We start from the raw sequence: 115,343 nt of genomic DNA, 5'->3' as shown, positions 1-115,343 counted from the left end.
CTGCAACGACGTTTGCTGGCCCAGTTCGCTCAGGGCCTGACCCAGCGGCTGGGCGCGGATGTGGATGGCTTCGGCGGCGAAAGCCATCGGCATGGCGGCGTTGACCGCCAGCGCAAGCGCCAGCGGCAACCAAGGTGATTTTTTGTTTTTGGCGGTGGAGTTTTTCACGTCGAACGGAGTCCTGTGGATCGCAAGAGTGTGCGGCTGTTAATGCAAACCAGTTGCAGTTGAACAGGAAGACGACGAACTCGAAAAAAACCTGAATTTTATTTTGAAATTATTTCCTGGCTGCCGTCGGCAAGGGTGCGCACGGCCACCGGAAGGATGTTCGGCAAGGCCTTGAGCAAGGCATCGGTGTTGTCGGATTTGAACACGCTGGTCAGGCGCAAATTGGCCACGGCGGAGTTGGCGACTTTCAGCGGCTTGTCGCGATAACGCGACACTTCCTCGGCGACTTCGCTGAGGCTGGCGTTGTTGAACACCAGTTTGCCGCTGCGCCAGGCCGTCAGCTCCGCCGGGTTGACCGCATAAGCTGGCGCCACTTTGCCCTGGGCATCGATCCGCGTGCCGAGGCCGGCGGTGAGGCTGATGAAATCGGCATCGGCCGCATCACGGCCCTGTACCTTGACCGTGCCCTGCTCCACCGCGACCCGGGTCTGCGTCACGTCGCGGCGCACATCGAAGCGGGTGCCAGTGACCGTGACCTTGCCGCTGCCCGCCTCGACCACGAACGGACGGGACGTGTCGTGCTCGACGCTGAACATCGCTTCGCCTTCGGTCAGCTCGATGAGCCGCCGATCCTTTTCGAAACGCACCTGCAAGCGGCTGCGGCTGTTGAGGTCGATCACCGAGCCGTCCGGCAACGCCACATGCTTGCGCTCGCCGAGCGCGGTGGCGAATTCGGCGCTGTAACCTTGCGGATGATTCAGGCCGCTGAACAGCCCGAGCCCAAGCGCCACCGCGACCACGCTGGCCGCCACGGCGTAACGCAACAACGGACGGCGTTCGCGCCGCGCCGGCGGGGTTTCGCACAGGGCCTTGAGCCGTGGCGCTGGCAGCAGATCCGCCGCCGTCCACAAGCCTTGCAGCAACTGGAATTCGTCACGGTGCTGGGGATGTTCGTTCAGCCACGCGTCGAAGCGCTGCTGTTCGTCGACGCTGACGGCCGGCTCCTGCAAACGCACAAACCAGCGTGCCGCGTCATCGCGCACCGTTGTTTGCCCGCACGCGCAATCACGAGTATCCATCATGGAATGTCCTGTTTGGCTGGGGATGAAAAGACGCCACGGCTCATGATTGCGCCCCGTCCAGGCGATCACGCAGATGCCGCAGGGTGCGGATCATATACTTTTCCACCATGTTCTTGGACAGGCCCAGGCGCTCGGCGATTTCCGCCTGGGTCAGGCCCTCGATCTTCTGCCAGACGAAAATCCGTCGGCAGTTGACCGGCAGCTCCGTGAGCGCGCGTTCGATGGAATCGGCCAGCTGGATCGCATGCATGTAATGCTCCGGGTCGCCGGTCGGCGCCTCACTGAGATCGATCGCCTCCGACTCCATGGCGCCCCGCCGGTCCTCACGCCGATAGCCGTCGACCGCGATGTTGCGCGCGGTCTGGTGCAAATACGCCCGGGGTTGCTGCACCGCCGACGAATCGGATTCGAGCACCCGCACAAAGGTGTCGTGCGCCAGATCCTCGGCCTGCGAGCGATTGCGCAGGCGACGGGTCCAGGTGCCGATCAACTCTTCGTAATGCTCGAGAAAGCCGGGTCTGCGGGGCAGCATGGGGGTCATTGCGGCGTGCTGAAGAAAGGGGCGTGAATAGTAATGCTTCCTATTAAGCCGAAGCAATGAATTCCTCGGGACTGCCGACGAAGCTGTTTTCCCTATCCCTTCGGCGCTCTAATTCGCGGCAGTCCCTGCCTTGCGTGGACAGAACCACCCGCGTACCAAGCCCCCTGGTATTCACCGTCCATGGCTCTAATGAAAAGCACCGCGATAGTCGCGGTGCAGTTTCCATCCCGCCAGGCTGCCAAGCCACTCTGGCTGAACAGCCCTTGATGCATGGCGGCTCAGCCTTTTTCGTCAATACCCGCTTGAAGTGACTGACTGTCGAAATGACCGCTGACGGTCACCGGACCAACTTTCAGATTGCCGTTTTCAAGGGACACCTTCGGTGCGTTTTCTTCGGTTTTGTGTGGCAGGTCCAGGCCGGCTTTTACGCCGTAGTCGTGGTTGCTCAGGTCGCTGCTGCTGACCTTTGAACCGCCCAGATCGACTTTGCCTTCGTTGGCGGAAATCCGCGCGCCGGTTAGCTGGGTAGTGCCGCCGACAGTGAGATTCACACCCTGACCAGCGCTAATGCCGGAAGCCTGTTTCACGCTGTCCTTGTGCGCGTATTCGCCTCCGGCTTTCAGCGTTGGCTTGTAGTCGGTGCCAGCCAGTTTGCCCTTGTCGTCGGCCGGGGTCTTCTTGGCGGTCAGGCCCAGATCCACGTCAACCTTGGCGTGAGTGCTGGAGTCCTGACGGCTTTCGACCGACAGATCACCGGCCACGTTGCCGCTGACATTGCGCGCATCAATCCGCGCACCGCTCAGGCTCGCATCACCGGCGCTGTTCAACACCACCGTGTCAGCCTTGATCTGACTGTTCTGCTGGGTGGTGCCTTGCAGGTAGTCCACGCCGACCTTGGCCCCGGCATTGAAGCCGTGATCGCTGCTGACTTTTTCATCGGCGGCGGTCGGTGTGCTTTTGCTCAGATTGCCACCGGCATTCAACGCCACATTCCAGTTGTTGCGGTTGTCGGTGGACTGCGCGGACTCCTGAACGAAACCGCCCTTCTGCGCGTCGATGCTGACGTTTGGCGCGCTGACCTGAGTGCCTTGCAGGTGCACCGAATCGCCGCTCAACGCGATGCCGTTCTGGCTGTTGAGCTGGCCACCGCTGAGGGTCCGGGTGTTCTCGTCGACCCGGCCGAGGTTGAAATTGCCGCTGAGGTTGCCGCCCTGATCGCGGCTCTTCTCGCTGCTGGTCTTGCTGCCGCCGGCCTTCAGGCCGCCGCCGAGATTGCTGCCGGTGGCGACGTGCGAATCCGTGGCCGCTTGCAGGTCGAGCTTGCCGTCAGCTTTGAGGTCGATAGCACCAGCGCTGTCGATCTTCGAGCCCTGCTGAACCTGATTGCCGCCGCTGCTCAATTGCACCGGGCCGTTGCCGCTGATACTGGCGACGTGCGCCTGGCTGTCGGTGGTCTGGTTGCCTTTGTGATCGAGCTGGAACCCGGCGCCGAGATCGACATTGGTGCCGTCAGTGCCCGGCAAGGTGCCGACGGTCAGCGAACCGTTGCCGCGCAGGCTGGAGCTGTCGCTGCTCTGGCGGTCGTTGGCCTGATTGAGTGCCAGGTCCCCGCCGGTCTTGACGCTGACACCGCCCTGGCCGCCATCGAAACGGCTGCCTTCGAACTGTGCGTCGCGGGCGACATGGATGTTCACGCCCTGATTGCCAGCGTAACCGCCAACCACCGAAGTGGAGCTGTCCTTGCTCGACTGGCTGCTGCCACCCGCGCCGCTGCCGGCAACGTTCACGTCTTCACCGGTCTTGGTGTAGACGCGCACATCGACCTTGGCATCCACCGATTTTTCGGTGCTGCTGTGGGTGTTGTTCGCGGCATCGGCCACCAGTTTGTCGGCGCTGATGTTCACTTGGCCGGCGCTGGCGTTGTACTGGGTGCCCTGGTCGTGCAGCGTGCCGCCGACCTTCACGTCCACGGTCTGGCCGTCGACCCGGCTGACCACGGCGTTGCTGCCCTGCTCGGTTTTATCGGCGCCGGCATGACCGATTGCCACGTCGATCCCGACGTTCGGCTGACCGAGATTGGCCAGTGCGTCCTTGTCCGGCACCTTGCCGTCGAGCACGTCTTTCACTGCGCCGGCAATCGGCCGGGCGATGTCTTTGTACTCGACGTTGGCGCCGATGTCCGCCGACCAGTTGCTCTCGCTGTGGGTGCTGCTCTCGGTGTTGCTGGCGGCACGGTTGTCGACTTCGTTGGCGGTGACGTTCAGACCTTTGCCGGACTTCAGTTGCGCGCCCTCGGTGGCGAGTTTGTCAGCGTTGATGTTCAGGCTGCCGCTGCTCTGCACGCCGGTGGTTTGCGCGGTGGTTTTGCCGGTGGTGTCTTGCGAGGTGCTGTGCGAGAAATCCACGCCGCTGCCGGCGCGGTCGAGGCCGCCGGTGTAGTAGAAACCGCCGCCGGTGCTGCGGGTTTCGGTCGAGGTGCTGTGGCTGTCCTGCTCGGCCAGCAGCGAGACGTTCTTGCCGCTCAGGGTGGTGTCGCCGGCGGTGGATTTCACCTCAGCGCCCTTCAGCGTCAGATCGCCGCCCGCCTTCACCTGCACGCTGCCGCCGCTGAGGCTGGAACCCTGCTGGGTGACGTCGTTGGTGGTGACGGTTTGCGCCTTGTCTGAGTAATGCACGCCGGCGCGATATTGCTCCGCCGTCTGCTCCTTGGCATAAGCGTCGAAGCCACGGGTTTGTGTGCTGTTGCTGCTGTCGTGGGTGTTCTGCGCCGAATGCACATTCACGTCACCGGCCGCCTCCGCCGTCAGCGAACCACCGGCCTTGACCGTGGAACCGGCGACTTCGATGTCCTTGGCGCTCTTGAGCTTGAGGTTGCTGTCGGAAGCCAGCTCGCTGCGCACCGTGGTGCTGTCCTTGCTGTTCTGCCGGGACTCGTCCTTGGTGATGCCGAAGAACTTGCTGTCCTTGTCGTGATTGTTGCTGTGCGAGGTGTCCTGCACGCCGTCGATGGTCAGCGAACCGTTGTCGCTGATCACGCTGGCGTCCTTGGCGCCACGCACCTGGCTGCCGCTGATGCGCACGTCGTCGGCCTTGACCACCAGTTTGCCGGCCGCGTTGACCTTGCTGCCCTGATGCTGGGTCTGGCCCTTGTCGGCGTCGCCGGTCTTGCCGAAGAAACCGCCGCCGACCAGGTCACCGGAATAGCGGTTGTCGCTGCTGCGATGGGTGCGGGTCGCGGTGGTGATTTCCACTTGTTTACCGGCCAGTTGCAGATCGCCGGCGCTGTTCAGCTCGGCGCCTTCGGAGCGCAACAGTGCAGCGGTTTGCAGCGCGATGTTGCCGGCCTTCAACTGGCTGGTGACGCTGCGCTGCTCTTCGCTGCTGCTGTCCCAATCGGCTTTCCACAGGTGCTTGCGGTGCTTGCCCTGATCAGTCCGGGTGTGGCTTTCAGAGGCGGCGGTCAGGCGCAGGTCACCGCCGCTTTGCACGCTGAGGTTGTTCTTCGCTTCGACCTTGGCGGCTTTCAGTTCGGTGTCTTTGCCGGAGGACAGTTGCGCGTCGCGGCTGGCGACGATCTGGCTGCCGTGCTGGCGCGAATCGCTGTCGGTCCTGGTGCGTTCGTAGGTTTCCCAGGTGATGCCGATGGTGCTGTTGTTCCAGTTCTCGCGCTGCTCCTGGAGCTTGCGGCTTTCGACGGTGGTCAGGGTCAGGTTGCGTTTGGCCTCGACCTTCACGTCGCGACCACTGACATCGGTGGCGGCCAGCGTCAGGTCCTTGCCGCTGTGCAGGCCGACGTCGCCCTGGCTACTGCGAATGCCGGCACGGGGCACGTCGAGGCTGTCCGGGATCGCCTGGCCGCTGACGCTCAAGTCGCCCGCCGAACGAATCTGCACGCCGTCACGTCCGGCGACTTGCACCGCGCCCACTTTCACGCCCGCGCCTTCTGCGGTGCTGACGATGTTGATGCGCCCGGCCTGCATCGCGCCGAACAGGCTGGCGTCGATCCGCTGATCGGTGGTGTTGCCCGCCGGGTCCACGGCTTTCACCTGGCCGCTGGCGTAGTCGATCTGATTGCGCCCGACGGTGAGGTTCAGTTGATCACGGGCAGTGATCGCGCCCTGGCTGTCGATGCGCGGCGCGATCAGGTTGATCGAACCTTCGCCGTTGCGCAGGCCGCCGCCCTGAATCTGCAACTGACCGGTGGCGTCGCGGGTGCTCAGGGCTTGCAGCTTGCCGTCGTTCAGCTCGGGACGGCCGACCAGCAGATTGGCGTTCGGCGTGTTGATGAAACTGCCGCCGTTCACCGAAATGCCGTTCGGGTTGGCGAGCACGTAGTCGGCGGCGCGACCGAAGATTTCCTGGGCGCCGTTGATGGCCGACGGGTTGCGGCTGATCACTTCGTTGAGGATCACGCTCGCGGCCTGGCCCTGCAATTGCGGGTTGGCCGCCAGTTGCCCGGCAAGCTGCGATTGCCCGGCCTGAAGGGCGTTGTTCAGGACCAGGCCCTGACGGTCGACGTTGTAGTCGAGGAACTGGTTGTGCGACAGACCGGAGCCGTTCGGCGCGACGATGTTGACGATCGGGACGCCGCCCTGGGTCTGCAATTGCGCGGTGCCGCCGGGGCCGGGCGCAACCACCACACCGCCGGCCATGGCGCCCGGCAGGTGAGCGACCAGAAACAGGCTGGCAATCGCCCAGCGCAGTTTGCCCCGCGGGGAAAGATGAAACGCAAAGGTATTCATTGGCATAAAAAACTCTCCATGTAGTGCGGCATCACGTTGCGCGTTGAGTTGAAGGCCACGGCTGTCGCGCTCAGGTCCGATGGCTGTTGTTCACTGACGTTCATAACTGCAATCCGACCCGCATCAGCCAGGTTTCAGGCTCGCGTTGCAGGCCGGTCGGGGTGTTCAGGCTGCGTTGGTAATCGACATCCACTTGCAGGTTTTTCCAGCCCAGGTTGAGGCCGATGCTGGCGCCGCTCAGGCGTTGAACCGGGGCGCCGTGATCGGCCTTGATCCAGCCGTGGTCGAGACCGACGCGCGGGGTGAGCTGCATCGGCAGATCGCTGCGCAACGGCAGGCGCAAGGTGTTGCGCCAGATCGCGCCGCTGGCGCCGGACGCGCTGCTGACCCGATAACCGCGCACGGCGGAATCATCGGTGCCGAGCAGTTGTTCGATGGCTGGCAGCGGATCCGGGCTGTACTGCAAATTGAGTTGGCTCTGCCATTGCCAGGCTTGCGCGCCGAGCTGGCCGTTGCGCCATTGGCTGAGGCCGGCGCGGTACTTGCGAAATTGCGCCTTGGGTAGGTTGTTGACCTGGCGATCGGCATCGTCGTCGGCGCCGAACCCGCTTAAACCCTGGGCGTAATTGACGTCGAGATTCCACACCGCGCGGTCGAGCCAGAACAGATTGAGCCCCGCTTCGGCCACAGTCAGAGTCGGGCTTTGAATACCGAGGCGGACATTTTCCAGATAGCTGTCGACGTCCTTGTGCGCCAGTTGCAGGTTGGCACTGAGCTGATGGCTCTGGTCACGCCACAACACCCGGTCGGCGCGCAGGCTGAGTTGATCGGTGATGCCGGTGCTGTGCAGGGTCGCCGCGCTGAGTTTGAACGGCGCGCGATACTCGGCGTGGCTGGCGAAGGTGCTGAACGTCCAGTAACCGTAGGGAATCGCGTAATAGAGGCTGGCGTTGCGGCTGTAGCGGTCGCCCTGATTAAGGGTGTCGCTGGCGCTGAGGCTCAACAGGTCGTTGAGTTCGAGCGGGCTGTCGAGGGTCAGGCTCAGCGTGTCGCGATCACGACCGGTGCTGGCACTGCCGAGGTTGTCGAAACCGGCACCGAGGGCCCAGCGTGACTGCCCGGAAGTACGTGAACGCAAGATGATTTTTGACGCACCGGGCTGGCTGCCGGGGGCGATGTCGGCGGTCAGATCGAGCGAGCGCAGACGGTTCAACTGATCCAGACCCTGCTCCAGATCCCGCAGGTTCAGCGGTTTGCCGAGCATGCCTGGGAACGCGCCACCGAGGGAAACCGGCAGGCTTTGATCCGCCAGTTCGATGGACTCGATGTAGCCTTCGTCGATCAGGATATCCAGCGACTGCCCCGCCGCCGGCGCACTGCTCAGGTACGGCCGGCTGGCGACGTAGCCCTTCTCCACGTACAGCGCGGTGATGGTCGCCAGCAGATGGTTGATCTGGCCGACACCCATGCACGGCGCCAGCAGCGGTTTGATCCGGGCGTTGAGTTGGTCTTTATCGATCAGCGTGACACCGCCGATGCGCGTGCCGCTCAAGGGCCAGCAGCGCGCGTCGGGTTTGATCGATTCAGGAATGGCCGGTGTGGCCGGGGTCGGGCCGAACGCGCCGCGCTCCAGTTGGCGCTTGCGCTGTTCGAGTTGCAGTTGTTGCAGATCGCGCTGTTGCAGTTGTTGCTGGCGCAGCACTTCCTGGCCAGGGGCTGGCGCTTCGACGGCGAGAACGCTGGGCGCACACACACTCAACAACAAGGCCGACAACAGCGGGCGCGGCAGGGAACGACTACTGGAAACAGCGCAAAGCGAATACGGCACTCAACATCCTTGCAATCAACTGGCGTAATGCCACCCCATCAATTGCGGTGATAGTCAGAGCCTTCCTACACAAATGCAAGACGCTTCCTACAGCGCTTACATTTCTTAAACAAATGGTCAGCTTCTTCTTTCAACAACCTTCATCTGACGACCGGCGATAAAAATCAATTGCCACAAAATATTACTCGCGTCATATTACGGTCGTAATAGCCATTCCGCTTTCTCAGGTATTACGCCATGACCAGCATGCCCACCGTAGAACCCGATCTCGCCGCTCCGGTCAGTGCTCCCAAACCTCCCCTGCTCAAACGCCTGCTGTTGCCCACTGCGGGTTTGGCCGCGCTGGTGTTCGCCGGCCTGTATGCCGTGCATTGGTGGGGCACGGGGCGATTTCTCGAGGAAACCGACGATGCCTACATCGGCGGCGACGTCACGGTGATCGGACCGAAAGTCGCCGGTTACATCGAGGAAGTGCTGGTCAGCGACAACCAGAAGGTGAAGGCCGGCGACGTGCTGATCCGCCTCGATGCCCGCGACTACCGCGCCAATCTGGCCAAGGCTGAAGGCGCGGTCGCCGCTGAGGAAGCGCTGCTGGCTAACCTCGATGCCACCGAACAACTGCAGCAAGCGGTGATCGGTCAGGCCCGCGCCGGCATCGATGCCGCCAGCGCCGAAACCGCCCGTTCGCGGGACGACAACGCGCGCTACAAACGCCTGGTGACCACCAACGCAGTCTCGGTGGAAAGCGCGCAACGGGCCGACGCCACCTTCAAGACCGCGCAAGCCTTGAGCGCCAAAGCCCAGGCCGAATTGCTGGCCGCGCAACGCCAGCTCACCGTGATCGAAACCCAGAAACAACAGGCCCGCGCCGCCCTTCAGCAAGCCCGGGCCGAGCGTGATCTGGCGCAACTCAACCTCGGCTACACCGAACTGCGCGCTCCGGTTGACGGCGTGATCGGCAATCGCCGCGCGCGGGTCGGCGCTTATGCCCAGGCCGGTTCGCAGCAGTTGTCGGTGGTGCCGGCCAGCGGCCTGTGGGTCGATGCCAATTTCAAGGAAGACCAACTGGCGCGGATGAAACCCGGCCAGCGCGTGAGCATCCGCGCCGACGTGTTGTCCGGCCAGGAATTCCACGGTCGCCTCGACAGCCTCGCCCCGGCCACCGGTTCGCAGTTCAGTGTGCTGCCGCCGGAAAACGCCACCGGCAACTTCACCAAAATCGTCCAGCGTGTACCCGTGCGGATCCTGCTCGACCCGGCGGACGGCGTGCTCGGCCACCTGCGTCCGGGCCTGTCGGTGACCGCTGAAGTCGACACCCGCGCCCAACCTGAAACCACGGCTGTGGCCAGCGCGCCATGAGCACAGCCCTCACCGCCGCCGCGCAGCCATTCAACGCCGCCGAGATGGCGACGGCGACCAAAGTGTTCGCCTTCGCCACGATGTGCATCGGCATGTTCATCGCGCTGCTGGACATCCAGATCGTCTCGGCCTCGCTGCGCGATATCGGCGGCGGGTTGTCCGCCGGCACCGATGAAACGGCGTGGGTGCAGACCAGTTACTTGATCGCCGAGATCATCGTGATTCCGCTGTCGGGCTGGCTGTCGCGAGTGTTCTCCACGCGCTGGCTGTTCTGCGCTTCGGCGGTCGGCTTCACCCTCGCCAGCCTGCTCTGCGGCATCGCCTGGAACATCCAGAGCATGATCGCCTTTCGCGCGCTGCAAGGGTTTCTCGGTGGGTCGATGATTCCGCTGGTGTTCACCACCGCGTTCTTTTTCTTCACCGGCAAACAGCGGGTCATCGCCGCTGCCACCATCGGCGCCGTGGCTTCGCTGGCGCCAACATTAGGCCCGGTGATCGGCGGTTGGATCACCGACATTTCCTCCTGGCACTGGCTGTTCTACATCAATCTGGTGCCGGGGATTTTCGTCGCCGTGGCGGTGCCGATGCTGGTGAAGATCGACCAGCCGGAACTGTCGCTGCTCAAGGGCGCGGACTATTTGAGCATGGTGTTTCTGGCGCTGTTTCTCGGTTGCCTGGAATACACCCTCGAGGAAGGCCCGCGCTGGAACTGGTTCAGCGACCAGACCATCCTGACCACCGCATGGATCAGTGGCCTCGCAGGCCTGGCCTTCATCGGCCGCACGCTGCACGTGGCCAATCCGATCGTCGACCTGCGCGCCCTCAAGGATCGCAACTTCGCCCTCGGCTGCTTCTTTTCCTTCGTCACCGGGATCGGCCTGTTCGCGACGATTTACCTGACGCCGCTGTTTCTCGGCCGGGTGCGCGGGTACGGCGCGCTGGACATTGGTCTGGCGGTTTTCTCCACCGGGGTGTTCCAGATCATGGCGATTCCGCTGTACGCCTTTCTGGCCAATCGCATCGATCTGCGCTGGATCATGATGGCGGGCCTGGCGTTGTTCGCCTTGTCGATGTGGGAATTCAGTCCGATCACCCATGACTGGGGCGCCGGAGAATTGCTGCTGCCACAAGCCCTGCGCGGAATCGCCCAGCAACTGGCGGTGCCGCCGGCAGTAACGTTGACGTTGGGTGGCCTGGCACCTGCGCGGCTCAAGCATGCGTCGGGCCTGTTCAACCTGATGCGCAATCTGGGCGGTGCAATCGGAATTGCGGCGTGCGCGACCATTCTCAACGACCGCACCAACCTGCACTTCACCCGGTTGGCGGAGCATCTGAACAGCAGCAACGAAGCGGTGAATCAGTGGCTGGCCCAGGTCGGCGGCAACTTTGCCGCGCTGGGTCAGAGCGGCGATGTCGGCCTCACTGCCAGCCTGCGTCAGCTGTGGCTGCTGACCTACCGTGAAGCGCAGACGCAAACCTACGGCGACACGTTCCTGATGATCATGGTGTGCTTCGGCATCGCCACGGCGATGGTGCCCTTGATGCGCAAGGTGCAACCGCCGGCCGCGCCGAGTGCCGATGCACATTGATCGATCAGGCCTGTGGGGTTTTACGGAAGCCCACGGCCAGACGGTTCCAGCTGTTGATGGTGCTGATCGCGACCGTCAGGTCGACCATTTCCTGAGGCGAGAACTGCGCAGCGACCACTTCGTAGTCTTCGTCCGGGGCGTGGGTCAGGCTCAGCTGGGTCAGGGTTTCGGTCCACAGCAGCGCGGCGCGTTCACGTTCGGTGAAGAACGGCGCTTCACGCCACGCGGTCACGGCGAACAACCGGCGCGGGGTTTCGCCGCCCTTGATCGCGTCGGCGGTGTGCATGTCGATGCAGAACGCACAGCCATTGATCTGCGAAGCGCGCAGCTTGACCAGTTCGATCAGGTTTTTTTCCAGCGGCAATTTCGAGACGGCGGTTTCCAGGGCGATCATCGCTTTCAGGGCATCTGGGGACGCGGTGTAGAAATCGATACGAGGTTTCATGGCGACTCTCCGGGGCAAGTGAATGTGGGGCTACGTTAGTCCCGGCGTCCGGACCGGCAAATAGCCAATCTCCCGGAAGATGGGTAGGCCACTGCGCGGGTGTCAGAAAAGAAAGTGTGAATGGGCAATTGCCAGCACTCGTTGCGCGCCACTAGAATGCGATCAATTCTTAATTGCACCCTAATCGCACTCTCGATTGCATCTCTGGCAACGGACGCCCGAAACGAGTACCTGCCCTCCATGTCGTCCCTCGATCAGCCGTTGAATCAGCAAGTCCAGACGCTCTACAGCGAACACCACGGGTGGCTGCAGGGCTGGCTGCAGCGCAAGTTGGGCAACCGCTGCGAGGCGGCCGACCTGGCGCACGATACGTTCCTGCGCTTGCTCACCCGCCAGGTGATCAAGCCGCTGGGCAGCGAACCCCGGGCGCTGCTGACGCACATCGCCAAAGGCCTGATGATCGATCGCTGGCGGCGTCAGGACCTGGAGCGCGCGTACCTGGAAACCATCGCGCACCTGCCCGCCGCCGAAGTGCCGTCGCCGGAAACCCGCTACCTGATTCTCGAAACCCTGTGGCGCATCGAAGCGCTGCTGCGCGAACTGCCCGAGCAAACCCGCGAGACCTTCCTGCTGTCGCAGATCGAAGGCCTGACCTACGGGCAGATCGCCACGCGCCTGAATGTTTCGCTGATCACCGTCAAACGGCACATGCGTGCCGCGTTCATTGCCTGCCTGAGTGTCGCCTGATGAATTCGTCGATGATCAATCCGCAGATTCTCGGCGAAGCCGCCGACTGGCTGGTGCAACTGCATTCCGGCACCGCGACCCCGTCCGACCACCAGGCCATCGCCCAATGGCGCACCCGCAGCGCCGAGCACGCCATCGCCTGGCAACGGGCCGAAGCGCTGTTGGGGGACTTGCGCAGCGTGCCGGCCAACGTCGCGCTCCAGACCTTGAAACGCGCGTCCCGCAAGGAAGGCCTGAGCCGTCGCCAGACCCTCACCCGCCTCGGCTTGCTGTTGATGGCCGGGCCGCTGGGCATCGCTTCGCAGCATGTACCGTGGCAGCAATGGACCGCCGACCAGCGCACCGCCGTCGGCGAGCAGAAGAACCTGCAATTGCCGGACGGCACTCAACTGGTGCTCAACACCGACAGCGCCGTGGACATCGCTTTCAGCCCGGTGGAGCGTCGCGTTCTGCTGCTCAACGGCGAAGTGCTGATCAACACCGCCGCAGACACCAGCGCCCGTCCGTTCATTGTCGAAACCCCGCAAGGCGTGGCCCGCGCACTGGGCACGCGATTCTGCGTGCGCACCGAGGGTTCGCGCAGCCAGGTGTCGGTGCTCGAAGGCCAGGTTCAGATCACCCCGCAACTGCTCAAGCAGAGCGCGATTCTCCAGGCGGGCGAACGCCAGCGCTTCAAGCTCAACAGTTTCGACAGCGCCGAAACCTTCGACACCGCGTCCCTGGCCTGGGACAAAGGCATGCTGCTGGCCAGCAACATGCGTCTGGACGAATTGCTCGGCGAGCTGAGCCGCTATCGCCGGGGCGTGCTGCGCTGTCATCCGGACGTCGCGGCGATGCGCGTGTCCGGGGCGTTTTCCCTGCGCGACACCGACGCCAGCCTGCGTCTGCTCAGCGACACGTTGCCGCTGAACATCAACAGCCTGACCCGTTATTGGCTGTCGGTGGAACCGCGTGTCTGAGCCCTCGGAAAATATTTTCCGTATTCACTGATACCTTTTCGCGACTCGTCCGGTGAGTGGATAGACCTTTCAATTCCACGCCCCCGACAGGAACACCGAATGACCGCAATGCCATCGCCCCGCCCCGCCACGTTTGCGCTCAAGGCCCTGAACCTGAGCCTGGCCCTGGCCTTCAGCGCACTGCTGCCGAGCGCCGCCCACGCCACCGACAGCGTCAGTGAAAGCGCCAGCCGCGCCGTCAACATCGGCCCCGGCCTGCTCAGCCATGTGCTGGCGCAATTTGCGGTCAGCGTTGGCGTGCCACTGTCGTTCGATCCGGCGCAACTGGGTAATCGCCAGAGCCCGGGCCTGCAAGGCAGTTACACCGCGCAGAGCGGTTTTGCCCGGTTGCTGGAAGGCAGCGGTTTCGAGCTGATCAGCACCGGCCACAACGGTTACACCGTGGCTCCGAAAGTCGCGGCGGAAGGCGCGCTGGAACTGGGCGCCACCAACGTCAGCGCCCTGCGCGACGACAGCGGCGATACCTACGGCGGCGAACAGGTCGCGCGCCGCGCGCAGATCGGCATGCTCGGCAACCAGGAGGTCAACGACCTGCCCTTCAGCGTCACCAGCTATACCGCCAAGACCATGGCCGACCAACAGGCCCAGACCGTTGGCGATGTGTTGCTCAACGATGCCTCGGTGCGCCAGTCCAACGGCTTCGGCAACTTCTCGCAAATGTTCATGATCCGCGGCCTGCCGCTGGCCTCCGATGACATTTCCTATAACGGCCTCTATGGCGTGCTGCCCCGGCAGATCATTGCCGTCGAAGCGCTGGACCGGGTCGAACTGTTCAAGGGCCCGAATGCATTCGTCAACGGTGTGACCCCGAGCGGCAGCGGCATCGGGGGCGGGATCAACCTGCAACCCAAACGCGCGATGGATACGCCGACCCGCAGCGTCACCCTCGATTACAGCGCCGACGGTCGGGTCGGCGGGCATCTGGATCTGGGCCAGCGTTTTGGCGAGGACAACCGCTTCGGAGCGCGGGTCAACCTGATGCAGCGCGAAGGCGATACTGCCGTCGATGACGAAGACCAGCGCTCGTCGCTGTTCAGCGTCGGCCTGGACTATCGCGGCGATCGCCTGCGGGTCTCGACCGATTTCGGCTATCAGAAGCAGGTGATCAACCAAGGGCGCTCAGTGATCTACGTCGATTCGAGCCTGACCAAAGCCCCCAAGGTGCCGCACGCCAACGCCAGCTATGCCCAGAGCTGGAGCTATTCGCAACTCGAAGACACCTTCGGCATGGCCCGCGCCGAATACGACCTGAACGACAACTGGACGGCCTACGTGTCCGGCGGCGCCAAGCACACCCGCGAGAACGGGGTTTACTCGTCGCTGACCGTTACCGACCTCAACGGCAACGCCCGTGGCGGCATGCTCTATTCACCCCACGACGAGGACAACCAGAGCGCCATGGCCGGGCTCAACGGCCGTTTCGACACCGGCCCCGTTACGCACCAGTTGAACCTCGGCTGGGCTGGCATCTGGGGCGAGCAGCGCTCGGCGTTCGAAACCATCGGCACCGCCGGGCGCTACAGCACCAACCTGTACAACGTCACCGACAAGCCGCGCCCGGCGCCCACCTCGTTCGCCAGCGACATCAATGACCCGCGCATCACCGGCAAGAACACCCTGCGCAGCGAGGCGATTTCCGACACCCTCGGCTTCATCGATGACCGCATCCTGCTGACCCTCGGCGTGCGCCGCCAAGAGCTGAAAGTCGACGGCTGGAGCACCGCCACCGGCGCCCGCACCTCCAGTTATGAAGAGTCGATCACCACCCCGGTCTACGGCCTGGTGATCAAGCCGTGGGAGCATGTGTCGTTCTATGCCAACCGCATCGAAGGCCTGGCCAAGGGCCCGACGCCGCCGACCACCGCGATCAACCGCGACGAAACCTTCGCCCCGGTGCGCAGCAAACAGATCGAGGCCGGCGTGCGCCTGGACATGGGCAGCTACGGCGCCAACCTCGGCGTCTATCGCATCGAGCAACCGTCGAGCTACACCCAGGACGGGATCTTCCGGGTCGACGGCCAGCAGACCAACAAAGGCGTGGAACTCAACGTCTACGGCGAACCGCTCGACGGCCTGCGCCTGCTCAGCGGCGCAACCGTGATGAAGACTGAACTGGAAGGCAGCAGCAACGGCGTGAATGACGGCAACCGTGCTGTCGGGGTGCCGCGCTTCCAATTCAACCTCGGCGCTGACTGGGACATTCCGGGCCTCGAAGGCGCGGCCCTCAGCGCGCGGATGTTGCGCACCGGCGGCCAGTACCTGAACGCGGCGAATACTCAAAGCATTCCGGCGTGGAACCGTTTCGACCTGGGCACGCGCTATGCCTTCAAACTGGATGAAAAGCAGATCACCCTGCGGGCCAATCTGGAGAACGTCGCCAACGAAGCTTACTGGGCCTCGGCCAACGGCGGTTACCTGACCCAGGGCACGCCGCGTACGCTGAAGGTGTCGGCCACCGTGGACTTCTGACCGCTCGTCATCCGGCCGGCACCAAGGGTTCGGCGCGTCTGACCAATATCAGGTAATCCCCTTTCCGGAGACAGACCATGATGACGCGCAAACTCACCTCGCTGTTGTTGATCGGCCTGCTGGCCACAGGCTCAGCCGCGACATTCGCCGCCAACGACGGCGCCGATGCCACGGGCACCAAATCCGGCTCGACCAATGGCTCGCCCATGCCACCGGACAATACGCCGGGCTCGCCGTCCGGCGGCAGCACTTCCGGCGGCGGCACCGGCACCAACGGCGGTGCCAGCGGTTCAGGCTCGGGAGCAGGAGGTGGCACTGGTTCGGCCGGTGGCGGCACGGGCGGCGCCGGCGGTGGCACTGGCGGATGAACGAACAAGAGCAGGCCGTGGTAAACGCCATGGCCTGTGTCTGAACCCTATCGTTTTTTGTCAGCGATCCGAACGTAGCAATTCGCCGAAACCGACGTCCATCGACAACACGGCCGCGCGATTGCGGCCGGCGTTTTTGGCCTGATACAGCGCCGCATCGGCACGCTGGATGAACAGCTCAGGGCTGTCGTTGCCCAGTGGAATAAACGAGTAGCAGCCCAGGCTCACCGTCAGATAACCGGTGGGCGAGCCGCTGTGGGTGATGTGCTTGTCCATGACGCTGCGGCGGATCTGCCCGGCAATCGCCAGCGCGCCGTTGATGTCGGTGTCCGGCAGCAACACCGCGAACTCTTCCCCGCCATAGCGCACCGCCAGATCGGACTTGCGCTGGCAGCAGTTCTTCACCACCTGCGCGACCTGCGTCAGGCAATGGTCGCCGGCCACGTGGCCGTAGGCATCGTTGTAGCTTTTGAAGAAATCGATATCGAGCATGATCAGGCTCACCGGGCTCGACTGCCGCGCCCCCCGGGCAAACTCCACCTCCAGCGAGCGCTCGAACAGACGCCGGTTGGCCAGCCCGGTCAGGCTGTCGTGGGTGGCGATCTGCTCCAGCGTCCGCTGGGCCTTGCGCAGGTTTTTCTCGATCCGCTCGCCATCGCGCACCTGATGAATGAACACCCAGCCGAACAGCCCCACGCCGAGCATCACCAGCGCCACGATGACGCTGGACTGGAACGCCCGGTCATACCAACCCTGGAGGATCGTGTCCCGGGATGAAGACGCCGCGACCACCAACGGGTAGCTTTCCAGCTGCCGGTAACCATAAAGACGGGTGACACCGTCGACCACCGAATCGATCATCGCGGTGCCGGCGGCTGCATTGGGCAGCAACTTCTGGTAGATCTCGCCCTTGGCCAGCGAGGTGCCGATCAGGGCCTCGTCGAACGGCCGCCGGGCGAGCAAGGTGCCGTCGGTCAGGCCGAGGAACATGGTGCCGTTGTCGTCCAGGCTGAAGCTTTTGAAGAACCGGTCGAAGTAGGACATCTTGATCCCGGCCAGCAGCACACCCTGAAAATTGCCGGCGTGGTCGTTGACCCGTTTCGAGATCGGGATGATCCACTCGCCGTTCTCACGGCTGCGGATCGCCGGGCCGATGTGCGCCACGGCCGAGACGTTCTGCTGGTGAAACTTGAAGTACTCGCGATCCGCGACGCCATGGCCGCGCGGCAGATCCGCGAACGAGGTAATCACCCACTGCCCTTCGCGGTCGAACAGGAACATGCCGTGCAACTGCTCCAGTTGCTGCACCCGCCGCGCGAGGGTTTTCTGCAAACGCGGCTTCTGCTCCGCGCCATAACCATCGTCCTGAACCCAGTCGACCAGGCTGGTCAGCACCAGATCCGCTGCCAGAAAAGTGTCTTCAGCCTGCTGAGCCATGGCCCGGGTCAGGTTGGCCGACGACACCTGTGCGTTGGCCAGATCCTGGCGCCGCGACTGTTCGATCTGCAAATACAACAGGCCGGACAGGCTCAGACACACAGCCACGATGAACAACACCGCCGCCTTGCGCAGGGGCAAACGCTTGAGGGTGCCGCCGGGGGCCTGGTGCGGATCGTGAATGGGGATAGGCAAAAGCGTGTCCTGGGCAGGTACGACAGGGGCAAAAGCCCGAAACCCTTGTTTTTGTGAGCGTAGCCCACCGGGTTGTGTGGGGCAACCAAGCGCCACCGAGACAATCCCGACCCTGTTGCTATCGGCGCGCAGGGCAATTGGATGACCTGCGACGCGAATTATTTTTGCCTGCCCGTTTTCCTCGCTTTTACCCCCGGCTCGCCAACCGCCGCATTGCACTGTGCAGATGCGCCCGCGCACTTTCCGGATCGCCCTCGCGCATCTGCTCGTAGGCCCGTTGCGCAACCGCGTGCGGCACCGGTTTCAACACCCGTTGCGTGGCCATCGCCAGCAGTTGCACCTGCGCGGCACGCTCCAGGTAATACAGATCGTCCCAGGCTTCGGCGATGGTCGGCGCCCCAACGATCACCCCGTGATTCTTCAGAAACAGAATGTCGGCCTCGCCCATGACCCCGGCAATCCGGTCGCCTTCACGCTCATCCAGCGCCAGCCCGTTGTAATGCTCGTCCACCGCCGTGCGCCCGTAGAACTTCAGCGCGGTCTGACTCAGCCACAACAGCGGCGGCCCCTCCAGCAGGCACAACGCTGTCGCGTTCGGCATGTGCGTATGGAACGCGACCTTCACCCGAGGCAGCCGCTGGTGCAGGCGCGCGTGAATATAGAAAGCAGTCGCTTCCGGCTGACCCTCGCCGTCCACCACGTTGCCGGCGAAGTCGCAGACCAGCAGGTTATGCGCCGTCACTTCGGAAAACGCATAGCCGTACGGATTGACCAGAAACAGGTCATCGTGCCCCGGCAACATCGCCGAAAAGTGATTGCAGATCCCCTCCTCCAGCCCGTGGAGCGCCGCCAGTTGAAAGCACGCCGCCAGCTCTTGGCGAGCAGTGATGATGGCTTCGCTGTCGAGGTTCAACGAGCTGGAATGCGCGGGTCGGGCGCTGCCGGTCAGGGTATGGGCCATGGCGAAACTCCTTGATGACGGGCGAGGTTTCTTACCAGCCAAGGGACGAGAACAGCGGGAGCACTTCGTCCAGCGTGTTGAGGATCGCGTCGGGCCGATAGTCCGGCAGCAATTGACGACCGGTGCCGCGATCGATCCAGACGCAACGAAAATGCATATCGCGGGCCGCCGTGTGGTCGAGCATCGGGCTGGCGCAGATGTGCACTACCTGATCGCGGCTGACGCCCAATTGCTCATGAGCGTAGTCGAACAGCCGCGGCGCCGGTTTGTAGGCGCCGGCCTGCTGCGCGGTGATCACCCGGTCGATATGGCCGCCGAGTTGAGCGACGTTGCCGGCGATGATGTCGTCATCGGTGTTGGAGACGATGCACAGTTTGAAACCCTGGGCCTTGAGCTGCGCGAGGGTCTCGACGACTTCGGGAAACGGCGGCATCTGCGGGATCGCAGCGGCCAGGCGCTGGCTGTCTTCGCTGGCACTCGCCAGGCCCAGTTCTTCCAGAGCCAGTTGCAGGCCGAGAGTGCTCAGCTCGCGGAACGAGCGATGCGGTGGCGTTTGTTCCAAGCGATGTTCGTGGCGGTCATAAACCTCGATCAGGCGCCCGGCGTCGACCCGATGTTCGCCCTTCTCGCTGAGGATTCGCTCGGCCACGGCGCGCAGGCCTTCGTCCCATTGAATCAAAGTGCCGTAGCAATCGAAGGTCAGCCATTGCGGGCGCGGTGTGTTGATCAACGTCATGGGGGCATTCCTCTGCAAGTGAGGGCTTCAGCTTATGAACTCGGGGTGATAGTGTGAAATTAAATAAATAGCCAACCGTCAGTTGCCAAACAAATATCGAGACCGCCGCCATGCTGGATCTGGAACTGCTGAAAACCTTCGTCTGCGTGGTTGATGAAGGCAGCTTCACCCGCGCCGCCGAACGTGTCCACCGCACTCAATCCACGGTCAGCCAACAGGTGCGCAAACTCGAAGACCTGGTCGGCCACGCCCTGTTGTTGCGCGACCGCACCGGGTTGAACGTCAGCGTCACCGAGCACGGCGAACTGCTGATCCACTACGCTCGCCGCCTGCTGGCCTTGTCGGCCGAGGCCAGCGAAGCACTGGCCAGCGACGTGGATCTGGAAATCCTGCGCATCGGCATGCCGGAAGACTTCGACGCCCGACGCATGGCGCTGATCCTCGCCGGCTTCACCCGCAGCCACCCGCAAGCACGGCTGGAAACCGTCAGCGGCATGAGCCTCGACCTGCGCCAACGCCTCGACAGCGGCGAAATCGACATCGCCCTGATCAAACGCGAACCCGACAGCGGCCCCGCCTGGGCGACCTGGCCGGAGCGACTGGTGTGGGTCAAAGGCGTGGAATTCGATGCCTCCACTGGCGTGCTGCCGCTGGCGCTGTTTCCCCAGGGCTGCCTGTACCGACAACGGGCGATCCGCCTGCTCGACGTGGCGCAACGCCCCTGGCGAGTGGCCTTCGGCAGCCACAGCCTGACCGGCATTCAGGCGGCGGTCGCCTCCGGGCTCGGGGTTTCGGTGCTGCCGGCGTCGGCGGTGTTGCCGGAACATCGGGTGTGTACGGACTTGCCGCTGTTGCCACCGACGGAACTGGCGCTGGTCAGTCGCGAGGGGGTGTTGAGTGGATTGCAGCGGGGGTTGGTGGAGTTTTTGCGGGGAGAACTGGGGGTGGATGCGGGGGGATTTGCTTGAGGTTGATTGCAAAAAAACAGGCGCCCTTTTCAGGCGCCAGTTTTTATGGTCGGTCAACGCGATGGCGGTACTCGAATATCCCCCGCCCGGCACTGGGTTTTCACGCCCTTGCCGCAGGCGCCGAATTGCAGGTCCTTGCCCATGCACACGCGCACTTCCGAGAGTTCCGGGCCGTTGCAGATGACGGCGATGCCGTCTGACGGGATGCCCGGATTGCTCTTGCGGAACAGATCGGCAATTTCCTGCGCTTCGAAGTAATAGGAGCTACTGAACGGTTGCAGTTCTTCCGGGATTTTCACCGCCGCTACGGCCTTGTCCGCTTCGTCCAGATAACCCATGGCGCCGAGGCCGCTGCAGGTGCCGTGCTTGCTCCATTCGTGATCGAGGAGTTTTTTGGTCGGGAACAGCGTCAGGCCTTTGGCCGTTTCAGCAGCCGACAGGATGGTCAGCGGTGGGCAGGATTGCGGCCAGCCGCCCTTGGCGTATTGCGGCCACAGGCCATGCAGGACAAAACCGTAACCCTTGCCGGTGCATTGCGGGTCATCCTTGTGGGTCAGGCAAAAGGTCGGCGACCAGGACAACGTCAGGAGGTAGTAATCGAATACCCCCGCCACCGATTCCGCCTTGCTGGCGGACGACTGGCGTGCCGAACTCAGGCCGATGCTACCGACCGTCAGCGCAATCAGCGCCATAATTGTAAAAAGCTTTTTCATGTTCCCGTTCCTTGGGACGCGTGCGTCCGTGGTTTCTGTGGTCTGACCATCACTTGGCCAGACGCTGATTGAGTCATGCCCGTGTTGCAAGCGCATGACGCAGGGCAAAACCTGCATTACTTTGAAAGGACTACGATGATGTTGAAATCACCACAGGGAACCGACATGAGTAAAGCAGACGAACTCGCCGCGAAACTCAAACAAACCCGGCACACCCATGCTGACGAAATCACCTGCGCCGAACTGGAAATCGATTGCTGGCCGGCTCAGGTCTACGCCTTGTATCACCGTATCGAGGGCTGGTTGCAACCGGTCACCGAAGTAGGACTGAAGATTCGGCGCAATCCTACGCATGTTTGCGAATCTTCTTCGGATGGCGAGACCCACGACTACGCCATCGACCAGTTGATCATCGAAGCCAACCACCACAGCCTGACGTTCGATCCCATCGCCCGCTTCACCGAAGACGGCGCAGGGCGCGTGCAAATCGTCCTGCCGGGGCGCGAAGCATCGCTGCTGCGCACGGTCGATGAGCACGGTGAAAGCCATTGGTGGTTGCAGACGCTCGAAACCGGGCAACAGCTGGATGCGATTGCGTTGACGGAAAACAACCTGCTGCTGGTGGTCCAGGAAGGTCTCGGTCTGTAGGTTGAACCTGACGCAACTGTAATCCGCGCCTCAGCCTGCTGAAAGCTGCCGCTGGTTAGCCTCCCCGTCATTGGTCAAACGGGGACTTCCAGCGCATGCCTTCCACCACCTCAAGACGCACCTTCGTCAAAGGCCTCGCCGCCGGCGGTCTGCTCGGCGGCCTCGGTCTGTGGCGCACGCCGGTCTGGGCCTTGAACAGCCCCGGCCAGGTCAACGAGTTGAGCGGCACCGACTTCGAGCTGTTCATCGGCGAAACCCCGGTCAACTTCACCGGCCAGCCTCGCACCGCCCTGACCATCAACGGCAGCCTGCCCGGCCCGCTGCTGCGCTGGCGCGAAGGCGACACTGTGACGCTGCGGGTGCGCAACCGGCTCAAGGACAGCACGTCGATCCACTGGCACGGCATTCTGCTGCCGGCCAACATGGACGGCGTGCCGGGCCTGAGTTTCAAGGGCATCGAGCCGGGTGGCGTGTACGTCTATCAGTTCAAGGTTCGCCAGCACGGCACCTACTGGTATCACAGCCATTCCGGCTTGCAGGAGCAGGCCGGCGTCTACGGGCCGTTGGTGATCGACGCCCGGGAACCGGAGCCGTTCCAGTACGACCGCGACTACGTGGTGATGCTCAGCGACTGGACCGACGAAGACCCGGCCAGCCTGATGAAGACCCTGAAAAAACAGTCCGACTACTACAACTTCCACAAACGCACCGTCGGCGATTTCATCCATGACGTCGGCGAAAAAGGCTGGGGCGCCACCGTCGCCGATCGCACGATGTGGGCGCAGATGAAGATGAATCCCACCGACATCGCCGACGTCAGCGGTGCCACGTACACCTTCCTGATGAACGGCCACGCCCCGGATAACAACTGGACCGGCCTGTTCCGCCCCGGTGAAAAGCTGCGTCTGCGGCTGATCAACGGCTCCGCCATGACCTACTTCGACGTGCGTATTCCCGGCTTGAAAATGACCGTGGTCGCCGCCGACGGCCTGCACGTCAAACCGGTCAGCGTCGACGAGTTGCGCATCGCCGTGGCGGAAACCTATGACGTGATCGTCGAGCCCGCCGCCGACGCCTACACCCTGTTCGCCCAGGCCATGGACCGCACCGGTTACGCCCGAGGCACCCTCGCCACCCGGGCCGGTTTGTCGGCCCCGGTGCCGGCGCTGGACCCGCGACCGCTGGTGACCATGGACGACATGGGTATGGGCGGCATGAATCATGGTTCGATGGACATGAGCGGCATGGATCACTCGAGCATGAACATGGGCCCGATGCAGTCGCACCCCGACAGCGAAAAGGACAACCCGCTGGTGGACATGCAAGCCATGACCACTGCCGCGAAACTCGACGACCCTGGCCTTGGCCTGCGCGACAACGGGCGCCGTGTACTGAGCTACGCCGACCTGCGCAGCACCTTCGAAGACCCGGACGGCCGCGACCCGAGCCGCACCATCGAGTTGCACCTCACCGGCCACATGGAGAAATTCGCCTGGTCGTTCAACGGCATCAAGTTCTCCGACGCCGAGCCGCTGCTGTTGAAGTACGGCGAGCGCATCCGCCTGGTGCTGGTCAACGACACGATGATGACTCACCCCATTCACCTGCACGGCATGTGGAGCGATCTGGAAGACGAAAACGGCAATTTCCAGGTGCGCAAACACACCATCGACATGCCGCCCGGCACCCGTCGCACTTACCGCGTCACCGCCGATGCGCTCGGCCGTTGGGCCTATCACTGCCATCTCCTGTACCACATGGAAATGGGCATGTTCCGCGAAGTGCGGGTGGAAGAATGAGGATGCCGACCATGACTCGATTTGCCGCGCTTTCGTTGTCGCTTCTGTCGATGGCCCAGGCCTTCGCCGCCAGCGACATGCAGGGCATGGATCACAGCCAGATGGGCGATATGCAGAGCATGGACGACGGCATGATGCAGCCCGCCGCGCCGACCGAAAGCCGCACGCCGATTCCGGCGCTGACCGACGCCGACCGCGCCGCCGTGTTCACCAGCCACGCCGGACATCAGGTACACGACAGCGCCATCAACACGTACTTCCTCGCCGACAAACTCGAATGGCAGGACGCCGACGACGCCAGCACTCTGGCCTGGGACTTGTCCGGCTGGATCGGCGGCGACATCGATCGACTGTGGCTGCGCTCCGAAGGCGAACGCAGCAACGGCAAGACCGAAGACGCGGAAATCCAGGCGCTGTGGGGCCACGCGATTTCGCCGTGGTGGGACGTGGTCAGCGGCGTGCGCCAGGACTTCAAACCCGGCGCTCCACAAACCTGGGCCGCGTTCGGTTTGCAGGGCATGGCGCTGTACAACTTCGAAGCCGAAGCCACGGCGTTCCTCGGTGAAAACGGTCAGAGCGCGGTGCGGCTGGAGGGCGACTACGACATCCTGCTGACCAATCGCCTGATCCTGCAGCCCACCGCCGAACTCAACGTCTACGGCAAAAACGACCCGCAACGCGGGATCGGCTCGGGCCTTTCGAACACCGAAGCCGGGCTGCGTCTGCGCTATGAGATCCGCCGCGAATTTGCGCCCTACATCGGCGTGACCTGGAACCGCACCTACGGCCAAACCGCCGATTACGCACGGGAAGAAAGCGAGGATCGCAGCGAAGCGCGACTCGTCCTCGGCGTGCGGCTGTGGTTCTGAATCCCTTCAAAAAACAACACCGAGGTCTTGCATGCGCACATTGAAAATCTCCCTAGTCCTCGCCAGCGGTTTGCTCCTGAGCACCCTGGCCCAGGCCCATCCGAAACTGCTGTCGTCGACCCCGGCCGAAGGTGCCGACGGCGCGGCGCCCGGCAAGATCGAACTGCGTTTCTCGGAGGATCTGCTGACCCAGTTCTCCGGCGCCAAACTGGTGATGACCGAAATGCCAGGCATGGCCCACTCGCCGATGCCGATGAAGGCCAAAGTCAGCGCCGGCAGCGACCCGAAAACCATGCTCGTCACCCCGCTCACGCCCTTGCCGGCCGGCACGTACAAGGTCGAATGGCGCGCGGTGTCATCGGACACCCACCCGATCACCGGCAACGTCACGTTCAAAGTGAAGTGAGCGATGGCTGAACTGATCAATATCCTCCTGCGTCTGGCGTTGTATGTGGATTTGCTGCTGTTGTTCGGGCTCGCGTTGTTCGGGCTGTACAGCATTGACGCGGTGCTGCGGTTTCGGCCGATGCTGCGCGGGATGGCGTTGATCGGGGCGCTGCTGTCAGTGGCGGGACTGGTGCTGATGACCCGCGCCATGAGTGGCGAAACGGAGTTCGCGGCGCTGTGGCCGCACCTGCAAATGATGGTGCTGGAAACCGACGTCGGGCTGGCGTGGGCGCTGCGGATGATTGCGCTGATCGTCGTGATGATCTGGCCGGGATTGTGGCTGGCGTCGATGGCCGGCGCCGTCGCCCTCGCCTCCCTGGCCTGGAGCGGACACGGGGCGATGGATAACGCGTGGCACCTGCTCAGCGACATCCTGCACCTACTCGCGGCGGGTGCGTGGTTAGGCGCCATGCTCGCGTTGATCTTGATGGCGCGGCTCGACGCACTGTGCAGCGAAGCGCGCATTCGTTCGCTGGCGGATTCCGTCAAACGCTTCGAAGGCGTCGGTGCGGCGATTGTGCTGTTCCTCTCGGTCACCGGCGTGGCGAATTACCTGTTCATCGTCGGCCCGACACTGGGCGAAGTCCTGCTCGGCACCTACGGCATTCTGCTGGCGATCAAAGTTGCGTTGTTCGGGGGCATGCTGGTGCTGGCCGCGTTGAACCGCTTCCACCTCGGGCCGTTGCTCGAGCAATCTTTGCGCGCGGGGTAGCATCAAGTGGCGGCCAACGCCTTGCGTCGCAGCGTGGCATTGGAGCTGGTGATTGCGCTGTTGATCTTGGGACTGGTGGCGTGGCTGGGTACGTTGAGCCCGGAACCGGGGTGACACCCGGCAAACCCATTCACTACACTGGCCCGCACCTCCACTGCACAAGCCCGATCACAATGACAATTCCAAAAAGCACGATGATCTTCTGCGGCCTGCTGGCCATGGCCGGCGCCGCCCAGGCACAGGAACCGGCCTCGCACCTCGACACCATTCAGCAACAGGGCCAGTTGCGCGTCTGCACCACCGGCGACTACAAGCCCTACACCTTCAAACGCCCGGACGGCGGATTCGAAGGCATCGACATCGCCATGGCGCAAACCCTGGCCGACAGCCTCGGCGTCAAGGTCGAATGGGTACAGACCACCTGGAAAACCCTGATGCCGGACATGCAGGCCGGCAAATGCGACATCGGCGTCGGCGGCATCTCGGTGACCCTGGAACGCCAGAAAAAAGCCTTCTTCAGCAACACCCTCGACGTCGACGGCAAGATCCCGTTGGTGCGTTGCGCCGACCAGTCCAAATACCAGACCATCGACCAGATCAACCAGCCGAACGTGCGCTTGGTCGAACCCGCCGGCGGCACCAACGAAGCCTTCGTCCACGCCTTCCTCCCCAAGGCGCAGCTTGCGTTGCATGACAACGTGACCATCTTCGAACAACTGCTCGACAACAAGGCCGACGTGATGATCACCGACGCCTCCGAAGCCCTCTACCAACAAAAACTCAAACCCGGCCTGTGCGCCGTCAACCCGAGCCAGTTCATGCAATACGGCGAAAAAGCCTACCTGCTGCCGCGCGACGACATCAGCTGGAAACTCTACGTCGACCAGTGGCTGCACCTGAGCAAAGTCACCGGCAAATACCAGAAAGTCCTGAGCGAATGGATCGCCGTACCCGCGGCCCAGTAACCCTCAATCGTCATGCATCAGGCCGGAGCTGTACTGGTTGAAACTGTTACCGATATTGCTCCCGCCGAACTTCAACGTATTCACGTTCCGCGCCTCCGGCGACTGACAGTCGCTGGAGAAACAACTGGTGGTGGTCAAGCCACCGGAACCGGAGCAGGCGCTTAAAACCGAGACGGTTGCGACGATCAACAGCGCTTTGAGTGGATTGTTCATGCTGTGTGGCGCTCGGGTGGGATCGGGATCTTGTGGAGGGATCGTAGGCCTGTGTGGGTGGCGGGAAGATGAAACTTGCGGGGTTTTCAGCGGGGGTTCAGGTTCGGCCTTTCACAAAGGTTTACATCGGCTTTTCAGTTCGCTCGGTATAGTTTTTTGCAACTTGAGCAACCCAGAGAACCCGCAATGCCGTCGACCAGCCAGTTGGTAAATCCTGACCTGATAAAGATTCGACGGCTGTTCACAACGCCCCTCGCCAGCATCCAGTACCCCGATGCCGCAAAACTTAATTCCCAACTGAAAACCATCATCACAACCCGCATGGCGCAAGATCGCAGCGGCGCCCAGCGCAGCAACGACGGCGGCTGGCAGTCCGCGAACGACTTCCATGAATGGGGCGAAGAAGCCAGCGACGCTCTCGTGAAGTTCGCCAAAGCGTTCGCCGTGCAAATGACGGCAGTGCACAGCGAACAATTCGGACTGACCGAACCGAGTTTCGAATGGAAACTCAACGCCTGGGCCAACGTAAATACCGCCGGCCACAGCAACGCCCTCCACGGACATCCGGGCGCCTTCTGGTCAGGCGTCTACTGGGTGGACGCCGGCGGCCGGGAAGACGACCCGACCGTCGGCGGCGACCTGGAATTCGCCGACCCACGCGGCATGGTCGCCTCCACCTACAACCCCGCACTGCGAATGCGCGTCGAAGACTGCATAACCGCCGGTTTCAGCAGCACCTGCGCCGCCAGCAGCGGCACCTTCATCATGTTTCCGTCGTGGCTGATGCATTCGGTTCGACGGTTTGAAGGGACGAGACCAAGGATTTCGATTGCGTTTAATTTTGGTGCCTGAGGCACAGAAAATCAGCCCTCCGTGACAGAGGGCCGCAACGACCTACTTCGGCTCGACGTTATCCAGCGCCTGATTCACCGCCAAAGACCCCAACATCACCAACTGCGCAATGCCGATGGCGGTTTTGCGGTGGGCGGGTTCCAGGGAGGCGGCGAAGTTGTTGAGCATTTCGGAGGCCGATCCCAAGGATTCGCTGGCGTTGGCGAGCAGGGATTCGGTGTCGTAGGCCGGGTTGGCGAAGTACATCGGGTCATGTTGGGTGTGGCTGCCCATGATCCGTTGCTGTGGGGTGAGGTAGTGATCGAGGGCGCGTTCGGCGGCTTCGTTGAGGGTTCGTGAATCGGGGAATTTGTAGGGGGAGACTGGATCGGTTTCTGGTGGGTTGGGTGTTGGTTTGAACATGGAGTAACTCCCGACGGATAAGAGGTTAGGAGCCGCCACCTTCGCTACCAAACTAGGGTGGAGGCCATACGCAGGTTGGTAGACCGGCCGTCAGGAACCCCGGCGCATCCGAAGATGCCCTGCGCATGACCACCATAAAACGAAGGCACTGAAAGCCTCCGCAAGACAGTAGTCTTGTGCTTCTGACGGAATCCGGGCTACCAAACCCGATCACTGGTTTTCAGTGACCCAGGAACAATAAAACCCGCGTGCTAGAGGCACAAGCCGGCGGATTCTGTCTTAGGTGTAGGGGGTGGCGCAAGGATGTGTAGGGCCGAAGTAGTGTCAGAGAGCTTCGTTTAAACACACTCAAATTTTGCTGTTTAGATGGATAACCAACACCGCGCACGTCGCCGTCAGGCAACCACCAAAGCAACTCTGATACAGTCGGTGCCAGCTAATCCGTTGACAGGGAGTCAAAAATGGCAAAGCCCGCTGCACGCATCACCAATCCCACCGGCTCAAAGAAAAACCAATGCTTTTCTGGTTAGGTGACTGAAGAGTAGGTACACATACATCCGGACAGAAATAGAAAGCCAGTATAAAAACACTAGTTAATAATAAAACAACGAACAATAGATGACTTATTCATTCACAACCTATAAATCTAAAACAAACAAATTCGTCCTCTTCAGCATTTCTTTTCCTTCCTTTCACCATGGGTGTCAGGCACGACTCTTTCGTAGCCAGCGATGAGAAAAAAGGGTCGACGGGGCCATAATTGAAGAGCAAACCCTGAAGTTTAAAACTGCAGGGCGCGAGGCTTTCAACCTTGACTTGAGAGCGGATAATGATCGTACCCTTTTTCTCTTTTACACATCCCTTTTCTGCATTAAAGAATAGCCTATGAAAAATTTCTGCACGAGTTACCAATCTACATTACAGAAAAACAAAAACCTCGTTTAAATCGAGATACTTTTCCATTATCACTTAAAAACACCAACCGTCCCCTCCCAATTCAACGAATTGTATTCTTGCACTACACTACCCAACCCAAAACCAGCAAAATAATATGCACCGACATACACATACCTTCTTATATTCAAAAAACTGCACTGCTTTTCCGGCCAGACCAAACCAATAAAAGTATCAACAAGAACTACGTACTTCCTCAGCCATTGTTTTAAATCTTTCTCAGACGTTACGCACAACTGAACACTTCCTTTTGACTTCTTTATCGAAAAATAGGGCACAGGGCATAAGTCCACATGCAAAAAATCCAGAGTACGACAGAACGAACGCATAATTACGAAGAGTATCACAGCATCTTCATCCACGCTTGGACTTTCACCGCGTTCAAGCTTTTCCATATGAAGCTTTAAATTTTCACTTATAGTTTCAACCTCAGTAATAATCATCCAATATAACGCATCAGAGGCTTCATAGGCAGAAACTGAATCTGGCTTCGAATCTTTATAAATGACATTAAATAGTTTGTGCGGCAATGACAATGAAACTTTATGATCTACGTATTCCTCGCCTCGTGAAACAGGCAAGCTGCCTACTTTCTTTTCGACAAACGAGCATTTATCCACAAAATTTTTTTCGCGAGCATAGTACTCATCCAAAGAATTTTTCTTTTTTGCAAGGTCAATCTGGTTCAGCGCGGTAGATATCTGCTCTTGTGTTTGTATCGATCTATGGACACTTGTCACAATCGCAACCAAGGGAATCGACAATGAAAGGAGCCCAAGTGGTAGCTTGCTTATGGAAATGAACTCATTTAGTCCAGCCGCGTTCAATGACAATGAATATCCTTCCCAAGCATAACATCCAAAATATACAAACGAGATCAATGGAATTATTAGCCCACCCCAGAACATTCCTTGAGACAAAAGTGAAGAGTGATCAATTTTGTACCAGTCGCGCAACCAAAAAATAAAAACTACCGAAACTAAAAATACAACATAACACCAAATCCCAAACACAGAAATCTCCTTAATTTCGTATCAGCAGAACAATGGGGAAAAATTTACTTATCGCCCAAGGATCAAAAAATACATTCAACCCTTAATTCTTTATGAAGCAAACTCTTGACCAAACTTTTTTACAACAGCAACAGGGACTGATTTATTTAATTTTACAAAGACAAAAAAACCCGCCCCCCTTCTTCGCTTAGTCAAATTCGGCCTCTCATACGCGCGACTTTTCAAGCCATTGCGCTCAAGTTCCCCGGCCTGAATTACTACGTACCAGTTCAAGGTAGCGCCCTCTACCAATATTGGTGAGCAGATACCAGTCTGGTCCATAGAAGTTCGCATTGCAGGTAATCAGACCATTCTCTGAAAGCGACTCTAAAGCATGCTCCGTAGCATTTCTAGATAGGCCTACGCTTCGAATTATCAGATCAATATAAACTTCAACATCATTATCGATAGATCGTCCAACGAATAAAAAAACTGCGAGCTGCTCTGGGGTCAGCTCCAGAGAAGTATGCGCTGCCAGCCGGGCACTTGCACTATCTTTTAGTAGTAACCAAAGGAGTGTTACCACAAACCCTATCAGCGCAATAGTCTGCATAATTACAAGCCAAGTTGGCATATTCGTCTGCCCATTTAGCCAGTCCCAAAACAGCAAAAACCAGATACCCAGTTTAGACAGTACGGCCCCAAGCCCATCAGGAAACTTACCTTCCTTCACCAGCGAATCAGCCACAGGCGCTGCGATAACGCCGACTATAGCAGTCCCAGTACCCACCACCCATTTCCACAGTGCCATGTACCCCCCTCCCAAATGCTGAAAATGCGGACTGATTTATTTACCACTTTGTCCCCTATATGAAAAATCCGAAAAACAAGTCTGTCCTCATTACGTTTCATTACGTTTTGCGCACGCAGCAGCGCTATCAAACAACACCAGGGCAGATCTATTTAATCGTCTAAAAGACAACAAACAAATCCACCCTTTTCTGTGTATTAAAAAAAGTTTCAGAACCTTTTCGCTACACTAGCAACCTGCCGAGCATCCTCAGCTTTTTTTGTTTCATCGCCATCCCGCCAATAAACATCCCCATCGAAATAGGAAATATCTTGCTGAGGCTTGATCGTAATTACGATAACACCAAGCCCAAAATACGAATTATAGTCAATACTTGATAGAACAGACATTTTTAAAGGCTCTGAAAGCTTCGATTCAGAAATCGAACGTTTCCACTGCGTATAATAATCTTCGACACTGATCCCAAGCTTTTTGGCCTCTCTGGCAATCCCCACCACGAATCGGTGACCTACTTTGTTCGGCACAATATTGTCTAGACGGGCAATTTTTTGCGCATCAACTTTTTTATCAGTGACACCGAGAATCAACTTACCCATTTGCTTTGGGCCATTGTTAGCGATGGCGCAAATAGTTTTCAGTACTTTAGTAATCAGGTTTTTATCTAGTTTTCGATCAGCACCAAGCGAGAGCATCCCCTGCTTCAATTCATAGCTTGGCAATTCAATCTCAGAGCGTTTTATAAGCGCATCAATGTCGGCAGTAGCGTGATCGCCATAAATTGGCTCAAAGTCGCCAGCATCAACAAAAAACGACTCAATCAACATCTTGATGGTATTGACGTTGATTCGTCGTTCCTGTGGCGATGTAGATTTTTTACTAGTTTCAACTCGCTCATTTAAATTTGTTATGATCTTTCTAATTCCCGCATAGTCGGAAATTCGCTTCTTCTCCTTAAAAACCAACTCATGCACGGCGATCATAATCACAGCAAAAAAAGAAGGAAACGCATTTGTTGTCTTTGTTTTAAATACGATATTTCTGAGCTTGTTAGGAGGCGAAACTTGACACACTTGCAGTATTTCATCTACACAATGTTTAAATTCTTTAGCGAAACGCTCCGCGCCGTAAACCTCCATAGCATTCATTATCTGATTGCTCTCGGGAGTATCAAAATTATAGATCTTATCCAGAGCATCCTTAGATCTTTCAATCAAATCAGGACCGACTATACAAGCAGCGATGTCAGCGATGCATTGCTCATCCATACTGTCCCTTAGGTCTGTTGACTTCAGTATCCCTTGATTGACCCAAAAAACTTCATCGGCCTGAATTTCATATCCATGCTTGGTTTTCGGCAAGTCAATACTTATCGCTGGCATAGATCGCAAAACTAAAGTATCAGAGGACTCATCGCCCCTTAAAGTACATGCGATCAAACGCACCATATTCGAAAAATCGTTCTGCACTCCTGCTTGCCGCCGCTCCTGATCGCTTAACCGGTGGCCATATGTGTTAATTCGATCAAAAACATCATTTATCTCAGCATCGGTTGCTTGGCGCATCACTGACAAAGCCAGTGGATAGTCAAGAAGAGTGCTAACCTGTTTCTGCGTTATATAATTCTCTGAGACTTCAGCAACGAACTCGCCTTCTACTGAGTATGCTAGGGCAGTTGGAAAAAAATTCAGATCAAACAACTCATCTTCTAAAGTAGGGAACGCAGTCTCAATAAACGATACAATTGCGTGCAAGCGTTGAAGCCCATCAATAATTTCATAAGTACCGGCTTCCTCCTCTCTTTCCGCGATCAAAATTGCAGGAATTGGATATTTCTTCAGAATAGACTCAACAAGCTTCTGCTTCTCCTCCAACGTCCAAACCAACTTTCTTTGATAACGCCGATTAACATACAACTTATCCTCTCGATACCATGTATAGACTGATTGAATCGGAGTCTGCTGCGAAGCTAATTCTGCCATTTCCACTCATACCTTTATTTATTAAAATACATAACATTTAGACTCTGCCGAGCATAATAAAAAACATGGGAAAGGGGACGGATTCATTTACCGCCCACAAATCAAAAACTGCCCAGTTTAAATTTCACCTATCAAAAACTTTCAACAGGCTTCTTAGCCTCAGCAAAAACCTTATTCGCCTCTAAACGCGGAAACGTAAACCGAATAAGCAACCCCGCATCCGCCCCCTGCCCCGCAAGCAACAACTCCGCGGACCGAGTATTTTCAGGCGCTGCAGCCAACGCGCTAACAGCATTAGGCTGCCCTTTGGCATTGACTCCTTCAAGAAAGGTATAGGTCAAATTCCCACCCGCCAGACCGACTTGCTCAAAGTTAGTAATCTTCGCCGAGAACTCTTCTCTGCTTTTTGCCTTTCGAGTGGTGTCAACCAAATCTAAAACCGATTTATCGTCACTCATGGAAACCAGCGTGAATGATTTGGAAAGCCCCGCGATGGCTTTGACGTACAGGTTCTGATCAAACGGGCTGATGAGTGAAACCATCATCAGCTTGTCACCGGAAAAGATCAGCGCGACGGTGAATTTCTCTTCCAGGAAATCCACATCGTCGATGCACCTCGCGGTTCCGCCGACGTCTTCGGAGCAGTCGTAGTAACCGGCAGCTTCGGTGAATTTTGCGAGTGGGGTTTGGTAGACGTAGTTCTTGAACAGCTTTTCTTCGGCGAAAGCCCCTTGAGCGGAGGCAAGCAGGGCGCCGGCGACGAGAACAGATGATGCGAGTTTTTTCAGCATGGGATCCCTTCCTCACTCTTGTTGATAGCCCGATGCTATCAGTCCATTTCATGGATGTCTTGCTTAATCCCACACTTGATGAGGTTGTATTTCCGCCGGATATCACTGAGCCCAACCGGTCATTCCTGATAAACTCCCCCACCTCCCAGCCACACCGATTCCGTACCCCCAATGCCCCCAATCACCGCCACACCCGCCCCACTCTCCCGCCGTTTCTCCGTCGCGCCGATGATGGATTGGACTGACCGTCATTGCCGGTACTTCCTACGCATCCTGTCGAAAAACGCCCTGCTCTACACCGAAATGGTCACCACCGGCGCTCTGCTCAACGGCGATCACGAGCGTTTCCTCCGTCACAACGAAGCCGAGCATCCGCTGGCGTTGCAGTTGGGCGGTAGTGTTCCCCTGGACCTGGCCGCTTGCGCACGCATGGCGCAGGAGCACGGTTACGACGAGGTGAATCTGAACGTTGGCTGCCCGAGTGATCGGGTGCAGAACAATATGATTGGTGCGTGCCTGATGGGGCATCCGCAGTTGGTGGCGGATTGCGTGAGGGCGATGCGTGATGCGGTGTCGATTCCGGTGACCGTGAAGCATCGGATCGGGATCAATGGGCGGGACAGTTATGAGGAGCTGTGTGATTTCGTCGGCACGGTGCGGGATGGCGGGTGCACCAGTTTTACGGTGCATGCGCGGATTGCGATTCTGGAGGGGTTGTCGCCGAAGGAGAACCGTGACATTCCGCCGTTGCGTTATGACGTGGCGGCGCGGTTGAAGGCGGATTTTCCGGAGCTGGAGTTCATTCTGAACGGCGGGATCAAGACGATGGAGGCCTGCCATGAGCATTTGCAGACCTTTGACGGGGTGATGCTGGGGCGCGAGGCGTATCACAATCCTTATCTGCTGGCCGAGGTGGATCAGCAGTTGTTTGGCAGCAGCGCGCCGGTGATCAGCCGGGCCGAGGCGCTGGCGCAGTTGCGGCCTTATATAGCCGAGCATTTGCTGGCCGGCGGCGCGATGCATCACATCACCCGGCATGTGCTGGGCCTGGGCACCGGGTTTCCGGGGGCGCGCAAGTTTCGTCAGTTGTTGTCGGTGGATATCCACAAGGCCAAGGATCCGCTGGCGTTGCTGGATCAGGCGGCGGAGTTGCTGGCGGGTCGTTGATCGATGCTTTGAATATGCGGGCAACGAATGACTGTTGCCCGCTGATGTAATTCTTTTGATGTACTGACAGGATGTCTTTTGTTTATGCCCGCGTTGAATTTCTCTGGTTTCAAGCGTTGCACCCTCCTTGCCTTGTTTTGCGCCACGCCTAATGCCCAGGCCCACTGCGACGGGCTGTGTCTGGGTAACACCGATACGCCATGGGAGGTGACCAAGTTGTCTGGTTTCTCGCTTGCTTCCCTGCTGCTCACACCTTTTACAGCCTCGCAAGAAACCACCGACAGCCATAAACGCGTTTACTCCCCCGAGGAGCTGCAAGACGCGCGGCTTTATCTAGCCAGCGACGGCATGCTGAAGGCTGCGTATTTCACGTCAGCCTTGCAGCGGTTTCGTCATGAATCGCCCGATACCGAGTTAAGCGACCTCGCCGTCGCTGCACTGATCAGCAGTCAATGATCAGGCGGCTGCGGCCGCCGTCCAGTTGACCCAACCAAATTGCCAAGTGGCGAGGATCAGCAAGCCGAAGGCAATGCGGTACCAGGCGAAGGTGGCGTAGCTGTGGTTCGCAATGAACTTCAGCAGGCCGCGCACGGCGATCATCGCGAAGATGAACGCTACGACGAAGCCCAGGGCGAAGACCGGCAGGTCGCTGCTCTGGAACAGTTCGCGGTACTTGTAGCCGGAATACACTGCGGCACCGACCATGGTCGGCATCGCCAGGAAGAACGAGAACTCCGTGGCGGCTTTGCGTGACAGGCCGAACAGCAGACCGCCGATGATGGTGGAACCGGAGCGCGACGTGCCTGGAATCATCGCCAGGCACTGTACGCAACCGATCTTCAGGGCGTCGGCCCACTTCATGTCGTCCACATGGTCGACGCTCACTACATGATCGCGCTGCTCGGCCCACAACATCACGATGCCGCCCACGACCAATGCGACGGCAACGGTGATCGGGTTGAACAGGTATTCATGAATCGTGTCGGCGAATAAAACGCCGAGAATGACTGCCGGGAAAAAGGCGATCAGCAAATTGCGGGTAAAACGCTGTGCATTGCTTTGGGTCGGCAGGCCTTTGACGATCTCGAAGATCTTCGGGCGAAACTCCCAGACCACGGCCAGAATGGCGCCCAGTTGAATAATGATGTTGAACGCCATGGCGCGTTCACCGCCGAATTCCAGCAAGTCGGCAACGATAATCTGGTGGCCCGTACTGGAAATGGGCAGGAACTCGGTCAAGCCTTCTACCGCCCCAAGAATCAGCACCTTGAACAAGGTCAGTAAATCCATTAATCCTCCGTCAGAGCGCTCTTTGCGGGCGCCCTGTTAAATGCATTCAGGCATTGAGTATCTGAAGTAAAACAATTGGCAGATGAACACCCATTGCCCGACTCGGGGACGGAGAATATGTCTTATCAAAAGCCACACTCAAGGCATGTTAATAAACGTCCGTGTGTGAACTTGTCGACGTTATAGCCAAAAGACAGGCCTCCCCATAAAATGTGACCCACCTCACACTGCTCTGATACGTATGCAGTTGAGTGATGGCCAAGGGACATAAAAACAGCTCGCGATAATTACAAAATAGTGGCACCATTCCATATTGCCACCATCTAACGGCCTCAATTCCGTTAGTTCACAGCCCCGAAAAAATCAACTAAAAGCTTGAATCGCTTAATTATTGTTAGAAAACTCGGGAGCCACGTCTAAAATTCGTCCAAATGTTACCAATTGTCAGTCACAGATGAGAACCGGTGCTTTAACATCCCGATGTCAGCACCTTTTCGAGTCAATGCATGATGCTCACAGGTAACTTAGCGACTAGAAGCCCGCGCCGCACAAGCGACGAACCAGGTGTTCTCACCCTGGGTCGTACCCGTGGCGTGGCTGAACACTTTAGCGCGCTAATCGCAAAGCATGTGCAGAGCGGTGTGGCTGTTGAAGCCGACGCCTACATTAGTTTATATCAGCACAACGAATATCACGGCCTGTATCGGGCGATCTTCATTATCATCGACAGCCCTCAGGCACTCGAAGATAACCTTGCGCTGGTGGAAAACCTGCGCAACGACAACTTGAAGCCGATTATTTGTGCAGTGATCACAGGTCGCGGCGCCCACAACAAGATCAAGTACTTTCTGGCCGGTGCCGACTTCTGTATCAAACTCAATACCTTGTCCGATGAAAGCGCGGAATTGCTGGGTGAGTTCTTCGACAGCGAAGAATGGCAGCGGGATATCAGCCTGGTGCTGGACCCCACCCGCATCTGCCTCTCGGACACCAGCAAGAAACTGGATATCTCCTTTGCCGAAATGAAGATCCTGCAAGCCTTTGCGCAGACCGGCAATCACATTCTCAGCCACGATGAAATCGCCAGCATCATGGGGCTGAACACCCAATTCTACGACCCTCGAGCGCTGGAAAAATCCATCAGCCGCTTGCGTGGGAAAATCAAGGACGTGTACGGTACGAACGCCATACAGAGCATTCGCGGGTATGGCTATCGTCTGATGAGGGGGTTGATCTCAACTCCTTGATTCAGGGAAAACACTCTTTTGCAGCATACGAGGGAACGTCTGATGCAACGCTTCAAACATCCGCTTTCTCATAGTTTTAACCGCGTCACATATCTAATAAAAAGCTGTCAATTGCATGAGCGCTGCAACACTTAAACATAACAATAAACCATTACTCTAACGCAGACCGAGTGGAACTTATCGAGGCCATCTTTGGGCCCAGACCCTGCCTGATCGATTAATTCCGAGGAAAACATTGCTCGCCTGCCATTATTTTTTCGCCAAATTTGGTGTGTACTTTAGGAGAGAGACATGGAAACCAGCACGACCCTCCCAAGAAAATACTTTGTTGTCGTGACTAACAGCTCAGCGTCGCAGCGCGAACTCGAGAGCATTCTCTCCAGTGAGCGTTTCAATTCGTTTGGCACGTCTCAGGCACAAATGTTTATTGAAGGTGTTGCTTCGCCCTCTTCCACTCCGATGCTGATGGAGTTCACTTACCCACGCGGCACAAGGAAGCATGTCGCACGTAGCATCGAACATGATACCCAGCGCATATTGGCCACCCTCGAATCGGAATGGCTGGCAGCACAATCGGCGCATTCATTCCACAATTCCACGGCCATGTCCGAAAACCCCGCTGATACTTCCCGAACGATCGAATCCGACGCGCCCTGCACCCAAGCCTGGCATCTGGACAATGATCAGGGTGCATTGACGAAAGAAGGCGTCGAGATCAGTCTCACCGGGCTTGAAACCGCACTGGTCCGCAAGATGCTGCACCATGAAGATCGCGTTGTCAGTCGCGACGATCTGATTCTCAGCATCGGCCGCGAGCCGGAGCAATACCGGGGACTGGAAATGTGCCTGAGCCGTCTTCAAGACAAATTCAAGAACGCCAGCAACGGTGAACGATTGTTTCGTGCCGTGCGCAATCGCGGTTATTGCCTGATCCAGGAAGTTGTTGCCTAAACAACATCCCCCACTACAAGACAAACAGATACAAGTGCGATTACAAAAATAAAAAAGCACTCTGTTTGGTTTCACCCCTCCCTGGTTATACCCGCCTCCTGACCCCACCTACGATAGCAAACACAATATTGATTATTCACCCCCTGCCTTTCGACCTTTTCTAACGTTTGCATATTGGAAATTTAAATAAGTTGGCACTGTGCCATCTTGTTAGAACTCGTCAGACAGCATCCCCGGCAATAACTTAGTCTATTGACTGACGACAGTTCCGCATTCCGGCGTTGTTACCTCAGGACACTGGCTCAAACAACAATAACAAGTCTCTTAACAACTCGGTTTTCTACTGTCGAAACCTGAATGGACGTCTTTTGGGGATATCGTATGGATCTTTCTCTTCGTATTAATCGAAACACCGGCCTCAAGGGACTGACCTTTTGGGGCCAATGGGCGCTGGCACAGAGTTTCATTGTTTCCCTGTTGTTCATACTGGCCGAACAGCACACGGGCACCGTCGAGTTCTACTATCGGATGTGCACGATCCTGGCCGTACTGGCCTCGGTGCCGGCTTATACCTTCAGCGGCGCGTATCGAAAGCGAGACAATTACCTGACCGGGCTGGGTCGACTGTTCATGGGCTGGTTCATGACCATGGCCGGGCTGGCGTTCATCGCCTTCATCTGCAAGGCCGATGCGCTGTTCTCCCGCCAGGTCATCCTTGAGTGGGCGGTGTACGGTTTCCTCGGTCAGGCGCTGTTGTACGCACCGCTGCATGCGTTCTCGAAGTTCTACCAGCGGTCGCGCAAAAGCGAACACAAGACCCTGATCGTCGGCACCGGCGAACTGGCGTTGGGTCTGGCGAAGAAGTTGAGCCAGCATGAAAACCTGCCGCTGGTCGGCCTCGTCAGCAACGGCGATACCCCGTCGCTGGAAGCGGACGCCCCGCGCGTTGTCGGCGCTCAGGACGAACTGCTTGAGCTGATCCAGAACCACGACATCCGCCGCTTGTACATCACGCTGCCGCTGTCGGAAGCCGCCAAGATCGAAGCCATGTATGTGGACTTGCTGGATGCCAACGTTGACGTGGTCTGGGTGCCGGACCTGAACAGCCTGACGCTGCTCAACCACTCGGTGAAAGTCGTGGACGGTCTGCCGGCGATCTACCTCAACGAAAGCCCGCTGACCAGCCGCCCGACCGCTGCGCTGAGCAAGAGCCTGGTGGAGAAAGCCGTCGCCCTGCTGGCGATCATCCTGTTGAGCCCGGTGCTGCTGGCCGTGGCCCTGGCGGTGAAGCTCAACTCGCCGGGCCCGGTGTTCTTCAAGCAAGATCGCCACGGCTGGAACGGCAAGGTGATCAAGGTCTGGAAATTCCGCTCGATGCGCGTTCACGATGACCGTGACGTCAAGCAGGCCAGCCGCAACGATTCGCGCATTACCGCGGTCGGTCGCTTCATCCGTCGCACTTCGCTGGATGAGCTGCCGCAACTGTTCAACGTGCTGCAAGGGCACATGGCACTGGTCGGCCCACGTCCGCACGCCGTGGCGCACAACAACTACTACTCGGGCAAGATCCTCGCCTACATGGCCCGCCACCGAATCAAACCGGGTATCACTGGCCTGGCGCAGATCAGCGGTTGCCGGGGTGAGACAGACACCCTCGACAAGATGGAAAAGCGTGTTGAGATCGACCTGAAGTACATCAATAACTGGTCGCTGTGGCTGGATCTGAAAATTCTGGTGAAGACGCCGTTTACGCTGTTGTCGAAGGATATTTACTGAGACGCAGCGCTTGAGAAGGCAACACCGCAAGGGGACGAAAGTCCCCTTTTTTGTGGGCGGGATTTGGGGGTTGGTCGGGGCTATGAAACCCAAGAGTGACAGATCCTCTGATGTCGCCTGAACAGACGCCTTCGCGGGCAAGCCCGCTCCCACAGGGATTAGGGGAATGCTGAAGATTGCGACCTCACCCGATAACCTGTGGGAGCGGGCTTGGTCCGGGCGGCGATCCGACGAAAGCGCCGGATCATTCAACATCAGGTTTGAACCTGGAACACACCGACTCCCACAGCAATCACGGCTGCATCAAGATCCCCCTTCACCACAAACCAAAACGGGAGCCCACAGGCTCCCGCTTTAACTCCCCGCTCCCCCAAACCTACTCGGTAATCTTCCCGAAGTTGCGGTAGAACATGTCCCCTTCCCGACTATCCGTCATGGAGTGCAGCTGGAAGCTGCGATTAAGCCGCGCGCCACCGTCACGGGTCAGCGGCGCCCACACCAGGTTGGCGCGACGCATGGTCGACATGCTCATCATTTCGTCGAACGGAATCGACAAATACAGCCCCTTGTCGAAACTACCCTCGCCATACTCGGCGCTGCCGGCGGTGGTGATGGTCGCCCAGGCGCCAAAGCGCACGCCGTTGAAGAACTCGCGGGAGATATCCACCGTGCCGCCAAAGTCGCCCGCCAGGTAACGCCCGACGCTGACCGCGGCCAGCGTGTCGAACGGCAGGTCAGTGTAGCCGGTAATGTGGCCGGTCCAGACCGAGTAATCCTGCAGGCCGAAACCCTGGTCGAACTCACGCTGACGCACGTAGTTCAGGTCCGCACCGATCGACCAGCGCTTGCCGGTCGGACGAAACAGCACCTCGCCCCCGACCCCGGCGAACATCGACTCCAGATAACCGCCGTAGACCATGCCGTACAAATCCTTGTCCAGTTGCTCGGCGTGGCTGACCTGGAACAGCGGCATGGTGGTGTCCGATGTAGTCAGGTACTGACGCAAGTCGGTACGCACACGCGGCAGGCCACTGGGCGCGTCGTAGGTGAATTTGTCGAAGTTGTTGATCAGGTTCTGACTGAGCAGACCGTTCCACCAGGTGTTGCGGTTGAAGCGGTACTCGGCGTCCAGATCCGCCGTGAACTGATAGAGCAAGCCATCGGGGCCGCCGACGTTCTGTTTGAAGCCCAGACCGACGCCGTAATTGAAGTGCTGCGGCGCTTCGGTGTAGAGGGTTTTCTCGTTGCGCGGCATTGCCGGGTTGATCTCGGTGGTGCGGTGCAGCGATTCCAGCGGTTCTTCGTTGTTGATCACTTCGCGGAAGGTCTGCCGGGGCACGCTGGTTTCTTCCAGCGGCAGGTCGTAGCGCTTGTTGACCACGGTAAACCAGTCGATGTCGTCGTTGACGCTGTTGTCGAGAATCCGGCTCGCACGGCCGACAGCCTTGGGCGAATGGAAATAGCGCTGCTGCTCGCCGTACACGATCAGTTCGGAATCGCGCTGGGTGATGCGCTCGACCTTGTAGCCGGCGTTCCGCTGCAAACGGCGCGACACGTCGGCCCAGTTGACCTCCTCCATCGTCGTGGCTGGCGCCTTCGCCGGCAGCGGTTCGGCCGGTGGGTCGAAGGTCTTGGCCGGGGCCTTGCGACTGACGAAATTGGTGTGGAACGTGATGCCGAACATCGCCGTGTTGCCGCGCTCCCAGGCCGCGCTCAGATCGACGGAATCGGTCACCTTGAACACCGCACCGAGGTTGATCGGCGAGTCCTGCTTGATGATGTTGTCCTTGGGCTCGTGCTTGTAGTCGTTGCCTTCGTATTCGAGTTTCAGGCTGAGGCGGTCCCAGGGCGTCTGGTAACTCACGCCGCCGAAAAACGACGGCTTGCCGCGAAAGTACGAGCCGGCGTTGACGTCACCGGTGCCTTCCAGATCCGGGCGGGTGTTGAAGCGGTCACTGATCGAACCCAACGGGTTGTCGACATCGCCGCGATTACCGATGTAACCCCAGGCGATGCCGGCGCTGAAATCGAAATTGTCATAGCGCTTGTTGGCGACGAAGAATTCACTGGCAAACAAACCGGTACCGCCGATGTCTCGAAAGCCCAGCGCCACTTCCGGCGCCCAGTGGCTTTCCTGCCACAGCCGGACCTTGGCGTCGACCGCCTTGTCCTTATAGCTCTGGCTGCCGCTCAGCGCTTCGGAACCGTACGGACGGTTGGTGATGGCGGTGTAGCGAAACGAACCTTCCAGCCAGTCGAGCGGCTGCAACGAAACGCTGTATCGGCTGTACGGTTCGGTGCGGTTGGCGTTGACGCTCAACTCACCGGCGGGCGACATGCGCGCGGTCGGGGTCTGCAACAGACCGACGCCGCCGAAGTCATTCTGGGTAATCCGTGGCTCGGCATGCACCAGGCCACATGGCAATAACAACACAGCTGCAAAACGCAAATTCAACGAACCACCTCAGCCAACTGCGTGGCAATCAATTCGGCCAACTGCTGATTCAGTTCAGGGACAGGCGGATCCAGATCATCGTTTTTTACCGGCACCAGAATCTTGCTGCCGGCCACGGGCATCTGCCCGCTCTCGCGGTTCCAGTGGGCGATGCCGACCCGCCGCGATTCGCCGTTGGGCTGGATCAGCCACAGATAATCGGCATCGGCGTCCGCCGTCAGCAACGTGCAGCCCTGCAGGTATTCGCGGGCCTCCTGCAACGGCTGATAAGGCAGGCGGCACGGCTCGGCGACCGCGCCCAACACTTCGACTTCGTCGACCCGTTTCGGGTAGATCAACTGATCGCCATCGTCGAGGCGGATGTTGCGGGCGAAACCGACTTCCACCGCCACCGGATCGAGATCGGCGATCTGCCGCCCGGTCACCGGCATCTGCCGGACCTGCTCGGCCAGGCGCTGTGCCAGCGCCGCACGACTCGGCTTGTCAAACAGCATGGCCATGCGCTGCAGCACGTCCAGATCGAACAGCACGCCGACCTTGAGTCGCGTCTGTTCTTCCAGCAATGACTGACGCAACAGGACGCCCGCCAGCCAGTAGCCTTCGGCATTCGGCACGGCCTCGCCGATCACATCGCGCAAACGTCCGCCCGCCGGCAATTCGATCGGGCCCGGGTTGGCGACATCACCGCTGACGATGACCGCGGCCTCACTGGCACCGGCAAGCAACATCAGGCACGCCGAGAGCGCTCTTAGCCGCTTCACGGGACATGCCTGCGGTCAGGGGTCAGCTGCACGATCCTGACCCGCAACTGCGAGGTCAGTTGCTGTTCACTTTGCACAATGAAACCGTCCACCGGATCGACCCAGTAACGGTTGGTCGCGCGCAGGCCGATGGCCGGCGCGTCAATCTGCTCATCGACGCGCAGCACGGAGTATTCCTTGTCGAGAATGTCGAGGGTTTCCAGGGATTTTCGGGAGAAGCGGCTGTTGACGATGATCCCGACTTCCTGGCCCTTGTAGAGGTCGATCCAGCGACGGCTGGTGTAGCCGTCAGTGATGCGATGCAGGCCCTGTTTGAACGGCGAGTCATCGGACAGGCGCGTGCCGTCCAGATCACCCTCCACACCCAGGCCGACAGTGCGCATGGCCAGGCCGTCGCACATCAGCAGCACCTGCTTGCCGGAGGCGACCCAGAACTGCAGGTCCTCGCGCTCGCGCACCAGCGCCAGCACCCCGGAACCGGACGGCGTGGTCAGTTTGAGTTGGGGATACTTGACCCCCGCGACCTGCTCCGCCGACACGTCCAGTTCATCCGGCCCGATGACGGCGGACTTGAGGTTGTTCAACGAAGCGCTCATCAACGGATTGCAGCCACTCAACAACACGGCCGCCATCAGGCACACGCCCACTTTCAACGTTTTCACAGTCGGCGGCCTTATTTGCTGTTGTTACTGTATTCGCTCCAGTTCTTCGCAGCGGAAGCCCCCGTCCCGACAATCGATGCCGACGGCACCAACTGGCTGATCAGGCGATTCCAGCGAGTCACGTTGGCAGGCCCGACGTAGACCACGTCCTGGGGCCGCACTTCGAAGTGCGAGGCGAGCGCCATGGCGGTCGGCGATTCGGCTTCCAGCTGATAGATTTTCGCCGGCTCCACGTCGAGGTTTTCCACCCCGCGAATCACGTACACAGCGTTGCCGTTGGAGGTGGTCTGGCTCAAGCCGCCGACCGAGCCGAGCACGTCGGACAGGTTCATGGTGGCGGTCTTGAAGCTCAGCGCACGGGGCTGGTTGACCTCGCCCATCACGTAGATGCGCTTGTTGTCGTTGTACGGCAGATACAGCTGATCGCCTCCCTTGAGGTAGACGTTCTGCAATTCGGAATCCTGCTGATTGAGGGCGTCGAGATTGAGCGGATAGACCCGCCCGTTGCGCGTCAGCATCAGCCCCGACAAGTCGGCATTGTTGGTATCGACACCGGCCGAACCGAGGGCCTCGACCACGCTCAGCGGGTTGGTCGAAATCGCCTGGGGGCCGGCCTTGGTGACGGCGCCCGAGACCACGACTTTCTGGCTGGCGAAACGCAGCACCGCGACATCCACTTGCGGCTCGGCAATGAACGCCGAGAGACGTTGCTCGATGTCCGAACGCAGTTGCTGGATGGTTTTGCCGGCGGCCTGGACTTCCTTGATGTACGGGTAATACAACGTGCCGTCGGAACGCACCAGACGGCCGTTGGCGTCGATCTGCTGTTGCGCACCCGAAGGGGCGGTCAGCTCGGGGTGATCCCAGACCGTGATGTACAGCACATCGTTGCTGCCGATGCGGTATTCGGCCGGGGTCGCCAACAACTCCGCCGGCACCGACTCACGCTTGTACGTGGCGCGGTTCATGGCGATGAGCTTGGGGGTGATCGGAATGAGCTCGACCCGGCTGCTTTCGCTGGCGCCCTGGCGCGTGATGCTACTGGTGCTCAGGTACTGGCCGGGGGAGAACATGCAACCTTGCAAAGCGATACTTGCCAACAATAAAAGAGAAAAACGACGGGTCATAATGGCACTACGCTATTCAAGGGCGAATCCAAAAACAAAGTCACCCGACTTTCGTCGGGCGACCCTGTACTGCACCAACAGATACTTCAGTTAGTTGTGCGTGCCGGTTGTACCCGTGGTACCGGTGGTACCCGTTGTACCGCCGTTGGCACTTCCACCACTGTTGGACGCCGCTACAGCACTGGCGACCATGGCAGTACTGGCAGCAGGCGCTGTAGAAGCCGCGACACTGCCAGATACATTGGTCACTGCTGTAAGCGGCGCTTCAGCTGCGGAGGCCCAGTTGCTCAACATCGTCAACAGGGCGATCGCCATCACTTTCTTCATATCAACTCCTTTCTAACATCGCACCTGAACATCGGGTGTTGGTTAGAGGTGGTAGAGTTCAAGTCGCAAAAAGCGCGAACAAGATCCGTTGTTCTTTCACAGTCTTACCCAACTGATAAAAGTCGAACGGCAGGTTTATATCTACGGACTTGCAAAAGGCATTGCCAGTCTAATTTCCCGACGATATCTAACAACCTGACTGAAACTAACATTGCACTAAAACGCCATCATCCCTGATAACCCCGTGGATGATTCGATTGCCAGCGCCAGGTGTCGGTGACCATGTCCTGCAAGTTGCGTGTGGCTTTCCAGCCGAGTTCCTTGGCGGCCTTGGAGGCGTCGGCCCAGCTCTCGGCAATGTCCCCGGAACGCCGTGGCATTACCCGGTAGGGCACCGGCTGCCCGCAGGCCTGCTCGAAGGCCCGCAGCACCTGCAACACGCTGTAGCCGTCGCCGGTGCCGAGGTTCCAGGTATGAATGCCGGTACGGTCGGCGATGGTTTGCAGGGCTTTCAAGTGCCCGTCCGCCAGATCGACGACGTGGATGTAATCACGCACGCCGGTGCCGTCGACCGTCGGGTAATCGTCGCCGAAGATCGACAATTCCTTGAGGCTGCCGACCGCCACCTGGCTGATGTAAGGCACCAGATTGTTGGGAATGCCGTTGGGGTCTTCGCCCATCTGGCCGCTGTGATGCGCGCCGATCGGGTTGAAGTAGCGCAGCAGCGCGATGCTCCAGCGCGGTTCGGACTGGCACAGGTCGCGCAGCACGTTCTCGACGATCAGCTTGGACTGGCCGTAGGGATTGGTCGGAGTGCCGGTCGGGAAATCCTCGCGGATCGGCATCTGCGCCGGCTCGCCGTAGACCGTGGCGGACGAGCTGAACACCAGCCGGAACACCCCCGCCGCTGCCATTGCCTGGCACAGCGTGATGCTGCCGCTGACGTTGGTTTCGTAGTATTCGAGCGGCTTGCGCACGCTCTCGCCGACAGCCTTGAGCCCGGCGAAGTGCAGCACGGCATCAATGGCGTGCTGCTGGAAAATCCGGTCCAGCAGGGCCCGGTCACAGACGTCCCCGCGAATCATCAGCGCACTTTTGCCGCAAATGGCTTCCACCGCGTGCAAGGCGGCGTCGCTGCTGTTGCAAAGATTATCCAGAACTACAACTTCATAACCTGCTTCAAGTAGTGCAAGTGTGGTGTGCGAGCCGATATAGCCGGCGCCACCCGTTACCAGAATCTTCATAGCGCGGTCCATAAGTGGGAAAAGTGCCAACTCGCGTGTCAAGCGCTGTTTGTTTAATGTGTGTCTTGATTCACACAAACAGCGCGACAACAACCAGAAACAAAAACAGTTCAATCACTGGCTATAAATATTTTTACAAGCCAAACTGTATTGCCTGGTACTTATTAGCACTCCCGCGCATTCATCACTATCAACGGATGCCGACTAAAAATAACCAATAACTGTCAAACCGACATCTCATAACATTGTCGTGTTTTACACTCATTGCTATTTGCCACTCATCTCCCGAGTCAGGTATTAAAGTACAGCTTCAATAACTTGCAACCTTCGTTATTGCAATAAACGATGGCAGTGCGCCATGAATGACCAGGAAACTTTTATGATCCGTAAATGTTTGTTCCCCGCTGCCGGTTATGGCACGCGTTTCTTGCCGGCCACCAAAGCCATGCCCAAGGAAATGCTGCCGATCGTCAACAAGCCGTTGATCGAATACGCCGTTGAAGAAGCACGGGACGCCGGCCTGCAACACATGGCCATCGTCACCGGACGGGGCAAGCGCGCACTGGAAGACCACTTCGACATCAGCTACGAACTCGAACACCAGATTCGTGGCACCGAGAAAGAGAAATTCCTGGCCGGTACTCGCGAGCTGATCGACACCTGCACCTTCTCCTACACCCGTCAGGTGGAAATGAAAGGCCTGGGCCACGCGATCCTCAGCGGCCGCCCGCTGATCGGCGACGAGCCCTTTGCCGTGGTGCTGGCGGACGACCTGTGCCTGAACCTCGAAGGGGACGGCGTGCTCACGCAGATGATCGAGCTCTACAAGAAATTCCGCTGCTCGATCGTCGCCATCCAGGAAGTGCCGCACGACCAGACCCACAAGTACGGCGTGATCGCCGGCGAAGCGATTTCCGAGGGCATCTACCGGGTCAACCACATGGTGGAAAAACCGGCCCCGCAAGACGCGCCGTCGAACCTGGCGATCATCGGCCGCTACATCCTCACGCCCGACATCTTCGACCTGATCGCCGACACCGAGCCGGGCAAGGGCGGCGAAATCCAGATCACCGACGCCCTGATGAAACAGGCGCAGAACGGTTGCGTGCTGGCCTACAAATTCAAGGGGCTGCGCTTCGACTGCGGCGACGCCGAGGGTTACCTGCAGGCGACCAACTTCTGCTACGACAACGTTTACCTGAAGGGTCGCTGAGCGGCCCCCACTGATTCATTGCAGCACGCACATCCAACGAGGCAACCATGAACATTGCACAACATTCCGCAGAGATTGAACGTGAGGTGGACAACCTCGGGGTGATGAGCTGGTTATCCCGCCATCAGCCATTGCCCAGCGCCAATGGCCCGTGGCTGGGCACCCTGCTGCTGGTCGACCGCCTCGGCGTGTTTCCCTCCTCCGGGGACATACGCCGACCGATCCGGGATCCCTATCCCCTGCTCGCCCATCTGAAACGGATCTACGGCGAACAGGCGCTGGAGGTCGATGACCGCGACGGCCTGAAGATGATCTTCAGCGACTGGCGTTTTCGGGTGCGGATCTGCTGCAACGACCCGGCGATCATCGTCAATGTGGAAACCCGCTGCGTGACGCAGTTGATGCCGCAGAAAACCGCAGAGCTGCTGAGCCATCTGGATCTGTTCGACAACTGACGGCTACTTCAAAGTCTCGCCACAGTTGTCCTGTGGCGAGACTTTTTGCTGTCCGCCCACGACCCAACGATAGAAGTAATCGGCAATCAACCGCCCGCCCGTGGCCGGTAGCGGATGAATCTTGTCCGGTCCGATCATGGCCGCCGCGTAGCGTTTGACGTCAGCGCCAAACGCACATTGCAGGTTGGCATAACCCAGACGCTGCTCACGGGCCCAGGGCTCGATGACCTGCGCATAAGCCGACATCGGATACGCACTGGAGCGGGTGGTGTCCTGACGCAGGATCAGGTTGATGCTCGCCGCCGGTTGAATCTTGCGGAGCATGCCGACCAGCCCCTGAACGTTATGCAGATACTGCTCGGGCTTCACGCCAAAACCCTGATCGTTGCCACCGAGCATGATCAGGTAAATGTCTGCGGGGATCTTCGAAACCACGGCTTTCCACTGCGCCTGCCAGCGGGCATCGTCGTGGTAGAAATCAGCGGATGCCGCGCCGGACGCCGCCAGTTTCGACACCCGAACCCCGTTCTGATCGTTGCTCAGCCACAGGCCGAACAGGGTCGGTGCGCCTTTAACTACTTCCAGTCTGAAAGCCCAGTCGGTCGCGGCCGACGTACCGGACAGCGGGACTTCCTGTACGCCCTCGCCCGCGAGTTTCAACGGCTGCCAGTCGGCGGAGGGTGACCAGCGATAACGCAACTCACTGGACTCGCCGTTGCCGAGGTAGAGCAGTTTCGCCTGAGTGACCGCGGTGTTGATGGCAGGCGTCGGGCTGGCCTCGACTTGCAGCCAGGCGCCGGGGTGGCCGGTCACCGTGCGGCTGTCGGGGCTGGCCTGGCCGAGGCCGGAGACCTGCCAGTCGCCGCCGAAGTATTTCTCGCTGCTGCGGGTGTACTTGAAATGCGTGCCGCCGAGCGCTGCACCGTGGTTGAACCCGACATACCCCGGCCCGGCAAACCCGACCTCCCCGGCCACGCGCTGCACCAGTTTGTTCAGGTAGAAATCCTGCCCGGCGCTGTAGCTGTCGCCGATCACCGAGATCGACAACACCTTGCCGGCCTTGCCTTCGCGCCACTGGCCAAACCGCTCGCGAGCGTCGCCGACCTGCACCACCGACGCCGCCACCGGCGGCACATCATCAACAGCCAGCATGGATCGCTTCCTTCATCGGGTCTGCGCCACCGGAGCGATGGTCGCCGCCGGTTTCTTTTTCGTCGCCGCACGTTCGCCGAGAAACAGCACGGAAGTGAAGTTGAATCGACTGAAAATCATCGACAACACCACCGGCCCGAGCAAGCCACACATCACGCCGCAGAACACCAGCACGCTTTCGTCCTTCACACCCAGGCGGCCGAGGATCGAACGCGACGTAGCGGCGAACAATACGTGAAAGAGGAAAATTGCGTAGGAGTAACCGCCAAGCCAGGTCAGCGTCTTCGAGCGCATGTCACTCGACAGTAACGCGATGCAGGATACGCAGCCCACCGTCAGGCCGATCAGGCTGCGGCGGTCGACAATCAGCTCGCGATCCACCGCCGCCACGTACAGCAGCGTCAGCGAGATCAGCACAAATACCAGCGGGCCGATCACCTTGAACGTCTGCTTCAGCTCGCTGACTTTCTCCTGGCCGATCATGCCCGCCACGAAGAACGGCAGCAGATAAATCGCCCCGTTGATGCCGAACGCGTCCACGGGAAACGGCGGCAACAGGAACACCGCCGCCGCGAAGGCGAACAACAGGTACAGGCGCGTCGGTGTACGCAACAAACCGCGCCACTCCAGCAGGCCGACGAACATGAAGATGATGAACACCGCCTGCAGAAACCAGAAGTGGTTGATCGGCACGTAGAACGACAACAGCGCATCCATCACGCTGACGTCCTTGTTCACGCCCGGCCCCACCGCCTGCAATACCGAGAACGGCACCCCCACGCAAAACAGCGGCACGATCAGGCGCCGCACCTTGCCGCTGAAGAACGCGGAAAAGTCATTGCCGCGAATCTTGTAGAGGGAATAGATGTAGCCGGAGATGAAGGTGAACAGCGGCATGCGCACGTACACCATCGAATCGGCGATCACCCGGAACGGCGAGCCGATGTCGATTTTCAAACCACCGCCCAACGGCCCGATCACGTGATAGAGCACCAGCAACAGGCACGCCAGGCCACGCAGGGTTTCGATCTCCAGGGACTTTTTCTTGCTCGACATAAAGCACCCGCCTCAATTCAGAATTCTTGATTCAACCTTCGCCGGTTTGTTCGCCCGCAACATCAACCCCAGGCCCACGAACAGCACCGGTACCACCATCGAAAAGTGCCGGGCGAACGAGCCGAAGTCCGGTTCGAACAAGCCCTGAACCAGCAGAAACGCCAGCGGAATCGCGATCAGTTCCTTGGGTTTGGTCTGGATCGGCACGCCCTTGTAATCAGTCGAGGTGATGACTTTGAACAGCAGCAGCGCGGTCATGATCATCAACGCCACGAAGATCACCTGACCCGGCCCGGACAGCAGAATCAGCTCTACGGGGAACGACAAGCGGAAGAAAATGATCATCGAGTCCAGGGCCTGCGAGACGAAGTCGCTGCCGCTGAGCCACGAGACGATCAGCGATTTGGAACCCTCCTCGCCCGCCGTGCGCAGTTCGTTGTTGCTGGCACGAATCGACGACACCGGAAAGCCCAGCGCCAGCTGGATCGCCATTGCAACTGCGAGATAGAACAGGAACAGCATCAGGAAGAAGGTGGTGCGCGAGACGTATTTCTTCATCACGCAGACGCCGACCCAGGACAGCGAAAACAGAATCCAGTAGGGCCGGATCAGCACGCCGTAGATCACCGCCGAAAGGAAAAATCCGCCGCGATATTTGCGCGTCAGCGAGCTGAACAGAATGCTCAGCACCGCCACCGACACGATGATTTCCTTGGTCAGGTTTTCCAGGAAAAACGAACGCACGATGCCCCACAGGCACAGGGTTCCGAAGATGGTCAGCGGCATGCGCCGGAACACCACCACGGGAATGGCCGTGAGGAAAAAGTTGCAGAACATCCCGTAGGCCCAGGCGTTGGTCAGGTTGATCCCGGTGGGCCGCAGCAGGAACGCCGAACACTCGTAGGACGAGCGATCCGGCGAGAACGGGTTCCAGAAATTACAGTTGTCGGCCCGGGCGTAGGACGACCACAGGGTCATCGCGTCCGGTCCCGGATCGCGCGGTACCAGCAGCGGCATCGCCACCGACAGAAACAGCCCGGTGAACAGGATCAGGAACGACAGCGACGAATCGAGACGGCGGCCGCGAAACTCGATGCATGGCAGTTTCAGGCCCATGACACGACAGCCTTTTTCGCCCGCGTGGCACGGGTCAGCAGCGCGATCACGGCGAGCTGCACGGTGATCGCGAAGGCGTTGCCCCAGGCCGCGCCGTAGATCGACCAGTGCTTGATCAGCAGGTAACTGACCGGCACTGAAACCAACAGGCAAATGGCCGCACTGGCGAGGGACACCCGACTGTTTTTCGACGCGATCAAGCCGCCCCAGACGATGTCGCCAATGGCGCGCAGGGCGAAGGAGAAAATCAGCACGCCGAGGATGCCGTTGTCCGGACGCGGAACACTGGTGGCGACGTAGTCGAGCACCACGTTGAAGAACAGATAAATGCCCACCGCGACCGCCGCCGACACCGCCAGCGACCGCGCGACCCATTTGTTCACGAACAACTGCCGGACCGTGAACGGTTGCTGATCGGCCTGATAACGCTTGGCGAGCAGCGGAATGCCGACCACCGCCACCACCGCGTAGGACAGCGCCTGCAAGGTGTTGGCCGCCGACCACGCGTACACGTACTTACCGAGGCTGGCGTAGGGTTCGAGGTCGATGATCAGAAAGCGCTCGGCGTACTGACTCAGCGCGATCAGGCCAGTGCCGAGGTAAAACGGCAACCCGGCTTTCCACACGGCCGCCGTCGCCAGGGTTCCCTCTTCCCGCCCGCGATGAACATTCACCACGATCAGGTAACCGGCGACGATCACCAGCACGTTGGCGATGACCCACAGCCACAGCACGCTGGCGATTGCGGACACCCAGCCGAGTGCCATGCCGCCCACGGCCAGAAGCGCCCAGAGCCCCGTCTTGATGAAGAACAGCAGCGCACCCGCCGTGGCTTTCTGCGCGGAAAACACGAACGAGTTGATCTCGAACGACAGGTGTTCGGTGAGCAGTACCAGCGTCACGCAGGCGATCAGCGCAGCCGTCGCTTCCACCGACTGGAACAGCGAATAAATCACCACCGTCAGCACCGACAACGCCAGCCCTACGGCCAGGTACAGCAGCAGCACCTTGTCCACGACCCGGCGCGAACTGCCGCCCACGCTGATCAGCCGGTTGATCTCAGAACTGAAACCGACGCTGTAGAACTTCGACGCGATCAACGACGCCGCGACCACCACGCCGTAAAAACCCAGCGCCTCGTAACCGAGGTAATGGGTGATGGCGAGCACCAGCAAGAACTTCGCGCCCAGTGCCCCGCCCCGCAGCAACAGCCGGAATATCATCGAATGACGCCCTTGATGATGTCGTCCATGGCCACGGTTTTCGCCTCGATCTCACGGCAGGTGTCGGTCAGGCGTTTGCCGAAATTCGACAGCGCGTCAGGCGCGTAAACCGTGTCGATGATGGTGTCGACATTGATGTCGCCGCCGTTGATGACCCAGTCCTCGACGCCCATGTCCTGATACGCGCCGAAGCCTTTGCGTTCGTAGCTGATGTGGTACGCCGGGACACCCGAGAGCAGTGATTCGATCGCGCCGTGCAGGCGTACGGAAATCACCAGGTCCGGTTGGTATTTGGCCAGCGTTGCCTTCAGCGGCAGCAGGTCCTCGGTGATGCCCAGTTCGCGATAGAACGCGCCGTCATCGTTACCGCGCACGGCGCTCTGTACGGCGCAGACCACTTTGCTTTTGTTCTTCAAGCGCTGCAGCAGCACCTTCAGGTTGGCCACGTAGGCGAGCTTCTTTTCCTTGCTCCATGCCGGCGGTTTGCGCAGCACTACGCACACCGTGGCCGGCGTCGAAGCGCAGCGGGTGAACTTGGGTTGCTGGAGGATCTTGCCGGCCAGGGCCTGCACCGCGAGGTCCGGCGCGCGGTAGACATTTTCACAGGCATCGAACAGCGCCGAGGAACGGTTATCGCGCACAAACACCGCATCGGCGCTGGCGTAGTGGCCGACGATCTTGTCGCTGTCGCCGTGGAACGGCCCGATGCTTTGCGGCAGGTACACCGACGGCACTTTGCTGAGGATCGCGGTTTCCAGCTGCTTGGCGTGGCCGAGTTTCAGCTTGATGTGCTCGAAGGCGCTCTTCGAACGCATGTAGCCGCCGCCGACGCCGACGATCAGATCGGTTTTCTTCAACAGATCCGCCAGCCCCGCGTAGGACTGATTGAGGAACACCGCCTCTTTGACCCGACCCAGGCCCTTGGCCGCCATGACTGGCGCGTCGAAGCGCGGGTGCGGCAGGTACTTGAAAGAGTCCGGGTCGGAAGCCACCACACTGATCGCGGTGTCTTCGCCAAAGTTGCGCTGCACCAGCGCAATGGCCAGATCGACCAGCAGACCATCGCCGGAGTTGGAGGCACTGTAGCCATGCAAAATCGTTACGTTCATGAGCGGAGTTCTACTTAATAAGAGGGAGCGGAATACACGTCGTAGGTCTGGCGGATCATCAACGCGGCGCTGAAACGCTCGCGGACGATGCGCCGACCTTCGATGCCGAGGGCCGACAACGCAGGCTTCTGGATTTTCTTCAGGCGATCGGCCAGCGCCTGGTGATCACCGGCGGGGAAGACGTAACCGGACACACCATGGGTGACCAGTTCGGGCAACGACGTGCAGTCGCTGGCAATCACCGGCAGGCCCAGCGCCATGCCTTCCAGCGGCACCATGGCAAAGCCTTCCCAGCGGCTCGGCACGATCAGCGCATCGGCTTTCTGATACAGCGCGTGCACTTCGGTTGGGGTCACCCAAGGCAGGTATTCCACCCCGTCCAGCGGCGGACATTCGACAACGTCCTCGTTCACCGCACTGCCCACCACCGTCAGTTTCAGGTCGCTGCGCTTTGCTTCGCTGTAAGCCTTGAGCAATACGTCGAAGCCTTTCTGGTAGTCGAGCCGACCGACGAACAGCAGATGAATCGGTGCCGGATCGTTGGCCTTGCGTTCTTCATGCTTGTGATCGATGCCGTTGTAGATCAGCGTCATGCGCTTGCGCTCGATGCCAAACTTCGCGGCCTTGTCCAGCTCGAACTGGCTGACGCAGATGATCGTGTCCGTGACTTTCTGCAGCACCCGTTCGATCCCCGCATAGACTTTCTGCTTGATCGGCGAGCTTTCCATCAGGAACGAGAACGCATGCGGGCAGTAGACGATTTTCGGCTTGCGCCACGGTCGTAGCAGCACGCACACGCAACGGCCGATCACCCCGGAAAAGGTGCTGTGCAAATGCACCACGTCGGGTTTTTCCTTGAGCAGGACCCGCCCCAGTTGCCAGGCAAAACGCAGCAGCGACGGCACATTCCGCCCGCTTCGGGCAAAGGTGCGGATCTGCTGTGGATCGATGCCGTGCAGTTCTTTCTTCTGGTCGAGCGGGACCAGATACACCAGCTCATAGCGCCCGTCTTCGGGAGCCGCCGAAATTGTGCGGATGACCGTCGCCACCCCACCTTTGATCGTTTCCGCCACGTGCAGTATTTTTTTCACAACTCACCCACTTTCATGCCTGTAAGAACCGTCGCTGAATTTCAGGACTGGTCGGACGCGTATTCGTAGTTGTAATAGCTGCCGTTGCCGTAATAGCTGGCCGCGCGCTTCTCGACGCCGTTGAACACCGCGCCTTTCAACTCGATACCGTTCTGGGCGAAACGCCGGATCGTCATTTCGATTTCCTTGGCAGGGTTTACCCCGAACCGCGCGACGATCAGGCTGATGCCGGCTTCGCGACCGACAATCGCCGCATCGGTCACGGCCAGCAGCGGTGGCGTGTCGATGATCACCACGTCATAGCGCTCGCTGAGTTGCGCCAGCAGGTCGCGGAAATTGGCGTGCATCAACAGCTCGGAAGGGTTGGGCGGGACCTGGCCACGGCTGATGAAGTGCAGGTTGTCGACTTCGACCTTGTTGATCGCCTGTTCGAGGGTGCAGCGCTTGACCAGCAGATCGGACAAGCCGTTGGTGATCGGCGTGTTCAGCGTCTTGTGCAGATGCCCCTTGCGCATGTCGGCGTCGATCAGCACCACGCGCTGTCCGCTCTGCGCCATGACCGCCGCGAGGTTGGAAGAGACGAAGGTCTTGCCGACCTGCGGGCTCGGGCCGGAAATCATGATGCGGTTGTTGGTCGAATCCAGCGCCGCGAAGTGCAGGCAGGTGCGCAGGCTGCGGATCGATTCGATGGACAGGTCCGTCGGGTTGCGCAGGGCCAGCAGATACGCCGGCGTGTCCGCCGCGACTTTGGCCCGGACTTTTTTGCTGTCCTCTTCCTGTTGCAGAGCGCTGTAGGGAATCGACGCGTAGACCGGCAAGCCGAGCTGCTCGATGCCTTCCGGCCCTTCCAGACCCTTGCTCAGGGATTTGCGCAACAGCACCAACGCCACGCCGACGAAGGCGCCGAGGAAGGTGGCGATCAACACGATCAGGGCTTTTTTCGGTTTGACCGGGCTGGTCAGGTCGACATCCGCCGTATCCACCAGACGCACGTTACCCACAGCGCCCGCGCGAACGATGTCCAGCTCCTGGGATTTGTTCAGCAACTGGGTGTAGATCTGCGAGGCGACTTCGACATCGCGGGTCAGATTGAGCAGTTCCTGCTGCGTGGCTGGCAGGTCCTGAACCTTGCCTTCCAGCGAGCGCTGTTGCTGGGTCAATTCGCCAATCTGGGTCATCAGCGCGCGGTAGGCCGGGTGCTGTTTGGTGAACTTGCGATCCATCTCCGCCTGTTGCAGTTTCAGCTCGGAAATCCGCGTTTCGAGCGCCACGGACTGGCCGAGCACCGATTGGGTTTCCATGGAGATGTTCACGGTCTTGCCGTGGGTCTGGTAGGCGTTGAGCGCATCGCTGGCCTTGGCCAGATCACGCTTGACCTGCGGCAACTGGCTTTGCAGGAAGGCCAGGCTTTGCGCCGCTTCGGCGGAGGTGCGGCGCACGTTCTGATCGACGTACAGCGCGGCGATCTTGTTGAGGATCTTCACCGCTTCGGCGGCGTCACTGCTGGCCAAGGCCAGGCGGATGATGCCGGACTCCTTGCCTTGCTCGGAGATGTCCAGCGCGTCCTGATAACCCTGGATGGTCACGATTCGTGGGTAGCGCACCACTTCGAAACGGGTTCCGGGATTGGCCAACAGTTGCGCGACCTGCCCTTCTACGCCGTCCTGCGCGAAGGCTTCGCCCGCCACGCCGTCGACCAGCAGGTTGTCGTTGTCGTCCAACAGCTGAAAGCGATGTTGTTCGCCGGCAATCAGGGTGAGTTTCTTGCCCAGCAGTTCCTTGGGCAGATTGAGCTTGGCAAACTCCAGGCGTTCACCGCCCCACGCGTAGCTGCTCAGGCCGAAACGCGGCGGCGCGACGCTGAGTTCGGTCTCACCGCGATAGCGCCGGGAAAGAAAGCCGCCGATCAGCGGGAAGGTGTTGGGGGTGACGTCGATGTCCAGGCGCAGATCGTCGACCGTTTTGCCGATCACCGCGCGGGATTTGATGATGCCGATTTCGGTCACCGACGGCGATTGCCCGCCGAGCATGCTGTTGAGGTCGGAAAAACCGAGCATGTCGTTCTTTTTCGGTTCGACCTGCACCAGCGCGTTGGCCAGGTACACCGGCGTGGCCAAAATCGCATAGGCCACACCGGTCATCATGAACGCGCCGGTGAACGCACCGATCAACCATTTCTGATCGATCAGGCTGCCGAAGATGCCGAGAAGATCAATACTGTCTTGATCGTTGTCGCGGGTGCCTATTACTGACGGTAACTGCATAAGTCTTTCTTACCATTCACTGAACTGAAGAATATTCATCAACGCGCCAGGCGTTGCGCCCATGAGCTAACAGCATCTTCAATCAATGCATGGGCATGAATAAAAGCGGCCTGCCCCTGACGATACGGGTCCTGTATTTCTCGTTCGCTCTGCCACTTGCCCAGCAGAAACACTTTGCCCCTGGCGTGAGAGGCAATCTTCAGTACTTGATTAACATGTTGTTTTTCCATCACCAGAATCAGGTCTGATTCATTGACGATGTCCGCTGTCAGTTGCCGCGCCTTGAACCCTTCGGCACTGTGCCCGCGGTCTTCCAGCACCTGGCGCGCGGTCGACTCCATGCCCTCGCCGACCCGCGCAGAAAGGCCTGCGGAGGCCACGCTGATCGCCGAGGGTGTCAGTGCATTGCGCAACAGAAGTTCCGCTGTCGGACTTCGGCAGATATTGCCTACGCAAACGACAAGAATCTTTTTGAACAAGGTTTACTTTCCCGTGTAATGTCAATCGGCCAACATGCCTTGCAAATTCGAATGAACCCGCAAGACCTTCCTTCACTCGGAAATAGATTCACCCTTAATACCGATGCATTAAGTACCACGGCCTCTAAAAGTCCCCCAACCAGAATTACCGGACTAAAAATAACTGTGATTTTCAGGCGAAAGTTTTCCGACAAAAAATAACATTCGTGCACTTAGCATCCTTATTGCCCTCGAAACCTGTGTAACGAGATAACCCTTCGCTAGATGTCATTCTCATCAGGAGAGCCGACATGAAATCAGCACATCTCAAACATCTTGGTGCCACCCTGTTGATGCTCAGTGCTACCGCACAGGTTCACGCCAGTACGCTGTTCCCGTCATTGCCCACCCGAACCATTGGCGTTCAGGTCAAGATCCAGAACTTCACCCCGGCGGACGCCGAGCAGATCAAAGCGGCCGGATTCAGCTTTGTGCGCTTCGGCGTCTGGAGCGACAGCCTCGGCGGCAAGGCCTACCAGAAACAGATCAGCGATGCGTTTGCGACGGCGCGGTCCGCCGGGTTGCCGGTCTTGATGACCGTTCGCGCCACCAAACCGTTGACCGGTGATCTGACGACCGCCGGTGAAGCCTTTGCCAACGCGGTGAGCGGGCTTGAGCAAGCCTGGAGCGCGCAACTGGTGGGGATCGAAATCTGGAATGAGCCGGACCTCGACACCTACTGGCCCACTGGAGACTTCAAGAACACCTTCGTGCCGTTCATGACGGCCATGTGCAAGACGCTGCAGGGCAAACCGCAAACGACGCCTCTGGTGGGCTTCGGTTTTGCCCGTCCGCCGACGGCCGGCTCCGCCTCGACCGTGGCCCTCAACAGCATCCTCGGCACTTATCCTGAGTGCCTGGACGCCATTTCCTATCACCCCTACGGCATGACCGCGACGCAGATCAGTAACGCGCAGACCTTCATCCAGCAAAACTTCCATCTGCCGGGCGTTATCAGTGAATGGGGCGTCTCGGCGCTCGCCTCCAACGGCGGGCCGGAAGGGCAAGCCAGTAAAATCGCTGCGTTCATCGCCGATGTTAAAAAACTCAACATTCCGCTGACGTCGATTTACGAATGGAAGAACAGCGAGTCGGGCAGCAACGACCGGGAGAAGAATTTCGGCCTGCTGACCTCCGACGGCCAGCCGAAACCGGCACAGACGGCGGTCTCGACGCATTTGAACGCCGATTAAGCGGTACAGCGGGTCAGTTGCTTTGAACCTGTGGTTCTTTTTGGCATCGTATTGATCGATACGCGCCCCGCCTTTCAAACAGCCGTTTTCAGGTTGTTGCCGCCGGGGCGCTCGATACGCCGACATGCCCTTGAGTGGCTGTCGGTGCTCGGGTAATGTCACCAGACCCATAGGACAGAGCACGCTCATGACTTCCAAGCTGGAACAACTCAAACAGTTCACCACCGTCGTGGCCGACACCGGCGACTTCGAAGCGATTGCCCGGGTCAAACCGGTCGACGCCACCACCAACCCTTCCCTGCTGCTCAAGGCAGCGGCCATCCCGGCCTACGCCGAACTGCTGAACGCCAGCGTCGGCGACTGCAAGGGCGATGTCGGCCTGGCCAGCGACCGTTTCGGCGTCGCAGTCGGTCAGGAAATCCTCAAAGTGATCCCGGGCCGTATTTCCACTGAAGTGGATGCACGCCTGTCGTTCGACAAGGACGCGGTGCTCAAACGGGCCCACCGCCTGATCGAGCTGTACGACAAGGCCGGCGTCGGCCGTGACCGCGTGCTGATCAAGATCGCCTCGACCTGGGAAGGCATCCGCGCCGCCGAGATCCTGGAAAAGGAAGGCATCCAGACCAACCTGACCCTGCTGTTCTCCTTCGCTCAGGCCGCTGCCTGCGCCGATGCCGGCGTCTTTCTGATCTCGCCGTTCGTGGGCCGCATCTACGACTGGTACAAGAAGGCCAACGGCAACGACTACACCGGTGCCGACGATCCGGGCGTGCAGTCCGTGACGCGCATCTACAACTACTACAAGGCCAATGACTACAAGACCGTGGTCATGGGCGCGAGCTTCCGCAATCTGAGTCAGATCGAGCAACTGGCCGGCTGCGACCGCCTGACCATCAGCCCGGACCTGATCGAGAAACTGGCGGCCGACACCGGCAAGCTGGAACGCAAACTCGCTCCGGGCCATGCTGGCGAAGCGCGCCTGAGCCTCAACGAAGCGCAATTCCGCTGGTTGTCCAACGAAGACGCGATGGCCACCGAGAAACTGGCCGAAGGCATCCGTCAGTTTGCCCGCGACCAGGAAAAACTCGAGGCGCTGCTGCAAGCCAAGCTGTAATCAGCCGAGCGCAAACGCAAAAAGGGCGAACCCTCACAGGTTCGCCCTTTTTTGTGCCTCGCGGCCTGGCTGATCAGTGCCGTTCGAGGGCATTCACCAGGTCATGGAAGGCTTCGCGGTTGGAGTCGTTCAGGCCCATGAGGATCTTGTGCGCTTCGAGCACCTTGATCCGCACCACCTCTTCCGACTGATCCTGATCCGGCAGGTCATCAAGGCATTCCGGGCACGGCACGGGATGGTTGACGATATTGAACACCTGCTCGAAACCCATCGACTGCAACAGACGGGTGATGTCCTCGTGGGTGGTGACCACGGTCGGCAGCAGGCCGACCTTCTGCCGCGACAGGATCGACAGTTTGGCCAGCAGGCCCAACGTGGTGCTGTCGATGCTGCGGGTTTCGGTCAAATCGATCACGATCGCGTTGAAATTCAGCGCGGTGAAGATTTTTTCAATAGTCGCATCCAACGCCGAACACAGGGTCAGGCGAACTTCACCGACGAACTTCAGGACGAAGGTGCCGTCCTGCTCGGCGAACTGGATTCTACCGGTACTCATCAAAGATTCCTGCTCAACACCAACAGGGCGATATCATCCGGCATCTCCCCTAGCGTGGCCAATCCAAAAACCTGCCGCAGACCATCCAGGCTGCCGCCCGCCGACTTCACCTTTTGCGGCAAAGCGGCTTCTTTCTCTTTGAGTGTGGGCTCTGGCAAAAGATCCAGAATGCCATCAGACATCAGCGTCAGGCTGAACGTCGGTGGCAGCTCGAGCACGTGGTCTTCGTAGGTGGCCTCATTGAAAAGCCCCACCGGCAGACCGCGCCCCTCGAGGTAGCGAACACTGTCAGGCGTGTACAACACAGGCAACGGCAGATGGCCGCCGATGCTATAGGTCAACAAACCGGTCTCCTCGTCGATGACTCCACCGACCATTGTGACGTGTTTACCCAGCTTACAACTGATCAGCCCCCGGTTGATATGACCGAGGACTTCCGAAGGCTTGAATTCCGGCAGCGTGCCGTTGCGCTTGGATTCGAACAACAAGCGCGTGGTCATGAACTTCAGCAGCACGGTGACGAACGCCGAAGAGGCGCCATGACCGGACACGTCCGCCAGGTAGAACGCCACCCGGCGCTCGTCGACCCGGAAGTAGTCGACAAAATCACCCGACAGGTACAGCGACGGGATGATCTGGTGCGCGAACCTGAATTCGTCGATGGCCCACGGACTTTCCGGCAGCATGTTCATCTGCACCTGGCGACCGGCGTTCTGGTCTTCCTGGAGCAGGTTCAGGCTGGCTTCGAGTTCGCGGTTGGCCTTTTCCAGTTTCTCGCGGTAACGCTGGTTTTCCAGCAGCAGACGCGCACGATCCAGGGCCCGGCGCACGGAGTGCTCGAGCACGGCCAGATCTTCGAGAGGCTTGATCAGATAATCCGCCGCGCCCAGGCGCAGGGCCTCGACCGCATCGTTCATCACGCCGGCGCCCGACACCACGATCACCGGTGTCTGCGGCGACCGCTCAGTGACCTGACGGATGAGTTCGAGACCGCCCATCTGCGGCATGCGCAGATCGCAGATGACCAAGTCGGGCGTGTCTTGCTCGAATACCTGAAGACCCTGCTGGCCGTTACTGGCCTGCAAGACGCTGAAACCACTGTCTTCCAAATAGGCCGCGAGGCTCGCGCGCACTACTTCGTCATCATCGATTATCAGCAGCGTGGCACTGGTTTTTGGCATGTGGGCAAACGGCGCCAGAATTAGGTTGGCGTAGCAGGCGGGGCAACGGCCCGGCGCAGACTACTGGATTCGCTTTCTAGCCTCTCTGCTGCACCGCTTCGGAGCATTCGCGCCGCACACGGTTGCACCAGAGGTGCCCTTCTAAGGCGCAGACGGTACTCCCATCCTTCGAGCGTTTCAAGCATGCGCCGATGGTCGCTTGGAGACTTTGTTTGTCAAATCACTCGCAGTTATAAGAACGGCTTCAACCGTAACCCAATCATTGGACGCGCCCACAAAAAAGGCGACCTCGCGGTCGCCCTTTCATACCGATCAATCGAGATCAGAAATCGTCTTCAACCTGCCCGTCCTTGACCTTGAACTCGCGGTTCTGCAGGTAGGCGTTGCGGATGAAGGTGTACTTGTCGCCGCTGATCAGCTTCTCGCTGGACAACAGGCTGGCGCGGGTGTCGACGATGTTCAGGCCGAAAATCGAGTTACGCACCGGCACGTCGTTGATGTAGCGATACGGGCCGGTGAAGCTGTCGACGTACTTGGACGGCGCGTCACGCAGCGTGCTCGGGCCCATCAGCGGCAGCATCACGTAAGGACCGCTGCCGACGCCCCAGTAGCCGAGGGTCTGGCCGAAGTCTTCGTCGCTGCGGTTCAGGCCCATTTTGGTGCCGACGTCGAAGAATCCGAGCAGGCCGAACGTGGTGTTGAAGATCAGGCGCGCGGTGTCGACGCCCGCCGCAGCAGGTTTAGCCTGAAGAATATTGTTCGCCAGGTTGGTGACATCACCGACGTTGCGGAACATGTTGTGGATGCCGTCTTCCAGGAATTGCGGAGTAACAAATTCGTAACCCTGCGCCAGCGGCTTCAGCGCATAGGTGTCAACGAAATCGTTGAACTGGAAAATCGGACGGTTGACGCTTTCCCAAGGATCTTCTTCCGTTGCGGCCTGAGCGGCGAACGGCACCAGCATTACGCTGGCACATACACAAAGCTGAGCAAGAGGATGGCTCCAGCGCATAGAAAACTCCTTGGATAGTACGGACGCAGCACCTGGGCCGCGGCGATTAGTGCGTCAGTATAAGACGGAAACGGCGCTTTAGGCAGTTCCCCGGTGAAACCCGCTGTAGGACGCTTCGTCATTCACCTGTCACGTAACTGTCACCGCTGACGCTTAGCCTGATCGCTATTTCAGGGACGTTTTCCATGCCTCAAGCCGAAGCCTTGCCCCTCGCGGCACCGACGCTGACCGCCGTGCTGTTCGGACTCAGCGGCTGTCTGGTGGACTTCGGCGCCCGCGCCCGTCATCAAACCAGCGTCGGCCCGGAACACGCCGACGTCACACTCGGCGCCCTCGACAGCCTGCGCAGCCTGCAGCGCCAGCAAATTCCCTGCGCCTGGCTGGATGAGTTGTCCACCGCGAGCACTCAGGTACTGGCATCGGCGCTGCCAGACTGGATCAAACCATCGCAATATTCGGCAACAATCAATCCTTGGCCGGCGCCCAACGCCTGCTGGCAAGCGTTGATGGGCTTGAATGTCGATCGCCTCGACGGTTGCGTACTGGTCAGCGGCGAACCGCGCCTGCTGCAATCGGGCCTCAATGCCGGGTTGTGGACCATTGGCCTGGCGTCCTGCGGTTCACTTTGCGGCCTGGCGCCGAGCGAATGGCAGGCCCTGAGCCAGAAGGAACGCGAACAACTGCGCGGCAAGGCAACCGTGCAACTGTTCAGCCTCGGCGTGCACTCGGTGATCGATCATCTGGGCGAGCTCGACACTTGCCTCGCGGACATCAACCTGCGTCGCTTCAAAGGTGAAAAGCCCTGACCGGGATCATGCAGGTTGGACAAGAGTGGATTAGTCTTAAGGAGAGCCATAGACCTTTGGCGCGCGGCTGCGGTCTATGCCAGTGCCTCTCGATAAAAGGAAACAACCATGCCCGCTCAAGAACTGCAGAAACAGCTCAATGCCCTGCGCGAGCAACTGGATCAGACTCCGCCGCTCACCGAAGAAGAGCGCGAACATCTGCACGACCTGATGGCGCAGATCGAATCCGAGATAAAACTGGAACAGTCCACTCAGGAAAACAGTATCGCCGATGGTGTGAACCTGGCGGTCGAACGCTTTGAACTCGAACATCCAACCATCGCCGGTACTTTGCGCAACATTGCTACTACCCTGCACAGCATGGGCATCTGAGACCCCGCGAATGCAAAAAAGCCCTGCCATCACTGGCAGGGCTTTTTCATGTCCGCGAGGCGGGTTACTGACGAACCAGACGATGGTTCGGCAGTTGCACGCTTTCAGTGCTGCGGTACGGGTTGATGTCCAGCCCACCCCGGCGTACGTAACGCGCAAACACCGTGAGTTTTTCCGGTTTCAGCAGGCGCTGCAGGTCGAGGAAGATCCGCTCCACGCATTGTTCGTGGAAGTCCGAGTGCTGGCGGAAGCTGACGATGTATTCCAGCAGGCTGGCGTGATCCAGCGCCGCGCCACGGTATTCCACCACCACGCTGCCCCAGTCCGGCTGACTGGTCACCGGGCAGTTCGATTTGAGCAGATGACTGTGCACGCTCTCCTCCACCACGCGCGAATCGTCGCAGCGCAGCAGTTCAGGACGCGGGTGTTCGTAGTTGCTGACGCTGATATCCAGATCGTCGATGCACACGCCCGGCAGCGCCACAACGCCTTCAGCTTCGACGTCTTTCAGGCTGCGAACCCGCACGCCCACCGGCTTGCCGGCAGCAGCGGACAAGTCCTTGACCAGCGTCGCTTCGAGGCTCGCCATGTCGGCGAACGGCGTCTGGTTCAGCGAGTTCAGGTACAGCTTGAACGACTTGGATTCGATGATGTTCGGCGAATCCGCCGGAATGCTGAATTCACCGATCGCCACCACCGGTTTGCCCGACGGCAGCAGCCACGACAGTTCGAAGCAGTTCCAGAAATCCACGCCTTTGTACGGCAGGGTTTCGGCGGTCAGGCCCAGCTCGGCCCATTTCGCAGTGCGCGGGATCGGGAACAGCAATGACGGCGTGTACGTGGCGATGTATTCGCTGGATTTGCCCAGCGGCGAATGTTCGGCTGCGGGATGCATGGCGGAAACCTGACTGAAGAATCAGCGGATTCTACCAGCCTTTGCTCCCGCCTTTGAGTGCTTACTGACTGACAGTCAGTTTGCCGACCATTCCGGCCTGGTAATGCCCGGGAATGTTGCAGGCAAATTCCAGGTTCACCGCTTTGCTGAAGGTCCAGGTCAGTTCGGCGGTCTTGCCCGGCTCCACCAGCACGCTGTTGGGGTCGTCGTGCTTCATGCCATGCCCAATCGAGCCGTGATCCATGCCCGCCATGTCGTGGGACATTTCCTTCATGCCGGTCGGCGTCAGCATGCCGCTTTGCTGCATCTGCAACATTTCCTGCTGATGTTTTGCATGCATCGCCGCGTCGCCGAGGTTGAATTCATGCAGCAACCGGCCTTTATTCACCAGCACAAAACGAACGGTCTCCCCGGCCTTGATCTCGATCGCCTTCGGATCGAAGCTCATGTCGCCCATCACCACTTCAATGCTGCGGGTGGCCTTGGCCGCCGGGGCCGGCTGGCCGAAGTCATAGGTGTGCGCCGGCGCTGCCCACAGCGGCGAATTGAGCGCCAGCAGACACGCGGCAAGGGCCAGGCGATTACGCAAAAACATAGTCGTACTCCAACAATTCAAGGTTCAGCCTGTGGGAAACTCTAGCCCGCCTGCGCTGGCAGCGACCTGACAGGCAGATTACAACTTTGTCAGGTTGGCGCCCGCCGCGTTCGCCCACGGTATAACGTCCTCGTTCCCGCTACCCGAGTTGCCCATGAAACTGTTGATCGTCGAAGACCAACCCAAAACCGGCCAGTACCTGCGCCAGGGCCTGACCGAGGCCGGTTTCAACACCGAACTGGTGGCCGACGGCACCACCGGCCAGCAATTGGCGTTGAGTGGCGACTATGCGCTGCTGATCCTCGACGTGATGCTGCCCGGACGCAATGGCTGGCAAATCCTGCAAGCGGTGCGCAGCGCCGGTCTGGAAACGCCGATCCTGTTTTTGACCGCAAAGGACACCGTTGAAGACCGTGTGCATGGTCTCGAACTGGGCGCCGACGATTATCTGGTCAAACCGTTCGCCTTCTCCGAATTACTGGCCCGGGTGCGCAGCCTATTGCGCCGCGGCAGTTCCACACCTCAGGAAACCAGCCTGCGCCTGGCCGATTTGAGCCTGGACCTGATCCGCCGCCGGGTCGAACGCAGCGGCCAACGCATCGACCTCACCGCCAAGGAGTTTGCCCTGCTGGAAATGCTCCTGCGCCGCCAGGGCGAAGTACTGCCCAAATCGCTGATCGCCTCACAGGTCTGGGACATGAACTTCGACAGCGACACCAACGTCATCGAAGTAGCGATTCGCCGACTGCGCCTGAAGATCGACGACGACTTCCCCAGCAAGCTGATTCACACCGTTCGCGGCATGGGTTACGTCCTTGAAGAGCGTACCGACTGATGCGCCGACTGTCCTTGAGCGGCCGGCTGGCGCTGTTGTTCGCCGGCTGCACCGCCGTGGTTTCGCTAGTCGCCGGGGTGGTTTTCAATCGAGCCAGCGAGGGCCACTTCGTCGAGCTCGACCAGCAACTGCTCGAAGGAAAACTGCTCGGCGTACGTCAGACGCTGCTGAGTGGCAGCGACGCCGCGCACATCACCGATGAGTTGAGCCAACAGGGCGATATCACGTTGCGCGTCAGCGGCCCTGAGGGCCAGCGCTGGTTTGGGCGCTCGTTGCATACCCCCGCTAACCTGCCGCAGCAACCCGGTCTGGCCACCATCAACGACAACGGCACCGACTATCGCCTGCTCAACGCCGCGCTTGAACCGGGAAAACCCGATTCACCGCAGTTGACCTTGCTGCTGGACATCACCCACCACCAGCACTTCCTGCAACGCATGCAGCATCTGATCTGGCTGACCGTCGGCCTCTCGGCGCTGGCCACCGCGCTGCTCGGTGCTTGGGCTGCCCGCAGCGGTCTTCGTCCGCTACGCCGCATGAGTGCCGTGGCCCGTGGGATTTCGGCGCAATCGCTGAATGCCCGACTGCCGGAAGCGCGGATGCCTGCAGAGCTCGCGGAATTGGCCCACAGCTTCAACGCCATGCTCGGACGCCTCGATGACTCTTTTCAGCGACTGTCAGCGTTCTCCGCCGACATCGCCCATGAGCTACGCACACCACTTTCCAATCTGCTGACCCACACCCAGGTCACCCTGACCCGCCCTCGCCCCCTCGAAGACTATCGCGAGGCATTGCACAGCAACCTTGAAGAGCTGCAATGGATGGCGCAACTGGTCAACGACATGCTTTATCTGGCCAAGGCTGACCACGGTTTGCTGGTGCCCAAGCGTGAACCGCTGGAGCTGGCGGAAGAAGCCGATGCGTTGCTGGAGTTTTTTGCGCCGCTGGCTGAAGACGCTCAGGTCAGCCTGAGCCGTGACGGTGCGGGGCAGCTTGAGGGGGATCGCGCGATGTTGCGCCGGGCGCTATCGAATCTGCTGGATAACGCGTTGCGCTTTACTCCTGTTAACGGCGAGGTGCACGTGCGGGTGGCCGAGCAGGAGAAATCCTTGAGCGTGACGGTGGAGAACAGTGGCGAGGGGATTTCTGCGGAGTTGTTGCCGCGTTTGTTTGACCGGTTCTACCGGGCGGATCCGGCGCGCCAGGAAGGCAGCAGCGAGCATGCGGGATTGGGGCTGGCGATTACTCAGTCGATCATCCGCGCTCATGGCGGGCAGATTCATTGCGAATCGGCTCAGGGCTGGACGCGGTTTGTGATTGAGTTGCCGAAAAGGATTGAGGCCGGCAATGCCGGCCTCAATGGGGGAACTTACGAATAGCGCAACGCGTGCGCCGGTTCGATCTTCGCCGCCCGCCATGCCGGGTAAACCGTGGCCAGGAAGCTGAGGATGAAGCCCGCCGAGCAGATCAGCAGCACGTCGCCGCCCTGCAATTCCGATGGCAGGTTGCTGACGAAGTACACGTCCGAACTGAAGATGTGCTGCCCGGTCACCCGCTCGACCCAGCCCACCATTTCACTGACGTTCAGCGCCGCAATCACGCCCAGCACGCCACCAATGATGGTGCCGACGATGCCGATCACCGTGCCCTGAACCATGAAGATCGCCATGATCTGCCGTGGCGTGGCGCCGATGGTGCGCAGGATCGCGATGTCCGCGCCCTTGTCGTTCACCACCATGATCAGTGTCGCAATGATGTTGAACGCCGCCACCGCGACGATCATCAGCAGCAACAGGCCGATCATGGTTTTTTCCATCTTCATCGCGCTGAACAGACTGCCCTGGGTATGGGTCCAGTCGTCAGCCTTGAAGTCGGTGCCGAGGCCGGTGGCAATGTCCGATGAAACCTTCGGCGCAGCGTACAGATCCTTCACCGCCAGACGCACGCTCTGCACCTGATTCGGCTCCCAGTGCTGCATGGTCGCGGCGTCGGAGACGTGGATCAGGCCCATGGAACCGTCGAGTTCGGCACCGACCTTGAACACGCCGACCACGTTCAAGCGCTGCATGCGCGGAGTGATGCCGCCCGGTGCGGTGCTGACTTCCGGCACGATCAGGGTGATCTTGTCGCCGACGTTGAGGCGAAAACGCCGAGCGGTGATTTCGCCCAGCACTACGCCGAACTCACCCGGTTTCAAGGCATCGAGACGACCCTGAACAATGTGTTGGGCAACGATCGACACCTTGCCTTCCTGAGCCGGGTCGACGCCGCTGATCTGGATCGGCTGCATCATGCCCTTGTAGGACAGCATGCCTTCCATCTCGGTGAACGGCACGGCGGCGGTCACTTCCGGGTTCTTCATCGCGGCGGCGGCCACTGGCTGCCAGTCGTCGATCGGCTTGACGCCGACGATGGTCGCGTGAGGCACCATGCCGAGGATGCGCGAGCTCATTTCGCGCTGGAAGCCGTTCATCACCGACAGCACCACGATCATTGCCAGCACGCCGAGGGCGAGGCCGATCATCGAGGTCATCGAGATGAACGAAACAAAGCGATTGCGGCGCTTGGCGCGGGTATAGCGCGTGCCGATAAAGATCGATAACGGTCTGAACATTCGCTGGGGCACCGTATAAAAATAAAAGACCCGACGCCTTTTCAGGCATCGGGTTTCAAGCCGTCAGATGGGGGTCAGGCAACCTTCCTGCAGTTGCAGGACGCGGTCCATCTGGCGAGCCAGGTTCATGTCGTGAGTCACCACCAGAAACGCCGTGCGCATCGAAGTGCTGAGTTCCAGCATCAGATCCTGAATGCCTTCGGCGGTATGGGAGTCGAGGTTGCCGGTCGGCTCGTCGAGCATCACCAGCCCTGGATTGTTCACCAGCGCCCGGGCGATGGCCACGCGCTGGCGTTCGCCACCGGACAGCTCTGCCGGTTTGTGCTCCAGGCGATGACCCAGGCCGACCCGTTCCAGCAACGCCGTGGCACGCTGACGTGCTTCCGGGATCGCGGTCTTGCCGATCAGCAGCGGCATGCAGACGTTTTCCAGCGCGGTGAACTCCGGCAGCAAGTGGTGGAACTGGTACACGAACCCGAGGGCGCGGTTACGCAGCAGGCCACGCTTCTTCTCGCTCAGCGCCGACAGTTCTTCACCGTCGAGCCAGACTCCGCCCTTGGTCGGCGTATCGAGACCGCCCAGCAGGTTGAGCAAGGTACTTTTGCCCGAACCGGACTTGCCGACGATCGCCACCCGCTCACCCGGATGCAGTTCCAGTTGCAGGTTGGCCAGCACTTCCACCGACTCCGGGCCTTCCTCGTAGGATTTACCCAGGTTGCGGCAGCTCAAGATTGCTTTTTCACTCATGCCCGACTCACTCATAACGTAGCGCCTCCGCCGGCTGGGTGCGCGCGGCACGCCAGGCTGGATACAGGGTGGCGAGGAAACTCAGGACCAACGCAGCGGCGCAGACCATGACCACGTCCTGGCTCTGCACCTGCGACGGCAGGTAATCGATGAAATACACATCGGCGTTGAGGAATTTGTGTCCGATCACGCCTTCGAGGGCCGAAATCGCGGCGCTGACGTTGAGCGCGGCGAAGATCCCGACCACGGCGCCGATGGCCGTGCCGACCACGCCGATCACCGTGCCCTGCACCATGAACGTGCGCATGATCGTGCCCGGCGTAGCGCCCAGTGTGCGCAGAATGGCGATATCGCCCTTCTTGTCATTCACCACCATCACCAGCGTGGAAATGATGTTGAACGCGGCCACCGCGACGATCAGCAGCAACAGCAGGCCGATCATGGCTTTTTCCATGCGGATCGCCTGATACAGGTTGCCGTGGGTACGGGTCCAGTCGCGGGCGTAGTAACGGTCTTCGCCGAGGCGTTGGGCGATGTTCCACGCCTCACGCGGGGCCTGGAACAGATCGTCGAACTTCAGGCGCAGGCCCTGCACCTGATCAGGCTTCCAGCGATGCATCTTCGCCAGATCCTGCAGGTTGGTCACGCCCAGATAGCCGTCCAGTTCACCGGCGCCGACATGAAAGATGCCGACCACGGTGAAGCGCTTCATGCGCGGGAACATCCCGGCCGGGGTCACACTGACCTCCGGCGCGACGAAGGTGATCTTGTCACCGAGGCCCACGCCGAGCTTGGTCGCGGCCTTGTCGCCAATCACGATGCCGAAGCTGCCCGGCGTCAGATCGTCGAGTTTGCCCTGCTTCATGAAGTTGTCGATGATCGAGACGTTGCGCTCCAGCGCCGGGTCGATGGCATTGAGCAACACCTTGGAGACCTGGCCGTTGTTGGTCAGCAACCCCTGCATCTGGGTGAACGGCGCGACGGCCGCCACCTGCGGGTTCTGCTTGACCTTGGCGGCCAGGCTCGGCCAGTCGTTGATGGCTTCACCGGACTCGATGGTCGCGTGGGGCACCATGCCCAGCACGCGGGTGCGCATCTCATGATCGAAGCCGTTCATTACCGACAGCACCACGATCATCACGACCACGCCAAGGGCGAGCCCGATCATCGAAGTCAGGGAAATGAATGACACAAAATGATTGCGACGCTTTGCACGGGTATAACGCGTGCCGATAAATACGAAGAGAGGTCTGAACATGTCGGGGCTTGTTCGGAGGGAAAAGGAACGTCCTTGTGGCGGGGGTCGATAACCAGCTTTACACTCAGACCACCGCCGCTACCATGGGTTCGCCATGTCGACATTAGATGAAGAAGATCGCCGCGAATACTACCGTATCGAGGACACGATCGCACTGGAAATTCGGCCCCTGTCCGCTCCCGAAGCCGCAGGCCAGGAAGTGTTGCAGGATGCTTCTCCACTGTTCAACCTGCTCAGCGAACTGCACCTGAGCGAATTCGAGTCGCAGCACCTGCTGCGCCAGATCAGTGAACGCGACCGCGCCATCGCGGCGTTCCTGAAATCCCAGAACAAACGCATCGACCTGCTCAGCCAGGTGGTCGCCCTGACCGTGCTCGGCCATATCGGCGAGCCGCAACCGGTGATCATCTCCGAGGGCGGCATCGACTTTCAGCACCCTACCCCGATCGCCACCGGCGCGCACCTGTCGGTGAAACTGGTTCTGATGCCCCAGGCGCTTGGCCTGCTGCTGCGCGCCCGCGTGACCCATTGCGACCGCAAGGGCGACGGCTACGACGTCGGCACCGAGTTCGAACACCTGACCGACGCCCAGCGCCAGTTGCTCGCCCGCTATATCTTGCAGAAGCAGGCCCAGGAACGACGTCTGGCCCGCGAACAGAACGAATCAGGCATCTAAATTAAGGAAGAACTGTGACCCTTATCTACGGCCACCGCGGCGCCAAGGGCGAAGCACCGGAAAACACCCTGAGCAGTTTTCAGGAATGTCTCAAGCACGGCGTTCGCCGTTGCGAGCTGGACCTGCACCTGTCCAAGGACGGCGAGCTGATGGTCATCCACGACCCGACCCTCAAGCGCACCACCGACCGGCGCGGCAAGGTAGTCGAGCACACCGCCGCCGAGCTGGTGACCTACGACGCGCGCAAGGGCGGTCCGGGCTGGATCAAGCCATGCCCGATTCCAACGCTGGAAGAACTGTTCGAAAAGTGTGATTTCGAGCACTGGCAGCTGGAAGTCAAAAGCGCTTCTCGCACCCGCGCCGCGACCACCGTGCTGGCGATCCGTGAAATGGCAGTCAGACACGGGCTGCTCGACAAGGTGACAATCACCTCGAGTTCGCGGGAAGTCTTGAAGGCTGCGCTGGATCTGGTGCCCGACGTATCGCGCGGCCTGGTGGCCGAATACGCCTGGCTCGACCCGTTGAAGGTCGCACAGAGTTACGGTTGCGAGATTCTGGCGTTGAACTGGACGCTGTGTACGCCGGAACGCCTGCAAAAGGCGCAGCGTCAGGGGCTGCATGTGTCGGTGTGGACCGTCAACGAGCCTGCGCTGATGCGCAGACTCGCCGACTTCGGCGTTGACAGCCTGATTACAGACTTTCCCGGTTTGGCCACTGCCACCCTCGGGAATGGCTGAAATCGGTCTCCCCGGCCGGCTCAGGCCACCGGCCGGAGCCCGTCAAAAAAGCCGGTTGAGGCCGTCGTACGCCGCTACCCGATAGGCTTCGGCCATGGTCGGGTAGTTGAACGTCGTGTTGACGAAGTACTTCAGGGTATTCAGTTCGCCCGGCTGGTTCATGATCGCCTGACCGATGTGCACGATCTCCGACGCCTGATAACCGAAGCAGTGAACGCCCAACACTTCGAGGGTTTCACGGTGGAACAGGATCTTCAGCATGCCTTGCGGCTCGCCGGCGATCTGTGCCCGCGCCATGCTCTTGAAGAACGCCTTGCCCACTTCGTACGGCACTTTGGCCTGGGTCAGTTCCTGCTCGTTCTTGCCGATCGAGCTGATCTCCGGAATGGTGTAGATGCCGGTCGGCACGTCATTCACGAAACGCCAGCTGCCATTGTCGACGATGCTGCCAGCGGCCGAACGACCCTGGTCGTGGGCGGCACTGGCCAGGCTCGGCCAGCCGATCACGTCACCGGCGCCGTAGATGTTCTGCACGCAGGTGCGGTAGTTCTCGTCGACTTCGATCTGGCCACGACTGTTGACCTTGACCCCGATGTTTTCCAGACCCAACTGGTCGGTGTTACCGGTACGACCGTTGCACCAGAGCAAGGCGTCGGCCTTGATCTTCTTGCCGGACTTCAGGTGCAGAATCACGCCGTTGTCCACGCCTTCGACGCGGTCATATTCTTCGTTGTGACGCACAGTGATGTTGTTGTTGCTGAAGTGATAGCTCAACGCCTGAGAGATTTCCGAGTCGAGGAAGCTCAGCAACTGGCCGCGGTTGTCTACCAGCTCGACCAGCACGCCCAGACCGCTGAAGATCGAGGCGTATTCACAGCCGATCACGCCGGCGCCGTAAACGATCAGTTTGCGCGGGGTGTGGCCGAGGCTGAGGATGGTGTCGCTATCGTAGATACGCGGGTGGTGGAAATCGATGTCCGCCGGGCGATAAGGACGCGAACCGGTGGCGATGATGATGTGCTTGGCCACCAGTTTCTCGACCACGCCGTTGGCGCAGACCACTTCGATGGTTTGCTCGTCGGCGAAGCTGCCGGTGCCGAAGAATACGTCGACGCGGTTACGGGCGTAGTAGCCGGTACGCGAAGCGACTTGTTTGGAAATGACTTTCTCGGCGCTTTTCAACACGTCCGGGAAGGAGAACCAGCGCGGCTCGCCGATCGCACGGAACATCGGGTTGGTGTTGAACTGCATGATCTGCCGCACCGAGTGACGCAGGGCCTTGGACGGGATGGTGCCCAGGTGGGTGCAGTTGCCGCCGACCTGGCGACGGCTGTCGACCATCGCCACCTTGCGCCCTGCTTTGGCGGCGTTCATTGCCGCGCCTTCTCCCGCCGGGCCGGAACCCAGCACCACCACGTCGTAGTTGTAGACAGCCATGCGTACTCCTCAGAACAGGCCGCGGTGCCAGCAGCACCGGCGGCTAAATCACGCCGAACGACGGCGCGAAGGAACAATTGGGGGCCAGTAGAAAACCCGGACACAGTCTATAGAAGCGTCAACGCCGCGCACATTAACCCTTGGTCGCGTCGTAGGCTACTTTTGCATGCACTACAACGCCAGCTTTCGTACTGTTCTCAGTCAACTTTTGCGCCACTGAGCCGTTCGAACGCGTGACTGGTGCGTGTGACGAAACCTGTATCGGCACGAATCACAAAGAATGCACCAATGTCGTGTTTTTCGGCATAGTCCCAGGCCCTTTCAGGGCCGAGAATCAGCAACAGCGTCGATAGTCCATCGGCCATCAGCGCTGAAGGATGAATCACCGTGACCGACGCCAAGTCATGTAGGACCGGCGCACCAGTCCGGGCATCGAAGGTGTGGGAATAGCGCCGACCATCCTGCTGAAAATAGTTGCGGTAGTCACCGGACGTGGACAGGCCATAGCCATCGACATTGATGACACGCTCGGCGACCTGCTGATCGTCGCGCGGCTCTTCCAGTGCGATGCGCCATGGCGAACCGTCGGGCTTCCTGCCGGATGCCTTGAGCTCGCCGGTGGCTTCGGCCAGGTAATCATGTATGCCCAGAGCCTGGAGCCGCGCGGCAATGGTGTCGACCGCGTAACCGGCGGCGATGCTGTTGAAATCCACCTCGACCGCCGCGTCCTTGCACAAACGGTCACCGTCGATGCGCAGGTGCTGATGACCGACCCGCTGTCGTACTTCGGCCAGCGCTGCCGCATTCGGGACTTTTTCTTCACGGCCTTGCGGGCCGAAACCCCACACATTCATCAGCGGTTCGACGGTGAGGTCGTAGGAGCCTTCGCTTTGTTGCGACAGCTGCTCGCCCACGCGGATCAATTCAAGGATCGGTGCGGACATGATCTGACAGCGATCCGCCGGCAATGCATTGAAGCGCGAGATGTCGGAGTCTGCGCGGTAAGTCGACATCTGCCGGTCGACATCCGCGAGGATTTTTTCCACTTCGACACGCACCTCCTGCGGCGCAGGCAGATTGGCGTGGCGCACGTACTTGATCGAATAGGTGCTGCCCATCGTCGGGCCGCCGAAAGTCTCCAGGGAATCACCGTTGCCGCAGCTGGACAAAAACCCGGTCAGCAGCACGAGAATCACCCAGCGTCCAGTTAACAATTCTTCATCTCCCCGCAAAACCGCGCCGGCCATTATGGGCTACGAGCGCAACGCTTTCTTACAAGATTTAGAGCGAGTACCTACCCATGTCTTCCACGACCGGCAAAGGCAAGGCGATTTTTCGCGTTGTCAGCGGCAACTTTCTCGAGATGTTCGACTTTATGGTCTACGGCTTCTATGCCACGGCCATTGCCAAGACCTTCTTCCCTACCGACAGCGCCTTCGCGTCCCTCATGCTTTCCCTGGCCACTTTCGGCGCCGGCTTCCTGATGCGTCCGTTGGGGGCGATTTTTCTCGGTGCCTACATCGACCGACACGGCCGGCGCCAAGGCCTGATCATCACGCTGGCCATGATGGCGGCCGGCACCGTGCTGATTGCCTGTGTGCCGGGCTACGCTACCCTTGGGGTTGCCGCGCCGCTGATCGTGCTGTTCGGCCGTTTGCTGCAAGGCTTCTCGGCTGGCGTCGAATTAGGCGGTGTGTCGGTGTACCTGGCGGAAATCGCCACACCGGGTCGCAAGGGCTTTTTCGTCAGCTGGCAGTCCGCCAGCCAGCAAGCGGCCGTGGTGTTCGCCGGCCTGCTCGGTGTCGGCCTCAACCATTGGCTGAGCCCGGAACAGATGGGCGAATGGGGCTGGCGCGTGCCGTTCCTGATCGGCTGCATGATCGTCCCGGTGATTTTCGTCATCCGCCGCTCGCTGGAGGAAACCCCGGAGTTCCAGGCGCGCAAACATCGCCCTACCCTGCAGGAAATCATCCGTTCGATCGGTCAGAACTTTGGCATCGTCATCGCTGGCATGGCGCTGGTGGTCATGACCACGGTGTCGTTCTACCTGATCACGGCCTACACACCGACGTTCGGCAAGGCGGAACTGCACCTGTCGGACTTCGATGCGTTGCTGGTGACCGTGTGCATCGGTCTGTCGAACTTCTTCTGGTTGCCGGTGATGGGCGCGGTGTCTGACAAGGTCGGGCGTAAACCCCTACTGCTGGCGGCGACGATTCTGGCGATCCTGACCGCTTACCCGGCGCTGTCGTGGCTAGTGGCGAATCCGAGCTTCAGCCATTTGTTGATCGTCGAGCTGTGGCTGTCCTTCCTGTACGGCTCGTACAACGGGGCAATGGTGGTGGCACTCACCGAAATCATGCCGGTAGAAGTTCGTACGACTGGCTTCTCGCTGGCCTACAGCCTGGCGACCGCCACCTTTGGTGGCTTTACCCCGGCGGCCTGCACTTATCTGATTCATGTGCTGGACAACAAGGCGGCACCGGGAATCTGGCTCAGTGGCGCAGCCGTATTGGGCCTGATCGCCACGCTGGTGCTGTTCCGTGGCAACAGGCACGAACTGCGCACGGCCCAAGCCGCCATCCCCCGCTAAGGCAAATCGCGCGCAAACAAAAACGCCCCGACCAGAGTCGGGGCGTTTTCAATTGCAGCTAAGGCTTAGCGCGGGAACGCTGGCGGGTTTACCCCGGCCATGTCTTCCATCACGCGAACCACCTGGCAGCTGTAGCCGAACTCGTTGTCGTACCAGACGTACAGAACAACGCGGTTGTCCTGAACGATGGTCGCTTCAGCGTCGACCACACCGGCGTGGCGCGAGCCAACGAAGTCGGTCGAAACCACTTCCTGCGAATTGACGAAGTCGATTTGCTTGTGCAGATCGGAGTGCAGCGCCATGTAGCGCAGGTACTCGTTCATCTCTTCACGGGAGGCGGCTTTCTCAAGGTTCAGGTTGAGAATGGCCATGGACACGTTCGGCGTCGGAACGCGGATCGCGTTACCGGTCAGCTTGCCGGCCAGCTCAGGCAGGGCCTTGGCTGCAGCGGTGGCGGCACCGGTCTCGGTGATCACCATGTTCAGCGCAGCGCTACGGCCACGGCGATCGCCCTTGTGGAAGTTGTCGATCAGGTTCTGGTCGTTGGTGTACGAGTGAACGGTTTCGACGTGACCGTTGATGATGCCGAACTTGTCATTCACGGCTTTCAGCACCGGCACGATGGCGTTGGTGGTGCAGGAAGCAGCGGACACGATCTTGTCGTCAGCCGTGATTTCGTTGTGGTTGATACCGTGAACGATGTTCTTCAGCTTGCCCTTGCCAGGCGCGGTCAGAACAACGCGGTCGATACCCGGGCACGCGAGGTGCTGACCCAGGCCATCGGCATCACGCCATACACCGGTGTTGTCCACCAGCAGCGCATCTTTGATGCCGTACTGGGTGTAATCCACTTCGGTAGGGTTCTTCGCGTAGATAACCTGGATCAGGTTGCCGTTGGCGGTGATGGTGTTGTTTTCTTCGTCGATGGTGATGGTGCCGTTGAACGAACCGTGTACCGAATCGCGACGCAGCAGGCTGGCGCGTTTGGTCAGGTCGTTTTCGGCGCCCTTGCGCACCACGATGGCACGCAGACGCAGGCCGTCGCCGCCACCGGTTTTCTCGATCAGGATACGCGCCAGCAGACGGCCGATACGACCGAAGCCGTACAGCACAACGTCGGTGCCTTTGCGGGCCGAAGCGTTTTGCTGGCCAACCACGTCAGCCATTTCTTCACGCACGAACTGCTCGGCGGTGCGGCCGTTGCCTTCGTTACGGAATTTGTACGCCAGCTTGCCCAGATCTACCGAGGCCGCGCCGAGCTTGAGCTCGCTCATGGCCTTGAGCAGTGGGAATGTTTCGTGGACGGAGAGTTCGCTGTCGTCGGCAGAACGGTGGCGAGCAAAGCGGTGAGCTTTGAGAATCGCGATGACAGACTGGTTGATCAGGCTGCGGCCATAGATCGAGCTCACCACGTTGTTGTTGCGGTAGAGCTGACCGATAAGCGGAATCATCGCTTCTGCGAGTGCTTCACGGTCGATCCATTCACCAAGACACTGGTCGGGCTTCTGAGTCACGGTAACCTTCCACATGTAGGGGCAGAAAAAAGGGGCTACATTATGCCGCCGAGAATCTCTTGTAGCAATGCGCGCCTGTCGCGCAATCGGTAACAAAAATCCGTTCAAAAAAATAACGCCCTCCGCCAGCCCAGTAAATACGGGGCTTCCAGCGCAGTCAGTTTTTCGACGACTGTTAGACGATGTCTGTAACCCTCCGTAACACCACCGATTTTTGGCACTACATAACCGTAAAAAAAGCGCTGGTTTTTATGGTTACCACTACATTTTTCCCAAACGGTGCAGATAGACGCATCCTGCAACTGACAGGCGGCACCGGACGCCGCTACAATTACCGACTTTGTCGCAACGCCTGGAGCTCAACCTTCCGTGCCTGTTCTGCGTCTACCGCTTCTCCCTGCTGCGGCAGGTAAACAGCACTGGGGCAACCTCCCCGGTGCCGCCCTGAGCCTGGCGATTGCCGAGGCTGCCAGCGCTGCCAAGCGCTTCACGCTGCTTTTGACCGCCGACAGCCAGAGTGCCGAACGGCTGGAACAGGAGCTGAGTTTCTTCGCCCCGGATTTGCCGGTGCTGCATTTCCCGGACTGGGAAACCCTGCCCTACGATCTGTTTTCGCCGCACCAGGACATCATTTCCCAGCGCATCGCCAGCCTTTATAGGCTGCCGGAGCTGGAACATGGCGTGCTGGTGGTGCCGATCACCACCGCCCTGCATCGTCTGGCGCCGACCAAATTCCTGCTCGGCAGCAGCCTGGTGCTGGATGTCGGGCAGAAACTCGATGTCGAGCAGATGCGCTCGCGGCTCGAAGCCAGCGGCTATCGCTACGTCGACACCGTCTACGAGCACGGCGAGTTCACGGTCCGCGGTGCACTGATCGACCTGTTCCCGATGGGCAGCAAACTGCCCTATCGCATCGACTTGTTCGACGACGAAATCGAAACCCTGCGCACTTTCGACCCGGAAAACCAGCGTTCCATTGAAAAGGTCGATTCGGTCAAGCTGCTGCCGGCCAAGGAATTCCCACTGCAAAAAGAGGCGGTCACCCGCTTCAAGGCGCGCTTTCGCGAGCGCTTCGACGTCGATTTCCGCCGCTGCCCGATCTTCCAGGACCTGAGCAGCGGCATCACGCCGGCCGGTATCGAGTACTACCTGCCACTGTTCTTCGAAGAAACGTCGACCCTGTTCGATTACCTGCCGCAAGACACGCAAGTGTTCTCGCTGCCGGGCATCGAGCAGGCGGCGGAAAACTTCTGGAACGATGTGCGAAACCGCTATGAAGAGCGTCGCGTCGACCCATCGCGTCCTTTATTGCCGCCAGCCGAACTGTTCCTGCCGGTGGAAGATTGCTTCGCCCGCCTGAAGAACTGGCCGCGCGTAATCGCCAGCCAGCAGGATGTGGAAACCGGCGCAGGCCGCGAGCGCTTCCCGGCGCAGGCATTGCCGAACCTGGCGATCGAGGCCAAGGCCACGCAACCACTGGCCGCGCTTTCCGCCTTCCTCGACGAATTCCCGGGGCGCGTGCTGTTCACCGCCGAATCCGCAGGTCGTCGCGAAGTACTGCTGGAATTGCTCGAGCGCCTGAAGCTGCGCCCGAAAACCGTCGATAGCTGGCCGGACTTTGTCGCGAGCAAGGATCGTCTGGCGATCACCATCGCCCCGCTCGACGAAGGCCTGATGCTGGACGAGCCGGCCCTGGCACTGGTCGCGGAAAGTCCGCTGTTCGGCCAGCGCGTGATGCAGCGTCGCCGTCGCGAAAAGCGCGCCGATGCCAACAACGATGCGGTGATCAAGAACCTCACCGAGCTGCGCGAAGGCGCGCCGGTGGTGCACATCGACCATGGTGTCGGTCGTTATCTCGGCCTGACGATTCTGGAAATCGACAATCAGGCTGCCGAATTCCTGACCCTCGAATACGCCGAGAACGCCAAGCTCTACGTGCCGGTGGCCAACCTGCATTTGATCGCCCGTTACACCGGCAGCGACGACGCACTGGCCCCGCTGCACCGCCTCGGCTCCGAGACCTGGCAGAAAGCCAAGCGCAAGGCCGCTGAACAGGTCCGCGACGTGGCCGCCGAACTGCTCGACATCTACGCCCGTCGCGCCGCCCGCGAAGGTTATGCATTTGCCGATCCGAAGGCCGATTACGCGACGTTCAGCGCCGGTTTCCCGTTCGAAGAAACCCCGGACCAGCAATCCACCATCGAAGCCGTGCGCGAAGACATGCTCGCGCCGAAGCCGATGGATCGCCTGGTCTGCGGCGATGTGGGTTTCGGCAAGACCGAAGTCGCCATGCGCGCCGCGTTCATCGCCGTGCACGGCGGCAAGCAAGTGGCGATCCTCGTGCCGACCACCCTGCTCGCCCAGCAGCACTACAACAGCTTCCGCGACCGCTTCGCCGACTGGCCGGTGACCGTGGAAGTGATGAGCCGCTTCAAGTCGGCCAAGGAAGTGAACGCTGCAGTCGCTCAGTTGGCCGAAGGCAATATCGATATCGTGATCGGCACTCACAAGCTGCTGCAGGACGACGTCAAGATCAAAAACCTCGGGCTGGTGATCATCGACGAAGAGCACCGTTTCGGTGTCCGCCAGAAGGAACAGCTCAAGGCTCTGCGCAGCGAAGTCGACATTCTTACGCTGACCGCCACGCCGATTCCGCGCACGCTGAACATGGCGGTGTCGGGCATGCGCGACCTGTCGATCATCGCCACACCACCGGCGCGACGCCTGTCGGTGCGCACCTTCGTCATGGAGCAGAACAAGAGCACGGTCAAAGAAGCCCTGCTGCGTGAGTTGCTGCGTGGCGGTCAGGTCTATTACCTGCACAACGACGTGAAAACCATCGAGAAATGCGCCGCCGAACTGGCCGAACTGGTGCCGGAAGCGCGAATCGGCATCGGCCACGGGCAGATGCGCGAACGCGAACTCGAACAGGTGATGAGCGACTTCTACCACAAGCGCTTCAACGTGCTGATCGCCTCGACCATCATCGAGACCGGCATCGACGTGCCGAGCGCCAACACCATCATCATCGAGCGTGCCGACAAGTTCGGTCTGGCGCAGTTGCACCAGTTGCGCGGCCGCGTTGGGCGTAGCCACCACCAGGCTTACGCCTACCTGCTGACCCCACCGCGCCAGCAGATCACCGGCGATGCGGAAAAACGTCTGGAGGCGATTGCCAATACTCAGGATCTGGGCGCTGGCTTCGTGCTGGCCACCAACGACCTGGAAATCCGTGGTGCCGGCGAGCTGCTGGGCGACGGCCAGAGCGGGCAGATTCAGGCCGTTGGATTCACCCTGTACATGGAAATGCTCGAGCGCGCGGTGAAGTCGATCCGCAAGGGTGAACAGCCCAACCTCGACCAACCGCTCGGCGGTGGCCCGGAAGTCAACCTGCGGGTGCCGGCGCTGATTCCGGAAGATTACCTGCCGGACGTGCACGCCCGCCTGATCCTTTACAAGCGCATCGCTTCGGCCACCGACGAGGAAGGTCTGAAGGATCTGCAGGTCGAGATGATCGACCGCTTCGGTCTGCTGCCGGAGCCGACCAAGAATCTGGTGCGCATCACGGCGCTGAAATTGCAGGCCGAGCAACTGGGCATCAAGAAAGTCGATGGCGGCCCGCAAGGTGGGCGCATCGAGTTCGCGGCACAGACGCCGGTCGACCCGATGACCCTGATCAAACTGATCCAGAGTCAGCCAAAACGCTACAAGTTCGAAGGCGCCACGATGTTCAAGTTCCAGGTGCCGATGGAGCGCCCGGAAGAGCGCTTTAATACTGTGGAGGCGCTGTTCGAGCGCCTCATCCCGAAAACTGCTTGAAGGACGCCGCATGCGCCTGTTTCGCTCATTGACCTTGCTACTGACGCTTGTAGCACCGACGGCGTTTGCCGATGACCTGTATCAGGTCGAAATGATTCTGGTACGCCAGAACGCTGTACCGGCGATTATCAGCCGCGCCGCACCGGAAGACTGGGCGGCAGGCGCCCAGCGGCTGGGCGATGACAGCAAACGCACGCCGGCGCTGAACGACGTTGTGACCAAACTCACCGCCAGCGGCGAGTACAGCGTGCTGATGCATAAGGCCTGGCAGCAGACCCTGGGCGAGACGCCTGCCAAAGTTGCGGTCAGCGAAGGTCAGGAGCAGTTCGGCCAGTTCCCGATCGAAGGCACGATTGAAATGAAGCTCGGGCGCTTCACCGACGTGAACGCCGACTTCTGGGTCAACCAGATCGACGCCAACGGCATGGTCACCGCCAGCGAGCGCCTGAAACAGGACAGCCACACCAAGAACGGCCAACTCAACTACCTCGATAACGGCCACCTGGCCCTGCTGATCAAGATCACTTCACTGACGGCGCCCGCGCCTCGGGAAGCGCCTGAAGTCGTTCCGGACTGATCGAAGTCCTTATGCCCCCGCCACTGAGTAAACCGCTGGCCTCCTCCTGGGTCAGCCGATTCAAGGAACAAAGCCTGGAGCGCGGCCGCCGCTACGCACTGGAAAACCGGGTGCGATTCGTGCAGGTCGGCGACGCGACCATTACCGCCAGTTGCGAAGGCTCTGGCGGTAACGTCTACCGTCAGACGATTCACCTGCGCGAGTCAGCCAAAGGCACGCTGCTGATGGTCGACGCTACCTGCACCTGCCCGGTACACAGCAACTGCAAACATTGCGCGGCGGTGTTGCTGCAAGTGCAGGAAACCCTCGAATACCCCGCCGCTGCCAAAGACGCCGAACTGCTGGAAAAACTCCAGGCTGTGCTGGAAAACCGCAGCCCGAAAGCGCCGCCGCAAGTGCTGGTGGACAACGTGCAACCGGTGCCGCGTTTGTGGCTGGCCAGCGTCGAATTCAGCGCGTTCGAACCGCGCAACGGCAAGATGCAGCGTTACATCCAGCATCGTGCGGCGCTGTCCTTCAGTTACCTCGACGAATACGTCAGCGGCCAGAAGAACAGCGACATTCTGATTCGCCAGGAAGCGCAGACCCTGCGGGTCAAGCGCCATCCGGACGTCGAGCAAAGCTACCGCGAGCAGCTGCGAATTCTCGGTTTCCGCATCGCCACCCGGCAGAGCAAGGCCCTGCCGGAAAGCGCCGGCGAACTCTACGAGATGGTCAACGACAGCGCCTGGCTGACGTTCACCCTCAACGATCTGCCGAAACTGCGCACCCAGGGCTGGGAGTTGCTGGTCGACGATGAGTTCGGCTTCGACCTGACCGCCGTTGACGATTGGTACGCCACCGTCGAGCAGACGCCGGAGCGCGACTGGTTCGATCTGGAGCTGGGGATCATCGTTAACGGTGAGCGCCTGAGCCTGCTGCCGATCCTGCTCAACCTGATGCGTTCGCACACGGAAATCCTCAATCCGGAACGTCTCGCCCGACGTCGCGACGATGAACTGATTCTGGTGAACATCCCGCAACGCAACAGCGAGCACGGGCCGCTGCAAGTCGCCCTGCCCCTCGGCCGGCTGAAACCGGTGTTGGCGACCTTGGGCGAGTTTTATTTGCAGGAACCGGGCGAAACCACCCTGCGCCTGAGCAAGGCCGACGCCACGCGCCTGAACTCGCTGGAAGGCATTCCCCTGCTCTGGGAGGGTGGCGAGCAGATTCGCAGCTTCGCCCAGCGCTTGCGTGATATCCGCGATTACAGCGCCAAAGCACCGAAGGGACTGAATGCGACGCTTCGTCCTTATCAGCTCGAAGGCTTGAGCTGGATGCAGTCGCTGCGGCAACTTGAGGTCGGCGGGATTCTCGCGGACGACATGGGGCTGGGTAAAACCCTACAGACACTGGCGCATATTCTCAGCGAGAAGAACGCCGGACGCCTGGATCGGCCGTGCATGGTGGTGATGCCTACCAGCCTGATTCCCAACTGGCTGGACGAAGCAGCGCACTTCACGCCGCAGCTCAAGGTGGTCGCCCTGTACGGCGCAAGCCGCAAAAAGCATTTCGAGCATCTGGCCGATTACGACCTGATCCTCACAACCTATGCGCTGCTGCCCAAGGATGTCGAACGTCTGGCCCAGCAGCCGCTGCACGTGCTGGTGCTGGATGAAGCGCAGTACATCAAGAACCCGAACAGCAAAGCCGCCCAGGCTGCCCGTGAACTCAATGCGCGTCAGCGCCTGTGCCTGAGCGGGACGCCGCTGGAGAACCACTTGGGCGAACTGTGGTCGCTGTTTCACTTTCTGCTGCCCGGCTGGCTCGGCGACGTCAAAAGCTTCAACGCCGATTACCGCGTGCCGATTGAAAAACGCGCGAGCGAAGTCAGACTTCAGCACCTCAACGGTCGGATCAAACCGTTTCTGCTGCGCCGCACCAAAGAGCAGGTTGCGACCGAGCTGCCGCCGAAAACCGAAATCATTCATTGGGTCGAGCTCAACGAAGCGCAGCGCGACGTGTACGAAACCATGCGCCTGGCCATGGATAAAAAGGTTCGCGACGAAATCACCCGTAAAGGCGTGGCGCGCAGTCAGATCATCATTCTTGAAGCGTTGCTCAAGCTGCGTCAGGTCTGTTGCGATTTGCGCCTGGTCAATGACGCCACCCTGCCCGCTCGCGGCAGCACGTCGGGCAAGCTCGACAGTCTGATGGAAATGCTCGAGGAGTTGTTTGAGGAAGGCCGGCGGATTCTGCTGTTTTCGCAGTTCACTTCGATGCTGTCACTGATCGAGGACGAGCTGAAAAAACGCAATGTCGCCTATGCGCTGTTGACGGGACAGACCCGTGATCGGCGTACACCGGTGAAGGAATTCCAGAGCGGCAAGCGTCAGATCTTTCTCATCAGCCTGAAGGCTGGCGGCGTGGGTCTAAACCTGACAGAAGCGGACACCGTGATTCACTACGATCCGTGGTGGAACCCGGCGACCGAAAATCAGGCAACCGACCGCGCGTATCGCATTGGCCAGGAGAAGCCGGTGTTCGTCTACAAGATGATTGCCCGGGGCACGGTCGAGGAGAAGATTCAACACTTGCAGCGGGAAAAATCCGACCTGGCGGCCGGCGTGCTGGATGGGCGCAAGGCCGGGGACTGGAAATTGCAGAGTGATGATATCGAGGCGCTGTTTGCGCCGCTGCCGGACAAATTCGACAAGCGCTGAAGTCTTTGTCGTCTACCAGATCGATTCGCGGGCAAGCCCGCTCCCACAGAGATAGCGCTTAACCTGTGGGAGCGGGCTTGCCCGCGAATGGCTCGACTCGGTTTCGAGCCAGACTCAGCCCTTCAGCACCCGCGCCAACGTCGACTTCACTTTGCCCATGCCGTCGTGCAACGCCTGCTCGATCTCGGCCATGGTGATCACTTCCGTGGTCTTGCCCGCCGCCGGATTCACCACCAGCGACAGACACGCGTAATCCAGATCCAGCTCGCGAGCCAGCGCCGCTTCCGGCATGCCGGTCATGCCGACGATGTCGCAGCCGTCACGCTCCAGTCGCACGATCTCGGCCACGGTTTCCAGACGCGGGCCCTGGGTGCAGGCATAAACGCCTTGATCGCTGTACTCGCACCCTTCCGCGGCCAATGCAGCAATCAGTCGCTGACGCAGCGGTTCGCTGTAGGGAAAGCTGAAGTCGATGTGTGTGACATGTTCCAGATCATCGGCGAAATAGGTGTGCTCGCGACCACTGGTGTAGTCCACGATCTGATGCGGCACGCAGAAATGCCCGGTGCCCATCGCTGGATGAATCCCACCCACGGCGTTGACCGCAATGATCGCTTCGGCTCCGGCCTGCTTCAACGCCCACAGGTTGGCGCGGTAGTTGACCTTGTGCGGCGGGAAGCGATGCGGGTGACCGTGACGAGCGAGGAACAGCACTTCCTTGCCGGCGTATTCGCCAATCTGGACCTCGGCCGATGGCGCGCCATAAGGCGTATCCACCGCCAGCGACTGACGAATGCTCAGGCCTTCCAGCTGGGTCAGGCCGGTGCCGCCAATGATTGCGTAAACCGTCATAGCGAAAAAATCCTTAATCGATCAGTTGAGCGTCTTTGAGCGCGCCGACAGCGGTCAGCCAGCGCGGATCCTGACGGTATTCGGTATTGGCGAATGCCTGACCGCGCATGCGTGCGATGCGCGGCGACGGCTTGACCTTCATGCGCTGCGCGGCGCTCAGGGCCAGCTCGGCGGCTGCGCGGTCGTTGCAGACCAGACCCATGTCGCAACCGGCACTGAGTGCCGCTTCGATACGGCTGGCGGCGTCGCCGACCACGTGCGCGCCGGCCATCGACAGGTCATCGCTGAAGATCACGCCGTCGAACTGCAACTCGCCACGCAGGATGTCCTGCAGCCAGCGCCGGGAGAAACCGGCAGGTTGTGTGTCGACTTGCGGATAAATCACGTGAGCCGGCATGACCGCGGCCAGTTGCTTGCTGAGTCTGGCGAACGGCACCAGGTCGTTGGCGCGGATCTCTTCGAGGCTGCGCTCGTCGTTGGGGATCGCGACGTGGGAGTCGGCTTCCGCCCAGCCATGGCCGGGGAAATGCTTGCCGGTGGCGGCCATGCCCGCGCTGTTCATGCCTTTGATGAAAGCGCCTGCGAGCAGTGCGGCGCGCTCCGGGTCACCTTCAAACGAGCGGGTGCCGACCACGGCGCTGCGCTGGTAATCCAGATCCAGCACCGGCGCGAAGCTCAGGTCGAGTCCGACTGCCAGCACTTCGGTGGCCATGATCCAGCCGCATTGCTCGGCCAGATACTCGGCGTTCGGGTTATCAGCGATGGCGCGCATGGCTGGCAAACGGACGAAGCCCTGACGCAGACGCTGGACGCGACCGCCTTCCTGATCCACCGCCAGCAGCAAGTCCGGACGAATGGCACGGATCGCCGCGCTCAGCTCGCGTACCTGACGCGGATGCTCGATGTTGCGGGCAAAAATGATCAGGCCGCCCACTTCGGGCTGGCGCAACAATTGGCGATCTTCGGCCGTCAGCCAGGTACCGGCGACGTCCACCATCAACGAGCCTTGCAGGCCAGCAGTCATAGAGATTCCTTGAAAACGAAAAACCCGTCGCCCACGAAATCACCACCAGGGACATTGCCCGGCGGGTCGGTGATTTCAATGAGAAACGGGTTCAGAACGAGAGTCGACATGGGCGGCTAGCTTAGCGGATGTCAGCTGCCGCGCCCACCCATGAACGGTCAAACCTTGGCAGGTACCGGCGCGGATTTGCTGCGTGGACGCAACTGCGCTGTGGCCATGGCCGTGTCCGTGACGCCGGTTTCGGCACGCATGCCGGCCGCCAGGAACGGCACCATCAGACGCATCACCTGCTCGATGGAGGTGTTGACGCCGAAATCGGTCTCGGCAATCGCACGCAAGGCCTTGATCCCGGACATGCTGAACGCCGCAGCGCCGAGCATGAAGTGCACGCGCCAGAACAGTTCGATCGGAGGAATACGCGGGGCAGCTTCGTTTACCAAGAGCATGTAGCGACGGAAAACCTTGCCGTACATGTCTTCCAGATAACGGCGCAAGTGGCCCTGGCTCTGACTGAAGGCCAGACCGAGCAAACGCATGAAGATCGACAGATCGTTGCCGCTGCGTGGCTGTACCACCAGCGCCTGCTCGACGAGGATTTCCAGCAGCTCTTCGAGCGAAGGCTTGTTCTCTGGTTTGGCTTGGCGGCGCTCCAGCTCTTTGTCGAGGCTGGTGCAGAACGGACCGAGAAAGCGCGAGAAAACCGCCTGGATCAGCGCCTTCTTCGAGCCGAAGTGATAGTTCACCGCAGCGAGGTTGACCCCTGCCTTGCTGGTGATCAGACGCAATGAGGTTTCAGCAAAACCTTTTTCCGCGAACAGCTGTTCTGCAGCATCAAGAATGCGTTCAACGGTTTCCGACTGGGCCATGGCTACTCCGCCTGACAAACACTTGTTTGAAACATACGTTTCAGTCTGTGCCTTGTCAAGCCTGCCGGTTCGTTTTGGGAATGGTCAGTCAGATATTTAACCACAACAAGGACGCCACATTAATCAGGGTCGTCACTGACCGTCCGGCGGCATGGCAAAAAACGATGATTGCCAAGACCGCTTCACTGTATATAATCCCAGTCACTGTATAAAAAGACAGAGCGATCAATATGCTTAAGCTGACGCCACGCCAAGCCGAGATTCTGGCCTTTATCAAACGCTGCCTCGAAGACAACGGCTACCCGCCGACCCGTGCGGAAATCGCTCAGGAACTGGGTTTCAAATCACCCAACGCGGCCGAAGAGCACCTCAAGGCGCTCGCCCGCAAAGGCGCTATCGAGATGACACCTGGCGCCTCTCGCGGCATTCGAATCCCTGGCTTCGAAGCCAAGGTCGACGAGTCCACCCTGCCGATCATCGGTCGAGTGGCTGCCGGTGCGCCGATCCTCGCCCAGCAACACATCGAAGAGTCCTGCAACATCAACCCGGCCTTCTTTCATCCGCGCGCCGACTACCTGTTGCGCGTCCACGGCATGAGCATGAAGGACATCGGTATTTTCGACGGCGACTTGCTGGCGGTTCACACCACCCGCGAGGCACGCAACGGTCAGATCGTGGTTGCCCGTATCGGCGACGAAGTCACCGTCAAACGCTTCAAGCGTGATGGCAGCAAAGTCTGGCTGATTGCCGAAAACCCCGAGTTCGCCCCTATCGAAGTCAACCTGAAAGACCAGGAACTGGTCATCGAAGGCTTGAGTGTCGGCGTCATCCGCCGCTAAAGGAGGCTTTATGCAGTTCCCACACGCACCTCAGCAAACACAACTGCCGTTGTTCGAAGCGTTTCTGGCGCAACCGATCGCCCCCATCCTCAAGGATGTCGTCGAGCGTCCGTGGAATACCGAACCTGAAGCGTTCAGCGAGCTGTCACTGCGCGGTGCGGCCGGAAACTGCCTGAACCTGCTGGCGCCGATTCTTCGCGAACTGAGCGAGGATCAGGACGCACGCTGGCTGACCCTGATTGCACCGCCTGCCAGCCTGACTCAGACCTGGCTTCGGGACGCTGGATTGAATCGCGAACGCATTTTGCTGTTACAGCCGCGCGGTGCCCAAAGCGCTCAGCAACTGGCCTGCGAAGCATTACGCCTGGGCCGCAGCCACACAGTCGTCACGTGGCTGAATCCACTAAGCGCAGGATCACGGCAACAGCTGATCAGCGCCGCCCGCACCGGGGACGCTCAAAGCCTGAACATTCGTTTGGGGTGATTCAGCAACAATGTGCGCCACGTTAAGCGCAGGGCTTCTCCAGGGATAGAGAAGCCGGTCTGGAGCAGTAGCTGACAGACAGCGAATCAATGAAGAACCCGCGGCCCCTCATCTTTATCGAATTCGCCTTCAACCATACGCCCCGCCATTTGCACGCCAACGCTCAACATCGCTTTGGCAATTTCAACGTGCTGGCCCTGCAAAAACGCCTTGGCATCCTCGGAGAAATCCAGAGTCACCAGAGAACCCTCGTCCTCGGCCCTGCGCAGTTCGATTCGGCCGTCTGGTAGCTCGACAATTTCTAGAAAGGACGTTGGCATATAGGTCTGATCTCCACGAAAGGCAGGGATTATATAGACATCATTCAGGCTTCGCTCGGGATCTTGACCAGCAGCACGCCTCTCGTCGCCGCCAACCCACGCCCCTCAGCACTCGCTCAAGCCTTCACGGAAACGGAGCGCCAGCCCCTTGAGGTTCTGCCGCCAGCTCTCGAGCTCTTCACGGCTCAACTCTTCAACCACCTCTTCTTCATCCAGATTCACTGCCTGAATCAATGGCTGCGTCACATCGCCCTTCGGCTTGTGTGGCACGCGTGGCGGCTGAAACAACGCCGAATGCGCGGCCAGTAACTTAGACAGCCAGGTCTCCGGATTGCCCGCCAGCTCAATCATCTCTGCCAACTCTGGAATGGCGATCGACTCCAGCACTTCGCGGGTCAGCAGGGCTTCCGCTCGCGCCGCATTGGCTTGCGGCAGACGGTAGAAACCGGCAATTTCATGACACAAACCCAACAACGCACCATAGAGATGAAACAATGCGGATTCGCGCCCGGCCTGAATCAGCGCCAGCGAGTTCATCGCCCGCCCCTCTTCCGCCCTGGCCAGCGCTTCCAGCGACAAACCCGCGAAATAGATCTTCTGATTGGTACGGGTATAGAGTTCGTTGGCCATGTCGGCACTCTCCACAACGAAATAATTGCTTCACACAGGCCGGACAGTGTCGTGGATCAGCCGATCCGACCGCAAGCATTAAACAAAAAGGCCGCATGAAAACCCGAAGGTTGTCATGCGGCCTTTTGTCGTATTGGGCCGATAACATCAGCCCATCGCAAGGTCGGAGTCAGCTCACGCCTTGGCTTTCGCCGGACGCTTGTCCTCGACCGTCCACTTGCCACCGTCAAAGAACGCTTTCCAGCCAGTCGGCTTGCCGTCAACTTCGGTCTGAACATACTGTTCTTTGGTCTTGCGGCTGTAGCGGATCACGGCTGGCAGACCATCCGGATCCTTCTGCGGCGCTTCGCACAGGAAGTGGTACTTCGGATCGATCTCGTCCTTGTGCGGCAGAATCTCGATCACCAGCGGAGCACGGGTCTCGCGGTTTTTCGGGAACTGACTGGCCGCCAGGAACAGGCCGGACGCTCCGTCACGCAGGATGTAGGTGTCGTTGACCTTCTCGCATTTCAGCTCAGGCATCTTCACCGGATCCATCTTCGGCGGCGCCGCGTCACCGCTTTTCAGCAGCTTGCGGGTGTTCTTGCACGTCGGGTTGGTGCAACCGAAGAACTTGCCGAAACGGCCGGTCTTGAGCTGCATCTCGCTGCCGCACTTATCGCATTCCAGGCTCGGCCCTTCGTAGCCCTTGATGCGGTAGCTGCCCTCTTCGATCTCGTAGCCGGCGCAATCCGGGTTGTTACCGCAGATGTGCAGCTTGCGCTTCTCGTCGAGCAGGTAAGCGTCCATAGCCGTGCTGCAGATCGGGCAGCGGTGCTTGCCGCGCAATACCAGGGATTCCGACTCACCTTCGTCATCAGCCGCGATTTCATCGCCCGGCACCAGGTTGACGGTGGCCTTGCAGCGCTCTTTCGGCGGCAGGCTGTAGCCCGAGCAACCAAGGAACACACCAGTCGAGGCAGTACGAATCTGCATCGGACGGCCGCAGGTGGTGCACGGAATATCGGTCATCACCGGCTGATTGGCACGCATGCCGGCTTCCGGATTCTCTGCTACTTCAAGTTTTTTCTTGAAGTCGCCGTAGAATTCATCCAGCACGTTTTTCCAGTCGCGCTCGCCCTGAGCCACGTCATCGAGATTCTCTTCCATACCGGCGGTGAAACCGTAGTCCATAAGATTGGAGAAGCTCTCCGACAGACGCTCGGTAACGATGTCGCCCATCTTTTCCGAATAGAAACGACGGTTGTGCAGGGTCACGTAGCCGCGATCCTGAATGGTCGAGATGATCGCCGCATAGGTCGAAGGACGGCCGATGCCGCGTTTTTCCATTTCCTTGACCAGGCTGGCTTCCGAATACCGGGCCGGCGGCTTGGTGAAGTGCTGGGACGGATCGAGCTTGATCAGCTTCATCACGTCGCCCTGCGCCATGTCCGGCAGAACGTCGTCATCGCCAGGTTTGGTGATTTGCGGCAGCACACGGGTGTAACCGTCGAACTTCAGGATGCGGCCCTTGGCGCGCAGCTCGAAATCGCCGGCAGCGACGCTGACAGTGGTCGACAGGTATTGCGCCGGCAACATCTGGCAAGCCAGGAACTGGCGCCAGATCAGCTCGTAGAGGCGCTCAGCGTCGCGCTCCATGCCAGCCAGCTTGCTTGGTGTGGTGTTAGCGTCGGAAGGGCGAATCGCTTCGTGAGCCTCTTGTGCGCCTTCTTTGCTGCTGTAGACGTTCGGCGACTCCGGCAGATACTTCTTGCCGAACTCGGTCTCGATGTAATCGCGCGCCATCGTCACGGCATCAGCCGAGAGGTTGGTCGAGTCGGTACGCATATAAGTGATGTAGCCGGCTTCGTAGAGACGCTGGGCCATCATCATGGTTTTCTTCACACCGAAGCCCAAGCGGTTGCTCGCGGCCTGTTGCAGTGTGGAGGTGATGAACGGTGCCGATGGCTTGCTGCTGGTCGGTTTGTCTTCACGCTTGACGATGCTGTAGCTGGAGGACTTGAGCTTCTCCAGCGCGGCCGTCGCCTGCGCTTCGTTCAATGGCTTGAAGGCTTCGCCTTTCTCTCGAGCCACTTCGAAACGCACGGTCGAGCCTTTGGCGGTGCCTAGATCGGCATGCACTTCCCAGTACTCTTCCGGGTTGAACGCGCGGATTTCACGTTCACGCTCGACCACCAGTTTCACGGCAACCGATTGCACGCGACCGGCGGACAGGCCACGGGCGATCTTGGCCCACAGCAGCGGCGAGACCATGTAGCCGACGACGCGGTCGAGGAAACGACGGGCTTGCTGCGCGTTCACTCGATCGATGTCGAGTTCGCCCGGTTCCGAGAAGGCTTCCTGAATCGCCTTCTTGGTGATTTCGTTGAACACCACGCGCTTGTAGCGGCTGTCGTCACCACCGATGGCTTCGCGCAGGTGCCAGGCAATGGCTTCCCCCTCGCGGTCCAAGTCGGTTGCGAGATAGATGGTGTCAGCATCCTTGGCGAGCCGGCGCAGCTCTTCGATGACCTTTTCCTTGCCCGGGAGGATCTCGTACTTGGCTTTCCAGCCGTGTTCAGGATCGACTCCCATACGCGAGACCAGCTGCTTGCGCGCCTTCTCTTTCGGCGACAGCGCTGGCGCTTCGCCCGCAGCAGCCTTGCCACGCTTGGCGGCAGGCTCCTTGCTGGCGCTAGCCGAACCGCTGGTGGGCAGGTCTCGGATATGGCCGATACTCGACTTCACCACGTATTGGTTGCCCAGATACTTGTTGATGGTCTTGGCCTTAGCCGGGGATTCCACAATGACCAGCGATTTGCCCATGGATCAGAAAATTCCTGAATTCTAGAAGTGAAAGGCGGTTGGCGCCTGACGCGGCACCGCTATATATAGTGGCTACAAGGTGAGGTCAAGCGCAGGGTTTTGCGCGCACTCGCCTTACGGCTTCGAAAAAAGGCTCGGTTCGGCTTGCACCAAAGCAAAGCGTGGGACCTGCTCCCCGTCAACCTCGACGGACTCCAGGAACATGCTCAAGGGACGTACCCAAAAGCCGTAATCGCCATACAGGGCTTGGTAAAAGACTACTTCTTCTTCGGTCTCGGAATGCCGCGCGACACTGAATACGCGGTACTGCGGACCTTTGTAATGTTGGTAGAGCCCAGGTTGTATCGGCATGCTTCGGCCCTCACTCAAATTTTTTCAAAATAAAAACAAAAATAAATCCGCAAAAACAAAAACCGGGGCACTTGGCCCCGGCTTCCATCGACGAGACGCTTAAACGCGTTCGAAGACGGTGGAGATGCCTTGGCCGAGGCCAATGCACATGGTGGCCACCCCGAAGGTGCCGCCATTCTGCTTCATCACGTTCAGCAACGTGCCGGAAATACGGGCACCGGAGCAACCGAACGGGTGACCCAGGGCGATCGCGCCGCCGTGCAGGTTAACCTTCTCATTCATCTTGTCGAGCACTTTCAGGTCTTTCAGCACTGGCAGGGCCTGTGCGGCGAACGCTTCGTTGAGCTCGAAGAAGTCGATATCGTTGATACCCAGGCCGGCACGTTTCAGTGCTTTCTGAGTAGCCGGTACCGGACCATAGCCCATGATCGCCGGGTCCACACCCGCTACCGCCATCGAGCGAATCACCGCCATAGGCTGGATGCCCAGGTCCTGTGCACGCTGTGCCGACATCACGATCATGCACGAAGCACCATCGGTGATCTGCGACGAAGTACCGGCCGTCACGGTGCCGCCCTTTGGATTGAACGCCGGCTTCAGAGCCGCCAGACTTTCCAGGGTGGTTTCCGGACGAATGGTTTCGTCGTAGTCGAAGGTTTTCAGGAAACCGTTCTCGTCGTAACCCTGCATCGGGATGATTTCGTCCTTGAACTTGCCTTCCACAGTCGCCTTGTGGGCCAACTGGTGGGAACGCACGCCAAAGGCGTCCTGCTGTTCGCGAGTGATGCCGTGCATTTTGCCCAGCATTTCAGCGGTCAGGCCCATCATGCCCGAGGCTTTCGCCGCGTACAGGGACATGTGCGGGTTCGGATCGACACCGTGCATCATGCTTACGTGACCCATATGCTCGACGCCGCCAACCACGAACACGTCACCGTTACCGGTCATGATCGCTTGCGCAGCAGTGTGCAGCGCGCTCATCGACGAGCCGCACAGACGGCTGACGGTCTGGCCGGCCGAGGTGTGAGGGATCTGGGTCATCAGCGACGCCATGCGCGCGATGTTCCAGCCCTGCTCCAGGGTCTGGTTGACGCAGCCCCAGATCACGTCCTCGACTTCGGCAGGATCGACCTTGGTGTTGCGTTCCAGCAATTTGCTGATCAGGTGCGCCGACATGTCTTCGGCGCGGGTGTTGCGGTGCATGCCGCCCTTGGAGCGGCCCATCGGAGTACGACCGAAGTCGACAATCACGACGTCTCTAGGATTCAAGCTCATAAGTTCACTCTCACTCTAGTTGGGGGCGCTTAACCGAAGAAGCTCTGGCCGTTCTTGGCCATTTCGCGCAGCTTCGCGGTCGGGTGGTACAGCGCGCCCAAATCAGCGTACTGGTCGGCCAGGGCAACGAACTCGGCAACACCGATCGAGTCGATGTAGCGCAGCGCACCGCCACGGAATGGAGGGAAACCAATACCGTAGACCAGACCCATGTCGGCTTCGGCGGCGGTTTCGACGATGCCGTCTTCCAAGCAACGCACGGTTTCCAGGCACAGCGGGATCATCATCCAGTTGATGATGTCTTCGTCAGTGACTTCGCGCTGCTCGTAGACGATCGGCTTGAGCACTTCCAGTACCGACGGATCGGCGACTTTCTTCTGCTTGCCTTTCTTGTCGGCCTCGTAGGCATAGAAGCCCTTGCCGTTCTTCTGACCGAGACGCTTGGCTTCGTAAAGCACGTCGATGGCCGAACGACGATCGTCCTTCATGCGGTCCGGGAAGCCTTCGGCCATCACGTCACGACCGTGGTGACCGGTGTCGATACCGACCACGTCCATCAGGTACGCCGGGCCCATCGGCCAGCCGAATTTTTCCATGATCTTGTCGATACGGACGAAATCCACACCGGCGCTGACCAGCTTGGCGAAACCGCCGAAGTACGGGAACAGTACGCGGTTGACCAGGAAGCCCGGGCAGTCGTTGACGACGATCGGGTTCTTGCCCATTTTCTTGGCGTAGGCAACGGTGGTGGCGATGGCCAGCTCGCTGGACTTCTCGCCACGGATCACTTCCACCAGCGGCATCATGTGCACCGGGTTGAAGAAGTGCATGCCGACGAAGTTTTCCGGACGCTTGAGGGCCTTGGCCAGCAGGCTGATGGAAATGGTCGAGGTGTTGGACGCGAGGATGGTGTCCTCTTTGACCTTGTCTTCGACTTCCGCCAGAACGGCTTGCTTGACCTTCGGGTTCTCGACCACGGCTTCAACGACCAGGTCAACGTGACCGAAATCGCCGTAGGACAGGGTCGGACGAATGCCGTTGAGCACTTCAGCCATTTTCGCGGCGGTCATGCGGCCTTTATCAACGCGACCGACCAGCAGCTTGGCGGCTTCAGCCAGACCTTGCTCGATGCCGTGCTCGTTGATGTCCTTCATCAGGATCGGCGTACCTTTGGAAGCCGACTGATAGGCGATACCGCCACCCATGATGCCAGCGCCCAGTACGGCAGCCTGCTTCACATCCTTGGCGATTTCGTCGTAGGCCTTGGCCTTTTTCTTCAGTTCCTGATCGTTCAGGAACAGACCGATCAAGCTCTGCGCGGCAGAGGTCTTGGCCAGTTTCACGAAACCTGCGGCTTCGACTTCCAGCGCCTTGTCACGACCGAAATTCGCGGCTTTCTGGATGGTCTTGATCGCTTCGACCGGGGCCGGGTAGTTCGGGCCCGCCTGGCCAGCCACGAAACCTTTGGCGGTTTCGAAAGCCATCATTTGTTCAATGGCGTTCAGCTTGAGCTTTTCCAGCTTCGGCTGGCGCTTGGCCTTGTAGTCGAACTCGCCGGAAATGGCGCGCTTGATCAGTTCAAGGGCAGCATCCTGCAGTTTTTCCGGGGCAACCACGGCATCGACGGCGCCGACTTTCAGCGCGTCTTCAGGACGGTTTTCCTTGCCGGCGGCAATCCACTCGATGGCGTTGTCGGCACCGATCAGGCGCGGCAGACGCACGGTACCGCCGAAGCCCGGGTAGATGCCCAGTTTGACTTCCGGCAGCCCAATCTTGGCCTTGGTCGACATGACGCGGTAGTCCGCTGCCAGGCACATTTCCAGCCCCCCGCCCAAAGCGATGCCATTGATCGCGGCGACGGTCGGAACGTTGAGGTCTTCGAAATCGCTGAAGATCTTGTTGGCTTCGAGATTGCCAGCAACCAGCTCGGCATCCGGCAGCTTGAAGTTGTCGACAAATTCGGTGATGTCGGCGCCGACGATGAACACGTCCTTGCCACTGCTGACGATCACGCCCTTGATCGAAGCATCTGCCTTGATGGTGTCTACGGCCTGACGCAGTTCGTTCAGGGTAAGACGGTTGAACTTGTTGACGGACTCACCCTTGAGGTCGAATTTCAATTCGACGATGCCACTTTCAAGAGCTTTAACCGTGATGGCTTTACCTTCGTAAATCATCAACTGATCTCCACGATATGGAAGCTGAACAGTACACGTCGGACGCAGGCGAATGGCTCGGCAGGACGCTTTTTCGTCAATGCTGACACCAATCCACCCGGCACACCCGCCAACGCGATAGTCGGGATTCTGTAGGAGCAGTCTGCAATACAAACGCTCAATTCATACGCCCGTTTGATTTGGGTACGCCACCTTCACGGAATTTCCGACAATTGTCAATCGCCCTAAATACGGGTTGAAATGCGACTTTGCGGTCATTTCTGTAGGACGCAGCCCGGCCACACACGCTTGCATGTGAGGGCATTCATAAGATTAATAGTTAGAAAAGTCGCCCTAATTCACGGCACGCCTTGTTTAACAGGCTACGCTGGCTGGACTACGAAGGAAAACAGGCGCACGTTTGTTGACCGGATCACCCGATTCAACGCCAAAAAGACTTTCCGGCCTGCCTGGCCAACCCCGCCCGATGAATCATGTCGGGCTTTTTATTGCTCGTCTGCCGGACATTTCGCGCCGTTGCAGCGCGAAAATTCCGCGAGTCATGCCAGCGCTTTCAGCGTGGCATCAATGTCCAGCAAAACCGATGCTTCACCCTTCTCGCCCCAATAGAGGGCGATCATCTGCTTGTCCGCCTCGACCTTGAAAACATTGCCCGGCAATTTTTCGAAATAATTCAGCAACAGCGGATCTTCACAGACTTCCTGCCACTGATTGACCCACACTCCCGGTGATTTCTGCCAGTACGTCCAGCACGCCGGCTGCTTGCCACGGCGTGGCCGATGGTATTGCGCACACGGGTTCGGCGGCTCCTGAGACATCCAGTGCGGCCACTCTTGAGGTGCCAGCTGCATGGCCAGCCCGATGCGCCGGGCCTCCGTGCGCAAGGCTATCCGGCCACTCTGTGCACGGGACGGGCGCAACCACGCCAGCGGACTCAACACCACCAGCAGGATTGACACCACCAGCCAGACCGTCATATCTCTACTCCCGAATCCTGATGAGCCCATTGCGTCACTTTGGAACCAATGCGCTTGAAACCAGCCATACTTACCAATATTGATCCCTCACGAGGAGCACCTCATGCCCTACCACCATATCCTGGTCGCCGTAGATCTGACCGAAGAGTGCGACCCTGTGATCCACCGCGCCCGAGAGCTGTCGGTGAGCAATGGCGCCAAGCTGTCGCTGGTGCATATCGTTGAACCGATGGCCATGGCCTTCGGCGGTGACGTGCCGATGGATCTGTCACAACTGCAACAACAGCAGTTCGACCAGGCCAAGGAACGACTCGAACGCCTGAAGCACAAGTACACCGAGCTCGAAGGCGCCAACTGCCACCTGACCTATGGCCAGCCACGTCAGGAAATCCACCATTTTGCCAAGGAACAGCAGTGCGACCTGATCGTGGTCGGCAGTCACGGCCGGCATGGTCTTGCATTGTTGCTGGGCTCGACCGCCAATGACGTGCTGCACGGCGCACCATGCGATGTGTTGGCGGTGCACCTGGTCAAACGCTGATACCAGTCACTTATGAAAAGCTGAAAAGCCCGGCGCCCATCACTGGACGCCGGGCTTTTTCATGCCTGGAATCAATCAGGCGTCGAGCTCGGCCCAGCGCTCGACCAAGGCATCCAGCTCCGCCTGCAATTGCTCCAGAGAAGCAATGACCTTGGCCGTCTCGGCCGGCGGACGCTGATAGAAACCGGCCTCAGCCATTTCAGCCTCGACAGCAGCAATCTGCTGCTCTTTGGCGTCGATATCGCCCGGCAAGGCTTCCAGCTCGCGTTGAAGCTTGTAGCTCAGCTTCTTCTTCGCAGCCGGGGCCACAGCAACAGGTGCGGCAACCGGAGCCGGCTCAGCAGTGACCACCGCCGAGTTCAGGTCAGCCTTGCCGGATTTGCTTTCCGTCACGCCCAGCAGACGCGGCGAACCGCCCTGACGGATCCAGTCCTGATAGCCGCCGACGTATTCGCGAACCTTGCCTTCACCTTCGAAGACCAGGGTGCTGGTGACCACGTTGTCGAGGAATGCCCGGTCGTGGCTGACCATCAGCACGGTGCCGTTGAAGGTCAGCAGCACTTCTTCGAGCAGCTCGAGGGTTTCCACGTCGAGGTCGTTGGTCGGTTCGTCGAGTACCAGCAGGTTCGCCGGCTTGCTGAACAATTTGGCCAGCAACAGACGCGCACGCTCGCCACCGGACAACGCCTTCACCGGCGTGCGGGCACGCTGCGGGCTGAACAGGAAGTCGCCGAGGTAGCTCAACACGTGGCGACTCTGGCCGTCGATATCGATGAAGTCGCGACCTTCGGCGACGTTATCGATCACGGTTTTTTCCAGATCCAGCTGATGACGCAACTGGTCGAAGTAGGCCACGTCGATCTTGGTGCCCTCTTCCACTTTGCCGCTGGTCGGTTGCAGACCGCTGAGCATCAGTTTCAGCAGGGTAGTCTTGCCGGTACCGTTGGCGCCGAGCAGGCCGATCCGGTCGCCGCGTTGCAGCACCATGGAGAAATCGCGGATCAGGAACGGACCGCCCGGATGCGCGAAGCTCACGTTATCCAGCACCATCACCTGCTTGCCGGACTTCTCCGCTGTTTCCAGCTGGATGTTGGCCTTGCCGGTGCGCTCGCGACGCTCGCTGCGCTCAACACGCAATGCTTTCAGGGCACGGACGCGGCCTTCGTTACGGGTGCGACGGGCCTTGATGCCCTGGCGAATCCACACTTCTTCCTGGGCCAGACGCTTGTCGAACAGCGCGTTCGCGGTTTCTTCGGCAGCCAGTGCGGCTTCTTTATGGACGAGGAAACTGGCGTAGTCACCGTTCCAGTCGATCAGGCCACCGCGATCCAGTTCGAGGATGCGGGTGGCAAGGTTTTGCAGGAAGGAACGGTCGTGCGTGATGAACAGCACGGCGCCCTGGAAATCCTTCAGCGCTTCTTCAAGCCAGGCAATCGCACCGATGTCCAGGTGGTTGGTCGGTTCGTCGAGCAGCAGCAGATCCGGTTCGGACACCAGCGCCTGCGCCAGCAACACACGACGACGCCAGCCGCCGGACAGTTCGGCGAGGGTCTTGTCGGCCGGCAGTTGCAGGCGGCTCAGGGTGCTGTCGACCAGGGTCTGCAAGCGCCAGCCATCGCGGGCTTCGAGGTCGTGCTGAACGTGCATCAGCTTGTCCAGATCGGCATCGGTGACGATGTTCTGGCTCAGGTGATGGTATTCGGCGAGCAAGGCGCCAACGCCGTCGAGACCTTCGGCGACCACGTCGAACACAGTCCGCTCGTCGGCCACCGGCAATTCCTGCGGCAATTCACCGATTTTCAGACCGGGGGCACGCCACACCGAGCCGTCATCAGGCTTCTGGTCGCCCTTGACCAGTTTCATCATGCTGGATTTGCCAGTGCCGTTGCGGCCGATGATGCACACCCGCTCACCACGGGCGATCTGCCAGGACACCTTGTCCAACAACGGCATCGCGCCGAATGCAAGGGACACATCGCTGAATTTGAGCAGGGTCATGAGCTTCTCCAAAAACCGGGCGCGCATTCTACCTGAATCGAGGCCCGAACAGGCCGGCAATTTCGCCGCTGACGCACTCTGCACAACAATTGTTGCGAACTTGTGCTGCAAGGTCGGCAAAGCTTTCGCCCCTTGCTGGCAAAAGGCTAAGCTACAGGCAATTCAGTGCCGGCCTTGAGCCGGCACTTGTCATGATTTCTCTGCCCGGATGTCTCATGCGCAGTCGCCTCTTCAGTGTTTTGTCATGTTTGCTGCTTTCCGCCGCTGCCGTTCAATCCGTCCAGGCGGTGGACCTGTCCACCCAACGCCAGTATTACGATGAAGCCAAGCGCGCCCTGGCCAAGGGCGACAGCGGCCCGTATTTCCGTTACAGCCAGGCCCTCGCCGATTATCCGCTGGAGCCGTACCTCGCCTACGACGAGCTGACCGCCCGGCTGAAAACCGCCAGCAACGCGGAGATCGAAAAATTCCTCGCCGAACACGGTGACCTGCCCCAGGCCAACTGGATGAAACTGCGCTGGCTGCGCTGGCTGGCCGATCGCGGCGACTGGGCGACGTTCGTCAAGTATTACGACCCCAAACTGAATTTCACCGAACTGGACTGCCTCAACGCGCAGTACCAGATCAGCCACAACAAGAAGGCCGAGGGCTACGCCAACGCCGAGAAACTGTGGCTGACCGGTAAATCCCAGCCCGCCGCCTGCGATGCGCTGTTCGGCATGTGGGCCGCCGAAGGTCAGTTGACCGAACAGAAACGCTGGGAACGCGCCAAACTCGCCGCCCAGCACCGCAACTATCCGCTGGCCAACAGCCTGGTCAACGGCCTGACCACCCTCGCCCCGCGCGGCCGCCTGCTGGTGGACGTGGCGCAGAAACCGGAATTGCTCAACCAGCCGTCACGCTTCACGCCGGCCGATGAACCGATGTCGGACGTGGTCAGCCTCGGCCTGCGCCGCCTCGCGCGTCAGGACCCGGACAAGGCCATGGCCCTGCTCGACGGTTATGCCAGCAGCATGCATTTCTCCCGGGATGAAAAAGTCGCGATCGCCCGGGAAATCGGCCTGACGCTGGCCCGCCGCTTCGACAGCCGCGCGCTGGACGTGATGACCAAGTACGACCCGGAGCTGCGCGACAACACCGTGTCCGAATGGCGCCTGCGTCTGTTGTTGCGTCTGGCGCGCTGGGATGACGCCTACCAACTGACCCGCCGTTTGCCACAGGACCTGGCCACCACCAACCGCTGGCGCTACTGGCAGGCCCGCAGTCTGGAACTGGCGCAACCGCAGAACCCGGAAGCACAGACGCTGTACAAGAACCTGTCGCGGGAACGTGATTTCTACGGCTTCCTCGCCGCTGACCGCTCGCAATCGCCGTACTCGCTGAACAACAAGCCGCTGGTGCTCAGTCAGGCGCTGATCAACAAAGTGCGCAACACCCCTGGCGTACGTCGTGCACTGGAGTTCCACGCCCGTGGGCAGATCGTCGACGGTCGCCGCGAGTGGTATCACGTCAGCCGGCATTTCAACCGCGACGAGATGGTCGCCCAGGCAAAACTGGCCTACGACCTGAAATGGTACTTCCCGGCTATCCGCACCATCAGTCAGGCGCAGTACTGGGATGATCTGGACATCCGGTTCCCGATGGCTCACCGCGACACTCTGGTACGCGAAGCCAAGGTGCGCGGCCTGCATTCGAGCTGGGTGTTCGCCATCACCCGCCAGGAAAGTGCGTTCATGGACGACGCCCGCTCCAGCGTCGGCGCCAGCGGCCTGATGCAGCTGATGCCGGGCACCGCCAAGGAAACCGCACGCAAGTTCAGCATTCCGCTGGCCTCGCCTCAGCAAGTGCTGGATCCGGACAAAAACATCCAGCTCGGCGCCGCCTACCTGAGCCAGGTGCACAGCCAGTTCAACGGCAACCGCGTGCTCGCCTCCGCCGCCTACAACGCCGGCCCCGGCCGCGTGCGCCAATGGCTGCGCGGCGCAGACCACCTGAGCTTCGACGTGTGGGTGGAAAGCATCCCGTTCGACGAAACCCGCCAGTACGTACAGAACGTGTTGTCCTATTCGGTGATCTACGGCCAGAAACTCAACTCGCCACAGCCGCTGGTGGACTGGCATGAGCGGTATTTCGACGATCAGTGATCGGGGCGCGTATCGCCGATAGATCGATGTAAACAAAAATGCCCGCATCAAGAGATGCGGGCATTTTTTATGGCGCTCTACTAGGTCGGTTACTTAGTCGGTTACTTGGTCGGTCAAAGGCTGATGACCATCACTGAACTGCAACGCCGCCAGCCGCGCATAGAGCGGATTGCTCGCAATCAGCTCCTGATGCGTACCAATCGCCACCAGTTTGCCCTGATCCATCACCGCGATCCGGTCGGCGTTTTTCACCGTGGCCAACCGGTGGGCGATGACCAGCGTGGTGCGGTTTTGCATCAGGCTCGGCAGCGCTTGCTGGATCAGGTGTTCGCTTTGGGCATCGAGGGCGCTGGTGGCTTCGTCGAGCAGCAGGATCGGCGCGTCGACCAGCAACGCCCGGGCAATGGCCAGGCGCTGGCGTTGTCCGCCTGACAGACCGAGGCCACCGTCGCCCAGATGGGTCTGGTAGCCGTCGGGCATCTGTTCGATGAAGTCGTGGGCGTGGGCGATTCTGGCCGCCTCCCGCACCTGCTCCAGCGTGGCGGTCGGGCAGCCGTAGCGAATGTTCTCTTCGACACTGCCGAAGAACAGCGCCGGGGTTTGCGAGACCAGCGCGAAGCAGCGACGCAAGTCCAGCGGATCAAGGCTCGTCAGCGGCACGCCATCGATCAGGATCCGCCCTTCCCGGGGATCGTAGAAACGCAGCAGCAAGTCATACACCGTCGACTTGCCCGCGCCGGACGGTCCTACAAGCGCGAGGGTTTCTCCGGCGTTGATCGTCAGACTCAAGCCATCGACGGCAAGACTTTCGGGACGCGAAGGGTAGGAAAAACGCACATCCTGTAATTCCAGCTCGCCTTTGACCCGCCCCGGCAACGTCACCAACCCTGTGGTCGGTGGCTGAATAATGTTCTCCGAACGCAGCAGTTCCGCAATTCGCTCCGCGGCGCCGGCCGCTCGCTGCAACTCGCCAATCACTTCGCTCAACGTGCCAAACGCACTGCCAACAATCAGGCTGTAAAACACGAACGCCGCCAGTTCACCCGCCGAAATCCGTCCCGCGATCACGTCCATGCCGCCGACCCACAACATCACCGCGACGGCGCCGAGCACCAGCACGATTACCAGCGTGATCAGCCAGGCCCGCTGGAAAATCCGTTTGCGCGCGGTCTCGAACGCCTGCTCGACGGTGCTGGCGAAACGCTGTTCATCCTGCACCTGATGGTTGTAGGCCTGTACGGTCTTGATCTGGCCGAGGGTTTCCGAGACGTAGCTGCCAATGTCGGCGATCCGGTCCTGACTCAGCCGGGAGAGGTTGCGCACGCGACGGCCGAAAATCAGGATCGGCGCAATCACCAGCGGCAGTGCGATCACCACGATGCTGGTGAGTTTGGGGTTGGTGATGAACAGCAGCACCACACCGCCAATGACCATCAGCAGATTACGCAGGAAGAGCGACAGCGACGAGCCGATCACCGATTGCAGCAATGTGGTGTCAGCGGTCAATCGTGACTGGATTTCCGAGCTGCGATTGTCTTCGTAGAATCCGGGGTGCAGGTACACCAGATGGTTGAACACCTGCCGGCGAATGTCTGCCACCACGCGCTCACCGATCCACGACACCAGATAAAACCGCGCAAAGGTGCCGACCGCAAGGCCGAACACCAACAGCATGAACAGGCCGATGGATTGGTTGAGCAAGTGCGGCGACTGGGTCATGAAGCCTTGATCGACCAGCAACTTGATGCCCTGCCCCATCGACAGGGTGATGCCGGCCGTGACAATCAGTGCCAGCAGCGCGCCAAAGGCCGGCCAGCGATAAGGGGCAAGGAAAGAACTGGTCAGGCGCAAGGCCCGGCGGTGGCGCGAGGAAAGCATCGAGATCATTCAGGTTCACGTCGTGTGCTGATGGATAGGGCCAGCCTACAGAGTCAAATGGGGTGGAACTCTGCAAATCACAATGAGTCAGGTTAATTATGACCGGCAAGACTACCCCCTAGACGCTATTGGTCTAAGGTCCGGGTTGAGACAGACGGTCATTTCTGTTTGAGTGGAGATGCCGTTCCGGACCGACCGCAGGGAGTTGTCACAGCCTGGTCACCTGACGGTTTTAATCTAGGCACACAACCTGATGAGGAGACAGGCCATGTCCTTGCAACACAGCAGCGATGACAAGATTGAAGTGATCCGCACCAAGCCCGGCCAACCTCTGGGTTGCTCGATCATCGATAAGGATGGGCGCGAAGTGCCAATCACTGAAGACATGATCCAGGACGCCTGCCGCGAACTGGAGAAGCGATTGGTCAAGCCTGCCGAACAAAAGTGATATCGCCACCGTCTTCCTGACCCGGCCCCTGCAGGCCGGGTTTTTTCTGCCCGCTGTTTATACCGCCACAGCCCCCAACGCGGTCACGATCTGGCGCAAGACGGGCGAATCCCCCTCGATCCGCACCTTCAAGCCTTCGATTTCGCGTCGCGAAGGATACTGTTTGCGCAGCAGATCAAACGCGGCGCGTTGCTCACCGACACTGCCCAGCAGCGTACGACGGAAATCCGCATCGTCCCGGCGCGGGTCGTACACACCGCGGCACAACATCGCCAGCGCCCAGGCCGGATCGCTGTCGGCATGCAGGGAAACTTCCGACAGCCACGGCGCCGGCAGCAGATCACCGAGCTGAATGGTGGCGGGCTCACCGATAAAGTCGCAGTAAGCCTGATAGATCTGCGCCGTGCCGCGCTGTTTGCCATCGAGGCTGTAACCGGCGATGTGCGGCGTAGCCAGCACGCAGAGTTCGGCCAGCGCCACATCGACTTGTGGCTCGGCTTCCCAGACATCGAGCACCGCTTGCAGGTCTTCTCGCTCCAGCAGCACCTCGCGCAACGCGGTGTTATCCACTACCGGACCGCGCGCCGCGTTGATCAGCCAGGCGCCGGGCTTGAGCTGCTGCAAACGTTGCTCGTCGAACAAATGCCAGGTCGCGCCGTCGCCGCTGCGGGTCAGCGGGGTATGCAGGCTGATCACATCGCACTGCGCGATGATCTGCTCCAGGCTGACATAGTCGCCGCCCTCGGCCGCCTGACGTGGCGGGTCGCAGACTTTCACGTTCCAACCCAGACCTTTCAACACCTTGATCAGGCGACCGCCGACTTCACCGGCACCGATCACGCCGTAAGTGCGCTCACGCAAATCGACGCCTTCGATTTCAGCCAGGGTCATCAGACTGCCAAGCACGTAATCGACCACGCCCCGGGCATTGCAGCCGGGTGCGCTGGACCAGGTAATGCCGGCCTCGTTGAAATAGTCGAAATCCAGATGATCGGTGCCGATGGTGCAGGTGCCGACAAAACGCACCTTGCTGCCTTCGAGCAGTGCGCGGTTGACGTTGGTCACCGAGCGCACCAGCAGCACGTCGGCGTGTTCGACCGTGGCCCGGTCGATGGAACGGCCCGAAACCCGGCGGATCTCGCCGAAACCGGCAAAAAAGGCATCGAGCAGCGGGATATTTTCGTCGGCAACAATCAGCATGGCGGGGCTCCTTGGGCGGATCGGCAGTGTAGGCGCTGGGACTGCGATGAGCCAGCAGGCTGTGATTTCTTGATGAGGCGCCTCGATTACAAATACGCAACAGAGGATTTTTCCTGACCGTTACGTCAGCGGCGTAGAATGCCCGGCCTTGCGCATCAACCCCTGTGGACGCTTTGCCTGTGAATTCCGTGACTGACCGCCCTGCCGCCGTTTCCCTCAACCGCCCTGCCCGGGTTCGCCTGGAGCTGAAAAATCTGCTCGGCCTGGCCCTGCCGATCATGATCGCGCAACTGGCGACCACCGCCATGGGCTTCGTCGATGCGGTGATGGCCGGGCGCGTTGGACCCAAGGATCTGGCGGCCGTGGCGCTGGGCAACTCGATCTGGGTGCCGGTGTTCCTGCTGATGACCGGCACTTTGCTGGCCACCACGCCGAAAGTCGCCCAGCGCTTCGGCGCCGGCACCCACAGTGAAATCGGCCCAATCGTGCGCCAGGCCCTGTGGCTGGCACTGGTGGTGGGCCTGATGGCAACCTCCATGCTGTTCAGCGCCGAACCGATCCTGCATCTGATGAAAGTCGATCCGGAACTGATCGGCCCGTGCATGCAGTACCTGCACGGCATTGCCAGCGGTCTGCCAGCGGTGGCCTTCTATCACGTGCTGCGCTGCACCAGTGACGGCCTCGGTCGCACCCGCCCGGCGATGGTGCTTGGCCTGTGCGGTCTGGCGCTGAACATTCCACTGAACTACGTGTTCATTTATGGCCACTTCGGCGTGCCGGCCATGGGCGGCGTCGGTTGCGGCTGGGCCACGGCGATCGTGATGTGGGTGATGGCGCTGGGTCTGGCCGGTTATGAGCGCTGGGCGCCGGCCTACAAATCGAGCGAACTGTTCAGCCGCTTCGACTGGCCGCAATGGGCGGTGATCAAGCGTTTGCTGGCCATCGGTCTGCCGATCGGCGTCGCGGTGTTTGCCGAGTCGAGCATCTTCGCGGTGATCGCGCTGCTGATCGGCAGCCTCGGCGCCACGGTGGTGGCCGGGCACCAGATCGCACTGAACGTCAGCTCGCTGGTGTTCATGATTCCGTACTCGCTGGGCATGGCCGTGACCGTGCGGGTCGGCCAGGCCCTGGGCCGTGAAGAACCCCGTGAAGCGCGATTCGCCGCGGGTGTCGGCATGGGCACTGCACTGGCTTACGCCTGTCTGTCGGCAAGCATGATGCTGCTGATGCGCGAACACATTGCGGCGATCTATACCTCTGACCCGATGGTGATTCACATCGCGGCGATGCTGATCGTGTACTCGGCGCTGTTCCAGTTTTCCGACGCGATTCAGGTTACCGCCGCCGGCGCCCTGCGCGGGTATCAGGACACCCGGGTGACGATGATCCTGACCCTGTTCGCCTATTGGGGCATCGGTCTGCCGGTGGGTTACGCCCTCGGCCTGACCGACTGGCTCGGCGAGCCACGCGGCCCGAGCGGCTTGTGGGAAGGTTTGATCGTCGGCCTCAGCTGCGCGGCGCTGATGCTGTCGATCCGCCTGACGCGCAGCGCACGCAAACGCATTCGCATCAGCCGTTCGATGGGCTGACCGGCCATAAAAAAAGACCTGCATTTGCAGGTCTTTTTTTTGCCTTGCGATCAACCGGACTTCTTGCGGATCCAGTAGAGATAGGTCCCGGCTTCTTCGTGCTGCCCCACCAGTTCATGGTCGAGAAACACGCAGAACTTGGGGATGTCGCGGCGGGTCGACGGGTCGGTGGCGATCACCTTGAGCAGGCCGCCGGGCACCAGGTCACGGATGTGCTGGTGCAGCATCATCACCGGCTCCGGGCAGTTGAGGCCCGTAGCATCGAGGGTGCCGTCGACCGGCGTATCAATCATTTCACTCATGATTCACTCCTGAAACTGGCCGGCATTGTCGCCCAATGCCGGGTGTTCGGTCACCTGTCGCGCGCTCAGCGGGCTTTGGCTTTCTTCACGTCATGGCGGCGCAGATGGCAGGTCACTTCCTCACGGTCGTGGTACAGCTGCTTGCAACCGATGTCGACCTTGATCCCACGGGCCTTGAAACCGTCGGCGATACGCTCGAGCAAGCGCTTCACTTCGGCGTAACGCTGCTTCATCGGCAGCTTGAGGTTGACCACTGCTTCCCGACAATGCCCCTCGCCGATCCACTCTTCGAGCATCGCGGCGTTGCGCGCCGGTTTCTCGACGATGTCGCAGACCATCCAGTCCACCGGTTGCTTGGGTTTGAAGGTGAAACCGTCAGCCATCAAATGCTGCACCAGACCGGTGTCCATCAGGCTTTCGGCCATCGGGCCGTTGTCGATGGCGGTCACCAGCATGCCGCGATTGACCAGTTGCCAGGTCCAGCCGCCCGGCGCCGCGCCGAGGTCGACGCCGGTCATGTCACTGTGCAGGCGATCCTCCCACTGATCGCGGGGGATGAAGTGGTGCCAGGCCTCTTCCAGTTTCAGGGTCGAACGGCTCGGCGCCTCGCGTGGGAACTTCAGGCGCGGAATGCCCATCGGCCACATCGCCGAGTTGCCGGCGTCGGCCAGACCGAGAAACACCTCACGACCGCTCTTGAAGGTCAGCAGCAGGCGCGGCTTGCTCGCGTCCTCCACCAGTTTGCCGGCGCCGGTCAGCGCCTTGCGCAGTGGGCCTTCGAACTTCTTGCAGAAATTCGACAATTCCTTGCCGTCGTTGGTGTCGACGACTTCCAGCCACAGGCTGCCGCACACCGGGAATTCAGCCATGTGCGCGAGGATCACGCTGATGCGGTCGTTTTCCGGCAGATCGATGAAGAAACCGCGCGCCCACTGGCGCGGGAAGATCAGCTCGGCGAAACGCTGACCGCGCATCAGACGCTCGGCGCCATCCTCTTCGGTGCAGACGAACTCGGCGCAAGCGGTAGCCGGTTTGGCCTTGGCGTAGCCGGCCACGTTGAGTTGGGCGGCGAGGTCGGAAATCTCCGAGCAGACTTCACCTTCGAAACCTGGCCGGCAATGCATGAATAGGGTGTTCATTCTTACTCCTGGGCAGAGGGCGATCATTCATCCCCTGCGCGATGCCCAGACCCTGCGTTGAAGCAAAGCCTGTCACGAAAACCGGCGCATGATAGCCCATGTCGGAACCTTGAACTTGCCCATAGAGTCCAGTTATTAGCCAGCTACTGAAAACAGGGCTACGTTGATAGCTCTGCCCGTCCCCTCAATCCGTAGCCGTGCGGATTCAAAGGAGTGATCGTAATGCCGTCCCTCGATAGTCTGAATTCTCTGAAAACCCTCAAAGTCGATGACAAGACTTACCACTATTTCAGCCTGCCGGATGCCGCCAAGACCTTGGGCGATCTCGACAGGCTGCCGATGTCGCTGAAAGTCCTGCTGGAAAACCTGCTGCGCTGGGAAGATGAAAAAACCGTCACCGGCGCCGACCTCAAGGCCATTGCCGCGTGGCTCAAGGAGCGCCGCTCCGACCGGGAAATCCAGTACCGCCCGGCCCGCGTGCTGATGCAGGACTTTACCGGCGTACCCGCCGTGGTCGATCTGGCCGCGATGCGCGCCGCCATGGCCAAGGCCGGTGGTGATCCGCAGCGGATCAACCCGCTGTCGCCGGTGGATCTGGTGATCGACCACTCGGTGATGGTCGACAAGTTCGCCAGCGCCAGCGCCTTCGAACAGAACGTCGACATCGAAATGCAGCGCAACGGCGAACGCTACGCCTTCCTGCGCTGGGGCCAGAGCGCCTTCGATAACTTCAGCGTGGTGCCGCCGGGCACCGGGATCTGCCACCAGGTCAACCTCGAATACCTCGGCCGCACCGTGTGGACCAAGGACGAAGACGGCCGCACTTATGCCTTCCCGGACACCCTGGTCGGCACCGACTCGCACACCACCATGATCAACGGCCTCGGCGTACTCGGCTGGGGCGTCGGCGGGATCGAGGCGGAAGCGGCGATGCTCGGGCAGCCGGTGTCGATGCTGATTCCGGAAGTGATTGGTTTCAAACTTACCGGCAAACTAAAGGAAGGCATCACCGCCACCGACCTGGTGCTGACCGTCACCCAGATGCTGCGCAAGAAAGGCGTGGTCGGCAAATTCGTCGAGTTCTATGGCGACGGCCTCGCCGACCTGCCGCTGGCCGACCGCGCAACCATCGCCAACATGGCCCCGGAATATGGCGCGACCTGCGGCTTCTTCCCGGTGGATGACGTGACCCTTGACTACCTGCGCCTGTCCGGCCGTCCGACTGAAGTGGTGAAGCTGGTCGAGGCCTACACCAAGGCTCAGGGTCTGTGGCGCCTGCCCGGTCAGGAACCGGTGTTCACCGACAGTCTGGCGCTGGACATGGGCAGCGTCGAAGCCAGCCTCGCCGGGCCGAAACGCCCGCAGGACCGCGTCTCGCTGCCGAATGTCGGCCAGGCGTTCAGCGACTTCCTCGACTTGCAGTTCAAACCCACCAGCAAGGAAGAAGGACGTCTTGAAAGCGAGGGCGGCGGCGGTGTCGCCGTGGGCAATGCCGACTTGGTCGGCGAAACGGATTACGAGTACGACGGCCACACCTATCGCCTGAAAAACGGCGCCGTGGTGATTGCCGCGATCACCTCCTGCACCAACACCTCCAACCCGAGCGTGATGATGGCCGCCGGCCTGCTGGCGAAAAAAGCCGTGGAAAAAGGCCTGACCCGCAAGCCGTGGGTGAAAAGCTCATTGGCACCGGGGTCGAAAGTGGTCACCGATTACTACAAGGCCGCCGGGCTGACGCAGTACCTCGACCAGCTCGGGTTTTCACTGGTGGGTTACGGCTGCACCACTTGCATCGGCAACTCCGGACCGCTGCCTGAACCGATCGAAAAAGCCATCCAGAAAGCCGACCTGACCGTGGCTTCGGTGCTGTCCGGCAACCGCAACTTTGAAGGCCGGGTGCATCCGCTGGTGAAAACCAACTGGCTGGCGTCACCGCCACTGGTGGTCGCCTACGCCCTGGCCGGCACTGTGCGCACCGACATCAGCAGCGAGCCGCTGGGTAACGACCAGCAGGGCAATCCGGTTTACCTGCGAGACATCTGGCCGAGCAGCAAGGAAATCGCCGACGCGGTGAATCAGGTCAATACGGCGATGTTCCACAAGGAATACGCCGAGGTGTTTGCCGGTGACGAACAGTGGCAAGCCATCGAAGTCCCGCAAGCCGCGACCTACGTCTGGCAGGCGGATTCGACCTACATCCAGCATCCGCCGTTCTTCGATGACATTGCCGGGCCATTGCCGGTGATCGCCGATGTGAAAGGTGCACGAGTGCTGGCGCTATTGGGCGATTCGGTGACCACCGACCACATCTCCCCCGCCGGCAACATCAAGGTCGACAGCCCGGCCGGACGTTACCTGCGCGAGCAAGGCGTCGAGCCACGGGACTTCAACTCCTACGGCTCGCGCCGGGGCAACCACGAAGTGATGATGCGCGGCACGTTTGCCAATATCCGTATCCGCAACGAAATGCTCGGCGGCGAAGAAGGTGGCAACACCCTCTACATTCCGACCGGCGAGAAACTGGCGATCTACGACGCGGCCATGCGTTATCAGGCCTCAGGCACGCCGCTGGTGGTGATTGCCGGGCAAGAATACGGCACCGGTTCCAGCCGCGACTGGGCGGCCAAGGGCACCAATCTGCTGGGCGTGAAAGCGGTGATCGCCGAAAGCTTCGAGCGCATCCACCGCTCCAACCTGGTGGGCATGGGCGTGCTGCCGTTGCAGTTCAAACTGGATCAGAACCGCAAGAGCCTGAACCTCACCGGCAAGGAAACCCTGGATATCCAGGGCCTGAGCGGTGTCGAGCTGACGCCACGGATGAACCTGAGCCTGGTCATCACCCGTGAAGACGGACGGCAGGAGAAAATCGAAGTGCTGTGCCGCATCGACACCTTGAACGAGGTGGAGTACTTCAAGTCCGGCGGGATTCTGCATTACGTGTTGCGCCAGTTGATCGCCTCGTAAGACCTGCAGATGCAGAAACACCGCCAGATCGGCGGTGTTTCTGTTTGAGCACGGCACTTTTCTGCAGACGAAAAAAAACCCGCCGAAGCGGGTTTTTCCCAAGACCATTATCGACTCCCTGTCGGCAGCGATCCTTGCTAATGGTCGATCATCCGTGATCCTGAAACACTCCCTGTGCTTCAGTTGATGAGGCTAGATTACGCTGTGGATCCAATCGGCAATAGTCGAAAAAGCTACTATCGCGTGTAAGACATTCGCCATAGCGCGCCTTCCGAAAACCCTTAGGCGTGTCAGGCATTGAGCGCGGAAGCCGCCAGTTGTGCGACTTTCAGCTGCCCGGCGGCGGCTTTTTGCTCGTCATCCTCCATGAACCATGCGGCAGACAGTCCGGCAAAGGCCAATACCCATTGCAGCAAGCGTCTTCGCTCGATGCCCGCTGCTTTGCAGATCACCTCAACTTGCCGCTGAAAGCGCTCCGGATCGGTGGCCGTCGGCAGTTCCGGGTTGCAGATCAGGTTGGCGTAGTCATAACCACGCTCGCCCCGCACCCGCTTTGGGTCGATCGCCAGCCAGCCCCGTGGGCCGAAATCGAGGACGTTGTCGTGGTGCATGTCGCCGTGCAGCACCACCACGTCCTGCGGTTCGGCGAGCAAGGTCTCGGCGATTTGCAGGCATTCGGTGTATTGGCCGCCGTATCGGGCCGCGGCCATTGTTAATGATGCAAACCATGGCGCCAGCTCCACCAACGGCGGTGGCGGCGTCGGTCGCGGTGCGTGCAGGTGCGCCAGCGCTCGACACATGATCCGTGTGGCTTCGTCGTCTTCGCCGTTGAGCGCCATGTGCATCAGCGAACGCTGGCCCATGGCCCGCTCCAGCAACAGGCTCTCGTCGTGATGGGCGAGCACCCGGGCGGCACCGTCGCCGCCCCACCAGGTCATCAGCAGGTTGCCGTACTTTTCCTCCTCGTCCACCGCGACTTTCAGCATCGCCGGAGTATTGCCCTGACGCACAGGTAACAGGCGGCTGCCCGGGGTGATGACCGGCTCACCGTCCGGCGTCAGCGCCCAGCGTTCCAGCCACGGCGTGAACAGGCCGAGATCAGCCACCCTCACGCTCGCGGGCCCGTTCGCTCTCCGTGAGGAAGTGTTCAAGTCGACTCAACTGTTCCTCCCAGCCCCGGCTGTCCATGTAATACGCCTCTTTCTGGCGCACGTCGGGAATGTGCGCGAAACCGGACTCGGAGACTTTCAGCAACGTGCCGTTCTCGTAGTCCTGCAATTCGAATCTGACCAGGGTGGTCGGTTCCTGGGAGTAGTCGATTTTCGGGTTCACCGCGTAGGGGTGCCAACGGAAGGAGAACAGCTGCTGCGGCTCGACCCGCTCCACCAGCACGTTCCACAACACATGTTCATAACCGGGGTACGTGACCTGTCCTTGGGTCCATTCGCCCGCGATAAACCGCCGGCCCTCCAGCGCAACGCCGAACCACTGGCCGAACGCCTCGGCATCGACCAGGGCGCGCCAGACATGGGAGCGCGGCGACCTGAGCATGATCTTACGTTCAAAGCTGTTGGGTACTGGTTTCATACGTCACCTCCTGTTTTGAACAGTAGGCTTGTATGACCACATGTCCAATCCGAAGTTGTATCAATCCAGTGCAACGGTCGGGTCTGATTGAAATATCCGGCAGTATTTTGGATCACCGGTTCGTCAGAATGCGCACGGATTGGCGCGGCGAAACTGCTAACGTTCCCAGCGAATTGAACGACACAAGGACGTCATCATGCAGCCCTCCCTCCCCGAACGTTACCGTGGCGCCCTGCTCGGCCTGGCCTGCGGCGATGCCGTGGGAACCACCGTCGAATTCCAGCCTCGCGGCAGCTTCCAGCCCCTGACCGACATGGTCGGTGGCGGGCCTTTTCACTTGAAGCCCGGACAATGGACCGACGACACCTCGATGGCGTTGTGCCTGGCTGAAAGTCTGCTGAACAAGAACGCATTCGATGCCGCTGATCAGATGGGCCGCTATCTGAACTGGTGGCAATGGGGTTACCTGAGCTCGACCGGCGAATGCTTCGACATTGGCATGACCGTGAGCCAGGCGCTGGATCGCTATCAACACACCGGAGAGCCGTTTGCCGGCTCTACTGACCCGCACAGTGCCGGCAATGGCTCGTTGATGCGACTGGTGCCCGTGGTGCTGTTTTATTTCCCCGATGCCCGGCAAATCAGGCGATTCGCCGCCGACAGTTCACGCACCACGCACGCGGCGCCCGAGGCCATTGAATGTTGCCAGTTGTTTGCCGAACTGCTCTGCAAGGCCCTGGAAGGCGCATCGAAAGCGCAACTGCGCACTCTGCCGCAAACAGCCTTCAACCAGCCCAAGGTGGCGGCGATTGCCCGGGGTAACTACCTGCACAAGACCGAGCGCGACATTCGCGGCAGCGGCTACTGCGTCGAATCCCTGGAAGCGGCGCTATGGTGCTTCCAGCATACCGACAGTTTTTCCGCAGCCATCCTGCAGGCGGCGAATCTGGGCGATGACGCGGACACCACGGCCGCCATCGTCGGTCAGTTGGCCGGTGCCCATTACGGCGTGCAGGGAATCCCGTCCGCGTGGCTGGAAAAACTGCATGACGGAGAGGAAATTGCCGCGACTGCCGAACGGTTGCTCAACGCATCCAGACATCGCACACCTTGTTAGCGCGACGAAGCCGCTAAACTGCCCGGCAAGTTCATTCATCAAAGCGAGATGACTCATGTCCCCACGCCTGCTTTTGGCCCTGACACCCTTTCTTTTCACTTCCGTCGTCCACGCCGCCGTGGACTGCGCCAATGCCAGCGATCAGGCGACGATGAATCAGTGCGCCGCGCAGGAAAACAAGGCGGCGGACAAAGAGTTGAACGCGGTTTATCAACAGATCACCGCCCGTTTGAAGGACAACCCTGAGGGCAAAAAAATGCTGGTGAGCGCGCAACGGGCATGGATCGGCTTTCGCGATGCCGAGTGCAAGTTTTCGGCATCCGGGGTGGCAGGCGGGAGTGTTTATCCGTTGATCTACAACAATTGCATCACCTCAGTGACAAAGACGCGAACCGAGGCGCTCAAGCAGTATTTGAAGTGTGAGGAAGGTGACATGAGCTGTCCGGTACCCGGGGCCTGACTTTTGTAACTGTTTCGAGGGCCTCTTCGCGGGCAAGCTCGCTCCCACATTTGAACCGCATTTCAAATGTGGGAGATTCTATGTTGCAGGGGAACCCTGCAACCTTAAATTGGGTTGGTATTCGCTCTGATTTTTCAT

Annotated in this window: 100 protein-coding genes and 1 pseudogene (1 of these 101 running past the window's edge); 42 read left to right on the top strand and 59 right to left on the bottom strand. The window is 60.0% G+C overall.

Annotated features, from left to right (window positions below):
* The 5 genes from ACKUG4_RS25325 to ACKUG4_RS25305 all read right to left on the bottom strand — a co-directional run.
* Window positions 1-168, bottom strand: partial view of a TonB-dependent siderophore receptor gene (locus tag ACKUG4_RS25325; RefSeq protein ID WP_236191557.1) — the 5' portion only. Its footprint begins 2,256 nt before the window's first position; only the first 168 of its 2,424 coding nucleotides appear in the window; the start codon lies at window positions 166-168; the stop codon falls past the left edge of the window.
* A 98-nt stretch (window positions 169-266) separates the two neighbouring features.
* Window positions 267-1,250 (bottom strand): FecR family protein, encoded by a 984-nt coding sequence (locus tag ACKUG4_RS25320; protein WP_445435082.1) that lies wholly within the window; start codon window positions 1,248-1,250, stop codon window positions 267-269.
* Window positions 1,251-1,290: 40 nt separating this feature from the next.
* Window positions 1,291-1,791 carry a sigma-70 family RNA polymerase sigma factor gene (locus ACKUG4_RS25315; RefSeq protein WP_064598003.1) on the bottom strand — a complete coding sequence of 167 codons (501 nt, stop codon included), beginning with the start codon at window positions 1,789-1,791 and terminating at the stop codon, window positions 1,291-1,293.
* Between the two features lie 278 nt (window positions 1,792-2,069).
* Entirely contained in the window at window positions 2,070-6,539 is a 4,470-nt protein-coding gene (locus ACKUG4_RS25310) for a hemagglutinin repeat-containing protein (RefSeq protein WP_445435081.1), read from the bottom strand.
* A gap of 94 nt (window positions 6,540-6,633) precedes the next feature.
* A complete protein-coding gene (locus tag ACKUG4_RS25305; protein WP_064598007.1) occupies window positions 6,634-8,361 on the bottom strand; it encodes a ShlB/FhaC/HecB family hemolysin secretion/activation protein in 1,728 nt (575 codons plus the stop codon).
* A gap of 237 nt (window positions 8,362-8,598) precedes the next feature.
* Here ACKUG4_RS25305 and ACKUG4_RS25300 point away from each other — a divergent pair, with 237 nt between their 5' ends.
* Together ACKUG4_RS25300 and ACKUG4_RS25295 are read left to right on the top strand one after the other, a co-directional pair.
* A complete protein-coding gene (locus ACKUG4_RS25300) occupies window positions 8,599-9,720 on the top strand; it encodes an HlyD family secretion protein (protein ID WP_064380928.1) in 1,122 nt (373 codons plus the stop codon).
* Entirely contained in the window at window positions 9,717-11,309 is a 1,593-nt protein-coding gene (locus tag ACKUG4_RS25295) for a DHA2 family efflux MFS transporter permease subunit (protein ID WP_085613167.1), read from the top strand. The genes ACKUG4_RS25300 and ACKUG4_RS25295 overlap by 4 nt, the downstream gene beginning before the upstream one ends.
* A gap of 4 nt (window positions 11,310-11,313) precedes the next feature.
* Here the strand turns inward: ACKUG4_RS25295 and ACKUG4_RS25290 are convergent, their stop codons facing one another.
* Window positions 11,314-11,754: a carboxymuconolactone decarboxylase family protein gene (locus ACKUG4_RS25290; RefSeq protein ID WP_064598013.1), complete on the bottom strand. Its 441-nt coding sequence runs from the start codon at window positions 11,752-11,754 to the stop codon at window positions 11,314-11,316.
* A gap of 240 nt (window positions 11,755-11,994) precedes the next feature.
* Here ACKUG4_RS25290 and ACKUG4_RS25285 point away from each other — a divergent pair, with 240 nt between their 5' ends.
* From ACKUG4_RS25285 to ACKUG4_RS25270, 4 genes are all read left to right on the top strand, one after another.
* A complete protein-coding gene (locus tag ACKUG4_RS25285; RefSeq protein ID WP_445435080.1) occupies window positions 11,995-12,501 on the top strand; it encodes a sigma-70 family RNA polymerase sigma factor in 507 nt (168 codons plus the stop codon).
* Window positions 12,501-13,460, top strand: coding sequence for a FecR domain-containing protein (locus tag ACKUG4_RS25280; protein ID WP_445435079.1), 960 nt, complete (start codon window positions 12,501-12,503; stop codon window positions 13,458-13,460). The genes ACKUG4_RS25285 and ACKUG4_RS25280 overlap by 1 nt, the downstream gene beginning before the upstream one ends.
* 99 nt (window positions 13,461-13,559) lie before the next feature.
* Complete coding sequence (locus tag ACKUG4_RS25275) at window positions 13,560-15,989, top strand: TonB-dependent siderophore receptor (protein ID WP_445435078.1); 2,430 nt, start codon at window positions 13,560-13,562, stop codon at window positions 15,987-15,989.
* Between the two features lie 77 nt (window positions 15,990-16,066).
* Window positions 16,067-16,357, top strand: a complete 291-nt coding sequence (locus ACKUG4_RS25270) for a hypothetical protein (protein ID WP_085648174.1) — start codon at window positions 16,067-16,069, stop codon at window positions 16,355-16,357.
* A gap of 60 nt (window positions 16,358-16,417) precedes the next feature.
* Here the strand turns inward: ACKUG4_RS25270 and ACKUG4_RS25265 are convergent, their stop codons facing one another.
* The 3 genes from ACKUG4_RS25265 to ACKUG4_RS25255 all read right to left on the bottom strand — a co-directional run bounded on the left by ACKUG4_RS25265 (window position 16,418) and on the right by ACKUG4_RS25255 (window position 19,686).
* On the bottom strand, window positions 16,418-17,989 hold the full coding sequence (locus tag ACKUG4_RS25265) for a sensor domain-containing diguanylate cyclase (protein ID WP_074689194.1): 1,572 nt from the start codon (window positions 17,987-17,989) through the stop codon (window positions 16,418-16,420).
* Window positions 17,990-18,176: 187 nt separating this feature from the next.
* Window positions 18,177-18,950: an aldolase gene (locus ACKUG4_RS25260; RefSeq protein WP_445435077.1), complete on the bottom strand. Its 774-nt coding sequence runs from the start codon at window positions 18,948-18,950 to the stop codon at window positions 18,177-18,179.
* A 31-nt stretch (window positions 18,951-18,981) separates the two neighbouring features.
* Complete coding sequence (locus tag ACKUG4_RS25255; protein WP_236191539.1) at window positions 18,982-19,686, bottom strand: haloacid dehalogenase type II; 705 nt, start codon at window positions 19,684-19,686, stop codon at window positions 18,982-18,984.
* A gap of 110 nt (window positions 19,687-19,796) precedes the next feature.
* Between ACKUG4_RS25255 and ACKUG4_RS25250 the strand changes: the two genes are divergently transcribed.
* Window positions 19,797-20,654 carry a LysR substrate-binding domain-containing protein gene (locus ACKUG4_RS25250; protein WP_445435076.1) on the top strand — a complete coding sequence of 286 codons (858 nt, stop codon included), beginning with the start codon at window positions 19,797-19,799 and terminating at the stop codon, window positions 20,652-20,654.
* Between the two features lie 53 nt (window positions 20,655-20,707).
* Here ACKUG4_RS25250 and ACKUG4_RS25245 read toward each other — a convergent pair whose 3' ends face one another.
* Window positions 20,708-21,367: a ribonuclease T2 gene (locus ACKUG4_RS25245; protein ID WP_445435075.1), complete on the bottom strand. Its 660-nt coding sequence runs from the start codon at window positions 21,365-21,367 to the stop codon at window positions 20,708-20,710.
* Window positions 21,368-21,532: 165 nt separating this feature from the next.
* Here ACKUG4_RS25245 and ACKUG4_RS25240 point away from each other — a divergent pair, with 165 nt between their 5' ends.
* From ACKUG4_RS25240 to ACKUG4_RS25215, 6 genes and pseudogenes are all read left to right on the top strand, one after another.
* A complete protein-coding gene (locus tag ACKUG4_RS25240) occupies window positions 21,533-22,015 on the top strand; it encodes a hypothetical protein (RefSeq protein WP_064598036.1) in 483 nt (160 codons plus the stop codon).
* A gap of 95 nt (window positions 22,016-22,110) precedes the next feature.
* Window positions 22,111-23,814 carry a copper resistance system multicopper oxidase gene (locus tag ACKUG4_RS25235; RefSeq protein ID WP_445435074.1) on the top strand — a complete coding sequence of 568 codons (1,704 nt, stop codon included), beginning with the start codon at window positions 22,111-22,113 and terminating at the stop codon, window positions 23,812-23,814.
* Window positions 23,815-23,825: 11 nt separating this feature from the next.
* Window positions 23,826-24,683 (top strand): copper resistance protein B, encoded by an 858-nt coding sequence (locus tag ACKUG4_RS25230; RefSeq protein ID WP_445435073.1) that lies wholly within the window; start codon window positions 23,826-23,828, stop codon window positions 24,681-24,683.
* A 31-nt stretch (window positions 24,684-24,714) separates the two neighbouring features.
* Window positions 24,715-25,089: a copper homeostasis periplasmic binding protein CopC gene (copC, locus tag ACKUG4_RS25225; protein WP_445435072.1), complete on the top strand. Its 375-nt coding sequence runs from the start codon at window positions 24,715-24,717 to the stop codon at window positions 25,087-25,089.
* 3 nt (window positions 25,090-25,092) lie between these two features.
* Window positions 25,093-25,956 (top strand): annotated as a pseudogene (gene copD / locus ACKUG4_RS25220) (copper homeostasis membrane protein CopD).
* Window positions 25,957-26,015: 59 nt separating this feature from the next.
* On the top strand, window positions 26,016-26,807 hold the full coding sequence (locus ACKUG4_RS25215) for a transporter substrate-binding domain-containing protein (protein ID WP_172829495.1): 792 nt from the start codon (window positions 26,016-26,018) through the stop codon (window positions 26,805-26,807).
* 3 nt (window positions 26,808-26,810) lie between these two features.
* Here ACKUG4_RS25215 and ACKUG4_RS25210 read toward each other — a convergent pair whose 3' ends face one another.
* Window positions 26,811-27,020: a hypothetical protein gene (locus ACKUG4_RS25210; protein WP_064380963.1), complete on the bottom strand. Its 210-nt coding sequence runs from the start codon at window positions 27,018-27,020 to the stop codon at window positions 26,811-26,813.
* A 186-nt stretch (window positions 27,021-27,206) separates the two neighbouring features.
* Between ACKUG4_RS25210 and ACKUG4_RS25205 the strand changes: the two genes are divergently transcribed.
* Window positions 27,207-27,872, top strand: a complete 666-nt coding sequence (locus tag ACKUG4_RS25205; RefSeq protein WP_103387146.1) for a TIGR02466 family protein — start codon at window positions 27,207-27,209, stop codon at window positions 27,870-27,872.
* Between the two features lie 42 nt (window positions 27,873-27,914).
* On the opposite strand, the gene ACKUG4_RS25200 is transcribed toward ACKUG4_RS25205, so the two are convergent.
* From ACKUG4_RS25200 to ACKUG4_RS25180, 5 genes are all read right to left on the bottom strand, one after another.
* On the bottom strand, window positions 27,915-28,274 hold the full coding sequence (locus ACKUG4_RS25200) for a DUF6124 family protein (protein ID WP_085608241.1): 360 nt from the start codon (window positions 28,272-28,274) through the stop codon (window positions 27,915-27,917).
* Between the two features lie 965 nt (window positions 28,275-29,239).
* Entirely contained in the window at window positions 29,240-30,241 is a 1,002-nt protein-coding gene (locus tag ACKUG4_RS25195; protein WP_445435071.1) for a hypothetical protein, read from the bottom strand.
* 235 nt (window positions 30,242-30,476) lie between these two features.
* On the bottom strand, window positions 30,477-31,031 hold the full coding sequence (locus ACKUG4_RS25190) for a hypothetical protein (protein WP_445435070.1): 555 nt from the start codon (window positions 31,029-31,031) through the stop codon (window positions 30,477-30,479).
* Window positions 31,032-31,240: 209 nt separating this feature from the next.
* The gene (locus tag ACKUG4_RS25185) at window positions 31,241-33,010 is read right to left on the bottom strand and encodes a GmrSD restriction endonuclease domain-containing protein (protein WP_445435069.1); all 1,770 of its coding nucleotides are present in this window, start codon (window positions 33,008-33,010) and stop codon (window positions 31,241-31,243) included.
* A 131-nt stretch (window positions 33,011-33,141) separates the two neighbouring features.
* A complete protein-coding gene (locus ACKUG4_RS25180; RefSeq protein ID WP_445435068.1) occupies window positions 33,142-33,801 on the bottom strand; it encodes a hypothetical protein in 660 nt (219 codons plus the stop codon).
* A gap of 171 nt (window positions 33,802-33,972) precedes the next feature.
* Between ACKUG4_RS25180 and dusA the strand changes: the two genes are divergently transcribed.
* Together dusA and ACKUG4_RS25170 are read left to right on the top strand one after the other, a co-directional pair.
* Window positions 33,973-34,968 carry a tRNA dihydrouridine(20/20a) synthase DusA gene (gene dusA / locus ACKUG4_RS25175; protein WP_445435067.1) on the top strand — a complete coding sequence of 332 codons (996 nt, stop codon included), beginning with the start codon at window positions 33,973-33,975 and terminating at the stop codon, window positions 34,966-34,968.
* Between the two features lie 84 nt (window positions 34,969-35,052).
* Window positions 35,053-35,424, top strand: a complete 372-nt coding sequence (locus ACKUG4_RS25170) for a DUF2388 domain-containing protein (RefSeq protein ID WP_445435066.1) — start codon at window positions 35,053-35,055, stop codon at window positions 35,422-35,424.
* On the opposite strand, the gene ACKUG4_RS25165 is transcribed toward ACKUG4_RS25170, so the two are convergent.
* Window positions 35,425-36,258, bottom strand: a complete 834-nt coding sequence (locus ACKUG4_RS25165; RefSeq protein WP_007951638.1) for an undecaprenyl-diphosphate phosphatase — start codon at window positions 36,256-36,258, stop codon at window positions 35,425-35,427.
* A 506-nt stretch (window positions 36,259-36,764) separates the two neighbouring features.
* On the opposite strand from ACKUG4_RS25165, the gene ACKUG4_RS25160 reads away from it, so the two are divergent.
* From ACKUG4_RS25160 to ACKUG4_RS25150, 3 genes are all read left to right on the top strand, one after another.
* On the top strand, window positions 36,765-37,505 hold the full coding sequence (locus ACKUG4_RS25160) for a winged helix-turn-helix domain-containing protein (protein WP_445435065.1): 741 nt from the start codon (window positions 36,765-36,767) through the stop codon (window positions 37,503-37,505).
* 291 nt (window positions 37,506-37,796) lie between these two features.
* The gene (locus ACKUG4_RS25155) at window positions 37,797-38,456 is read left to right on the top strand and encodes a winged helix-turn-helix domain-containing protein (protein ID WP_039772761.1); all 660 of its coding nucleotides are present in this window, start codon (window positions 37,797-37,799) and stop codon (window positions 38,454-38,456) included.
* Window positions 38,457-38,837: 381 nt separating this feature from the next.
* On the top strand, window positions 38,838-40,232 hold the full coding sequence (locus ACKUG4_RS25150) for an undecaprenyl-phosphate glucose phosphotransferase (protein ID WP_064598067.1): 1,395 nt from the start codon (window positions 38,838-38,840) through the stop codon (window positions 40,230-40,232).
* Window positions 40,233-40,608: 376 nt separating this feature from the next.
* On the opposite strand, the gene ACKUG4_RS25145 is transcribed toward ACKUG4_RS25150, so the two are convergent.
* The 6 genes from ACKUG4_RS25145 to galE all read right to left on the bottom strand — a co-directional run bounded on the left by ACKUG4_RS25145 (window position 40,609) and on the right by galE (window position 46,808).
* Entirely contained in the window at window positions 40,609-42,687 is a 2,079-nt protein-coding gene (locus ACKUG4_RS25145) for a YjbH domain-containing protein (protein ID WP_445435064.1), read from the bottom strand.
* Window positions 42,684-43,448, bottom strand: coding sequence for a capsule biosynthesis GfcC family protein (locus ACKUG4_RS25140; protein WP_371855520.1), 765 nt, complete (start codon window positions 43,446-43,448; stop codon window positions 42,684-42,686). The genes ACKUG4_RS25145 and ACKUG4_RS25140 overlap by 4 nt, the downstream gene beginning before the upstream one ends.
* Complete coding sequence (locus ACKUG4_RS25135; protein ID WP_445435063.1) at window positions 43,445-44,110, bottom strand: YjbF family lipoprotein; 666 nt, start codon at window positions 44,108-44,110, stop codon at window positions 43,445-43,447. Before ACKUG4_RS25135 ends, ACKUG4_RS25140 begins: the two co-directional genes overlap by 4 nt.
* A gap of 11 nt (window positions 44,111-44,121) precedes the next feature.
* On the bottom strand, window positions 44,122-45,237 hold the full coding sequence (locus tag ACKUG4_RS25130) for a polysaccharide biosynthesis/export family protein (protein WP_172829496.1): 1,116 nt from the start codon (window positions 45,235-45,237) through the stop codon (window positions 44,122-44,124).
* A gap of 90 nt (window positions 45,238-45,327) precedes the next feature.
* Window positions 45,328-45,564, bottom strand: coding sequence for a hypothetical protein (locus ACKUG4_RS25125; protein WP_003226528.1), 237 nt, complete (start codon window positions 45,562-45,564; stop codon window positions 45,328-45,330).
* A gap of 227 nt (window positions 45,565-45,791) precedes the next feature.
* Window positions 45,792-46,808, bottom strand: coding sequence for a UDP-glucose 4-epimerase GalE (gene galE / locus ACKUG4_RS25120; RefSeq protein ID WP_039772766.1), 1,017 nt, complete (start codon window positions 46,806-46,808; stop codon window positions 45,792-45,794).
* Window positions 46,809-47,187: 379 nt separating this feature from the next.
* Here galE and galU point away from each other — a divergent pair, with 379 nt between their 5' ends.
* Window positions 47,188-48,021, top strand: coding sequence for a UTP--glucose-1-phosphate uridylyltransferase GalU (gene galU, locus ACKUG4_RS25115; RefSeq protein ID WP_445435062.1), 834 nt, complete (start codon window positions 47,188-47,190; stop codon window positions 48,019-48,021).
* 47 nt (window positions 48,022-48,068) lie between these two features.
* Entirely contained in the window at window positions 48,069-48,476 is a 408-nt protein-coding gene (locus ACKUG4_RS25110) for a phosphohexomutase domain-containing protein (RefSeq protein ID WP_236190853.1), read from the top strand.
* Between the two features lie 3 nt (window positions 48,477-48,479).
* Here the strand turns inward: ACKUG4_RS25110 and ACKUG4_RS25105 are convergent, their stop codons facing one another.
* From ACKUG4_RS25105 to ACKUG4_RS25070, 8 genes are read right to left on the bottom strand one after another with little or no spacing between them, the layout of a single operon-like run.
* Window positions 48,480-49,628 (bottom strand): SGNH/GDSL hydrolase family protein, encoded by a 1,149-nt coding sequence (locus ACKUG4_RS25105; RefSeq protein ID WP_445435061.1) that lies wholly within the window; start codon window positions 49,626-49,628, stop codon window positions 48,480-48,482.
* Between the two features lie 12 nt (window positions 49,629-49,640).
* Window positions 49,641-50,684 (bottom strand): acyltransferase family protein, encoded by a 1,044-nt coding sequence (locus tag ACKUG4_RS25100; protein ID WP_445435060.1) that lies wholly within the window; start codon window positions 50,682-50,684, stop codon window positions 49,641-49,643.
* A gap of 12 nt (window positions 50,685-50,696) precedes the next feature.
* Window positions 50,697-51,800 (bottom strand): hypothetical protein, encoded by a 1,104-nt coding sequence (locus ACKUG4_RS25095; protein WP_445435059.1) that lies wholly within the window; start codon window positions 51,798-51,800, stop codon window positions 50,697-50,699.
* Window positions 51,791-53,023: an MATE family efflux transporter gene (locus tag ACKUG4_RS25090; RefSeq protein ID WP_445435058.1), complete on the bottom strand. Its 1,233-nt coding sequence runs from the start codon at window positions 53,021-53,023 to the stop codon at window positions 51,791-51,793. Before ACKUG4_RS25090 ends, ACKUG4_RS25095 begins: the two co-directional genes overlap by 10 nt.
* The gene (locus ACKUG4_RS25085; RefSeq protein ID WP_007951622.1) at window positions 53,020-54,132 is read right to left on the bottom strand and encodes a polysaccharide pyruvyl transferase family protein; all 1,113 of its coding nucleotides are present in this window, start codon (window positions 54,130-54,132) and stop codon (window positions 53,020-53,022) included. The genes ACKUG4_RS25090 and ACKUG4_RS25085 overlap by 4 nt, the downstream gene beginning before the upstream one ends.
* A 14-nt stretch (window positions 54,133-54,146) precedes the next feature.
* Window positions 54,147-55,223 carry a glycosyltransferase gene (locus ACKUG4_RS25080; RefSeq protein ID WP_445435057.1) on the bottom strand — a complete coding sequence of 359 codons (1,077 nt, stop codon included), beginning with the start codon at window positions 55,221-55,223 and terminating at the stop codon, window positions 54,147-54,149.
* Window positions 55,224-55,264: 41 nt separating this feature from the next.
* Window positions 55,265-57,487: a polysaccharide biosynthesis tyrosine autokinase gene (locus ACKUG4_RS25075; RefSeq protein ID WP_445435056.1), complete on the bottom strand. Its 2,223-nt coding sequence runs from the start codon at window positions 57,485-57,487 to the stop codon at window positions 55,265-55,267.
* 38 nt (window positions 57,488-57,525) lie between these two features.
* Window positions 57,526-57,966, bottom strand: coding sequence for a low molecular weight protein-tyrosine-phosphatase (locus ACKUG4_RS25070; protein ID WP_445435055.1), 441 nt, complete (start codon window positions 57,964-57,966; stop codon window positions 57,526-57,528).
* Between the two features lie 290 nt (window positions 57,967-58,256).
* Here ACKUG4_RS25070 and ACKUG4_RS25065 point away from each other — a divergent pair, with 290 nt between their 5' ends.
* Both ACKUG4_RS25065 and tal read left to right on the top strand, forming a co-directional pair.
* Window positions 58,257-59,198 (top strand): glycosyl hydrolase family 5, encoded by a 942-nt coding sequence (locus ACKUG4_RS25065; RefSeq protein WP_445435054.1) that lies wholly within the window; start codon window positions 58,257-58,259, stop codon window positions 59,196-59,198.
* Between the two features lie 187 nt (window positions 59,199-59,385).
* Complete coding sequence (gene tal / locus ACKUG4_RS25060; RefSeq protein ID WP_039772777.1) at window positions 59,386-60,312, top strand: transaldolase; 927 nt, start codon at window positions 59,386-59,388, stop codon at window positions 60,310-60,312.
* Between the two features lie 73 nt (window positions 60,313-60,385).
* Here the strand turns inward: tal and rssC are convergent, their stop codons facing one another.
* The 3 genes from rssC to ACKUG4_RS25045 form a co-directional block, all read right to left on the bottom strand.
* Entirely contained in the window at window positions 60,386-60,868 is a 483-nt protein-coding gene (gene rssC / locus ACKUG4_RS25055) for an anti-sigma factor antagonist RssC (protein ID WP_003226553.1), read from the bottom strand.
* Window positions 60,868-62,049 carry a two-component system response regulator RssB gene (gene rssB / locus ACKUG4_RS25050; RefSeq protein WP_041475374.1) on the bottom strand — a complete coding sequence of 394 codons (1,182 nt, stop codon included), beginning with the start codon at window positions 62,047-62,049 and terminating at the stop codon, window positions 60,868-60,870. Before rssB ends, rssC begins: the two co-directional genes overlap by 1 nt.
* A 322-nt stretch (window positions 62,050-62,371) precedes the next feature.
* Window positions 62,372-63,061: an MlaA family lipoprotein gene (locus ACKUG4_RS25045; protein WP_011335174.1), complete on the bottom strand. Its 690-nt coding sequence runs from the start codon at window positions 63,059-63,061 to the stop codon at window positions 62,372-62,374.
* Between the two features lie 185 nt (window positions 63,062-63,246).
* On the opposite strand from ACKUG4_RS25045, the gene pcrP reads away from it, so the two are divergent.
* Entirely contained in the window at window positions 63,247-63,867 is a 621-nt protein-coding gene (gene pcrP / locus ACKUG4_RS25040) for an HAD superfamily inactivated hydrolase PcrP (RefSeq protein WP_445435053.1), read from the top strand.
* Between the two features lie 108 nt (window positions 63,868-63,975).
* A complete protein-coding gene (locus tag ACKUG4_RS25035; RefSeq protein WP_007951611.1) occupies window positions 63,976-64,239 on the top strand; it encodes a DUF4404 family protein in 264 nt (87 codons plus the stop codon).
* A gap of 64 nt (window positions 64,240-64,303) precedes the next feature.
* Here ACKUG4_RS25035 and queF read toward each other — a convergent pair whose 3' ends face one another.
* A complete protein-coding gene (gene queF, locus ACKUG4_RS25030; protein WP_085649295.1) occupies window positions 64,304-65,134 on the bottom strand; it encodes an NADPH-dependent 7-cyano-7-deazaguanine reductase QueF in 831 nt (276 codons plus the stop codon).
* Window positions 65,135-65,195: 61 nt separating this feature from the next.
* The gene (gene copI, locus ACKUG4_RS25025) at window positions 65,196-65,729 is read right to left on the bottom strand and encodes a copper-resistant cuproprotein CopI (RefSeq protein ID WP_445435052.1); all 534 of its coding nucleotides are present in this window, start codon (window positions 65,727-65,729) and stop codon (window positions 65,196-65,198) included.
* Window positions 65,730-65,883: 154 nt separating this feature from the next.
* Between copI and ACKUG4_RS25020 the strand changes: the two genes are divergently transcribed.
* Entirely contained in the window at window positions 65,884-66,564 is a 681-nt protein-coding gene (locus ACKUG4_RS25020; protein WP_445435051.1) for a heavy metal response regulator transcription factor, read from the top strand.
* Complete coding sequence (locus ACKUG4_RS25015) at window positions 66,564-67,943, top strand: heavy metal sensor histidine kinase (protein WP_445435050.1); 1,380 nt, start codon at window positions 66,564-66,566, stop codon at window positions 67,941-67,943. Before ACKUG4_RS25020 ends, ACKUG4_RS25015 begins: the two co-directional genes overlap by 1 nt.
* On the opposite strand, the gene ACKUG4_RS25010 is transcribed toward ACKUG4_RS25015, so the two are convergent.
* The 3 genes from ACKUG4_RS25010 to ACKUG4_RS25000 form a co-directional block, all read right to left on the bottom strand.
* Window positions 67,934-69,178 (bottom strand): lipoprotein-releasing ABC transporter permease subunit, encoded by a 1,245-nt coding sequence (locus ACKUG4_RS25010; protein WP_064598104.1) that lies wholly within the window; start codon window positions 69,176-69,178, stop codon window positions 67,934-67,936. The two genes, ACKUG4_RS25015 and ACKUG4_RS25010, sit on opposite strands and share 10 nt — an antisense overlap.
* A 63-nt stretch (window positions 69,179-69,241) precedes the next feature.
* Window positions 69,242-69,925: a lipoprotein-releasing ABC transporter ATP-binding protein LolD gene (gene lolD, locus ACKUG4_RS25005; RefSeq protein ID WP_162831788.1), complete on the bottom strand. Its 684-nt coding sequence runs from the start codon at window positions 69,923-69,925 to the stop codon at window positions 69,242-69,244.
* 7 nt (window positions 69,926-69,932) lie between these two features.
* Window positions 69,933-71,183, bottom strand: a complete 1,251-nt coding sequence (locus ACKUG4_RS25000; RefSeq protein WP_039772786.1) for a lipoprotein-releasing ABC transporter permease subunit — start codon at window positions 71,181-71,183, stop codon at window positions 69,933-69,935.
* A 94-nt stretch (window positions 71,184-71,277) separates the two neighbouring features.
* On the opposite strand from ACKUG4_RS25000, the gene ACKUG4_RS24995 reads away from it, so the two are divergent.
* On the top strand, window positions 71,278-71,859 hold the full coding sequence (locus tag ACKUG4_RS24995; protein ID WP_039772787.1) for a PilZ domain-containing protein: 582 nt from the start codon (window positions 71,278-71,280) through the stop codon (window positions 71,857-71,859).
* A gap of 14 nt (window positions 71,860-71,873) precedes the next feature.
* Complete coding sequence (locus ACKUG4_RS24990) at window positions 71,874-72,596, top strand: glycerophosphodiester phosphodiesterase (RefSeq protein ID WP_064381085.1); 723 nt, start codon at window positions 71,874-71,876, stop codon at window positions 72,594-72,596.
* Window positions 72,597-72,638: 42 nt separating this feature from the next.
* On the opposite strand, the gene sthA is transcribed toward ACKUG4_RS24990, so the two are convergent.
* Together sthA and ACKUG4_RS24980 are read right to left on the bottom strand one after the other, a co-directional pair.
* Window positions 72,639-74,033: a Si-specific NAD(P)(+) transhydrogenase gene (gene sthA, locus ACKUG4_RS24985; protein ID WP_007953019.1), complete on the bottom strand. Its 1,395-nt coding sequence runs from the start codon at window positions 74,031-74,033 to the stop codon at window positions 72,639-72,641.
* 197 nt (window positions 74,034-74,230) lie between these two features.
* Window positions 74,231-75,280 (bottom strand): FAD:protein FMN transferase, encoded by a 1,050-nt coding sequence (locus ACKUG4_RS24980; RefSeq protein ID WP_445435049.1) that lies wholly within the window; start codon window positions 75,278-75,280, stop codon window positions 74,231-74,233.
* Between the two features lie 53 nt (window positions 75,281-75,333).
* Between ACKUG4_RS24980 and ACKUG4_RS24975 the strand changes: the two genes are divergently transcribed.
* On the top strand, window positions 75,334-76,626 hold the full coding sequence (locus tag ACKUG4_RS24975; RefSeq protein ID WP_085649299.1) for an MFS transporter: 1,293 nt from the start codon (window positions 75,334-75,336) through the stop codon (window positions 76,624-76,626).
* A 65-nt stretch (window positions 76,627-76,691) separates the two neighbouring features.
* Here the strand turns inward: ACKUG4_RS24975 and ACKUG4_RS24970 are convergent, their stop codons facing one another.
* Window positions 76,692-78,155 carry a glyceraldehyde-3-phosphate dehydrogenase gene (locus ACKUG4_RS24970; protein ID WP_039772791.1) on the bottom strand — a complete coding sequence of 488 codons (1,464 nt, stop codon included), beginning with the start codon at window positions 78,153-78,155 and terminating at the stop codon, window positions 76,692-76,694.
* Between the two features lie 354 nt (window positions 78,156-78,509).
* On the opposite strand from ACKUG4_RS24970, the gene mfd reads away from it, so the two are divergent.
* From mfd to ACKUG4_RS24955, 3 genes are read left to right on the top strand one after another with little or no spacing between them, the layout of a single operon-like run.
* Entirely contained in the window at window positions 78,510-81,959 is a 3,450-nt protein-coding gene (gene mfd, locus ACKUG4_RS24965) for a transcription-repair coupling factor (RefSeq protein WP_064598107.1), read from the top strand.
* Between the two features lie 10 nt (window positions 81,960-81,969).
* On the top strand, window positions 81,970-82,536 hold the full coding sequence (locus tag ACKUG4_RS24960; protein ID WP_064598109.1) for a CsiV family protein: 567 nt from the start codon (window positions 81,970-81,972) through the stop codon (window positions 82,534-82,536).
* Between the two features lie 11 nt (window positions 82,537-82,547).
* Window positions 82,548-85,238 carry a DEAD/DEAH box helicase gene (locus ACKUG4_RS24955; protein ID WP_236190832.1) on the top strand — a complete coding sequence of 897 codons (2,691 nt, stop codon included), beginning with the start codon at window positions 82,548-82,550 and terminating at the stop codon, window positions 85,236-85,238.
* Window positions 85,239-85,352: 114 nt separating this feature from the next.
* On the opposite strand, the gene ACKUG4_RS24950 is transcribed toward ACKUG4_RS24955, so the two are convergent.
* From ACKUG4_RS24950 to psrA, 3 genes are all read right to left on the bottom strand, one after another.
* A complete protein-coding gene (locus ACKUG4_RS24950) occupies window positions 85,353-86,090 on the bottom strand; it encodes an S-methyl-5'-thioinosine phosphorylase (RefSeq protein ID WP_064598112.1) in 738 nt (245 codons plus the stop codon).
* A 13-nt stretch (window positions 86,091-86,103) separates the two neighbouring features.
* Window positions 86,104-87,102: a beta-N-acetylhexosaminidase gene (gene nagZ / locus ACKUG4_RS24945; RefSeq protein ID WP_172829541.1), complete on the bottom strand. Its 999-nt coding sequence runs from the start codon at window positions 87,100-87,102 to the stop codon at window positions 86,104-86,106.
* 170 nt (window positions 87,103-87,272) lie between these two features.
* On the bottom strand, window positions 87,273-87,980 hold the full coding sequence (psrA, locus tag ACKUG4_RS24940; RefSeq protein WP_085649303.1) for a transcriptional regulator PsrA: 708 nt from the start codon (window positions 87,978-87,980) through the stop codon (window positions 87,273-87,275).
* Window positions 87,981-88,210: 230 nt separating this feature from the next.
* Here psrA and lexA point away from each other — a divergent pair, with 230 nt between their 5' ends.
* Window positions 88,211-88,819 (top strand): transcriptional repressor LexA, encoded by a 609-nt coding sequence (gene lexA / locus ACKUG4_RS24935; RefSeq protein ID WP_007953044.1) that lies wholly within the window; start codon window positions 88,211-88,213, stop codon window positions 88,817-88,819.
* 10 nt (window positions 88,820-88,829) lie between these two features.
* Complete coding sequence (gene sulA, locus ACKUG4_RS24930) at window positions 88,830-89,303, top strand: SOS-induced cell division inhibitor SulA (RefSeq protein ID WP_007953046.1); 474 nt, start codon at window positions 88,830-88,832, stop codon at window positions 89,301-89,303.
* Between the two features lie 86 nt (window positions 89,304-89,389).
* On the opposite strand, the gene ACKUG4_RS24925 is transcribed toward sulA, so the two are convergent.
* The 7 genes from ACKUG4_RS24925 to ACKUG4_RS24895 form a co-directional block, all read right to left on the bottom strand.
* Window positions 89,390-89,623, bottom strand: coding sequence for a hypothetical protein (locus ACKUG4_RS24925; protein ID WP_007953047.1), 234 nt, complete (start codon window positions 89,621-89,623; stop codon window positions 89,390-89,392).
* 105 nt (window positions 89,624-89,728) lie between these two features.
* On the bottom strand, window positions 89,729-90,253 hold the full coding sequence (locus ACKUG4_RS24920; RefSeq protein ID WP_064598118.1) for a DUF6586 family protein: 525 nt from the start codon (window positions 90,251-90,253) through the stop codon (window positions 89,729-89,731).
* Between the two features lie 174 nt (window positions 90,254-90,427).
* On the bottom strand, window positions 90,428-93,058 hold the full coding sequence (gene topA, locus ACKUG4_RS24915) for a type I DNA topoisomerase (protein WP_064598120.1): 2,631 nt from the start codon (window positions 93,056-93,058) through the stop codon (window positions 90,428-90,430).
* A 114-nt stretch (window positions 93,059-93,172) separates the two neighbouring features.
* Window positions 93,173-93,409: a DUF1653 domain-containing protein gene (locus tag ACKUG4_RS24910; RefSeq protein WP_007953059.1), complete on the bottom strand. Its 237-nt coding sequence runs from the start codon at window positions 93,407-93,409 to the stop codon at window positions 93,173-93,175.
* 99 nt (window positions 93,410-93,508) lie between these two features.
* Entirely contained in the window at window positions 93,509-94,684 is a 1,176-nt protein-coding gene (gene fadA / locus ACKUG4_RS24905; protein WP_085613118.1) for an acetyl-CoA C-acyltransferase FadA, read from the bottom strand.
* A gap of 29 nt (window positions 94,685-94,713) precedes the next feature.
* On the bottom strand, window positions 94,714-96,861 hold the full coding sequence (fadB, locus tag ACKUG4_RS24900) for a fatty acid oxidation complex subunit alpha FadB (RefSeq protein ID WP_064598124.1): 2,148 nt from the start codon (window positions 96,859-96,861) through the stop codon (window positions 94,714-94,716).
* 539 nt (window positions 96,862-97,400) lie between these two features.
* Window positions 97,401-97,838 carry a hypothetical protein gene (locus tag ACKUG4_RS24895; RefSeq protein ID WP_445435048.1) on the bottom strand — a complete coding sequence of 146 codons (438 nt, stop codon included), beginning with the start codon at window positions 97,836-97,838 and terminating at the stop codon, window positions 97,401-97,403.
* 103 nt (window positions 97,839-97,941) lie between these two features.
* On the opposite strand from ACKUG4_RS24895, the gene ACKUG4_RS24890 reads away from it, so the two are divergent.
* On the top strand, window positions 97,942-98,379 hold the full coding sequence (locus tag ACKUG4_RS24890) for a universal stress protein (protein ID WP_011335197.1): 438 nt from the start codon (window positions 97,942-97,944) through the stop codon (window positions 98,377-98,379).
* A gap of 75 nt (window positions 98,380-98,454) precedes the next feature.
* Here the strand turns inward: ACKUG4_RS24890 and ACKUG4_RS24885 are convergent, their stop codons facing one another.
* On the bottom strand, window positions 98,455-100,377 hold the full coding sequence (locus ACKUG4_RS24885; RefSeq protein ID WP_445435047.1) for an ATP-binding cassette domain-containing protein: 1,923 nt from the start codon (window positions 100,375-100,377) through the stop codon (window positions 98,455-98,457).
* A gap of 215 nt (window positions 100,378-100,592) precedes the next feature.
* On the opposite strand from ACKUG4_RS24885, the gene ACKUG4_RS24880 reads away from it, so the two are divergent.
* Entirely contained in the window at window positions 100,593-102,521 is a 1,929-nt protein-coding gene (locus tag ACKUG4_RS24880; RefSeq protein WP_085649306.1) for a transglycosylase SLT domain-containing protein, read from the top strand.
* 93 nt (window positions 102,522-102,614) lie between these two features.
* Here ACKUG4_RS24880 and ACKUG4_RS24875 read toward each other — a convergent pair whose 3' ends face one another.
* Window positions 102,615-104,408 carry an ABC transporter transmembrane domain-containing protein gene (locus tag ACKUG4_RS24875; RefSeq protein WP_445435046.1) on the bottom strand — a complete coding sequence of 598 codons (1,794 nt, stop codon included), beginning with the start codon at window positions 104,406-104,408 and terminating at the stop codon, window positions 102,615-102,617.
* A gap of 259 nt (window positions 104,409-104,667) precedes the next feature.
* On the opposite strand from ACKUG4_RS24875, the gene ACKUG4_RS24870 reads away from it, so the two are divergent.
* Entirely contained in the window at window positions 104,668-104,847 is a 180-nt protein-coding gene (locus ACKUG4_RS24870) for a PA1571 family protein (protein WP_064598133.1), read from the top strand.
* Between the two features lie 57 nt (window positions 104,848-104,904).
* Here ACKUG4_RS24870 and pdxB read toward each other — a convergent pair whose 3' ends face one another.
* A complete protein-coding gene (gene pdxB, locus ACKUG4_RS24865; protein ID WP_445435045.1) occupies window positions 104,905-106,047 on the bottom strand; it encodes a 4-phosphoerythronate dehydrogenase PdxB in 1,143 nt (380 codons plus the stop codon).
* Between the two features lie 179 nt (window positions 106,048-106,226).
* Between pdxB and ACKUG4_RS24860 the strand changes: the two genes are divergently transcribed.
* A complete protein-coding gene (locus ACKUG4_RS24860; RefSeq protein ID WP_064598137.1) occupies window positions 106,227-107,636 on the top strand; it encodes an MATE family efflux transporter in 1,410 nt (469 codons plus the stop codon).
* Between the two features lie 50 nt (window positions 107,637-107,686).
* Here the strand turns inward: ACKUG4_RS24860 and tusA are convergent, their stop codons facing one another.
* Complete coding sequence (gene tusA / locus ACKUG4_RS24855; RefSeq protein WP_007953079.1) at window positions 107,687-107,938, bottom strand: sulfurtransferase TusA; 252 nt, start codon at window positions 107,936-107,938, stop codon at window positions 107,687-107,689.
* A gap of 65 nt (window positions 107,939-108,003) precedes the next feature.
* A complete protein-coding gene (rlmM, locus tag ACKUG4_RS24850; protein WP_064598139.1) occupies window positions 108,004-109,077 on the bottom strand; it encodes a 23S rRNA (cytidine(2498)-2'-O)-methyltransferase RlmM in 1,074 nt (357 codons plus the stop codon).
* A 222-nt stretch (window positions 109,078-109,299) separates the two neighbouring features.
* Here rlmM and acnA point away from each other — a divergent pair, with 222 nt between their 5' ends.
* Window positions 109,300-112,041, top strand: a complete 2,742-nt coding sequence (acnA, locus tag ACKUG4_RS24845; RefSeq protein ID WP_445435044.1) for an aconitate hydratase AcnA — start codon at window positions 109,300-109,302, stop codon at window positions 112,039-112,041.
* Window positions 112,042-112,331: 290 nt separating this feature from the next.
* Here the strand turns inward: acnA and ACKUG4_RS24840 are convergent, their stop codons facing one another.
* A complete protein-coding gene (locus tag ACKUG4_RS24840) occupies window positions 112,332-113,132 on the bottom strand; it encodes an aminoglycoside phosphotransferase family protein (protein WP_510185611.1) in 801 nt (266 codons plus the stop codon).
* A gap of 7 nt (window positions 113,133-113,139) precedes the next feature.
* Window positions 113,140-113,628, bottom strand: coding sequence for an SRPBCC family protein (locus ACKUG4_RS24835; RefSeq protein ID WP_064598144.1), 489 nt, complete (start codon window positions 113,626-113,628; stop codon window positions 113,140-113,142).
* A gap of 196 nt (window positions 113,629-113,824) precedes the next feature.
* Between ACKUG4_RS24835 and ACKUG4_RS24830 the strand changes: the two genes are divergently transcribed.
* Together ACKUG4_RS24830 and ACKUG4_RS24825 are read left to right on the top strand one after the other, a co-directional pair.
* On the top strand, window positions 113,825-114,745 hold the full coding sequence (locus tag ACKUG4_RS24830; protein ID WP_445435042.1) for an ADP-ribosylglycohydrolase family protein: 921 nt from the start codon (window positions 113,825-113,827) through the stop codon (window positions 114,743-114,745).
* 55 nt (window positions 114,746-114,800) lie between these two features.
* A complete protein-coding gene (locus tag ACKUG4_RS24825; protein WP_085613107.1) occupies window positions 114,801-115,205 on the top strand; it encodes a lysozyme inhibitor LprI family protein in 405 nt (134 codons plus the stop codon).
* The last annotated feature ends 138 nt before the right edge of the window (window positions 115,206-115,343 follow it).

It is taken from the genome of Candidatus Pseudomonas auctus (assembly GCF_048654275.1).
Classification (GTDB): domain Bacteria; phylum Pseudomonadota; class Gammaproteobacteria; order Pseudomonadales; family Pseudomonadaceae; genus Aquipseudomonas; species Aquipseudomonas pharyngis.
Note: the sequence above shows the minus strand (reverse complement) of the source record. Positions and strands in the feature narration are given on the sequence as shown.

Coding starts and splice junctions, on each gene's coding strand:
- ACKUG4_RS25320 (WP_445435082.1), bottom strand. CDS start 1,250: ATGATGGATACTCGTGATTGCGCGTGCGGGCAAACAACGGTGCGCGAT.
- ACKUG4_RS25315 (WP_064598003.1), bottom strand. CDS start 1,791: ATGACCCCCATGCTGCCCCGCAGACCCGGCTTTCTCGAGCATTACGAA.
- ACKUG4_RS25310 (WP_445435081.1), bottom strand. CDS start 6,539: ATGCCAATGAATACCTTTGCGTTTCATCTTTCCCCGCGGGGCAAACTG.
- ACKUG4_RS25300 (WP_064380928.1), top strand. CDS start 8,599: ATGACCAGCATGCCCACCGTAGAACCCGATCTCGCCGCTCCGGTCAGT.
- ACKUG4_RS25295 (WP_085613167.1), top strand. CDS start 9,717: ATGAGCACAGCCCTCACCGCCGCCGCGCAGCCATTCAACGCCGCCGAG.
- ACKUG4_RS25290 (WP_064598013.1), bottom strand. CDS start 11,754: ATGAAACCTCGTATCGATTTCTACACCGCGTCCCCAGATGCCCTGAAA.
- ACKUG4_RS25285 (WP_445435080.1), top strand. CDS start 11,995: ATGTCGTCCCTCGATCAGCCGTTGAATCAGCAAGTCCAGACGCTCTAC.
- ACKUG4_RS25280 (WP_445435079.1), top strand. CDS start 12,501: ATGAATTCGTCGATGATCAATCCGCAGATTCTCGGCGAAGCCGCCGAC.
- ACKUG4_RS25275 (WP_445435078.1), top strand. CDS start 13,560: ATGACCGCAATGCCATCGCCCCGCCCCGCCACGTTTGCGCTCAAGGCC.
- ACKUG4_RS25270 (WP_085648174.1), top strand. CDS start 16,067: ATGATGACGCGCAAACTCACCTCGCTGTTGTTGATCGGCCTGCTGGCC.
- ACKUG4_RS25260 (WP_445435077.1), bottom strand. CDS start 18,950: ATGGCCCATACCCTGACCGGCAGCGCCCGACCCGCGCATTCCAGCTCG.
- ACKUG4_RS25255 (WP_236191539.1), bottom strand. CDS start 19,686: ATGACGTTGATCAACACACCGCGCCCGCAATGGCTGACCTTCGATTGC.
- ACKUG4_RS25250 (WP_445435076.1), top strand. CDS start 19,797: ATGCTGGATCTGGAACTGCTGAAAACCTTCGTCTGCGTGGTTGATGAA.
- ACKUG4_RS25245 (WP_445435075.1), bottom strand. CDS start 21,367: ATGAAAAAGCTTTTTACAATTATGGCGCTGATTGCGCTGACGGTCGGT.
- ACKUG4_RS25240 (WP_064598036.1), top strand. CDS start 21,533: ATGAGTAAAGCAGACGAACTCGCCGCGAAACTCAAACAAACCCGGCAC.
- ACKUG4_RS25235 (WP_445435074.1), top strand. CDS start 22,111: ATGCCTTCCACCACCTCAAGACGCACCTTCGTCAAAGGCCTCGCCGCC.
- ACKUG4_RS25230 (WP_445435073.1), top strand. CDS start 23,826: ATGACTCGATTTGCCGCGCTTTCGTTGTCGCTTCTGTCGATGGCCCAG.
- copC (WP_445435072.1), top strand. CDS start 24,715: ATGCGCACATTGAAAATCTCCCTAGTCCTCGCCAGCGGTTTGCTCCTG.
- ACKUG4_RS25215 (WP_172829495.1), top strand. CDS start 26,016: ATGACAATTCCAAAAAGCACGATGATCTTCTGCGGCCTGCTGGCCATG.
- ACKUG4_RS25210 (WP_064380963.1), bottom strand. CDS start 27,020: ATGAACAATCCACTCAAAGCGCTGTTGATCGTCGCAACCGTCTCGGTT.
- ACKUG4_RS25205 (WP_103387146.1), top strand. CDS start 27,207: ATGCCGTCGACCAGCCAGTTGGTAAATCCTGACCTGATAAAGATTCGA.
- ACKUG4_RS25200 (WP_085608241.1), bottom strand. CDS start 28,274: ATGTTCAAACCAACACCCAACCCACCAGAAACCGATCCAGTCTCCCCC.
- ACKUG4_RS25190 (WP_445435070.1), bottom strand. CDS start 31,031: ATGGCACTGTGGAAATGGGTGGTGGGTACTGGGACTGCTATAGTCGGC.
- ACKUG4_RS25185 (WP_445435069.1), bottom strand. CDS start 33,010: ATGGCAGAATTAGCTTCGCAGCAGACTCCGATTCAATCAGTCTATACA.
- ACKUG4_RS25180 (WP_445435068.1), bottom strand. CDS start 33,801: ATGCTGAAAAAACTCGCATCATCTGTTCTCGTCGCCGGCGCCCTGCTT.
- dusA (WP_445435067.1), top strand. CDS start 33,973: ATGCCCCCAATCACCGCCACACCCGCCCCACTCTCCCGCCGTTTCTCC.
- ACKUG4_RS25170 (WP_445435066.1), top strand. CDS start 35,053: ATGCCCGCGTTGAATTTCTCTGGTTTCAAGCGTTGCACCCTCCTTGCC.
- ACKUG4_RS25165 (WP_007951638.1), bottom strand. CDS start 36,258: ATGGATTTACTGACCTTGTTCAAGGTGCTGATTCTTGGGGCGGTAGAA.
- ACKUG4_RS25160 (WP_445435065.1), top strand. CDS start 36,765: ATGATGCTCACAGGTAACTTAGCGACTAGAAGCCCGCGCCGCACAAGC.
- ACKUG4_RS25155 (WP_039772761.1), top strand. CDS start 37,797: ATGGAAACCAGCACGACCCTCCCAAGAAAATACTTTGTTGTCGTGACT.
- ACKUG4_RS25150 (WP_064598067.1), top strand. CDS start 38,838: ATGGATCTTTCTCTTCGTATTAATCGAAACACCGGCCTCAAGGGACTG.
- ACKUG4_RS25130 (WP_172829496.1), bottom strand. CDS start 45,237: ATGACCCGTCGTTTTTCTCTTTTATTGTTGGCAAGTATCGCTTTGCAA.
- ACKUG4_RS25125 (WP_003226528.1), bottom strand. CDS start 45,564: ATGAAGAAAGTGATGGCGATCGCCCTGTTGACGATGTTGAGCAACTGG.
- galE (WP_039772766.1), bottom strand. CDS start 46,808: ATGAAGATTCTGGTAACGGGTGGCGCCGGCTATATCGGCTCGCACACC.
- galU (WP_445435062.1), top strand. CDS start 47,188: ATGATCCGTAAATGTTTGTTCCCCGCTGCCGGTTATGGCACGCGTTTC.
- ACKUG4_RS25110 (WP_236190853.1), top strand. CDS start 48,069: ATGAACATTGCACAACATTCCGCAGAGATTGAACGTGAGGTGGACAAC.
- ACKUG4_RS25105 (WP_445435061.1), bottom strand. CDS start 49,628: ATGCTGGCTGTTGATGATGTGCCGCCGGTGGCGGCGTCGGTGGTGCAG.
- ACKUG4_RS25100 (WP_445435060.1), bottom strand. CDS start 50,684: ATGTCGAGCAAGAAAAAGTCCCTGGAGATCGAAACCCTGCGTGGCCTG.
- ACKUG4_RS25095 (WP_445435059.1), bottom strand. CDS start 51,800: ATGGGCCTGAAACTGCCATGCATCGAGTTTCGCGGCCGCCGTCTCGAT.
- ACKUG4_RS25090 (WP_445435058.1), bottom strand. CDS start 53,023: ATGATATTCCGGCTGTTGCTGCGGGGCGGGGCACTGGGCGCGAAGTTC.
- ACKUG4_RS25085 (WP_007951622.1), bottom strand. CDS start 54,132: ATGAACGTAACGATTTTGCATGGCTACAGTGCCTCCAACTCCGGCGAT.
- ACKUG4_RS25075 (WP_445435056.1), bottom strand. CDS start 57,487: ATGCAGTTACCGTCAGTAATAGGCACCCGCGACAACGATCAAGACAGT.
- ACKUG4_RS25065 (WP_445435054.1), top strand. CDS start 58,257: ATGAAATCAGCACATCTCAAACATCTTGGTGCCACCCTGTTGATGCTC.
- tal (WP_039772777.1), top strand. CDS start 59,386: ATGACTTCCAAGCTGGAACAACTCAAACAGTTCACCACCGTCGTGGCC.
- rssC (WP_003226553.1), bottom strand. CDS start 60,868: ATGAGTACCGGTAGAATCCAGTTCGCCGAGCAGGACGGCACCTTCGTC.
- rssB (WP_041475374.1), bottom strand. CDS start 62,049: ATGCCAAAAACCAGTGCCACGCTGCTGATAATCGATGATGACGAAGTA.
- ACKUG4_RS25045 (WP_011335174.1), bottom strand. CDS start 63,061: ATGCGCTGGAGCCATCCTCTTGCTCAGCTTTGTGTATGTGCCAGCGTA.
- pcrP (WP_445435053.1), top strand. CDS start 63,247: ATGCCTCAAGCCGAAGCCTTGCCCCTCGCGGCACCGACGCTGACCGCC.
- ACKUG4_RS25035 (WP_007951611.1), top strand. CDS start 63,976: ATGCCCGCTCAAGAACTGCAGAAACAGCTCAATGCCCTGCGCGAGCAA.
- queF (WP_085649295.1), bottom strand. CDS start 65,134: ATGCATCCCGCAGCCGAACATTCGCCGCTGGGCAAATCCAGCGAATAC.
- copI (WP_445435052.1), bottom strand. CDS start 65,729: ATGTTTTTGCGTAATCGCCTGGCCCTTGCCGCGTGTCTGCTGGCGCTC.
- ACKUG4_RS25020 (WP_445435051.1), top strand. CDS start 65,884: ATGAAACTGTTGATCGTCGAAGACCAACCCAAAACCGGCCAGTACCTG.
- ACKUG4_RS25015 (WP_445435050.1), top strand. CDS start 66,564: ATGCGCCGACTGTCCTTGAGCGGCCGGCTGGCGCTGTTGTTCGCCGGC.
- ACKUG4_RS25010 (WP_064598104.1), bottom strand. CDS start 69,178: ATGTTCAGACCGTTATCGATCTTTATCGGCACGCGCTATACCCGCGCC.
- lolD (WP_162831788.1), bottom strand. CDS start 69,925: ATGAGTGAAAAAGCAATCTTGAGCTGCCGCAACCTGGGTAAATCCTAC.
- ACKUG4_RS25000 (WP_039772786.1), bottom strand. CDS start 71,183: ATGTTCAGACCTCTCTTCGTATTTATCGGCACGCGTTATACCCGTGCA.
- ACKUG4_RS24995 (WP_039772787.1), top strand. CDS start 71,278: ATGTCGACATTAGATGAAGAAGATCGCCGCGAATACTACCGTATCGAG.
- sthA (WP_007953019.1), bottom strand. CDS start 74,033: ATGGCTGTCTACAACTACGACGTGGTGGTGCTGGGTTCCGGCCCGGCG.
- ACKUG4_RS24980 (WP_445435049.1), bottom strand. CDS start 75,280: ATGGCCGGCGCGGTTTTGCGGGGAGATGAAGAATTGTTAACTGGACGC.
- ACKUG4_RS24975 (WP_085649299.1), top strand. CDS start 75,334: ATGTCTTCCACGACCGGCAAAGGCAAGGCGATTTTTCGCGTTGTCAGC.
- ACKUG4_RS24970 (WP_039772791.1), bottom strand. CDS start 78,155: ATGTGGAAGGTTACCGTGACTCAGAAGCCCGACCAGTGTCTTGGTGAA.
- ACKUG4_RS24960 (WP_064598109.1), top strand. CDS start 81,970: ATGCGCCTGTTTCGCTCATTGACCTTGCTACTGACGCTTGTAGCACCG.
- ACKUG4_RS24955 (WP_236190832.1), top strand. CDS start 82,548: ATGCCCCCGCCACTGAGTAAACCGCTGGCCTCCTCCTGGGTCAGCCGA.
- ACKUG4_RS24950 (WP_064598112.1), bottom strand. CDS start 86,090: ATGACGGTTTACGCAATCATTGGCGGCACCGGCCTGACCCAGCTGGAA.
- psrA (WP_085649303.1), bottom strand. CDS start 87,980: ATGGCCCAGTCGGAAACCGTTGAACGCATTCTTGATGCTGCAGAACAG.
- lexA (WP_007953044.1), top strand. CDS start 88,211: ATGCTTAAGCTGACGCCACGCCAAGCCGAGATTCTGGCCTTTATCAAA.
- sulA (WP_007953046.1), top strand. CDS start 88,830: ATGCAGTTCCCACACGCACCTCAGCAAACACAACTGCCGTTGTTCGAA.
- ACKUG4_RS24925 (WP_007953047.1), bottom strand. CDS start 89,623: ATGCCAACGTCCTTTCTAGAAATTGTCGAGCTACCAGACGGCCGAATC.
- ACKUG4_RS24920 (WP_064598118.1), bottom strand. CDS start 90,253: ATGGCCAACGAACTCTATACCCGTACCAATCAGAAGATCTATTTCGCG.
- topA (WP_064598120.1), bottom strand. CDS start 93,058: ATGGGCAAATCGCTGGTCATTGTGGAATCCCCGGCTAAGGCCAAGACC.
- ACKUG4_RS24910 (WP_007953059.1), bottom strand. CDS start 93,409: ATGCCGATACAACCTGGGCTCTACCAACATTACAAAGGTCCGCAGTAC.
- fadA (WP_085613118.1), bottom strand. CDS start 94,684: ATGAGCTTGAATCCTAGAGACGTCGTGATTGTCGACTTCGGTCGTACT.
- fadB (WP_064598124.1), bottom strand. CDS start 96,861: ATGATTTACGAAGGTAAAGCCATCACGGTTAAAGCTCTTGAAAGTGGC.
- ACKUG4_RS24895 (WP_445435048.1), bottom strand. CDS start 97,838: ATGACGGTCTGGCTGGTGGTGTCAATCCTGCTGGTGGTGTTGAGTCCG.
- ACKUG4_RS24890 (WP_011335197.1), top strand. CDS start 97,942: ATGCCCTACCACCATATCCTGGTCGCCGTAGATCTGACCGAAGAGTGC.
- ACKUG4_RS24885 (WP_445435047.1), bottom strand. CDS start 100,377: ATGACCCTGCTCAAATTCAGCGATGTGTCCCTTGCATTCGGCGCGATG.
- ACKUG4_RS24880 (WP_085649306.1), top strand. CDS start 100,593: ATGCGCAGTCGCCTCTTCAGTGTTTTGTCATGTTTGCTGCTTTCCGCC.
- ACKUG4_RS24875 (WP_445435046.1), bottom strand. CDS start 104,408: ATGATCTCGATGCTTTCCTCGCGCCACCGCCGGGCCTTGCGCCTGACC.
- ACKUG4_RS24870 (WP_064598133.1), top strand. CDS start 104,668: ATGTCCTTGCAACACAGCAGCGATGACAAGATTGAAGTGATCCGCACC.
- pdxB (WP_445435045.1), bottom strand. CDS start 106,047: ATGCTGATTGTTGCCGACGAAAATATCCCGCTGCTCGATGCCTTTTTT.
- tusA (WP_007953079.1), bottom strand. CDS start 107,938: ATGAGTGAAATGATTGATACGCCGGTCGACGGCACCCTCGATGCTACG.
- rlmM (WP_064598139.1), bottom strand. CDS start 109,077: ATGAACACCCTATTCATGCATTGCCGGCCAGGTTTCGAAGGTGAAGTC.
- acnA (WP_445435044.1), top strand. CDS start 109,300: ATGCCGTCCCTCGATAGTCTGAATTCTCTGAAAACCCTCAAAGTCGAT.
- ACKUG4_RS24835 (WP_064598144.1), bottom strand. CDS start 113,628: ATGAAACCAGTACCCAACAGCTTTGAACGTAAGATCATGCTCAGGTCG.
- ACKUG4_RS24830 (WP_445435042.1), top strand. CDS start 113,825: ATGCAGCCCTCCCTCCCCGAACGTTACCGTGGCGCCCTGCTCGGCCTG.
- ACKUG4_RS24825 (WP_085613107.1), top strand. CDS start 114,801: ATGTCCCCACGCCTGCTTTTGGCCCTGACACCCTTTCTTTTCACTTCC.